Consider the following 104,480-nt stretch of genomic DNA (forward strand, 5'->3'; position numbering starts at 1 on the left):
AAGAAGTAGAGGCGGCGCCATTATGGCGCGGGCGGCGACGACGTTGGCCCGCGCCACGGAATTCCCCTGAAAGCGGCGGTGCTTGTTTCGTGAAAACCCTTGTCGAAATGTCGGATATCCGTAAGGCGTTCGCCGGGACGGCGGCGCTGAAGGGCGTCTCGATCGCGCTTCAATCAGGCTCGGTCCATGCGCTGATGGGCGAGAACGGCGCCGGCAAATCGACGCTGATGAAGATACTCGCCGGGGTCCACCAGCCGGATAGCGGCGCCATCCTGCGCGACGGGCGCCAGGTCGTCTTCCATAAGCCGAAGGATGCGCTGGAAGCCGGTATCTCGACCGTGTTCCAGGAGCTGTCGCTGCTGCCCAATTTGACGATCGCCGAGAACATGTTCCTCGGCCGCGAGCCGACCACCGCTTTCGGTTGGGTCGACCATCGCCGCATGCGGCGCGAGGCCGGCAAGGCGCTTGCCGAGCTTGGCCTCACGCTGGATCCCGGCACGCTGGTCTCGAAGCTCAGCATTGCCGAACGACAGTTCGTCGAGATCGCGCACGGCATCATGACCGACGCCAGCGTGTTCATCCTCGACGAGCCGACGGCGGCGCTCAATGCCGCGGATGTCGAGGTGTTGAACCGCCACATCCGCAGGCTGAAGGATGAAGGCAAGGCGGTGGTCTACATTTCGCACCGCATGGACGAGATTTTCGCCATCTGCGACACCGTCACGGTTCTGAAGGACGGCGAACTCGTCGGCACCAGACCGCTCGCCGAAATGACGCCGGCCGCACTGATCGCGATGATGGTCGGCCGCGAGCTGGCCGACCTCTTTCCCCGGCGCGGCGATGCTCCTGGCCCCGCCATGCTTTCGGTCGAGGATTTCCGCATCACCGAGCGCTCCAAACCGTTTTCGCTGGAGCTCAGCCGCGGCGAGATCGTCGCGCTGGCGGGCCTGGAAGGGCAGGGCCAGCAACGTTTCCTGCGCTCGCTGGTCGGTCAGTACCATCCCTTTGCCGGCCGTGTGACGATCAAGGGCAAGTCGCTGCCCTTGCCGGTGCCGCCGGGCGGCGGCGTGCGCCGGCTGCAGGCGATGGGCGTCGGCTTCGTTCCGGAGGATCGCAAGGAGGACGGGCTCTTCCTCGGCCTTTCCGTGGCGCACAACATTGCCGCCGCGCTCCATTCGAAACGGTCGGAACTGGCGCTGGCCGCCGGCTACCAGCGGCGGATCGCCGACACGATGTCGAGCCTCGCGGTGAAGGCGAGCGGCCCGGGCGCCGCCGTCGGCACGCTGTCCGGCGGCAACCAGCAGAAGGTGCTGCTCGGCCGCTACCTTGCCGCCGACATCGACATCCTGCTTGTCGAAGAGCCGACGCGCGGCGTCGACATAGGCGCAAAGTCCGAGATCTACCGGCTGCTGCGCGACTTTGCGCGCAAAGGCGGCGCGGTGCTGGTGCTGTCGCGCGAGACGGTCGAGCTGATCGGGCTCTGCGATCGCATCTGCGTCGTCCACAACGACACGATCGTGAAGGAAATGCCGGCGGTCGACGCCACGGAGCACAACATCCTCGACGCCGCGCTCAGCGCCAACGGGGAGGCCAACGGGGCGGGAGGTGAGCGCCGATGACAGCCATCAGCAGACGCCTTACGGGCGCGAGAGGATCGCGGCAGGGCATGTGGATGCTGCCCTTGCTGATCGCGCTGGCCATCGCGCTTTGGCTCAGCCTCGAGACGGCGCAGTTCCTCAACGGGGAGAATCTGCTCAATCTGGTGCCGCAGGCGATGCCGCTCGTCATAACGGCGGTCGGCCAGATGTTCGTCATCCTGCTCGGTGGGCTCGACCTTTCGGTCGGATCGATGATCAGCTTCACGACGGCGGTGCTTGCCCTTGGCGGACCCGCCTGGGTGCTGATCCCGGCGGTGTTCGTGCTGGCCGCGCTGGTCGGCTTCAGCAACGGCTTCATCATCACCCGCTTCAACGTGCATCCGATCATCGCGACGCTGTCGACGCAATATATCCTACTCGGGATCACGCGGGTGCTGCGGCCGGTTTCGGGCGGCACGGTGCCGGATATCGTCATCAGCGCCGTGGCTGGATCCTTCCTCGGAGTCCCCATGCCGGTGTTCTGGGGGATATTCACCCTCCTCGTCGCCTGGAAGCTTCTCTACGGTTCCCGCTTCGGGCTGCATCTTTTCGCGATCGGCGGCGGCGTGTCGTCCGGCGTTGAGGATGCGGCGCATAATTTCGGCATCGCCGACCGGCGCAACATCGTGCTTGCCTATGTAATTTGCGCCTGCTTCGCGGCGCTTGCCGGCATCTTCCTCGCGGGGCGCATTGTCTCGGGCGACCCGAATGTCGGGCTTCTCTTCGAGCTCGACGCGATCACGGCCGTCGCCATCGGCGGCACCCAGCTTTCCGGCGGCATCGGCAGCCTGCATGGAACCGTCATCGGCGCGCTCGTCATGGCGCTGCTCGCCAACGGCATGAACCTGACGAACGTGTCACCCTTCATCCAGACCACCATCAAGGGTGCGATCCTGCTTCTGGTGGTCTCCCTGCAGTCGCGCAAGAAGATGGGGTTGTAAGTGGCCGCTGCGCTCGCCAATCCCGTCATGCGCCGCGTGCTGCGCGTCCCGCCGGCCTACTACGTCTTTGCCGCGCTACTTGTGGTTCTGTGGATCGCGCGGCCGAACATGCTCAATCTCAACATCATGGGCATATTCGTGCGCCAGATCGTGCCACTCGGCATATTGGTGCTCGGCCAGCTTCTGGTGATGCGGGTGCGAAGCATCGACCTGTCGGGCGGTGGCGTCATCCTGCTCATCAACTATGCGATCTCGTCCGGCGTCTTCCCCGGCGCCTCCATGGCTTTCTTCATCGTCCTGGCGCTCGGCATCGGTCTCGCGGTCGGGCTCTTCAACGGCCTGATGGTCGGGGTGAGGCGGGTCTCGGCCGTCATCGTCACCCTCGCGGTCGGCATCGTTCTGGTCGGGGTCGTGCAGTACCTTTCGAGCGGCAAGCCGCCCGGCGATGTGCCCGGCATGTTCGCCGACATCTACAACACCAAGCTCGGCCCGGCGCCGACGCCGGTGATCTTCTGGGTGGCGGTTTCGGCGGCGCTGTCGCTGTTCCTGTCGCGCACGGTCTTCGGCCGCTACGTGATGTCGGTCGGCGAGAACGTGCAGGCGGCGCATTTCTCCGGCGTTCCGGTCGCCCGCACCGTGGTGCTTGCACACACGCTGGCGGGCCTGTTCGCCGGGATTGCCGCGCTGGTGCAGACGGCGTCGATCGCCGTCGGCAGTGTCAGGGTCGGGCTCGACCTGCCGATCCTGGCGGTCGCAGCAACCATCCTCGGCGGCGTCGTCTTCGGGCGCGGGGAAGGCGGTGTCTGGGGACCTTTCTTCGGCGTGCTGTCGTTTGCGCTGCTGTTCGTCGTGATGACGACCTTCGGCGTCGACGAGCCCGGCAAGCTGATCGCGCAGGGCCTCATCATCCTGCTCGCGGCGATCTTCTACGGCATCACGGGCAGGTCGAGCTGAGCCGGCAAGTTCGGAACGGCCAACAAGTTAATCGCATAGGGAAATGGATTGGAGACATGACCAAAAGATCGATCCTGTGTTTTGGAGATTCGCTGACCTGGGGCTGGATTCCGGTCATCGAGGGATCGCCGACGCATCGCTACGCCTATGAGGACCGCTGGACGGGCGTGATGGCCTCGCATCTGGGTGACGGGTACCATGTGATCGAGGAAGGTTTGAGCGCCCGCACCACCAGCCTCGACGATCCCAACGATCCGCGACTGAACGGCAGCGCCTATCTGCCCTCGGCGATCGCCAGCCACCTGCCGCTCGACCTCGTCATCGTCATGCTCGGCACCAATGACACCAAGTCGTTCTTCCGCCGCACGCCCTATGAGATCGCCAACGGCATGGCCAAGCTCGTCGGCCAGATCCTCACCAGCGCCGGCGGCGTGGGCACACCCTATCCTGCGCCGCAGGCGCTGGTGGTCGCGCCGCCGCCGTTGACCCCGATGCCGCATCCCTTCTTCCAGGGCATGTTCGCCGGCGGCCATGAGAAGACGGCGGCGCTGGCGGCCGAATATCGCGCCATGGCCGATTTCGCGAAGGTCGATTTCCTCAATGCCGGGGATTTCATCACCACCGACGGCTGCGACGGCATCCACTTCACGCCTGAGAACAATCGCGATCTCGGCAAGGCGATAGCGGACAAGGTTCAGGAGATCTTCGCGCCTCAGCCCGATCGCAAGGTTGCCTGAGGTTCAAATATGACGGCGCATCGGCCCCCTCCAGATCGATGCGCCGATTGCGGGACCGGCGCGGCACCGCCGGCCCGCAATTTCGGTAAGCGGGCCGAGCGGGCCTCGTCCCGACCATGGAAACCACGATCGGTCCGATCCATGGAAAAATTGTTCGGGGAGACGCCTTCGAAAGGCGGATCGTTCCTTCTAAGGCAGGCCATAGTCTATAAAAATTATAGACATTAGATCTGGCGTCGACTTACCGAGAAGTGCCACAGCATGGCCAACCCAACCGTTGTCGGTTTCTCCGGAAATTTCACCCGGCCGTCGAAGACGCGCGGCTTTGTCGAGCTGGTGGTCAGGGACATCGCGGCCCGCAACAACCTGTCCGCGAGCACCTTTGACATCGAAGACGTTGGACCTTCACTCGGCAGCGCCAAATGGGCCCGCGATCTCGATCAGCAGGCCCGCGATGTTCTCGACAGGGTCGTCAACGCCGATGTGCTGGTGGTCGGATCGCCGACCTACAAGGGCAGCTATACCGGTCTCTTCAAGCACTTCTTCGATCTGCTCGATCCGGCCTCGCTGAGGGGCAAGCCGGTGCTGCTGCTTGCAACCGGGGGCGGCGAGCGGCATGCGCTGATCGTCGAGCATCAACTGCGGCCACTGTTCGGCTTCTTCGAGGCTCTCGCCTTGCCGACCGCAGTTTATGCGACCGACAAGGATTTCGCCGACGGCGTGCTGGTTTCCGAAGCGATCCGCAAGCGTGTCGCGCAGGCGGTCGACGATGCAGGCTATGCGCTCTCGCGCCGCGCCGCCGGCCACCGGATCGCGGCGGAATAGCCGAAGCAACCCGCGAGATTTCGACGGCACGCATCAGGATGGGCCATCGGCCGGGGACGCCGGCCCGTCATCGACCGCGCAAAGCGCGCGCAACGTCATCTACGCATTCGGCCATGGACATCAGGGGCGATCGGCGGGTCGGTCACCGGCAAGCTCGTCGTCGAGTTTGCCGCCGGGTTGCCGACGATGGTCGACCTGTCGCCATTCAGGGCCGACAGGTTCTAGCTCCCTGGGCAAATCTCTCGCTTGCGACCTGGATATGCCGCTTCACGCTTGGCCATCGATTTGCCGATTGGTGTAGCTGGAGACAGTTGCAGGGAAAAGACGTTCCATGACATCAGCCAATATTCTGATTTGCGACTTTGTCGGCCTCCGCTTCGGCGCCGACGGCAATCCCGACCATAGCGAGGTCAAGGCTCATATCGAAGCCAAGGGTGGCGTGTTCCACCAGACAGGAATTGGCAGCGCTGGCGCCCTCGATCCTGGCAGGCTGCATTTCTTCTACCTGCCGCAGTTGAGCACGCGGGAGGAATTGTTGGCCGAGGCTGGCGACGGCCGCTACGACGCCGTCATCGCAGCCGCGACCTTCATTCCGGCGGAGGCCAGGTTCCGCCTCGGCGGCGTGCGCATCGGAACCGGCACTGGCAATATGGGCTCTACCTCGTGGGGTGGGGGCAGCGGAGAGGGCGGCGAAGCGCCGCTCATGAACACGCCGGGCATCAACAGCCGCGCCACCGCGCAAATGGCCATGAAGGCGTTGCTGAAAGTCAGGCCGGATCTTCCCGTGGACAGGCTCAACACCCTGGTCGCCGGCGGGCAGTTCGACACGGGAAAAGACCTGCGGCATTACCCGACCGAAAAGCTCGAAGGCAAAAGACTGGCGGTGATCGGCTATGGCAACATCGGCCGGGAGTTCGTCAGGCTCGGCCAGGCCTTCGGCATGCGGGTCATAATCCATGCGCGGCCCCGTCACCGCAAATGGATCGAGCTTGAGGGCTTCGACTACGCCGCAAGCATGGAGGACGCGGCGCGTGGCGCGGACGCGCTTTCGGTTCATCTCGGCCTGGGTGCCTTCGATGCCGGCCAGAAAAAATACGCTAACGCCGGACTGATCGGAGACGAGCTGCTCTCCGCCCTCAACCCGGGCGCCGTGCTGATCAACTACGACCGGGGCGAACTGGTCGATGTGGCGGCGCTGGAGCGCGCACTGGAGTCAGGGCGCATTTCCCATGCGGCGATCGACGCGGACCTGTTCAATGACGGCGGCACACTTTCAGGGCCGATGCTGCCTTATCTCAAGCTGGTCGAGCGCCATGGCCAGCGTCTGGAGCTTCTGCCGCATGCCGCGGCCGACACTGATCATCCCTCCCGCGTCGCGGGCGCCAAGCAAGCGGTCGATCAGATCCACGCCGCCATCGTCGAGCATCGCGTCCACAATCTGAAAGGATCGCTGCCTTCGGGATTTGTCGACATGGGAGCGAAAACCCCGCCGGGTATCGGCGGCATCGATCTCCGGCATCTGGCGACGCTGGCCGCCGATCGGGACGCGGCCGCCGACCTCGCCCGCTCAAGCGCTCTCGTTGCCGCGTTCTGGGAACGCATCCTGACCGCGTCCGAGCAGGAGCGACCGGCGCTGATCGCTTCCGAAGGAGAAGCATTCGCCGAGGCCGCGAACCGTCTCTCCACACTTATGCGCACGCACCACCTTTCGGGGCCGTTCTCTTCAGGATCGCTCTGACGCTCACAATCCTGTGGGGGCTGGCACGCTTGCATCGCCTCGGCAAATCCTGGCGACGGAGCGGTCCGCGCCGCGCCGTCGGTGAAATCGACGTGTCGGATCCGCAGGAACTCGTCGTATCAGATTTCAGAAAGAGTGCGGCGAGCTGCTCGCCAAGCCTTTGAAAAACTTGGTGATCCCGACAGGAATCGAACCTGTGACCTACAGATTAGGAATCTGCCGCTCTATCCTACTGAGCTACGGGACCACGCGGCCCGACACATAGACGCTTCGGGCCGGTTCGCCAAGGGGCATGCTGACCTCCCATGGGCCGGATATCTTATCTCGGCCGGACCGAGCCGGCCAAGCCGTATGGCGGCCGGACACTCGCCGCCTTCGCTCGATGCCGGTCAAGCGGCCAGCGCCGTCTCGGCCAGCTTCACCCAATAGCTCATGCCGTGCGGGATGACCTCGTCGTTGAAGTCGTAGGCCGGGTGATGCAGGCCGGCCGTGTCGCCATTGCCGATGAAGATGAACGCGCCGGGGCGGGCTTCCAGCATATAGGAGAAATCCTCACCGCCCATCACCGGCTGGATGGCGCGGTGGACGTGGCTGTCGCCGGCGATGTTGGCGGCGACATCGCCGGCAAACACGGTTTCCTCGGCATGGTTGAAGGTGACGGGGTAGTTGGCGTCGTAATCGACCTCGATGGTGGCGCCGAAGGCGGAGGCGAGCCCGGCGCAGAGCGCGCGGACGCGCTCTTCCGATTTCTTGGCCACTTCCTTCTTCAGCGTGCGCACGGTGCCGGCGATCTCGGCGCTTTCGGGGATGACGTTGTAGGCGTCGCCGGCGTGGAACTTCGTCACCGACACCACCACGGCCTCGACCGGATCGGTGCTGCGCGAGGCGATGGTCTGCAGCGCGCCGACCAGCTGGCTGGCGATGACGATCGGGTCGATCGTGCCGTGCGGCATCGCGGCATGGCCGCCGCGGCCCTTGACGGTGATGGTGAACTCGGCTGTGGCGGCCATGATCGGACCGGGCTTGATGGCGAACTGGCCGACCGGCAGGCCGGGCATGTTGTGCATGCCGAACACTTTCTCGATGCCGAAGCGCTCCATCATGCCGTCCTTGACCATTTCGTTGCCGCCGCCGCCACCTTCCTCGGCCGGCTGGAAGATCACCGCCACGGTGCCGGCGAAATTGCGCGTTTCGGCGAGATATTTGGCGGCGCCCAAGAGCATCGCGGTATGGCCGTCATGGCCGCAGGCGTGCATCTTGCCGCGCACGGTCGAGGCCCATGGCTTGCCGGTGATCTCGTCGATCGGCAGCGCGTCCATGTCGGCCCGGAGCCCGATGGTCGGGCCATCGCCGTTGCGGCCGCGGATGATGCCGACGACGCCGGTCTTGCCCAAACCGGTCACCACGTCGTCGCAGCCGAAGGCCTTCAGCTTTTCGGTGACGAAGCCGGCGGTCTGGAAGACGTCGAAATTCAGCTCCGGTGTCTGGTGCAGATGTCGTCGCCAGCCGGCAACTTCTTCCTGCATTTGCGCGGCGCGGTTCAGAATCGGCATGATCGTTCCATCTCTTGGTTGACTGGCGGCAATCGGTTCAGAGCCGCTGCTCAGCAATTGTGAATGTATGGCACTTTGCCATTTTGGCGTCACATAGGGTAAATAGCACGGCAACAATGCGGTCCGGGATCGAGGGTCGGGCCGAATTTGTGCTGGCGATGGGTAACGAAATCTTACGGACCCAGCGGCGATTACGGCAAGAGGCGATTTTCGGATTTGATCATGCGGCAAAGGCATTTCCTCAACCTGTTGCTGGCTGGCGCGCTGGCGCTTCCGGTGTTTGCCGGCGCTGCGCACGCCAATCCGGTGGTCCTATTCGATTTGAAGAGTGGCTCCATCCTGGAGCATCAGGACGCGTTCAAGCGCTGGTATCCGGCCTCGCTCAGCAAGCTGATGACGGCTTATGTCACCTTTCGCGCCATCCAGGCGGGCGAGGTGGCGCTCGATTCGCCGATCAAGGTGACGAAGCATTCGGCTGGCGAGCCGCCGAGCAAGATGGGCTTCAAACCAGGCTCGGTGATGCGGCTCGACAATGCGCTGAAGATGATGCTGGTCAAGTCGGCCAACGACATCGCCATGGCCGTCGGCGAGAATATAGGAGGGTCGCAGGCCGCCTTCGCCGACCGCATGAACGCAGAGGCGGCCCGGCTCGGCATGGTTGGAACGCATTTCGTCAACCCGAACGGGCTTTATTCGCCGGAACAATACACGACCGCGCGCGACCTTGCCGTTCTGGTGGCGGCGCTGCGCAATGATTTTCCGCAATATGCGCCCTGGTTCTCGATCGAGGGCCTTGCCGTCGGCAAGAAGGCCCTTCCGAACTATAATCTGCTGATCGGCCGCTATCCCGGCGCCGACGGCATGAAGACCGGTTTCGTCTGCTCTTCCGGATTCAACATGATCGGCTCGGCGACGCGCAACGGTCGCACGCTGGTCGCCGTGGTGCTCGGCGAGAAATCGGCAGTCAGCCGCGCCGAAGCGGCGGCAAAGCTGCTCGACCAGGGTTTCGATATGCCGGCGGCGGGTTCGACCACGCTGGCCGCACTCAAGCCCTATGGCGACACGCTGTCGCCCAACGACATGCATGACGAGATCTGCAAGAAGAAGCCGAAGGAGGAGCAGTCCGAGGCAGCCCCCGAGGTCGCCGCCAAGAACGCGCCGAAGTCGCCCTATCAGGTGAAACTCGACCATCCTACGCTGATCGCCGTCGGCTTGGGTGGCGCCACCGGACCAGCGCCGAAGGCCTTTGTCGACCAGGCCGATCAGAATTACGCCGATGTGCCGCTGCCGAGCTGGCGGCCCGACCGGCCGGCGCCTGCCGGCGTCGAGCCGTTGGCAACCGCCGCTGCCGGGGCGCAGGGCGACCAACCGGCCAAGACGGCGAACTGACCCCGCCATGGGTAGCGGTTTTCCCATTCCCGTATCCGTGCTCACCGGCTTTCTCGGTGCCGGCAAGACGACGCTGCTCAACCGGCTGCTTAAGGATCCGGAGCTTGCCGACACGGCGGTGATCATCAACGAGTTCGGCGAGGTGGCGATCGATCATCTTCTGGTCGAGCAGGCGTCCGACGGCATCATCCAGCTTTCCGACGGTTGCCTCTGCTGCACGGTGCGCGGTGATCTGGTCGATACGCTCGCCGATCTCGTCGACCGGCTGCAGACCGGCCGTATCGCGAAATTGGCCCGCGTCGTTGTCGAGACGACGGGCCTGGCCGATCCGGCACCGGTGCTGCAGTCGATCATGGCGCATCCGGCGCTGGTGCAGGCCTTCCGGCTCGACGGCGTCATCACGCTGGTCGACGCCGTCAACGGCGAGGCGACGCTCGATGCCCATGTCGCGGCGGTCAAACAGGCCGCGGTGGCCGACCGTATCGTGTTGACCAAGACGGACCTTGCCGGCGCGGCCGGGATCAAGGCGTTGCGGGCGAGGCTCAAGCAGCTCAATCCGGGCGCCGTCGTCCTCGATGTCAATGAGGCCGGTACGGGCGCCGCGGCGCTGTTCAACTGCGGCCTCTATGATCCTCAGACCAAGTCCGCCGACGTGCGGCGCTGGCTTGGCGAAGAGGCGGCGCATGATCAAGATCATTACCATGATCAAGATCATCACCATGATCAGGATCATCACCATGATCAGGATCATCGCCATGATCATCGCCACGACCATCATCACCATGACGGCGACCATGATCATGGCCATCATCACCATGCGCATCGCCATGATACGCGCGTGCGCTCGCACTCGCTTGTCCATGACGGCCCGGTGCCATTCTCGGCGATCGAGATGTTCCTCGACCTCCTGCGCTCGACACATGGCGAGAAACTCTTGCGCATGAAGGGCGTCATCGAGCTCGCCGAGGATCCCTCGCGGCCGCTGGTCGTCCACGGCGTGCAGAAGATCCTGCATCCGCCGGCAAGACTGCCGGCCTGGCCCGACGGCCAGCGCGGCACCAGGCTGGTGCTGATCACGCTCGACATGCCGGAGGATTATATTCGGCGGCTGTTCGCCGCTCTCACCAACAAGCCGTCGATCGACACGCCGGACCGCGCGGCGCTGGAAGCCAATCCGCTGGCGATAGCCGGGTTATAAGCCGAAAAGGCGCCGGCTCAGGCCGCGTTGCCGCGCTCGACCAGGAAGCGGTGGCCGCCGGTGACCGCGGCCGTCTCGACCAATTGGTGACCGGCATCGGCGCAGAAGGCCGGGATATCGATGACCGCGAGCGGATCGGTGGTTTCCAGCCAAAGCCGGCTGCCGGGCCGCATCGTGGCCAGCCGCTTGCGGGCTTTCAGCACCGGCAGCGGACAATTCAGCCCTTTCAGGTCGTAGATGGCGGCCTTTTTTGCCAAGCTGAGGGCTCTCAGCCGCCGAACATGCCGAGCAGCTTCTTCTTCAGCTTCGACACGGTGCCTTGGTCGGCGTCGGCGGCCTGCTGCGTTTCCTGCGCGGGCGCTGCCTCGACGCCGGCGGTGACGACCGGCTGCTGCGCCGCCTGCTTGGCGGCTTCCTTTTCGGCCAGCGCCTGGGCTTTTGCCTGTTCCTTGGCGGCTTTGGCCGCCTCGATCGCCGCCAGGCGCTGCTCCTCGGCCTTGCGCTTGGCTTCCTTTTCCGCGTCGGCTGCGGCCATCTTGCGGCCAAGCGGGGAATCGATGCGGCCCATGCGGGTCGTTTCGGTCACCGAACCGTCGGAATTCATCGACGGCGGGTCGATCGGCACGCGCTCGCCGCGGGCGCGGCGCTTCGACCAGTCCGAAACGATGCTGGCTTCCTTGACGCCGGCAATCGTCGGCTTCGGCGGCGGCGTGCTCGAGTTCACGGCCGAATTGAAGGCCGCGTCGTAGCTCTTCTCGTAATTGGCGAAGGCCGTCTTCAGCGAATCCGGCTGGGTCGTCGCGGGGCAGGGGCCGGTCGGATCAAAGGTGGTGCCTTCGGGCGCGACCTGGTTGAAGACGTAGCGTTTCTCGCAGACGTCGACCTTCGGCGGCACCTTGGTGATCTCGAAATTGTCGTAGCCGACCTTCAGCATCTTCCAGAAGTCGTAGTTCGGGTCGTTGCGGTAGCGCGCCATGTTGGCGGCGGTCATGCGGAAGGGGAAAGCCTGGATCTGAAACTCGGTCTGGCCGCCCTGGAAGGCATCGCGGCCGAAAGCATAGATCTGCTCGATCTGCGCATCGGTCATCGAATAACAGCCGGAAGACGAGCAGGCGCCGTGGACCATCAGGTTCTGGCCGGTGCGGCCATTGGCGCGGTCATAGGCATTGGGGAAGCCGATGTTGAAGGACAGATGGTAGTTCGAGCGCGGGTTCATCTGCGAGGGACGTACCGTGTAGAAGCCCTCCGGCGCCTGGCGGTCGCCCTCGGTGTATTTGGGACCGAGCTTGCCCGACCATTTGCAGATGTCGTAGCTGGCGACGAGATCGTAGCGGCCATTGGTCTTGGCCTTCCAGATCTCGAGCTTGCCTTCTTCCTTGAAGATGCGCGCCATCACCGAGGAGGTGCGGATCATGCCCTTGGCCCGCATGTCGGCAAGGATCTTGTCCGGCAACGGCTTGTTGGCCTCCGGCGCGAAATCCTTCATCGAGGAATCGTTGCAGCCGGCGACGCCGATGGCGGCGATCAGGACTCCGGTGCGGGCAAGCTTGGCAAACATCGATATGGCTACGTCTCTTCTCTCGGGCCGACGGCTCTCTGCATGGCCGGGCCCGCAGGCTGAACACCAGTGGACCGTAAGCCCGTTAACCTTGAAAATTCCTTACCGCAAGCCTTCGCCACAAATCCGGGCCAACCCCTCGCGATAATTCCATTGAGCCGAAAGCGGCGGCATTTTTGTGGCGGAATCGTGCCCTGCCGCCACTTTGCCGTGTGGTGGCCAAGGCAATTCCGGACGATCACACGTTGAGGGGCCGGTTCTGACGGACCAGGTAACGCTGCCACCCTGGTTATTGCCGCCACTATTGCCATGTCCATGGCGGCCCAAGGCCAACCACGGGATGATCGGTCATCCGCCTTAGAGGCTGCGGCCCATCGACAGGTACTTCTCGCGGCGCTGCTCGCGGAAATCGGTGTTGGCGCCGGCAAAGTCCTTCATCGTCCTGGCGATGAGGTCGCCGGTCGAGGCGATCACCGTTTCCGGCGCGCGCTGGGCGCCGCCCATCGGCTCGGGAATGATGGCGTCGATGATCTTCATCTCGAGAAGATCCTGCGCGGTGATCTTCATGTTGGTCGCCGCATCCTTGGAACGGGTGGTGTCGCGCCACAGGATCGAGGCGGCACCCTCGGGCGAGATCACCGAATAGATGGCATGTTCCAGCATGTAGACGCGGTTGGCGGTGGCAATCGCAATGGCGCCGCCGGAGCCGCCTTCGCCGATGACAACCGAGATCGAGGGCACTTTCAGTGCCAGGCAGGCCGAGGTCGAACGGGCGATCGCTTCGGCCTGGCCGCGCTCCTCGGCGCCGACGCCGGGATAGGCGCCGGCGGTGTCGACCAGCGTCAAAAGCGGGATATTGAAACGGTCGGCCAATTCCATCAGGCGCACCGCCTTGCGGTAGCCCTCGGGCCGCACCGAGCCGAAATTGTGCTTGATGCGGCTTGCCGTGTCCGAGCCCTTTTCCTGGCCGATCACTGCCACCGGCTCGCCGCGGAAGCGGGCGAAGCCGCCGACGATCGCCTGGTCGTCGCCGAAATTGCGGTCGCCGGCCAAGGGCGTGAAATCGGTGAACAGCGTCTTGATATAATCGACGCAATGCGGGCGGTCGGGATGGCGCGCGACCTGTACCTTCTGCCAGGGCGTGAGCGCCTTGTAGAGGTCGCGCAATGCGTCGCGCGAACGCTTTTCCAGCCTGCTGATCTCTTCGGCGACATCGACCGCCTCGCCGTTCTCGGCAAGCTTCTTCAGCTCAAGGATCTTGAGCTCCAGATCCTGCACCGGCTTTTCGAAGTCGAGGTAGTTGTACATGCTTGGGTGGACCGGTCCGTCGGAAGGCAAATGGCTGGCGGAACCGCTGAAATGCCGGCCCCGGGCGGTGGAACGTCGCCCTCACATAGCGATATGAGGCCTAGTCGGCAAGCGGATGATGATCGTTGACCAGCCGCACCAGCCGCTCCTCCAGCACATGGGTGTAGATCTGCGTCGTCGAGATGTCGGCATGGCCTAGGAGTTGCTGGACGGCTCTGAGATCGGCGCCGTTCTGCAGGAGATGGCTGGCAAAAGCATGGCGAAGCACATGCGGCGAGATTTTTGCCGCGGCTATTCCCGACCGCGCGGCCAACCCCTTGAGATCGCGGGCGAAAACCTGCCGGGAGAGATGGCCGCTGTCGGAGGAGGCCGGAAACAGGAACGGGCTCTCGGCAAAGGCCGGCCGCTCGGCCCTTGCCGCGAGCCAGGCGCGCATGGCGGCGCGCGCCTTGGTCGAGAGCGGCACCATGCGCTCCTTGTCGCCCTTGCCGCGCACCATGAAGAAGCGGTCGTCGCGAAGCGCCACCGTGACCGGCAGCCCGACCAGCTCCGACACGCGCAGGCCCGTGGCGTAGAGCACCTCGACCAGCGCGTGCAGGCGCAACGCGGCCAGCCTGTCGCCGTCCGGTCCGGCTTCACCGGCTTCCAGGGCCGCGCGGTCGAGCAGGCGCCCGGTCTCGGCCTCGCTCATCGTCTTCGGCAGCGGCCGGCCCTTGCGCGGGCTGTCCAGCGTGCCGGTCGGGTCGTCGCCGCGCAGGCCTTCGGCATAGAGGAATTTGAAGAACTGGCGGATCGCCGACAGTTTGCGCGCCTGCGAGGTCGGCGCGAAGCCGCGCGCGGCAACGTCGTCGAGATAGGCGCGGATGTCGGCCGGTCCCGCGCCCGCCAGTCCGCCATTGATGGCTTCGGAGGCGTCTTCCAGGTCGCGGCGGTAGGAGGAAAGCGTATTCTCGGCCGCGCCGCGTTCGGCGCTCATCATCTCCAGAAAGGCTTCGATGCGGGCCGCGCTTTTCATCTGGCCGGGATCAATTCTTCTTCGGATTGAGCTTCTCGGCAGGAATTCGAATGCTCATTTCCGCCTTTTTCGGCTCCACGAACATCGCCAGCGCGAACATCGCGCCATAGGCAATGCCTGCAAGAACCGCCAGCGTCACGACGAAGCGAAACAAAGTCGGCATTAAAATTTTCGCCCGTCTTCTTGTTCTGCGTTTCCAAAGCCCTGTGCCCTTATGGGACGCCAATCCGGCCAATTCAAGGACGAAGGATTCGGCTCGATGCAGGTTTTGCCGGAAAAGCTCCTAAGCAGGCATTCGTGCGCAACCCCACGAATGCCTGCTTAGGGATTGTTGTTATTCGCAGGTTCTCTTCGCAAAACCGTGGGACACTTTTGCGGAACCTGCTTAGGGCCTTTGCCAGGCCGCGCTTGACGCAAACAGGCTTTTGATGTCGATACGGCGCAAAGAGGCCCCGATGAACGCTCTGCCACCAAATTCGACGGACGAAGGCCGCGCCGCGCTGATCGAAGCGCTCGGCAGCCGCTCAATCGTCTTCGTCGGGCTGATGGGCGCCGGCAAGACCGCGATCGGCCGCAAGGTGGCGGCGATGCTGTCGCTGCCCTTCATGGACAGCGACCAGGAGATCGAGAGCGTCTCGCGCATGACGGTGCCGGAGCTGTTCGAGCGCTATGGCGAACCGGAATTCCGCGCGCTGGAGCAGCGCGTGATCCTGCGCCTGCTGGAGAACGGACCGCAGGTGCTGTCGACCGGCGGCGGCGCCTTCATGAACGCGCAGACGCGCGAGGCGGTCGCGGCTTATGGCGTGTCTGTCTGGCTGGAGGCCGACCTCGACCTCTTGATGGAACGGGTTTCCAAGAAACAGAACCGGCCGCTCTTGAAGAATCCCGATCCGCGCGGCGTGCTGGAGCGGCTGATGGGCGAGCGTTACCCGGTCTACGCCACCGCGGACCTGACCGTGCCGACCCGTGACGACCGCAAGGAGATCATCGCCGGCGAAGTCGTCGCGGCACTCTGCGCCCATCTCGGCGTCGACGCGATCGCGACAGGCGCTACAAGCGCCACAACCGACGGGGTGCAGTCGTGAGCGATGCCGAACCGGTGAAGGTCGAGGTCGGGCTCGGCGACCGCGCCTATGACATATTGATCGGCTCCGGGCTGCTGGCACGCTCCGGCGAGGAGATCGCGCGCCGGCTTCCCGGCACGCGCGCGGCCATCGTCACCGACGAGAATGTCGCCGCCGCGCATCTCGACGCGCTGAAGGCGGGGTTGGACAAAGGCGGCATCCGGTCCGCCGTCATCACGCTGCCCGCCGGCGAAAAGACCAAGAGCTTTGCCCATCTCGAAGAGGTGGTCGACGGCGTGCTCGCGGCGAAACTCGAACGCCGCGACGTGGTCATCGCGCTCGGCGGCGGCGTCATCGGCGACCTGGCAGGCTTCGCTTCCGGCATCGTGCGGCGCGGCATGAATTTCGTGCAGGTCCCGACCTCGCTCCTGGCGCAGGTCGATTCCTCCGTCGGCGGCAAGACCGGCATCAACAGCGCGCGCGGCAAGAACCTCGTCGGCGTCTTTCACCAGCCCAAGCTGGTGCTTGCCGACACCCAGGTGCTCGACACGCTGCCGATCCGCGAGTTCCGCGCCGGCTATGCCGAGCTTGCCAAATACGGGCTGATCGACCGCCCGGCCTTCTTCGCCTGGCTTGAACAGAACTGGGGGCAAGTCTTTGCCGGCGGCCCGGCGCGGGTCGACGCGATCGCCGAGGCCTGCCGCGCCAAGGCCGATGTCGTTGCCCGCGACGAGTTCGAGACCGGCGACCGCGCGCTGCTCAATCTCGGCCACACGTTCGGCCATGCGCTGGAAGCCGCCACGCGCTATGACGGCGCCCGCCTTGTCCATGGCGAGGGTGTGGCCATCGGCATGGCGCTGGCGCATCGCTTCTCGGCGCGTCTCAACCTGGCGAGCCCCGACGATGCAAGCCGTGTCGAAGCGCATCTTCGCGCCGTCGGCTTGCCCTGGCGCATGGCCGATATTCCGGGCGAGCTGCCGGATGCCGAAGCGTTGCTCGGCTTCATCACCCAGGACAAGAAGGTCTCGCGCGGCGCGCTGACCTTCATCCTGACGCGCGGCATCGGCCAGGCCTTCATCGCCAAGGACGTGCCGGCGTCGGAAGTGCTCTCCTTCCTCAAGACGAGCCATCCCGAACGGTCCAAGAGGAGCCGTTCCGGATGACCGACGCCGGCTGGATCGTCGCCGCCGTCCTCGCCGTCATCCTGCTTTCGGCGCTTCTGTTGCGCACCCGGTTGCTTGCCGCCTTCGGCTACGCGCTGCGGCCGATCGAACCGCCGCAGCGATCCGAGCGCAGCGGCAAGGATCAAGACAACGGCGATCTCCGCCGCGATGGCGATGCTGTCCGCGCGGAGCGCAATCGGCTCGAGGGCCTCTTCGACCTCGAAGAGCTCGAAGTGTCGGATATCATGGTCCACCGCACCAATATGCGCTCGGTCAATGCCGACAATGCGCCGGAGGCGGTGGTGCGCGAGATCCTGCAGAGCCCGCACACCCGCATGCCGTTGTGGAAGGACTCGCTCGACAACATCGTCGGCGTGCTGCACGCGAAAGATCTGCTCAGGGCCCTCAACGAGGTCGGCAACGATTTTTCGCGGATCGACGTCATGAAGATCGCCGCGAAGCCGTGGTTCGTGCCGGACACCACCACCTTGCAGGAACAGCTCAACGCCTTCCTGCGCCGCAAGGCGCATTTCGCCATCGTCGTCGACGAATATGGCGAGGTCGAAGGGCTGGTGACGCTGGAAGACATCATCGAGGAGATCGTCGGCGAGATCGCCGACGAGCACGATGTCGACATGCAGGGCGTGAAGAAGGAAGCCGACGGCTCCGTCGTCGTCGACGGCACGGTGCCGATCCGCGACCTGAACCGCGCGCTCGACTGGGACCTGCCCGACGAGGAGGCGACGACGATCGCCGGCCTCGTCATCCACGAGACGCAGTCGATCCCGGAGGAGAAGCAGGCCTTCACCTTCCACGGCAAGCGTTTCGTGGTCATGAAGCGCGACAAGAACCGCATTGCGCGGTTGAGGATACGGCCCGCCAGCGAAGGCTAGTGCGTTTCACCGTTTCATGGAAACGGCGAAACGCCCTATCTCCTTGTTTTGACGCAATTCCGGACGGAAAACCGTTCACACTTTTCCTGGAATTGCTCTAGGTGTGCTGATATTCAGGTGATGCCGGCCCGCGAACCGCGGTTTCCTGCGCTTCCAGTGCTCATTCGCGATCTCACAATTCCTTGGTCGAACGCTCGCTGAGCATCGCGCCGGTTCCGGCATCGATTGCCGCCAGGCTGACGTCATAGCCCCAAAGGTTGCGGATATGGCGCAAGGTCGCGTCGCGGCCCTGGGCCTCTAGCATGACGCCGTCCTTGACCTTGTGCTGGAGCCGCAGATGCCGGTCGCCCAGGAGGTCGACGTCGACCACCTGGATGTCGGGACGGCTGGCGCCGATATCGTAGCTTTGCGCGAGCGCCGACCGTATCCTGGCGTAGCCGCGTTCATTGTGGATCGAGGCCACCTCATAGTGCGGCTCGTCGGCGCCGTCGGCGAGCACGAAGAGCCGCCATTTGCGGATCAGCGTCGGGCTCAGATATTGGCGGATGAAGGATTCGTCGCGGTGGTTGGCCCAGGCGTCGAGCAGGGTGTCGCGCCAGTCGCCGCGGCCGGCGATGTCGGGAAACCAGTCGCGGTCCTCGGCGGTCGGCGCGGTCGAGATGCGCTGGATGTCCTGCATCATGTCGAGACCCAGCGCATAGGGATTGATGCCGGAAAAGCGCGGATCGTCATAGGCCGGCTGGAAGATGACGTTCGAGTGGTTACGCAGGATCTCGAGCATGGCGCCCTCGCCAATGCGGCCACGGTCGAACAGCGTGTTCATGAGCGTGTAATGCACGAAGGTGGCGCAACCTTCGTTCATCACCTGGGTTTGCCGTTGCGGGTAGAAATATTGCGCGATGACACGCACGATCCTGACGATCTCGCGCTGCCAGGGCTCGAGCACCAGGCTGTTCTTCTCGAGGAAATAGAGCAGGTTTTCCTCCGGCAGATTGAGCGATTTCTTCCGCTCGGCAAGGATTTCGTCCCCTGCTTCCAGCTTGCTCTTGCCCGGCGAGGGCGGCAGCGTTCGCCATAGATCGTTGAAGGAGCGTTCCTCGTATTCAAGGCGTTCGCGCAGCCCTTCGCGCTGTTGTTCCGATGACAGTTTCGGCGGCCGGCGGTAGCGGAACACGCCTTGCTCCATCAGCGCGTGCGCGGAATCCAGGATTGCCTCCACGGCGGCCAGGCCATGCCGTTCCTCGCATCGGGTTATGTAGCTCTTGGCGAAGTCCAGATAGCTCAGGATGCCGCCGGCATCCGTCCATTGCCGGAAGAGATGATTGTTCTTGAAGAAATGATTGTGCCCAAGCGCGGCATGCGCCGTCACCAAGGCCTGCAGGGCCATGGTGTTTTCTTCCATGAGGTAGACGATGCAAGGGTTGGAGTTGATGACAATCTCATAGGCCAAACCCCGCGCGCCCTTGCGGTAGAGAAGCTCGTCGTGGAGAAAACGTTTGCCGAACGACCAATGCCGGTACATCAGCGGCATGCCGATCGACGAATAGGCGTCGAGCATCTGCTCGGAGGAAATGATCTCCATCTGCACCGGGTAGATGTCGAGGCGAAGCTCCTCGCGGCCGATGGCTTCGATTTCGTCATAGACCCGGGACAGCTTGTTGAAATCCCAGTCGGACCCAGAAAACAGCATTTCGGACTTGCGCGCCTGGCTGACCATTGCCGAGGCCCTCAAGCGGTCTTGCGCAGGTTGGGCTGCCTGGCGAAGAGCTCGCGGAAGACCGGGTATATGTCGGCCGGCGCGGCAATGCGCCTCATCTGGAAGTTCGGCCATTTGCCGTCGACGGCGTTGTAGGCGCGCCAGAGCGATGTGCCGTTCTCGGTCGAGCCGAAAATGTGGCTTTCCCGCTCGTCGATGATCTCCACATAGGCGAAGTACTGGCAAAGCCGCATCAGCTTGCGGTCGAGCAGCTCTATGCAGCGCTCGGAGTCGGTGGCGAAATTGTCGCCGTCGGAGGCCTGGGCGGCGTAGATGTTCCATTCAGAGGCCGGATATCGCTCTTCGATGATGCGATGCATCTCCTCGAGCGCCGTGGAAACGACGGTGCCCCCGCTTTGGGTGTGGTAGAAGAACGTGTGCTCGTCCACCTCCTTGGCCTCGTGGGTGTGGCGGATGAAGACGATCTCGGTGCGCTCGTATCGTCGCGTCAGGAACAGATGCAGCAGCACGAAGAAGCGTTTGGCCAGATCCTTCTCTCGCTCGCCCATCGATCCGGAGACGTCCATGAGGCAGAACATGACGGCACTGGCATTCGGCCGCGGCTGAGGGTCGAAGCGATTGAAGCGGATGTCGACCGGATCGACATAGGCAATCCGCCTGCGCCGGCGCTCCAGCCGGTCGAACTCTTCGCGCAGAGCCTCGATGCGTTCGCGCGTCTTTACATTCAGCGGCCTGGATTCCAGCTCGGCGATCTGCCCGGCGATGGCGTCCACGTCAGCCTGCTTTGGACGCCTGAGCGCGATGCGGCGCCCGTGGCTGTTTCGCATCGTGCGCCCGACATTGATGTTGGTCGGCGCGCCGCTTGCCGCGAAGCCCGCCCGCTTCGGCTTGAAGCTGAGTATCTGCTTGAGACTGAGCTTGACCAGATCCGGCAGTTCGAGGTCCTCGAAGAAGAGGTCGAGCACTTCCTCGCGCGACAGCATGAAGCGGAAGTCGTCCTCGGATTCCGTGGTTCCCGGAGCCGAGCCGAAGCCTCCGCCGCCGCCAGGCTTGTCGATAAGATCGCCAGGGCTGAACGTCCGGTTGCCGGGCAGGATGTGCTGGCGCCGGCCGCTTTCCTTGTCGTCGCCGAAGGTCGGTTCGCCGATGCCCTTGCGCGGCATCGGCACGGCATGCTCGCGGTCGAGCTCGGCGATGCCGCCGGCGCGGACCTTGTCGCGGATGCTGCGCTTGAGCTCCTCGCGGGCGCGCCTGAGGAAGCGCTGGCGATTGCCAAGGCTCTTGTCCTTCGGGTTCAGGCGGCGGTCGATGAAGATCGGCATGGAACCGTCCCGGCTTTGCTCAGCCCGCCTTGTTCACGCGCATATACCAGTCGACCAGCCGGCGCACCTGCCGCTGGGTATAGCCGCGTTCCACCATGCGCTGCACGAATTCGTTGTGCCGCTTCTCCGTGACGCTGTCCTGCTTGGAGCCGAAGCTGATCACCGGCAGCAGGTCCTCGACCTGGCCAAACATGCGCTTCTCGATGACCTCGCGAAGCTTTTCGTAGCTCGTCCAGGACGGGTTGCGGCCATGGTTGCGCGCCCGGGCACGCAAGGTGAATTTGACCACTTCGTTGCGGAAGTCCTTGGGGTTGGCGATGCCGGCCGGCTTCTCCACCTGCGACAACTCCTTCTCCAGGACCTCGCGGTTGAGGATCTGGCCGGTGTCGGGGTCCTTGTAGTCCTGATCCTCGATCCAGGCATCGGCATAGGCGATGTAGCGGTCGAAGAGGTTCTGACCGTACTCGCTGTAGGATTCCAGATAGGCCTTCTGAATCTCGTGACCGATGAACTCGGCATAGCGCGTCGCGAGTTCCGACTTGATGAATTCGAGATAGGCGGCCTCCGTTTCCTTCGGGAATTGCTCGCGCTTGATCGCCTCTTCGAGGATGTACATCAGGTGCACGGGATCGGCCGCCACCTCCTTGGTGTCGTAGTTGAACGTCTGCGACAGGATCTTGAAGGCGAAGCGCGTGCTGACCCCGGTCATACCCTCGTCGACGCCGGCGGCATCGCGATATTCCTGGACCGACTTGGCCTTCGGGTCGACCTCCTTGAGGTTCTCGCCGTCATAGGCGCGCATCTTGGTGTAGAGCGGCGAGTTCTCGTGCTCGGCAAGGCGGGTCGAGACGGTGAAGCGGCTGAGAATGTCCAGCACCTCCGGCGCGCAGGGGCTGTTTGCCAGTTCGCTTTCGCGCACCAGCTTCTCATAGATCTGCCTTTCCTCGGTGATGCGCAGGCAATACGGAACCTTGACCACGAGGATGCGGTCGAGGAAGGCCTCATTGTTCTTGTTGTTCTTGAATTGCTGCCATTCCGATTCATTCGAATGGGCAACGACGATGCCCTGATAGGGGAAGGCACCGAAATTCTCGGTGCCGTTGTAGCTGCCTTCCTGGGTTGCCGTCAGCAATGGGTGCAGCACCTTGATGGGCGCCTTGAACATCTCGACGAATTCGAGCAGCCCTTGCGTGGTCCGGTTCAGGCCGCCGCTGTAGGAGTAGGCGTCGGGGTCGGATTGGCTGAAATGCTCCAACTGCCTGATGTCGACCTTGCCGACCAGCGCCGAGACGTCCTGATTGTTCTCGTCGCCGGGCTCGGTCTTGGCGATGGCGATCTGGCGCAGCCGCGACGGCATCAGCTTGACGACGCTGAATTTGGAGATGTCGCCCGACAGTTCGTCGAGGCGCTTGGCCGCCCAGGGCGAAATCAGCCCGTTCAGGCGGCGGCGGGCGATGCCGTATTTATCCTCCAGCAGATCGCTCATGCGGTCGGGATGGAAAAGGCCAAGCGGCGATTCGAAGACCGGGCTGATCATGTTGCCGACCTTGAGCGTGTAGATCGGGCGTTCCTCCATCAGCTTCTTCAGCCGTTCGGCCAGCGAGGACTTGCCGCCGCCGACCGGTCCCAGGAGATAGAGGATCTGCTTGCGCTCCTCGAGGCCCTGCGAGGCGTAGCGGAAATATCCGGCGATGCGCTCGATCGTGTCCTCCATTCCGTAGAAGTCGGAAAAGGAGGGGTAGACCTTGACGGTGCGGTTGGAGAAAATTCGGCCGAGCCGCTCGTCCTTGCTGGTGTCAATCAGGTTCGGCTCGCCGATTGCCGCAACCATGCGTTCGGGCGCCGAGGCATACATGGATTTGTCCTCGCGGCAGGCAAGCAGATATTGCTGGAGACTGATCTCTTCCTGGGCCGCGTTGGAATAAATCTCCGAAAACAGGTCGAAGACGTCTGATTGATTCTCGCGCATGATGCTTGCCTCGGAGCCGACCGGCAGCCAATCGGCTCATCGCTCCATCAACTGCCGGAAAGCAATGTGGTTCCCTTCTCGTGAAGGGAGAGCGCACCGCACTCCGACATCGGCCCTCGGGACGCCCGATTCGGCCGAAAATGCTCACCTGATAAGATACGTGGTGATTGCTGGCGGAGCGTCAAGGAGCGGATTTGTTTTCGCACCGAAAGTTGTCATTTTTGGTCCGTAAATGAGCTGCGTGGCGAGCGTCCGCGCGCTGTCGCCGCAACTTGGCCGGAGATGACGATGATCGATCGACGCAGCCTCATTGCGGCATCGCTGGCGGCACTGTTGCCGCCAGGTGCTTCGGCCGCCCGGCGTCCGGGCCAGCCGGAACCGCAAACCCTCGATTACGGTCCGGCCAAGCTCGATGTCTATGCAGTCGACGGCGCGAACAAGCTGCCGGTGATGTTTTTCGTCCATGGCGGCGCCTGGCGGTTCGGCAAGCGCAGCCAGGTCGGCGCCAAGCCGGACTTCCTGCTCGCCAATGGCTTCGTCCTCGTCTCGATCGATTACCGCATGCTGCCGGAAGCCGATGTCGCTACCCAGGCCGGCGATGTTGAAAAGGCCTACGCCTATGTGCGCGCCAACATCGCGCGGCATGGCGGCGATCCGGATCGCATCGTCGGCATGGGCCATTCGGCCGGCTGCCATCTGATTGCGCTGACCGGCATGCGCGGCGGACTGCCCGGTGTCGCCGCGCTGATCCTCGACGACACCAGAGCCTATGATCTTGCGGCGTTATCCAGGAATGGCGGCATGGTTCGGGCCTATGCGCGTGTCTTCTCCGACCCGGCGCAATGGGCGGCGCTGTCGCCGTCGAGCTATGTCGACAGCAAGAAACATCCGCCGACTTTCATCGCCTATTCGCGGGCATCCGGGCGAGGCGAAGAATCGAAAGCGTTCGCGGAACGCCTGCGTGCCACCGGCACCAAGGTCACGCTGTTCGACGGCAGCGCCTATACGCACATGTCGATCAATGGCGATTTCGGCAAGGACGGAGACGCCTTGACCGCGGCGGCGCTGGCGTTTCTCAAGGCGACCGTCGGCTGAACGCTTACCAGCGCGTCTTCTCGCCAGGCGCCGCCGGCTCGATCGCCAGCGCATGAACGCCGGCTTTCAATTCGTCCGCGAGCAGTTCGTTGACGGCGCGGTGGCGCTCGATGCGGCCCATGCCGGCAAAGTTCGGCGAAACGATGCGGACGCGGAAATGCGTCTCGCCGGTGCCGGCGAACGTCGCATGATGGCCGGACTCGACGTGATGATGGCCGGCGTGAAGGTGGCTTTCGTTGATGACGGCGAGCCTTTCGGGCGAAAACGCCGCTTTCAGCTTGTTTTCCATCGTCGACTGTATGGACATCCTGGCTTCCCTTCACCACATCTGCGGCACAGCCGCAAAATCCATCTTTTTGACCGCTTTTAAGCCGCGATTCAGCGGTTAGGGCGATCATCGGCGAAATGTCAATTCTTGTTTCGCACGTGCGAACAGCCCATAAATGGGTGAGATGAAAGCGTATCCCAAATATTTCGAGAAAATTCGTATCCGGCCAGAGAAGGACGCGGAGCTGAAGTCGCGCGCGCCGGTTTGCCAGTGGGACGGCTGCAACGAGGCCGGCACGCATCGCGCGCCGGTCGGGCGCCTCAAGGAAGGCGAATATTTCCACTTCTGCTTCGAGCATGTGCGCGAATACAACAAGGGCTTCAACTATTTCTCAGGCGTGACGGACAGCGAGATCGCCCGCTTCCAGAAAGAGGCGCTGACCGGGCACAGGCCGACATGGCGCATGGGCGCCAATGGCGGCGGGACGCGCTCGGCGCCGGATTTCGCGCAGCAGCGTTCGGGGCGCGCCGGCTACTACAACCGCATGCGCGATCCCTTCAACCTGTTCGGCGCCGGAGCGCGCGAGCCGCGCGAGCGCAAGGCAAAGCCGCTTGAGGCCAAGGCGCTGGAAACGCTTGGCCTTGATACAAAGGCGACTGGTCAGGACATCAAGGCGCGTTATAAGGAACTCGTTAAGCGCCACCATCCGGATGCGAATGGCGGCGACAGAGGTTCGGAAGACCGGTTCCGCGATGTGCTGCAGGCCTATCGCGTGCTCAAGCAAGCGGGATTGTGCTGAGCAGCCCTACGGTCCCGTGTCGTTTTCCAACTTTCATAAGGTTGGAAAAGGCTCTAAGACCGCCCCCGGACAAAATCGATTGCCGGCGAAACGCGGCGTTTCGCCCGTGGAGACGTTGATAGTGATGAACAAGGTCGATCGCGACATCGCCAACCTGCCCGACACGACAGTGTCGGTGAAGGAGAAATTCGGTTTCGATTCCAAGATGATCGTGCCTGCCTATTCGGCGGCGACCGAGCATGTGCCGGACATCGACCCGGATTATCTGTTCGACAAGGCGACGACATTGGCGATCCTCGCCGGCTTTGCCTACAACCGCCGCGTCATGGTGTCGGGCTATCACGGCACCGGCAAGTCGACGCATATCGAGCAGGTGGCGGCGCGGCTCAACTGGCCCTGCGTGCGCGTCAACCTCGACAGCCATGTCAGTCGTATCGACCTCGTCGGCAAGGACGCTATCGTCGTCAAGGAAGGCCTGCAGATCACCGAATTCCGCGACGGCATCCTGCCCTGGGCCTACCAGCACAATGTTGCGCTCTGCTTCGACGAGTATGACGCCGGCCGCCCGGACGTGATGTTCGTCATCCAGCGCGTGCTGGAATCATCGGGCCGGCTGACGCTGCTCGACCAGAGCCGCGTCATCCGCCCGCATCCGGCGTTCCGGCTGTTCGCCACCGCCAACACGGTCGGCCTCGGCGACACCACCGGCCTCTATCACGGCACGCAGCAGATCAACCAGGCGCAGATGGATCGCTGGTCGATCGTCACCACGCTCAACTACCTGCCGCACGACAATGAAGTGAACATCGTGCTGGCCAAGGCCAAGCACTATCGCGACAGCAAGGGCAAGGACATCGTCAACAAGATGGTGCGCGTCGCCGACATGACGCGCTCGGCCTTCATCAATGGCGACCTGTCGACCGTGATGAGCCCGCGTACCGTCATCACCTGGGCCGAAAACGCCGAGATCTTCGGCGATATCGGCATGGCGTTCCGACTGACCTTCCTCAACAAGTGCGACGAGCTGGAGCGTTCGGTGGTGGCCGAGTTCTACCAGCGCGCCTTCGGCGAGGATCTGCCGGAGAGCGCCGCCAACGTGGTGCTGGGCTAGGCGCGCAGCCGAAAGGCCTCCAGCCTTTCAGCATGAATCGCGCAGGGAATGATCATGGCGGGTCCGGGCGACAACACGCGCAACAAGCCGAAGACGGGTTCTGAAGCCGACAGCTTCAAGCGCGCCGTCACCGTGTGCATGCGCGCCGTCGCCGGCGACAAGGACCTCGAGGTCGGTTTCGCCAAGGACCGGCCGGCTCTGGCGGGCAACCGCGCGCGCCTGCCGGAATTGCCAAAAAAGGCCTCGCGCAACGACATCGCGATCACGCGCGGCCTGGGCGACTCGATGGCGCTGAAGCGCGCCTGCCACGATCAGCGCATCCACAACAAGCTGGCGCCGGAAGGCAAGCTGGCGCGATCCATCTTCGATGCCGTCGAGCAGGCGCGCGTCGAAGCGATCGGCAGCCGCGCCATGCAGGGCGTGGCCGACAATATCGGCTCGATGCTCGAGGACAAATACACCAAGGCCAACCTTGTCGACGTCAGGGACAAGGCGGACGCGCCGCTTGAGGAAGCGATAGCGCTGATCGTGCGCGAGAAGCTCACCGGCCGCGCGATCCCGAAGAGCGCCGAGCGGCTGGTCGATCTATGGCGCCCCTGGGTCGAGGAGAAGGCGAGCGGCGACCTCGACGGTCTGTCGGCCAAGCTCGAGGACCAGCAGGCCTTTGCCCGCGTCGTGCGCGACATGCTGGTTTCCATGGAAATGGCCGAGGAGCTCGGCGACGACCAGGAAACCGACGACTCGGAGGAAAACGAAGAGAACGAGCAGCAGGGCGAGGACCAGAGCGAGGAGGGCGGCGAGGAGGATTCAGGCTCCGAGCAGTCGCAGTCGGAAGATGCCGAAGCTTCCGCCGACGACGAAGAGTCGGCCGAGACCGAAGCGACCGACGCCACGTCCGATGACCTTTCCGACGAGGACGATTCCGACGCCGAGACGCCGGGCGAGGCCAAGCGCAACGACAATCCGTTCCTCAACCTGCCGAAAGAGATCGACTACAAGGTGTTCACCACCGCCTTCGACGAGACGGTGGGCGCCGAGGACCTTTGCGAGGAAGAGGAGCTCGACCGGCTGCGCGCCTTCCTCGACAAGCAGCTCGCCAACCTTTCCGGCGTCGTCGGACGGCTCGCCAACCGGCTGCAGCGCCGGCTGATGGCGCAGCAGAACCGCTCCTGGGATTTCGACCTCGAGGAAGGCTATCTCGATCCGGCCCGGCTGGTGCGCGTCGTCATCGATCCGATGCAGCCGCTGTCCTTCAAGCAGGAGCGCGACACCAAGTTCCGCGACACGGTGGTGTCGCTGGTGCTCGACAATTCGGGCTCGATGCGCGGCCGGCCGATCACCGTCGCCGCGACCTGCGCCGACATCCTGGCGCGCACGCTGGAGCGTTGCGGCGTTTCGGTGGAAATCCTCGGCTTCACGACGCGGGCGTGGAAAGGCGGGCAGGCGCGCGAGAAATGGCTGAAGGACGGCAAGCCGCCGAATCCCGGCCGGCTCAACGACCTGCGCCACATCATCTACAAGTCCGCCGACCATCCGTGGCGGCGCGCGCGACGCAATCTCGGGCTGATGATGCGCGAGGGCCTGCTCAAGGAAAATATCGACGGCGAGGCACTACTTTGGGCACATAGCCGCCTGATCGGCCGGCCCGAGCAGCGCAAGATCCTGATGATGATCTCGGACGGCGCGCCGGTCGACGATTCCACGCTCTCGGTCAATCCGGGCAATTATCTGGAGCGGCATCTGCGGGCGGTGATCGAGCTGATCGAGACGCGCTCGCCGGTCGAGCTTTTGGCGATCGGCATCGGCCACGACGTCACGCGCTATTATCGCCGCGCCGTCACCATCGTCGATGCCGAGGAACTGGCCGGCGCCATGACCGAGCAGCTCGCCTCGCTGTTCGGCGAGGAGAGCGCGCGCGACACGCGGCGCGGCGGATTGCGGCGCGCCGGATGATCTTTTCGGGGTGGCGCGCGCGGCGGACGCTTTTCGCCTGCGTGCTGGCCTGCGCCTCGCCTGCCATCGCTGTCGCGGGAGTTGCTGTCGAGACGGTCGAGATTTCGGCGCGGCCGATCAGCCAGTTCCATGTCGGCCACGACGAGACGCGCTTCGGGCCGCTCGAATTCGTCGGTGGACTGGAGATGACGTCGCCGGCGCGCGATTTCGGCGCGCTGTCGGCGTTTCGTTTCCTGAAGCCGGGCAGCGACTTCATCGGCGTCGCCGACACCGGCTTCTGGTTCTTCGGCGCGATCACGCATGGCGCCGACAAGCGCCCGTCGGGCGTTTCCAATTTCCGCATGCAGCAGATGGTCGATGCTTCGGGCCAGCCAATCGACCGGAAGTGGGAGGTCGACGCGGAAGGGCTCGCGGTCAAGGACGGCATCGCCACCGTCGGCTTCGAGCGCGACCAGCGTGTCGCCCAGTTCAAAATCGATCCCGGCAATATGAAAGCGCCTGTACGGCAGCTCGACTACCTGGTTCCCGCCAAGGAGCTGCGCCAGAATCGCGGCTTCGAGACCGTCACTCACGCCAACCCTTATGGGCAGCATGCGGGAGGCCTGGTGGTTGTCTCGGAGAGGAGCCTCGACGAGGCCGGCAACGTCTACGCCGCCATCATCGAGGGGCCGCACAAGGGCATCTTCACCGTCAGGCGCGACGGCGAATTCGACATAACCGACGGCACCTTCCTGCCGGACGGCGACCTGCTGCTCCTGGAGCGCAGCTTCTCGCTCGCGCGCGGGGTGAAGATGCGGCTGCGGCGCATCTATGGCGAAAGCGTCGAGAAGGGCGCGGTCGCCGACGGGCCGGTGCTGATGGAGGCCGACATGGGCTACCAGATCGACAATATGGAAGGGCTCGACGTCTGGACCCGCGACGACGGCGCGCTGATGGTGTCGCTGATATCCGACGACAACCATTCGATCCTGCAGCGCAACCTTTATCTGGAATTCATCCTGCACCAGGATTGAAGATGGCTGGTCGGCACGGTTCGGCTGCCCCGCCGGCGGGCGCCGCCGGCCGAGAGACTACCGGCCGACGTGGCGGACTTCGTTCATCACGAAATTGGCCGCGCGCTTGCTCCGGTTGCGGATCTTGAGTGTCGCGGTGTTGTCCACGAAATAGGTGTGGAGAATGCTGTCGCGGGTGCGAACCTCCGGCCCGACGGTGTCGACCGCGTGCCAGGTGTCGGTGCCGACCGCAAAGGCATAGCCGGTGTTCGGGGAAAACGACATCCGGTGCGAATTCTCGAAACGCCCGTCCGGCTTGCGCTCGGCGAAGCGGGTGCCGACGTGGTTGATCGAGTCGTCCTCCGGCAGGTAGAACTGGACTGTGATGCCCTTCCATTCCGTGTCGGTGTGGAAGCCGATCTTGTAGCCCGCCACGTCGCGCGTCAGCATCGGCACCGGATACATGCCGACTTTCATGAAATCCGATCCGAACCGGCGCTCCAGGCCCGGGGCAAGGCGGCGCATGAACGCGTCCTTCAGTTGCGGCGCATGCAGTGCCTTTCCGACCAGAGACCAGACGGCCCGTTTCTCGTCTGGCAGGTGACGGATGTATTCCGGGTAGAGGTCGATCTTGATCCGCGTCGCGGTGCCGTCGGCTTGAATGTTGACGTTGTTGCGTCCCTTGAGCGCGCGATATTCGCGCGCCTCGGGCATGGCGGCGCGCATGCGCAGGTAGAGGTCCGCCGGAAAGACATCCGTCATCTCAAGATGCCAGAAAGGCTTTTCCACAAACGTGGCGCGGTCCACGGCCTCGACCATGTGGGAGACAACATGCTGCAGCGTTTGTTTCGCCGATGCTGGCGCCACCGCGCCGCCTATGGCCGACATGGATACCCTTTCCCCAATCTCAAGAACCCCGAATCCAAATTTCTTGAATAGATATATCGCTGACCGCGCGGAATGCTAACCAAAGCACAGGCTGGATTGCAACGATCCACCAGGCTGATTTCGATCGCGGTTCTTTGAATCAACGAGTGACGTTGCATCGGCGAAAAGCAAGCGCGTTGCGAGGAGCGCAGCCGGCGATGCTGATATGGCCGCAGGCCGATATTCAACGGACCTTGTAGATCTCGATCGGTTTTCCCGCGGTGGACTGGTCCAGCTCGAGCCACTTCGGCAGGTCGCCCCGCAGCAACGCCGCGGCAAGGCCGTTCGGCGCATCCAGGCCCAGCGATATTTCTTCCGTGTTGCCGCGGCAGATCGCGACCAGCCCCACATGCTCGCGCTCGATGACGGCGCGGGCGGCGTCCGGCGTTCCAATGAAGGCGTCGAGCATGGCAAGGTTGCCGCCGACATTGCGGTGGTAAGGGCCGGCCAGCGCGCGGTGGCCGGTGAACATCAATATTCCCGAGCCGAGATTGGATGAGGCAAGCACCGTCGTCGCCGGCATCGCGGCAAGATCGTGGAAGTCGCCCGGCTTGCCGCAGGTCACGGCATGGTCGGGATCGGAATTGATCCGCTGCGGCGCTTTCTGGACCACGGACTGTGCCGCCGCCGCGACCCCGGCCCAGGTCGCGTTGAGCGAGACCAGCCACGCCATGACGATGCCGGTCGAGAGGCGCCACGAGGGCGCGGCGTCCGCCCGCAGCCGGATTTTCGCGATCCAGGCCGAGAGCGGCAATACGGCGAAGGCGACGGAGAAAGTCGAGCCGCGCACCTGCCAGAGGCTGACGCCGAAGGCGACGACAAGCAGGATGGTGGCGAGAATTTCCTCGCGGCGCAGGCGGAGGCTTCGCAGTTGAAAGCCGATCAGCAGGATAGCGATGAAGGGCGTCACATAGCGCGCCGCCATCAGCTTCGGCTGGTGGATGGCGACGCTCCAGAAGGGCTGCGCTTCGACCACGTCGGCCAGCCAGTAGGTGCGGATGCGCTCGTCCATGCCCGCATAGGGCGACGCCAGGCATTGCGGGAAGAACAGCATCACGGCGGCCGCGACCACCGCCGCCAGCGCCAACATGGAGACCAGCCGCACCCGGACTGTCGACGCGGCCAATGCAGCGGCCATCGCGAGGCCGAAGCCGGACAGCGCTGCCACCGCGAACTGGAAGGACGAGAAGGCGTCGCATTGGGCCGTGCCCCAATCGGCTGGCCGGATGGTCGCCACGAAGACCAGCAAGGCGATGCCGGCAAATCCGAGGCCGAAGCCTCGTGCGGTGATCCGCTCCCTGTCGTCGAGGACGAACAGGACGGCGGTACAGATGCCGAGCACCGCCACATAGGGAGCAGTCTCCATGCCGACAGCCAGCGTCAGGCCGGCGCAGATGCCCGACAGAAGGGCAGCGGGCCGCCAGGAGGGCGCTTCCATCAAGAGCCAGAGGCTGGCCGCCGTCAGCAACAGCTGGACATTGTGGTGGTCGATCACGCCCGGGCTATAGATCACCAGGAAGAAAAGCCCTGCCGTTGACAGGATGACCGCCGGCATCGCGACATTCGCGCCGGCGAAGCGCTGCGAGGCGCGCATCAGCACGAATATGGTCAGCCCGTAGAGCAAGGTCGGCCAGATGATCTGCGCGGCGCGTTCGGCGGTCGCGGGGCCGGCGCCGAGCGCATCGAAGGCCATGATGATCAGCGCGAGCGGCGTGTCCACCAGCCGCGACCAATGCATGACGAAGCCGCCCGAGGCGCCCATCCGGTATTGATGGAGATCGAACCAGCTTTGGCCGCCGAGCAGGTCGCGGACCTCGACCAGCCGCAGCATGCTGTCATTGTCGGCGCCATAGTTGGCAAGGGTGGGGAAGCCGGACACCGCGTTGATCGCCAGCACCACCAGCGTGGCGCACAACGCAAGCAGGAGATTGTTTTTCCAACCGGTGCCTTGCACGGTCATACTGGTCGCAATGCCCTGGAGAGTTTTCGCGATCCTGCATCATCGGGCGTAACAAAGCGTAAAGCGGCAGAGGCAATCCGGATTACGGCGTCCTGGTTGCAACCCAGATCACGTGACGGGCGCCGCGCTTGCCGTTGGCCCGCGTGTGGATCTCCTCGACCGCGAAACCGGCCTGCGTCAGGCGCCGGGTGAAGCGGCTGTCCGGCCCCTGCGACCAGACCGCCAGAACGCCACCGGGCTTCAAGGCGGCATGCGTGGCCGCCAGCCCGGCCGCGTCATAGAGCGTATCATTGCCCTTGTAGACGATGCCTTCGGGGCCGTTGTCGACGTCGAGCAGGATGGCGTCCCAGATAGCCTTCTCCGCCCTTATCAACTGACCGACATCGACTTCCTGAATGGTGACGCGCGGATCGTCGAGACAGCCGTCGAAGATTTTCGCCATCGGGCCGCGCGCCCAGGCGACGACTGCGGGAACCAGTTCGGCGACGGTGACGGTTGCGTCCTCGTCAAGCGCGGCGAGGGCGGCGCGCAAGGTGAAACCCATGCCGAGCCCGCCGATGAGGATATCTGGCTGCTTGCGCCCGGCGATCCGCTCGCAGGAAAACCTGGCGAGCGCTTCCTCGGAGCCGCTGAGGCGGCTGTTCATCAGCTCGTTGGTGCCGAGCATGATCGAGAATTCATCGCCTCGCCGCTTCAGGCGAAGTTCCTGGCCGCCATCAGGCGTGCGGGCGGAATCAACCTGAATCCAGGGGATCACGGCCTGATTCCACTTTTTGGGATCATGCTCTCATTTTTTGTTTGGGGCATGATCTTTACCAAAAACCGGCTCCCACTTTTTGGGATCATGCTCCGACCGCGACGGCCGGCTGGCTCCAGCGCGCGGCGAGCAGCCGGTAGGGGATTAGCGCCACGACGGCGATGATCAGCTTGACCGAAAGGTCGCCAAGCGCCCAGGACACCCAGCGCATCGTCTCGACCGGCAGCACGCCCACCAGCGGCGCGGTCTCCAGCGCGAAGCTGTCGTTGGGGCCGGCAAAGGCGAAGGCGGCGGAGAAGGCGATGCCGAAGAAGACGATCGTGTCGAACACCGAGCCGACCAGCGTGCCGATGATCGGCGCGCGCCACCAGCTCTGCCGGCGCAGCCGGTTGAAGACGGTGACGTCGAGCAATTGCGCGATAAGGAAGGCGGCGCCCGAAGCGGCGGCGATGCGCACCAATCGGTCGGCGGCGGTCTCGAATTCGATCAGCCCGTGGCGGAACAGGAAGGGCGGGATCAGGATCGAGCAGGTCACCGCCGTCATGAAGCCGACGAACACCACCTTGCGCGCCACGGCCGGGCCGTAGCGGCGGTTGGCGAGGTCGGTGACCAGGAAGGAGAAGGGATAGGTGAAGGCGCCCCAGGTCAGCACGTCGGCCAGCGCCAGGCCGCCGACCTGGCCCTGCATCGGGAACTGCACGAGGATGTTCGACGCCACGACGACAAGCGCCATGGCGGCCACGAAGGGCAGATATCGCGTCAGGAAATTCATTTTTTTATCCTGGGTAATGGAACCAGCCGAGCGTCATGGCGACGCTCGCTCTTGTTTCGAGCACCGGTTTGCGCGGTGCTCGAGGCGGTCGTCCCCCGCCTGAAAGCTGCTTTAAGCGGCCGACTGCTCGGCAAGCTTCTTGGCGATCTGCTTCTTGAGCAGGCGGGCGCGCTGCGACAATTCCTTGACGTCGGCCTTGGCCAGGAAGGCGTCGAGGCCGCCGCGGTGCTCGACCGAACGCAGCGCGTTGGCCGAAATGCGCAGGCGAACGTTCTGGTTCAGCGCTTCGGAAATCAGCGTCACATTGACCAGGTTCGGCAGGAAGCGACGCTTGGTCTTGTTGTTGGCGTGGCTCACATTGTTGCCGGTCTGGACTGCCTTGGCAGTGAGTTCGCAGGTGCGGGACATTTGTCTAACCTTCAGTTTCTAAACCTGCCAAACCATACTGCCCGCGCCGGGCGGCGCGCGGTCTCGGTCAGGCGGCCTTTGGAAAAGTTGGCGTTCCATAGTGGCATTTCACAACTGCGTCAAGCTCCGGCACGCCGCCGGCAGCAAGTCACGCTCCATATAAAGGCCGGATTTCACACTATAAGCCTTTCGTGAAGGGATATGCCAGGCTGGAGCCGCTGCGTTCCGGCCGAACCGCCAGGGATTCGCCAGCCGCCATGCTCCGCCCATCTCATGCATTTACCACCTTGCTTGCCCTTGCCGTGCCGGCAACAAGCTTCGCCGCCTCCAGCCCACAATCCTTCAAGGGCGAATATACGGTATCCTTCCTTGGCCTTTCGATAGCGAAGTCAACGTTTTCCAGCCGTTATGAGAACGGCGTCTACTCGATCGACGGCAGCGTCTCGGCCGCAGGACTGGCCAAGCTTTTTGACGATACGCGTGGGACGATCTCGTCCAAGGGCACGATTTCAGGTCAGAAAATGGTGCCGCAGGCGTTCCGAGCCGACTATACCTCCGGCAAGAAGGCGTCGCTGGTTGACATCCGTTTTGGCAATGGCGACGTCACCTCGACCAAGGTCGTTCCGGCGCCGGAAAAGCGCGATCCCAAGTCCTGGGTGCCGCTCGGCGCCGGCGACCTGAAGTCGGTGCTCGATCCGATGGCGGCGACCGTCATCTATGCCGACAGTCTCGACAAGGTGTGCGGGCGGACAGTCAAATTCTATGACGGCGAGATGCGCGCCAACCTGGCGCTGACCTACGCCTCGAAAGGCTCGATCTCGGTGCCTGGCTACAAGGGCGACACGGTGACCTGCAGGATGAACTTCGAGCCGGTCGCGGGCTACCGCAAGGGCCGCAAGGCGCTGGAGTTCCTGAAGAACAGGAGCCGGATGATGGTGACGTTTGCACGGCTCGGCAAATCCAGCGTATATGCGCCGATCCACGCGACGGTCGGGACCCAGATCGGTCCGTTGACCATCAGCGCGAGACGATTCGAAGCAGTCGATTAAGTCAGGCGCCACCGCGCGCCGGCGGGGGAATGGATGGGGCGCGCAACATTGATCGGGTTCTCGGCGGTCGCCATGTGGGCGCTGCTGGCGCTGCTCACCGACGCCTCGGGCCAAGTGCCGCCGTTCCTGCTGTCGGCCATCACCTTCGCCATCGGCACCTGCGTCGGCCTCGTGGCGCGGCTCGTGATGCCGGCTCCCGACCGGAGCCATAGGATCCCGCCACAGGTCTGGGTGATCGGCATAGCTGGGCTGTTCGGCTACCACTTCTTCTATTTCACGGCGCTGCGCAACGCGCCGGCGGTCGAGGCGAGCCTGATCGCCTATCTGTGGCCGCTGCTGATCGTGCTCGGCTCGGCGCTGATGCCGGGCGAACGGCTGGCCTGGAACCATGTCGTCGGCGCGCTGCTCGGCCTTGCCGGCACGTTCCTGATCGTTACCAAGGGCGGCGCGCTTGCCTTCGACGCGCGCTACGCCTTCGGCTACGCGATGGCCGCCGTCTGCGCGCTGTTGTGGTCGTCCTATTCGCTGCTGTCGCGGCGCTTCCCCTCGGTGCCGACCTCGATCGTCACGTGGTTCTGCGCGGCGACGTCGGTGCTTTCGCTGGCCTGCCATCTTCTGCTTGAGAAGACGGTGCTGCCGGATGGCCCTGGACAGTGGCTGGCCGTCATCGGGCTCGGCCTGATGCCGGTGGGTGCTGCCTTCTATGCCTGGGACATCGGCGTCAAGCGCGGGAACATCCAGGTGCTGGGCGCCGCGAGCTACGCCGCGCCGCTTCTGTCGACGCTGGTGCTGATCGCTGCCGGCGTCGCCGAGCCGTCGCTGCGCATCCTCGCCGCGTGCGTGCTCAACACCGGCGGCGCCGTGCTCGCGGCGAAGTCGCTGTTGATGCGCAAGCCGGCGGCCAAAGAGGTCAACGCATGATGCCGTTTCCCGGCGGCATCGAGGCCAACGCGAACGCGACGCTGCTGTTCTCGTTCGTCGCGGCCGTGATCTACGCCTTTGCGCTCGACATGCCTCCGAAATGGACGCGCACGGCGGCAAAGACGCTTGCCGTGGGCTCGCTGGCCGTGCTTGCCGCCATGCAGGGCGGTCCGCTGCCGCTCGTCGCGGCGCTGGGCTTGAGCGCCGTCGGCGACGCCTTCCTGTCGCGCGACGGCGAGAAGGCATTTCTCGGCGGGCTGGCGAGCTTTCTGGCCGGCCACATCGCCTATGTCGCGCTGTTCTTGCAGGCGGGCGGCGGGCTCGGCCTGTTGAGCGCCGAATCGTGGCGTGGCGCGATTGCGCTGGCCATGGCCGCATTCAGCATCGTCATGCTTGCCGCGCTCTGGCGCCGCGTCGGCCCGCAGCTGCGGATCCCGGTCGCCGTCTATGTGGCGGCGATCCTCGTCATGGGTATTTCGGCGCTCACCACAGACAAGGTCTGGGTGATTGCCGGCGCGGTGCTGTTCATCGCCTCGGACGGGCTCTTGGCAACCGAGCGCTTCCTGCTCGCGGCGATCTCGCCGCATCGCGTTTGGATGCGCCATGCGGTCTGGGTGCTTTACTACGCCGCCCAGCTGGCGATCACGCTGGGATTTTTATTGGGCGTAGCCGGTTAGGACGTCTTGGGCTGCCAGCCCGGCTCGGCCAGCTCGAAGGCGGCAAAATCGAAGCCCGGCGCCACGGTGCAGCCGACCAGCGTCCATTCGCCGAGGCTGCGCGCCGATTGCCACCAGCCGGCCGGCACGACGATCTGCGGCCGCTCGCCTGCGGCAAGGGCCGTGCCCAGCACCTGCTCGATGACCATGCCCACGCCTTCCTCATGCATCGACAGCGCCAGCGGCGCGCCGGCATGGAAGTGCCAGACTTCGGCCGCGTCCGTCACCCGATGCCAGGCCGAAAGCTGGCCTTGCTCAAGCAGGAAATAGATCGCGGTCGAATGACCGCGCGGGCCGCCGGCGGCGTCGCGAAAGGTCTCGGCATACCAGCCGCCCTCGGGATGCGGCTTGAGGCCTAGCGTTGCGATGATCTCGGCGGCGCTGGTGGTCATTCGCATCCTTTGCCTTGATGCGTGTCGTTATCCCAAAAACGCTGAACGACATACTTTGCATTTGATGCGTGTCGTTGTCCCAAAACCGCTATGCACTTTTGGGCGACACGCATTAGAAATTATCCTTGCGCTTGCGGATCTCGGCAAACACCTCGGCGTCGGATGCGTTCTTCATGCCGAGATGCTTGCGGATCGCCGGATCGTGCCAGCGCAGGAACGGGTTGGTCGACAGTTCCTCGCCGATGGTGGTCGGCAGCGTCGGCCTGTTGTCCGCGCGCAGCGCCTCGATCCTTGCCGCGCGCTGCTTGAGCGCCGGGTTGCTGGGGTCGACCGACACCGCAAAGCGGGCATTGGCCAAGGTGTATTCGTGGCCGCAATAGATGGCGGTTTCCGCCGGCAGCGCCGCCAGCTTCTTCAGCGATTCATACATGACCGGCGGCTTGCATTCGAACAGGCGGCCGCAACCCAGCGCAAACAGCGTGTCAGCGGTGAAAGCCACCTTCGAGGCCGGCAGGTGGTAGGAGACGTGACCGGCGGTATGGCCGGGCGTCTCGATGACCTCGATCCTTTCCTCCCCAAGGCGCACGACCGAGCCCTGGCCGACCGTGTCGTCGATGCCCGGGATTTTCGCCTTCTCGGCTTCCGGACCGACGATGCGAAGCTTGAAGCGCTCCTTCAGTGCCAGATTGGCTTCGACATGGTCGGCATGATGATGCGTGGTGAGGATCAATGTCGGCGTCCAGCCGGTGCGCTTGATCGCCGCCAGGATCGGCGCCTCTTCCGGCGCGTCGATGATGGCCGTCTGTCCGCTTTTCGGGTCATGGACCAGTACGCCGAAATTGTCGGTGCGGCACATGAACTGCTCGATTTCGACCGCCATCGCATGTCTCCATTTGTCGTCGCAGACATAGGGCGGCCGGCCGCCGATGTCATCCGGGTTTGTCGAACTTGCCGCCTTTGTTGAACTTGAGCCCCTTCGCAGCTACCGTCCCGGCATGCATTCAGATATCGTCGACCTGCGTTCCTTCTATTCGACCACGCTCGGACGCCTGGCCGAGCATTCGATCACCATGGCGCTTTCGTCCATATGGGCAACCGTTCCCAACGAGCGGCTGGTCGGCCTCGGCTACACGCTGCCATGGCTGGAACGCTTCGGTACCGATGCCGAGCGGGTCTTTGCCTTCATGCCGGCGACGCAGGGCGCGGTGGTGTGGCCGGTGTCGGGGCCGGCGGCGACGGCGCTGGTCTTCGACGAGGAGCTGCCGCTGGTCGATTCCTGCATCGACCGCATGCTTCTGGTGCACTCGCTCGAACATGTCGAAAACCCGCGCGAGACGCTGAACGAGATCTGGCGCGTGCTGTCGCCGGCGGGCAGGGTTGTCATCGTCGTGCCCAACCGGCGCGGCGTCTGGGCGCGGTTCGAGCACACGCCCTTCGGCAACGGCCGGCCGTTCTCGCGCGGCCAGTTGACCGAGTTGCTGCGCGAGGCGAACTTCACCCCGGCGACATGGAGCGATGCGCTGTTCTTCCCGCCGTCGCCGCGGCGTTTCATGATGCGGTTCCACAATGTGCTGGAGAAAGCCGGCCGGCGGTTTTGGCCGATCTTTTCCGGCGTCATCGTCGTCGAGGCGCAGAAGCGGCTCTATCAGGGTGTGCCGGTCGCGCAGCGCGCCTCTCGCCGCGTCTTCGTGCCGGTCTTTTCGCCGCAGGGGGCGACGCGGCTTGGCCGGCGGTCGACGCCGCGCCCGGCCAAGTGACGCGTTCGTGATCGCCGCCGCGCCTTGCATCGCGCTTCGATCGTCACCCTATCTGAGGCATGCCCGCCCAGCGCGGTATTCATGACCGCCGCGGAAACCAGGAATATCCTTCATGGACGACCAGACCGATAGAAAGCCGGGCCCAAAAAAGGCCGCCGTCTCGGTCGAGGCGAGCAGCCTCGCCGACCAGGTGGCGACGATCAAGCAGGGGCTGAAGTCCTCGCCTGTGCGCCGGCAGCTTACCTGGGTCTCCATCGGCATCGTCGCGGTCATTGTCGCAACCTCAATCGGACAGGTCCTGCTCAACCGCTGGAACCAGCCTTTCTACGACGCGCTGGCCCGGCGAGACATCGCTGATTTCCTGCACCAGCTTCTGGTCTTCGCGATGATCGCCGGCGGGCTTCTGGTGCTCAATATCGGCCAGACCTGGCTCAACCAGATGATCCGCTTGCGGCTGCGCGAGGCGCTGACACTCGACCTGATCGATCAATGGATGCGCCCGGCGCGTGCCTTCCGGCTGGCCAATGCCGGCGCCATCGGCGTCAATCCCGACCAGCGCATGCAGCAGGATGCCGCTCACCTGTCGGACCTGTCGACGGATCTCGGCGTCGGCCTGCTGCAGTCGTTCATCCTGCTCGTCTCCTTCATCGGCGTGCTGTGGGAGTTGTCTTCCGGCTTTGTCTTTCACGTCGGCGGCTATTCGCTGGCGATACCGGGCTACATGGTCTGGGCCGCGTTCCTCTATGCCGGCATCGCCTCGTGGCTGAGCTGGCTGGTCGGGCGCCCGCTGATCAGCCTCAACAGCGAGCGCTATACCCGCGAAGCCGAACTGCGCTCCTCCATGGTGCGGGTCAACGAGAACGTCGATGCGATAGCGCTCTATCATGGCGAGCCCGATGCCAGGCGCCGGCTCGAGCTCGATCTCGGCACGGTGCTGGGCGCCATGCGGCGCATCTTCACCGCGCAGATCAACCTGTCCTGGGTGACCGACACCTATGGCTGGATAACGGTGGTGGCGCCCATCCTGGTGGCTTCACCGGTCTATTTCTCGGGCGACATCTCGTTCGGCGGGCTGATGATGGCGGTCGGCGCCTTCAACCAGGTCCATTCGTCCCTGCGCTGGTTCATCAACAACATCGGCAGCATCGCCGACTGGCGCGCGACGCTGATGCGCGTGGCCGATTTCCGGATCGCGCTGGAAGAAACCGATGTGCTGCACGGCACGGAAAGGCGCATCGAGTTCAGAGAAAACGCCAATGGCAGCCTGACCTTCGAGAAACTCCAGGTGGCTTCTCCGGAAGGCTGCACCAAGCTCGCGGACCCGCAAGTCGAGATTCATCCCGGCGAGCGCATCATGATCACCGGCGAGCCGGGCGCCGGCAAGACATTGTTCTTCCGCGCCATTGCCGGCCTGTGGCCATGGGGGAGCGGGCTGATCGGCCTGCCGGCGGGAGAGACCCCGATCTTCGTGCCGCGCGTTCCATACTTCCCGGCTGGCACGTTGCGCGAGGTCCTCGACCATCCGAACGGATCTGCGCCGGCCAGCGATGCCGAAATTTCGGCGGTGCTTGCCGAGGTCGGCCTCGAGCGGCTGTCATCCTCGCTCGACCGCAGCGGGCGTTGGGAGCGTGAACTGGGCGATGATGAGCAGCGAGCGCTGGCTTTCGCCCGGATCGCCGTGCGCAAACCAAGATGGGTGATCATCGACGAGGCTCTGGACGCATTCGACGGTCCGTCGCTGCGGCGGGTGCTGGCCATGCTGCAGACCCGCCTGCCCGATGCCGCCATCCTCAATATCGGGCGCGGCCTGCACAACCCCCAGTTCTTTCCGCGCTCCTTGAACATCGTGAAGGATACGGGGGCTCCGGCTTTGAAGCCCGTGCGTGTGCGGGCCGGGGCGATCGAGCCGCCACCAGCCGCTGCCCGCGCCAAGAAGAAATAGCTTTATTTCGCCGCGATCGCCGGGAAGAGTGGACGGCGTCGTCAGGACGCTCGCGGCCATGCTCGAGATGCTCAGCCTGCTTGCCTGCCTAACCTGCGCCGAGGCAGCGCCGTTGCCGCCAATCGGCGACGGCGCGCCCGTGGATGTCGAGCTCGTGCTTGCCGTCGACATTTCGCAGTCGATGGATGAGGAGGAGTTCGCCCTGCAGCGCGCCGGCTATGTCGAAGCGTTGCGCCACCCCGATTTCATCAATGCCGTGCGATCGGGTTCCAGGGGCCGCATCGCGCTCGCCTATTTCGAATGGGCGGGCGTGGTGCGCGACGACGGGGTCATAGCCTGGCAGGTCATCGACAACGAAGACAGCGCCTACGCCTTCGCCGAAAAGATCGCCGCGCGGCCGTTCCGCAGCTTTCGCGGCACCTCGATCTCCGGCGCGCTCGGCTTCGGCGCGGGGCTTCTGGAGAGCGCCGGCTTTTCGGCGCCGCGCCGTGTCGTCGACATATCGGGCGACGGGCCGAACAACACCGGGCTGCCGGTCGCCGCGATCCGCGATGCCGCGGTCGCCAGGGGCATCGTCATCAACGGCCTGCCGATCCTGATCAGCCCGTCGCCGAGCGTCAGCCATCTCGACCGCTATTATGCCGACTGCGTGACCGGAGGCGCCGGCTCCTTCGTTCTGCCGATTTATGCAGCGTCGGAATTTTCGACCGCCATACGCCGCAAGCTGATCCAGGAGGTGAGTGGCCTCACCGACGCCAGAGCCATTCGCGCCGAGGATCCGACGCCTGTCGACTGCCTGCTGGGCGAACGCCTGCGGCACCGGTATTCCGATCCCTACTTTCCGGAGCTCGACAGGTAAGCCGGCCGCTGCTTCAGACCGCCCTGGCGCCGTATTTGGCGCGGAACTCGTCGTAGCAGTCGCGCCGCCAGCGGCGGCCGACGACATAGCCGCGCAGGAGTTCGGCCGGCGAGTAGCCGAGCGACTTGGACGACCGGTTGGCGTTGTAGCCCGAAAAGGCCTGCGGCAACCTGCCCTTGAGGGTATCGGCGATGATCTGCCGCGCGATCATGTAAGGTGGAACGTCGGGATAGCGATCGGCAATATAAGGATGCTTGTCGATCAGATTGGCGTAGGCCTCGACATAGCCGTCGCGGCGGCCGGAGATCGAATTCTCCGAATTGTACTTCTTCCAGTCGATGTCCTCGGACAGCAAGGCGCCGCTGCGCTGGGCAAAGCGCAGCAGCAATTCGCGATCCTGCATGCGTGTCACGTCGCTGTCGTAGCCGCCGATCGCGAGCAGCGACTCGTGCCTTGCCGTGATCGCCGAGCCGGCAATGAAGATGGTCTGGGCGACCAGGGCGCGCTGCAGCGTGCTCTTGTCGAGGAAGGCATCGCGATTGATGCATTTGGTGCTGCGGCCGCCCTTCAGCGACAAGAAGGAACTGATCAACACCTCGAGCGAAGGGTTTTCGTGGAAGCGCGTCAGCGTCCGCTCCAGCCGGTCCGGCAGATAGACATCGTCCGAATCGAGGAACGTCACGACCGGCGCCCGCGCGCGCTCTATGCCCGCATTGCGCGCCGCATTGGCGCCGCGCCATTTGGCGCCGACATAGATCAGCCTCGGGTCGCGGATTTCGGCTAGCGCGGCGGCCGTCCCGTCGGTCGAACCGTCATCGACCACGATGTGCTCGAAGCGGGTAAGTGTCTGCGCCAGAACGCTTTCCACCGCGCGCACGACCTGGCTGCGCCGGTTGTGGGTCGGCGTGATCACTGAGATCAGCGGAACGTCCTGGTTCGACATCGGGCTGCCGCTACCGGTCGGATCTGGCATCTGTCGGAAAGTCGACGGCTATCTTGGTGTCCACCTCTGATTTGCGGTCGACGCTACAAAAAAGCCACCCTTGTGTCACGCCGCGCTCGCCAAGAAATGCCGAAATCAGCGGGTTTTCCGTAACCTTGCGGTCTGATGGCAACACTATCGGCGTTTCGCCTGGCGTAACTGCCCGCTGGGCGAGGTCAGAGGTCGGCTTTGTCTCGATGACGTCCAAGGTAATCGACCAGACTACCTGGCTTTTGCATGGTGATCCCACGAGGCCGGCCGATCGGCTTCGATCCCATGAAGGAGCAGGATCATGACCGCTTACGCCGTTGCCCATATGCGCCAAGTCACGCCGGGTCCCTGGATGATCGAATATCTGGAGAAGATCGACGCCACGCTGGCGCCGTTCGGTGGGCGCTTTGTCGTCCATGGCGGCGACGTCAAGGTCGTCGAAAACAGCTGGCCCGGGCACCTGATCGTCATCGAATTCGCCGACAGGCGGCATGTGAGGGACTGGTACCGGTCGCCGGCTTATCAGGCGATCCTCCCGCTGCGCACCGAGAATTCTGAATCCGACGTGATCTTCGTTGACGGCGTCGAGCATCCGCACAAGGCTACGGATGTGCTTGGAATTGGCTAACTGTGCACGACATAGTCGGGCACGATTTCAACCTTGTCGCGAACGAGCCCTGCCGCCAGGCTGAAATGGCCGAGAAACGCGAATGTGTAGAACGTCAGGCCGACGATCGCCGCGAAGGGAATTTGCCAGACCGGCATGCCGGTCTGCGGCGCGTGATTCACCACGCGCCGCAGCGTGCGCCACGACATTGTCCCCCAGCGCGTGAATGATTTGACGATGCGCCGGGCGCGGCTGGGGGAGTGGAGCTCGACGAATTTTCGATCGGCATCCCTGCCGGTCACCAGCGCGCGCCAAAAGAAGAACCGCCAGCCGCGCGGGGAATAGTGGTGGACGCGCGCGTCCACGTTGACGATTTTGTGGCCTTCACCCCAAAGCTGATGCATCAGGAGCGTGCAGGAGACCTTGAAGCCGTTGTGTGCTGGAAACGGGTGGCTGGATATCCAGTCGCGCCGGAAAGCGATCTTGTTTGCATTGATAGCACGCTTCGAGGCAAATCTCTTGTCTCCCTCAGCCATCGGGAAGAACCAGATCAACGCGAAGGTCCGCGAGAAGAAGTCATCATGGGAAAGATAGGTGTGCCCATTGACGCAGATGGTATCAGGGTCGTCGAAGGGCTTCAGCAGGGTTGGGAGCCAGCTTCGTTCCGGAACTGTGTCGGAATCGAGAAAAACAAGGACGCTTCCTTCGCTCCAAGGAATGCCGTTGTTCTTGAGGTCGTAGTATCTGCCGCCGGGACAGGCAGCGAAGGCCAGGTCGGCAACCTGCGCCAATTGGGGCGCTTCGGCTCCGATGCGGCTTCGCAATGAGACGGCGTCAGTTTCGAGGCCGCCATGCGAGATAATGACCTTCGGCCTCGCAAATCCGGTAGCGGAAACCTGGGCGATCTCGCGCGCCAAGGCTTTGAGCCCAAGCCCAATCTCATCCCAGTCGATGGATTTGGCATTCTCCATCTCCATGACGACAGAATAGGCAGGATGTTCAGCCATCGCGACACAGCCAATTAATCAAAAGTAGTGGCTATAGCCCTGACAGCATGCTGTCAAATCATCGAGATGCAATTGTGCACTGGGAATTTGTTAGATGGGCTATTTTATCATTCGGTATCGGAAGCTGGACGGGTCGGCATATTCGGACAGGAAACGCTTTCGCCATTCTTCATTGATTGCATCGCGCTGGATTTCGAGACCTGACCGGAGGTTGGTCTCCCAGTTGGGCTCCACATTCACGAGCTGCGCGAGTTTGGTCAGGCTCCCTGCCGGATCGCGCTGAAGCTGCTCGTAAGTCAGGGGGAGGAAGGACAGGCCGTTCTTCGCGAACCAACCGTCCCATGTCACGTTCTCCATCAAAATCTTTTCCAGGGACTCTGCGATTGCATGGCCGTCATAGCGTGGCGGTACATGGCTGATCTCGCTGGATCGGAATTCGCGGGTTTGACGCGCACGTGCCCATGAGATCGCCTGGCCGAGCAGATCGTCACGGGTTAAGCGTACATAGCTCAAATTCGGAAGGCTGGCCGGCAGCTTCACCTTCTTGGCCAGTTGTGTGAACTGGCTCGCAAAGAGCTTGATTGCGTAGACACCGGTAGAGGACCGTCCCTCGGTCAGCGCACGCAGAAGCTGTGCGCGGGGATCTCGCGGGTAACCCGGCAACTCCAGCAGACGTCGCCCGCCAAACCATTCCAGCGGATGGCCCAGCCCGGCGGAAGCCATCAATCCCGCGAGATGATTGCTGCCGCTCCGCGGTGATGTGCAGACGAGAATTCCCGCCCGTACTTCGGACAGAATGTTCGGCGGGATTTCCACCACTGCTGGGGGCCGGCGAAAGAGACGCATTCCGTCATCGCCTCAGCAGAAACACCGCCTGCTGGCCGAAGAAGTTCCAGAACCACCAGGGCATCGACAGGCCGATCTTCTGGCCGTTGGCGTCGAGCGCGGTCGCCTTCTCGACGGTCGCGCCGAGCTCCTCGCACAGGTTGACGAAGTCGCGGATGGTGCAGAAGTGGATGTTGGGCGTGTCGTACCAGGAGTAGGGCAGATCCTTGGTGACCGGCATCCTGCCCTTGACCAGCAGCGAAAAGCGCACGCGCCAGTGGCCGAAATTGGGGAAGGAGACGATGGCGCGGTTGCCGATCCGAAGCAGCTCGTCGAGCACGACCTTCGGGTTGCGCGTCGCCTGCAACGTCTGCGACAGCACGACGAAGTCGAAGCCCTTGTCGGCGTAGAATTTCAGATCCGTGTCGGCGTCGCCCTGGATGACCGATAGCCCGCGCGCCACGCATTCGTTGACGCCGCGCTGCGACAATTCCAGCCCGCGGCCGTCGACCTGCTTGGTCTCCTGCAACAATTCCAGAAGCAGGCCGTCGCCCGAGCCGACATCGAGGACGCGCGAACTGGGCGGGATGAGATCGGCGACGACGTCGAGGTCGACGCGCTGGGCGCGATTGACCGTCATGGCTTCGCCTCCTGCAAGGCGCATGATCCCGGCCCGAAAAGTCTGCAACTTTTTGCGTTCGCTGGCCTTCGGTTCGGGGTCATAGGTTGAGGCCCCTGGCGCGGGCGGCCGACGCGATGAAGCCGTTGATGGCCGCGAACAGCTCCGGCTCGTCGAGCAGGAAGGCGTCGTGGCCGCGATCGGTCTCGATCTCGACGAAAGAGACGGAAGCGCCCGCCGCGTTCAAGGCATGCACGATCGACCGGCTCTCCTCGGTCGGGAACAGCCAGTCGCTGGTGAAGGAGACCAGGCAAAAGCGCGTCTTCGTGCCGGCGAAGGCGTCGGCGAGACGCCCGCCGTGATCTGCGGCAAGGTCGAAATAGTCCATCGCGCGGGTCAGATAGAGGTAGGAGTTGGCGTCGAAGCGGTCGACGAAGGTCATGCCCTGGTGGCGCAGATAGCTTTCGATCTGGAAATCGGCGTCGAAGCCGAAGGTGAGCGCATCGCGGTCCTGCAGGTTGCGGCCGAACTTGCGGTGGAGCGCGGCTTCCGAAAGGTAGGTGATGTGGGCGGCCATGCGCGCGACGGCGAGGCCCTTTTCCGGCCGCTTGCCGAAATCGAGATATTTGCCGCCGTGCCACTCCGGATCGGCCATGACGGCCTGTCGGCCGACCTCGTGGAAGGCGATGTTCTGCGAGGAATGGCGGGCGCCGGTGGCGATCGGCAGGGCGCAGAACACGCGCTCCGAATGGCTCGCCGCCCATTCCAGAACCTGCATGCCGCCCATCGAGCCGCCAAGCACGCAAAACAGCTTTTCGATGCCGAAATGATCGACCAGCATCGCCTGCGCGCGCACCATGTCACGGATGGTGATGATCGGCAGGTCGAGCCCGTAGGGCTTGCCGGTGGAAGGGTTGGTCGAGGCCGGGCCGGTCGAGCCGAGGCAACCGCCGATGACATTGGAGCAGATGACGAAGAAACGGTTGGTGTCGATGATCTTGCCGGGGCCGATCAGCACCTCCCACCAGCCGGGCTTGCCGGTCACCGGGTTGGTGTTGGCGACGTGCTGGTCGCCGGTCAGCGCGTGGCAGACGAGGATGGCGTTGGAGCGCGCGTCGTTGAGCGTGCCGTAGGTCTGATAGGCGATCTGGAAAGGCGAAAGGATAGTGCCGGCGTCGAGCTTCAGCGGCTTGTCGGGGCCGAACTGCAGCACCGGGCTCGACGGATGGTCGACCTCGTCCTTGGTTCTTGCAGCGCGCTGAGCGGCCATGTCCGTCCTCATCCTGTCCCGATCGGTCTCGTCCCGATGCGGTGTCCGGCCGGCAGCGGACAATAAAAAACCGGCATTGCCGTCGCAAAGCCGGTTACAGGTTGCAAACGGCCCTTTAGCGAGTTGTTTAACGTGGCTGCAAGCCGACCGGCCAAATCACCACGGAAGTCTGGCAGCTCTTCTAGGACCAGCGCCGCGCTTCGTCAACGGGTAGCCGCTTCGCGGCACCAAGCGGTAGCACTCGACATTCCAGCCCGTGGCCTGTATTTCCGCTGCGGCCTTGAAGAGGCCCTCTCGACGGATTTGTGACATGAAGCAGGATCAGCCCCGTCCGACGCCCCGCGCGGGCATCATGGACATCGAGGCCTATGTGCCGGGAAAAAGCACCGCGCCAGCCGGCGTGATGAAAGTCTACAAGCTGTCGTCGAACGAAAATCCGCTCGGCCCTTCGCCGAAGGCGATCGAAGCCGCGCGCGAAGTCGCGGCGAAGCTCGACGTCTATCCCGACGGCACGGCGCGGCGGCTGCGCGAGGCGATCGGCGAGGTGCATGGGCTCAATCCGGCGAACATCATCTGCTCCAACGGCTCCGACGAGATCCTCGGGCTCCTGGCGCAGGCCTATCTCGCGCCGGGCGACGAGGCCGTGTTCACCGAGCACGCCTTCATGGTCTACAAGATCTACATCCAGGCGGCGGGTGCCAAGCCAGTGGCGGTCAAGGAAACCGACGAGCGCGCCGACATCGACGCGATCCTGGCCGCGGTGACGCCGGCGACGCGGATCGTGTTCCTAGCCAATCCCAACAATCCGACCGGCACCTATGTGCCGTTCCAGGAAGTGCGCCGGCTGCACGCGGCCTTGCCGAAGGACGTGCTCCTGGTGCTCGATGCGGCTTATGCCGAATATGTGCGGCGCAACGACTATGAAGCCGGCATCGAGCTGGCGGGCAGCTCCGAAAACGTGGTGATGACCCGCACTTTCTCAAAGCTCGGCCTCGGCGGCGCGCGCATCGGCTGGATGTATGGGCCGGCTCATATCGTCGATGCGATCAACCGCATCCGCGGTCCCTTCAACGTCAATGCCACCGCGATCGAGGCCGGCATCGCCGCGATCCGCGACCGCGCCCATATCGAGCGCAGCGTGACACATAACGAGAAATGGCTGGCCTGGCTTAGCGCGGAACTGACCGGGCTTGGCCTGCGCGTCACGCCCAGCGTCGGCAATTTCGTGCTGATCCATTTTCCCGACGGCAAGAAGCATTCAGCGGCGGCAGCGGACGATTATCTCAGCCAGCGCGGTTACATCCTGCGCCGCGTCACCGGCTATGGCTTCCCCAACGCGCTGCGCATGAGCATCGGCACCGAAGAGGCCAATCGCGGCGTCATCGATGCGCTCAAGACCTTCCTGAAAAGCTAGAACGCCATGGCATCACCGATGTTCGAGAAAATAGCGCTGGTCGGCATCGGCCTGATCGGCTCGTCGCTTGCGCGTGTCATCCGCCGCGAGGGGCTTGCCACGCACATCGCCATCGCGACGCGCAGTGCATCGACGCTGAAGCGCGCCGAGGAGCTTGGTCTTGGCGATTCCTACACGACGGATGCCAGGGAAGCGGTGGGCGATGCCGACCTCGTCATCGTCTCGGTGCCCGTCGGCTCGTCCGGCGAGGTCGCGGCCGAGATCGCGCCGGCGCTGAAGAAAGGCGCCATCCTGACCGACGTCGGCTCGACCAAGGCCTCGGTGATCGCGCAAATGCAGCCGCATGTGCCGGAAGGCGTGCATTTCATCCCCGGACACCCGCTGGCCGGCACGGAAAAGTCCGGACCGGATGCCGGCTTTGCCGATCTCTTCGAGAACCGCTGGTGCATCTTCACGCCGCTGCCGGGCACCGATCCAGCGGCGCTCGAGACGCTGTCTGAATTCTGGCGGCGCTGCGGCTCCAACATCGATACGATGGACCCGCAGCATCACGACATGACACTCGCGATCGTGTCGCACCTGCCGCATATCATCGCCTACAACATCGTCGGCACGGCGGACGACCTGGAAGCGGTGACCAAGAGCGAAGTCATCAAATATTCCGCTTCCGGTTTCCGCGACTTCACCCGCCTTGCCGCCTCCGACCCGACCATGTGGCGCGACGTGTGCCTGCACAACAAGGACGCGATCCTGGAGATGCTGGCGCGTTTCTCGGAGGATCTGGCCTCGCTGCAGCGGGCGATCCGCTGGGGTGACGGCGAGAAGCTCTTCGACCTCTTCACCCGCACCCGCGCCATCCGCCGCTCGATCATCGAGGCCGGCCAGGATATCGACGTGCCGGACTTTGGCCGCCAGGCGGTCGAACACCCAAGCAAGCCTTAAGCTTCCGCACCGGACTTTCACCGGTCGGCTACTTTCGAGATTGGCCAAAACGCCCGGTCGTTCGTCATTCTCGGGCGGAGCAAGGAGCGAAGCAACGCGCGCAGACCCGAGGATCCATTCCGTGACTTCCGAGTGCGGCTGCGGTGCAGAATTCTTGCTCCGCCGCATTCCACGGCTCAGGTCACGGAATGGATTCCAGGGTCTCCGCGACGCCGCTTCGCGGCTGCTCCGCCCAGGAATGACGAGGTTGAGCGGCTTCCGCCACTGCCAGCGTTTGTGCCGATTTCGCGGAAATAGCGAGATAATCTTGCGCGCTAGCCTTGCTCCGATGACGGCCAGTGCGCCGCCATCATCGCCAGGGTTTCGGCCCGGTCCGGCGCGCCGAGCCGCCCGCCGAAGCGCAGGCATTTGAGCGCGGCGGCGGCGCTGGCAAAGCGCAGGGCTTCTTCCACGGGCATGGCCTCGGCAAGGCCGACGGCAAAGGCGCCGTGGAAGACGTCGCCGGCGGCGAGCGTGTCCACCGCCTTGACCTTCGGCGCCTCGACATGGCGCACACGCCCGGTCGTCCGGTCGTGCCACCAGGTGCCGGCCGCGCCGCCGGTCACCGCGACGAAGGCATCGGTGCGCGAGGCGAGGTCGGCGCAGGCGCTTTCGGGGTCGAGCGCGTGGCCGCAGACGATGCGCGCCGCCGGTTCGGACGCCACGATGTGCGAGGCCAAGGGCAGCAGGCGCTCCAGCACCTCGACGGGTGCCGTGTCGGCATCCAGGATCGCCGGGCGGCCGATCGATCTTGCCGCGCTCAAAGCCAGCGCCGCGGCGCCCGGCCAGCGGACATCCACCAGAACGGCATCGAAGGCGGAGAGGTCGGCGAGCGGCAGCGCCTCAGGGTCGGCTTGCGCCTTTTTGTCGTAGAAGGGAACGATGACGCGCTCGCCATGCGCATCCACCAGGATCGCGGCCAGCGCCGATCGCGCGCCGGCCACGCGGCGGATAAGGCTGCAATCGACGCCTTCGGCCTGAATGTCGGCGATCAGCTGGTCGCCGACCGGATCGTCGCCGGCGCTCGCCCAAAGCGACACTTCGGCGCCGAGGCGGCGCGCGGCGCAGGCGGCGCTCGTCGCCATGCCGGAGGCGATCTGGACGCCGTCGCTGGCGATGAATTTGCCTTGATGGGCGGGCAGCGTCTCGACGCGAAGGATCGTGTCGAGGGTGAAGGCGCCGACGCTGAGCAGTCTGACCCGCGGCGGCATTGCTGCGTTACTCCAACGGCTTGATCTTGCCGAGCGGGATGAAGCCTAGCGAGGCCTTGCCCTTGACGATCTTCAGCGGCAGGGACGGCTCCTTGCCAAGCATGGCAATGGCGGCAAAGCCCTGCTCGATTTCGCTCTTGTGCTCCGGCATGGCGCCGCCAAGGATGGCCGCCACCGCCTTGGGGTCCTTGAGCTTGATCGTCAGGCTTGCGTCGATCAGCCCTTCCGTGTCGACGGAGACCGGTCCGGACACGGTGATGCGCGCCGTGCCGGACGACAGGTCGAGCTTGGCGATGTCGATCGACTGGCCGCGCAGGCTTTTGGGCGGTGCCGCGATCAAGGCCACGCCGTTTTTCACCGTGACTTCGCCGCTGCCGTCCAAGGCGGGCAAGACGCGTCCGTCGATGGCATCCGCATTGATCTCCAGGTCGCCGAAGCTGCCGACATAATTGATGTCCTGGCCGGCCGGCTGCAGTTGGCCGGCCGCCTTGCCGGCGCTGAACAATTGCATCGGATCCGTGTCGTCCTGCGGGTCGGTCTGACCGTTCAGGCCTTCAGCCCGCAGCGAGACACTCCGCGGCAGCGGCCACCACACTTTGACATTGGCCTGCAGCTGGTCCCAATCGATCCACAGTGGCGGCATGCCGGGCGCCATCGTCCGCAGCGGCCCGCGCAGGTCGGCAACGGGTGACAAAGGCCCAGTGATCCCGGCGACAGCGTTGAAGCTTCCGGTGGAGGCCGCGACCTTCCGGGTGTCGTCCTCATAGGCGATGTTGTCGCAGGAAACCGTGAAGCTCATCGGATAGCCGCTGACGGCGAGGTTGGCGCAGCCGGCGGCGATCCCCTTGCTGCCCAGCCGCGCCACCGCCTGGTCGGCCTCGGTCTTGAGCCTGTCGGCGAGATAGAACCAGCCGCCGCTGTAGATGGCGAACAGCACGACAAGGAACGCGGCAAGCCAGAACAGCCGGCGGCGAGGTTTGGGCGATCGCTCGTCACTTGACGTCATGCTGCGGCTCTCGTTAACCCCTGATGTGCGAGCGGGCATTTACTCTCACGCAAACAAGCGGGGGACAGAAGAAGCACCTTGGCGGTGCGGTGTCGTTCACTCGAATGCGATCAGGCTTGGCGATATGGGCGATTTTTGGGTTTTTGGCTATGGGTCGCTGATCTGGCGGCCGGGATTTGCCCATGTCGAGACGCGCCGCGCCCGGCTTTACGGCTACCGGCGCTCGCTTTGCGTCTATTCCTTCGTGCATCGCGGCACACGCCGCCGGCCGGGCCTGGTGCTTGGCCTCGACCGGGGCGGCTCCTGCATCGGCCTCGCCTACCGTGTTCCCGGCAATTTACGTGACGAGGTGCTTTCCTACCTGCGCGAACGCGAGCTGGTGACCAGCGTTTATCTCGAACGCATGCTGGATATCCGGCTGGATGGCGGCGGGGGAGGAGGGGGCGGTCCGGTCGAGGCGGTCACCTACATTGTCGACCGGCAGCATGAGCAATATGCCGGCTCGCTCGATGCCGATCACGCCGCAAACGTCGTTCGCGGCGCCGTCGGCCAATCCGGCCGGAACGAGGACTATGTCTTGAGCACGCTCGAGCATCTCGAGGCGCTCGGCATTCGCGATCACTGGCTGGAGGAGGTGGGCCGCCAGGTCGCATCTTTGTGAGGGTCTGGTCCGATCAAAAAGCAAAACCATGCCTTTGACCTCCGCCGGACACGACCTAGCTTAGCGGCAACCCATCCCTTGGCCATCAGGCCCGTTCAGCACCACGGAGATCAGTCTTGCAGAAACGCCGTCTCGGTCGCACCGACCTTTCCATCGCGCCGCTTGTCCTGGGTGGCAACGTCTTCGGCTGGACTGCCGACGAGAAGACTTCCTTCGATCTGCTCGACCGGTTCGTCGGCGCGGGCCTGAACGCCGTCGATACGGCCGATGCCTATTCTCGCTGGGTTCCCGGCAACAAGGGCGGCGAATCGGAAACCATCATCGGCAACTGGATGAAAAGCCGCGGCAACCGCGACAAGGTGGTCGTCATCACCAAGGTCGGTTCCGACATGGGCCAGGGCAAGAAGGACCTGTCCGCCGCCTATATCGAAAAGGCGGTGGACGCTTCGCTGAAGCGGCTGCAAACGGATGTCATCGACCTCTATCTGTCGCACTGGCCGGATCCCGCCACGCCTTACGAGGAGACGCTCGGCGCCTATCAGCGGCTGCTCGAAAAGGGCAAAATCCGCTATCCCGGCTGCTCCAATCTCGATGCCGGCCAGCTGCGGGCCGCGCTCGACGTCGCCAGCCTGCGCAGCCTGCCGCGCTACGAGGTGCTGCAGCCCGAATACAATCTGTACGATCGCTCGTCGCTCGACGGACCGCTGCTCGACCTCTGCAAGGCCGAGGATATCGGCGTCATCACCTATTTCAGCCTGGCCAAGGGATTCCTGAGTGGCAAATACCGCAGCAAGGCCGATCTCGGCCAAAGCGAACGCGGGGAGGATGTGGCCGAGTATCTCAACGAGCGCGGCATGCGCATCCTGTCCGCGCTCGATGCGCTGGCGGAGCGCCATTCGGCCAAGCAGGCGGAAGTGGCGCTGGCCTGGATCATCGCGCGGCCGGGCGTCACCGCGCCGATCGCCAGCGCCACGACGCCGGCCCAGATGGACAGCCTGGTCCGCGCCGCGACGCTCAAGCTTTCGGCCGACGATATCGCGGCATTGGATCGGGCCAGCTCATAGCCTCCGCACGATCGTCCAAGACGGCCATGACAAAACCCTCGTAAGTCCTGTCGCATCGCGGCAGCAGGAGGGTTCGGCTTGGCCGGTGGCATCTTGAGCGAAACGCAGCCCTGGCAGCAAGTGCTGGCGCTGGTTCTGGCGGCGACGGTCGTCATGGGCAGTCCGGGACCCGCTACCATCAGCGTCACCGCGGTCGGCGCGGCTTTCGGTCTACGCCCTTCGCTCGGTTACACGTCCGGCGTGGCGGTCGGCACGATCGCCGTGCTTCTGGCGGTGGCGACCGGGATTTTCGGCATGCTGACCTCGCTGCCGGTTCTCGCGCCGGTGCTGGCGATCGCCTCGGCGGCCTACATCCTTTTTCTCGCCTTCAAGATAGCGACAGCGCCGCCATTGGCCGAGCGCGGCAGCATGGCGACGAAGCCTGATTTTCCCGGCGGTTTCATGCTCGCCGTCGCCAATCCGAAAGCCTATGTGGCGATCGGCGCCGTGTTCGCCGGCGCTGCGTCGCAGGCCGATACGCTCGGCGTTTCCACCAGGCTGCTGGTGCTTGCTGTTATGATCGTCGCCATCCATGTGGTCTGGCTGCTTGCCGGAACGGCTTTCGCGCGCTTCCTGCGCCATCCGCTGGCGGATCATCAATCTGGTGTTTGCCGCCATGCTGGTGCTGACGACCCTGCTGGCGGCGCTGCGATAGTGCGTTTCACCGTTTCACGGAACCGGTGAAACGCCCTATCTCTTTGTTTTTACGCAATTCCGGACGGAAGGCTACGGCGAAGTCGCCGAACCTGACCGCTTACACTTTTCCTGGAATTGCTGTAGCCGATCAGGCCTTCGCGGTCACGCCGAGCTCGGCCAGCCGCTTCACCGCCGTCGGCGGCATGGGTGGCGGGTTCGGGCCCTGCGCCGCCTCGACGAGCATCTGGTCGCAGGCGGCTTCGGTCTCGCCGATCAGCCGCTGCATGAATTCGTCCTTGCCGAGCCCAGGCGGGATCGGCGGCAGGAAGCGGGCCTTGATGGTGCCGGGATAGCGCAAGAATTTGCGGCGCGGCCAGTAGAGGCCGGCGACATGGGCGACCGGCACCACGGGCACGCCCAGTTGCGAATAGATCTCGACGATGCCGTATTTGTAGGACGGCTCGGCGCCCGGCGGGCGGCGCGTGCCTTCGGGATAGATGATGAGCTGGCGCGGGTTGCGGTCCATCTCCTGCCTGGTCGCGGTGACGACCGCCTTCAGCGCTTTCGAGCGGCTGCCGCGATCGACCGGGATCATGCGCATCTTCATGATGTACCAGCCGAAGAAGGGGATCCAGGTCAGCTCGCGCTTGAGGATGTAGAGCGCGTCGTCGAGATAGGGGAAGAAGGCGATCGCGTCCCAGAAGGACTGGTGCTTCGGCGCCAGGATGAAGGAGCCTTCGGGCAGGTTCTCGACACCCGTGATCTCGCTCTTGGTGCCGGCGATCTTGTCGTAGAGCCACATCGAGGTGCGCGACCAGAATTTCGGCACGAACCAGGCGCGGTGGCGCGGCGACAGGAAATAATAGGGCGTCCAGAAGACCATCTGGACGATCAGGCTGAGATAGAAGACGAGGTTGAACGCCAGCGAGCGGATGGTGAGCATGCAAGGGGCCCGTGAGGAAGTGTGCGTTGGTTACACCAAGCGGCGGCAAAATGGAAACGGCACGGTGGTCGAATGCCGGCCACTCTTGTTTGCCGCAATTCCGGACGGAGGTTACGGCGAAGCCGCCGAACCTGACCGCGAGGCACTTTTCCTGGAATTGCTTACAATGACCGCGCCAGCCGTTCCTTGAGGCGGGGTGCTGCAAAATCGAGGAAGGCGCGCAGCTTGACCGGCAGTCGGCCCTGGCCTGCATGGACGAGGCTCACCGGCCAGGGCGGCGGTTCGAACGGCTCCAGCACCACCCGCAACGCGCCGGCGCGCACCGCGGCATCCGCCTGGTAGGAGAGCACTTTCGTCAGGCCAAGCCCGGCAACCGCGGCATCGATCGCCGCCTCGGCGGTGTTGACCTGCAGGCGCGAGCGGACCGCAATCGCGGTTTCGCTCCTGCCGGTGACGAAACTCCACGTCGCCAGGGAAGCAAGACCTTCGAAGGTGATGCAGTTATGGCCGGCAAGGTCCCGCAGCTCAGCCGGCGTGCCGTGCTCGGCAAGATAGGCCGGGCTTGCGCAGACGATGCGGCGGATCGAGCCGACGCGTGTTGCGACCATGGCCGAATCCGGCAGTTCCCCGATGCGCACGGCAAGGTCGATATGCTCCTCGACCAACTGGGTGATCCGGTCCGCCAGGGTCAGGCGGACATCCACTTGCGGATAGACGGCGAGAAAGCCGGTGACCACAGGCAGCACATGCAGGCGGCCGAAAACGACCGGCGCGGTGATCACCAGCTCTCCGGTCGGGCTTGAATATTCGCCGGCAGCAATGCGCTCAGCCTCGCTCACCTCATCGAGGATGCGGCGGCAGGCGGTGAGATAAGACTGGCCGGCCTCGGTCAACGTCAGGCGCCGCGTCGAGCGGTTGAGCAGGCGCGTCTTCAAATGCTTCTCCAGTTCGGAGAGTTTTCTGCTGACGGTCGCCAGCGGCACGCCGGCGCGGCGCGCCGCGGCTGAAAGGCTGCCGGCCTCCACCGTGGCGACGAACAGGGACATGGCGTCGAGGCGATCCATTATTCTTCCGGAAAATGGAAGGATGGATTGCGAATATGCCATCTACGGTTTGCATATGGAAGGACGCATTTTACTCCAGTCACCAACCAACAGGAGTTCAAATGCCCCGCATCCCCACGCCGCAGACCATTGCCGCCGCACCCGACGCCTCGCAGGCGATGCTCAAGGCCGTCGAGAAACAACTCGGTATCGCGCCGAATCTGTTTCGGCTGGTCTCCAACAGCCCGGCGGCGCTGGAGGGTTATCTTGGAATGTCGGCGGCACTATCCAAGGGCCGACTGCCGGCGCCGACCCGAGAGCGCATCGCACTGGCCGTCGCGGAGATCAACGAGTGCACCTACTGTCTTTCCGCCCATACCTACCTGGGCAAGAACCTTGCCGGTCTGGACGATCCGGAGATGATTGCTAACCGGGAAGGGAGTTCCAACGACAGCAAGGCGGCGGCGGCCGTCCAGTTCGCGGCCAAGGTCGCGCGCGAGCGTGGCCATATCGGCCAAGCCGACCTCGATGCGGTGAGACGTGCCGGCTACGACGACGGGCAGATCATAGAGATCGTGCAGCATGTCGCTCTCAACGTCTGGACAAACTACATCAACAAGGTTGCGGATACCGAGATCGACTTCCCTGTCGTTCAATCCCGTCAGGCCGCCTGACACAACTCACTGTTAGCTTTTCTCGGCCTTGGAGAATCCTGCCATGAATGCCCGCGCCTTCACCAGCGATGTCGCCTTTACCCCGACCGTGAAGGCCATCCAGTCCCGCAAGGGGTCGCGCGATTCCTATGCGCGCGTCGAGCAGCGCGGCGGCTGGCGGGCAGCGATCACGCCGGACCTCGCCGCCTTCATCGAAGCGCAGACCAGCGTGTTCCTGGCGACGGCAAACGCCGAAGGCCAACCCTACATCCAGCATCGCGGCGGGCCGGCCGGCTTCCTCAAGGTGTTGGACGAGCACATGATCGGCTTTGCCGATTTTTCCGGGAACAGGCAGTTCATCACCCAGGGCAATCTCGAGGACAACGACCAGGCCTTCCTGTTCCTGATCGACTACATGCTCAGGCAACGCATCAAGATCTGGGGCAGGGCGCGTGTCATTGAGAACGATTCCGAGCTGACAGCAAGGCTGATGCCGGCAGACTACAAAGCGCGGCCGGAGCAGGTTATCCTGTTCACGGTCACGGCCTGGGATGGCAATTGCCCGCAGCACATCCCGCAGCGTTTTGAGGCGGCGGATGTCGCGGCCGCCCTTGCCGAGCGCGACAGGCGCATCGCCGGCCTGGAGCAGGAGATTGCGCGCCTGCGCGGTGATGTGGCGGCTGGAGCAAGTCCAGGAAAAGTGTGAGCGGTTAAGTTCGGCGTCTTCGCCGTAACCTTCCGTTCGGAATTGCGTAAAAACAAAAGAGATAGAGCGGTTCGCCGTTTCCGTGAACGGTGAACCGCTCTAGCTTTAGTTCTTCACCACAGTCGATGCTTCGGCCAGCGTGACGCTCTCGGGCGTCGCGCGCACCGGCAGGAAGCCGCGCGCCAGCGACAGCACATATTTGCTGTATTCGGTAAGCAGCACGCGCAGGGCTTCCGGCTTGGTCAGCCAGCCGCCATTGCCGAGATTGGTGTTGACCACCGGATAGGGCTCGAGGCGCGCGCCATGCAGCAGCCGGCCCATCTCGAGCAGGCTGCGCGGCATGTGGTAATTGTTGGTGACGACGATGATGCTGCCATAGGCGTGGTTCTCCACCCATTTGGCGCTTTCCTCGGCATTGCCGATGGTGTCGAGCGCGGCGCGGTCGATATCGACGCAGCAGGAAAAGAGCTGCTTGTCGCCGCCCATTGCCGCCTGCAACTGACGCTTGGTGGCCGATGGATGGACGCCGCTGATCAGCAAGCGTTCACCCTTGCCGGAGGCCAGCAGGTCCATCGCCGCGTCGAGCCGCGACTGCCCGCCGGTGAGCACGATGATGGCGTCGGCCTTGGCTGGATTGAGCGGAGTGGTCATGTGGCTGACCTTGTCGGCGAACCAGCCGAAGCCGCCGGCAAAAAGCACCAGTGCGGCAAGAACCACGAATCCGCAGACGCGCAGGGCAGGCCGCAGACGACCAAGCCTGGCGGGGGCAGCGTTGCGCGCACGCATCGCCGGCATCCGTCCAACCGTATCGATCGAATCCCGCGCTTCCATCATCCCCAGGTTAATCCTGAAAACTTCTAATGGTTAACTCCGAAATGCGGCCGTTGATAGGTGAGACGGCGCACATTGCGTTACGGCAGGTGTCCCACGTGTGATCGTTGTCTTGTTTGTATACAGCGCTTTGCGCCGGTTTTCGGATTGAGCTCATGGATCAGCCCGCATCCGGTTGGCGCACATCGATGTCGCTGAGATAGGCGACGACGGTCGCGTGCGAGGTGGCAGCGGTCAGCACGCCGATCACCAGCACCATCAGGCCGACGCCGAAATAGCCGGCCGAACCGATGGCGAAATTGCCGAACAAAGCGGTCGCCTGGTCGGCCTGGGGCGTGGCCATATTGCGTGACGACCACCAGGAAAAGACGATGAAGACGGCGATCGCCAGGGCGCCGCCGGCGGCCGCGCCCTTCATGCCGGTGACCAGGAAATGCCAGCGGAACTCGCGCGCGATGAAGCGCGCCTCGGCGCCGACGAAATGCAGCACCTCGATGATATGGCCGTTGCCGGCCATGGCGCCGCGCGTGGCGAACACCACCGTCAGCACGGTCGCCGACAGCATCAGCACCAGCACGGCGATGCCGATCGTCACCGTCGTGTGCGCCATGGCGACCAGCCGGTCGACCCAGGTGCGGTGGTCGTCAAGCGCGGCGGTCGGGATCTTCGGCGTGATGGCGGCGCGCATGGCGGCAAAGTCCGGCGGGCTGGCCTCGTCGATGGTGACGATGATGAGGCGCGGCACCGGCAGTTCGTCGATGTTGAGGCCGCTGCCCAGCCATGGCTCCAAAAGGCGCGCGGTCGCGTCGCGGTCGATGATCTTGGTGCCCTTCACGCCGGGGAACTCGCTGGCGATCTGCGTGGCCTGCACAAGCGCCGCCTCCATGTCGAGACCGTCGGCCGGCTTGATCTGGATCGTCGCCTCGCGCGAGATCTGGTTCTCCCAGACGGAGGCGGTATCGCGCACCAGGGTCACCGCGCCGAAGGTGAGGCAGGACAGGAAGGTCATGATGGCGATGACCAGCACCAGCGCCCGTCCGGCGATGTTCTGCGCCGGCACGATCGGCGCCGTCTTGCGCTGGATACGCCGGACCGTCACCGGCGCCTCGGCGTCGGCTTCATCGTGCAGGTGATCGGCCGGAAAGTCAGTCATAGACGTCCAACCTTCCGCCGGCCAGAATCATGCGGCGCGCGTCGACCTGCTCCATCAGGCCAAGGTCGTGGGTGGCGATCACCACGGCTGTGCCCAGCCGGTTCAATTCGATGAACAGCCTGAGCAGCCGGCGCGCCAGCGGCGGGTCGACATTGCCGGTCGGCTCGTCGGCAAGCAGGATCTCGGGCTGCTCGATCAAGGCGCGGGCAATCGCGGCGCGCTGCTTCTCGCCACCCGAAAGCACCGGCGGCAGGACATGCATGCGGTCGCCGAGGCCGACCCATTTCAGAAGCTCGGTGACGTCGGTGCGGTAGCTCGCCTCCTCGCGGCCGCGCACGCGCAGGGGCAGCGCGACATTCTCGTAGGTCGTCATGTGGTCGAGCAGGCGGAAATCCTGGAACACCACGCCGATGCGGCGTCTGAGCAGTGGCAGTTCGCCACGCGAAATGCGCGAGCGGTCCTTGCCGAAGATGGTGATCAGGCCGCGCGTCGGCTTCAGCGACATGAACAAAAGGCGCAGCAAGGTCGTCTTGCCGGCGCCCGAGGGGCCGCTCAGGAACTGAAAGGAGCGCTCCGGAATGTGCAGGGAGATGTCGCGGAGGATCTCCGGACCCATGCCATAACGGAGGCCGACATTTTCGAAGCGGATCACGTTCGGCGACCTGAAACTTTCGGCGGCGACGCGCCACAATCTACTTTAACAGACCATCGGCCGGCATGGTTAACCGGCGGTTAATTTTGCAACGTTCAGCGCGCATCAAAGCCATTCCGGTGGGGAAGCGTTAACCAATTCCGTTTACGCAAAAGAAACGAAGACTGCACTGGTGCCGTAATGGCTGACGACAGAACCGCGCGCCCTGTTTCCGGCGAAATCATGACCGGTCCGGCAACAAATGCCGCGCCGGAACGCGTCATTTTCGATGCGGCCGACATCGTCGATGCCGACTATGTGGTGCTGCCGCGTTTTGCCGCGGCGCCAGCGGCGCGGATGCCGCAGATTCCCTCGACGCCGTCGATCGGCGGCATGGGCATGCTGCGCAAACCGGAGGCGACGCCGTCGCGGCCCTCGCGCGGCGGCCCGGCGTTTTGGATCGCCGGCGTCGGCATCGCGCTGATCTCGTTTTGGGTGTCGGGCGGTCACGCGCTGGTCCGGCAGAGCCCCTTCTGGACGACCGCAGCTCCGGCAAGCGCGCTTACCATTTCCGGCGTGACGTCGCGCATCGATGCATCGGGCCTGAAGCCGGTGCTGTTCGTGGATGGCGAGGCGGCCAATGACGGGATGAGGTCGGAGGCGCTGCCGCCGCTCGAAATCCGCGTCACCGACAACAACGCCAACATCATCCGCTACAGGCTGGGGACATCCAACCGCTCGCTGGCTCCCGGCGAAAGATTCGGCTTTTCCAGCCGCCTCGATGTGCCTAAAGACGGCGTCAGGACAGTATCCGTAATCTTCGCCGGCTAGGTGTGCCGATATTCAGGTGAGGCCGGCCTTGACCTGAATCTCAGCCCGCCTATCGACGTTGCCGCCGATTTTTGAGGGGATAAAATATGCCAGTTGTGCGTGGCAAGGACATCGAGGTCCTGTTTTCGGCGTCGGCGATCGCGCGCCGCAATCTCGAGCTCGCCAAGGAAATCGCCGGGCGCGATTACCATGACCTCCTGGTGATCTCGATCCTCAAGGGCTCGTTCGTCTTCGCCGCCGATCTCATCCGCGCCATGCATGATGTCGGCCTGTCGCCGGAAGTCGAGTTCATCTTCATTTCCAGCTACGGCGCCGGCACGACGAGCGGCGAGGTCAGGGTGCTGCGCGACATCGACAATGAGGTCGCCGGCCGCGACGTGCTGTTGATCGACGACATACTGGAATCCGGCAAGACGCTTTCCTACACGCGCGACCTGATGCTTTCGCGCGGTGCCAAGAGCTGCGCCATCGCCGTGCTGCTCGACAAGCGCATGCGCCGCCAGACCGCGCTCAACGCCGACTATGTCGGCTTCGACTGCCCGGACTATTTCGTCGTCGGCTACGGCATGGATGTCGCCCATGCGTTCCGCGAGCTGCCGTTTGTCGGGGTGGTGAAGGGCGACGCCTGAAGAGGCGTTGAGCTCACCCCGAAAAGCCGCCGTTCGTTAGAATTTTCAGAAAACGTCAACGTTTCGGCGGCATCTATCTCGGCATGGCAAAGCTTCTGATCGTCGAGGACGATGAGTCCGTCCGCACCCTCGCCGCCCGCGCGCTTGAGCGCGACGGCCATAATGTCACCGTCGCCACCGACGGCGCGCAGGGGCTGGATCTGATCCGGCAAGCGCGTGGCGGCTACGATCTGGTGGTGTCCGACATCCGCATGCCGGAAATGGACGGCATCGAAATGGCGACGGCCGCGGCGAGAGAGTTTCCGGCGATGAGAATCATGCTGATGACCGGCTATGCCGACCAGCGCGAGCGCGCCGAGGAACTCAACGGCATCATCCTCGATGTCGTGCAGAAGCCGTTCACGCTGGCCGAGATCCGCGCCCGCGTCGGCAAGGCGCTAAGCTGTTTCGCTTGAGACCGCACCGGCTGCCGGCGCGGCGCCTCGCCGACGCCCGCCGCCGAGCGCAAGCAGGCCGGCGCCGATGATCAGCGCCGCGCCGAGCACGGTCGTTTCGCGCGGCACCTCGGCGAAGAACAGGAAGCCCCACAGCGGCGACCACAGGATGCCGGTATATTCGAACGTCGCGACACGGTTGGCCGGCGCCATGCGATAGGCTTGCGAGAGCAGGATCATGCCGGCGGAAGCGACGAAGCCGCAGGCGGCCATCTTCAGGAAATCAGGCATCGTCGGCCATACCCATGGCCGTACCAGGAATTCGACGCTCGGATGCGCCGCATGGGTGATGCCGGCCACATGAAAGACGGCCGCAACGCCGACGGCGCCGCTGAGATAGGCACCGTTCTGGTAGAAGGCCATCACCGTCGATGATTCAGTGTCGCCGATGCGGCGCGCCATCAACTGCGAGAAGCCGTAGAGGAACGCCGAGCCCAGCGACAGCAGCGCCGCCCAGTCGAACACGCCGGCGCCCGGACGCACCATCACAACCACGCCGACCAGGCCGATCAGCACCGTCGCCAGCGTCTTCCACGAGACGCGCTCGCCGAGATAGGGACCGGCCATCGCCATGATGAACAGCGGCGCCATGAAATAGAGCGCCACCGCGTCGGCCAGCGGCAGGGCGGCGATCGCCAGATAGTAGACCGTATAGGACGAGAACTGGATGAAGGCGCGCAGCGTCAGCATGCCTGCCCGCTTCGACAGCACCGCCTTCAGCCCGACATCGACCTGGACGAGAACGATCAGGATCGGCAGCGCGACGATGGCGCGGATCGCCATCACCTGGGTCACCGGATAGCCGCTCGACACCGCCTTCACCAGCGGATCCTGCAGCGAAAAGACCAGCACGCCGAGGCAGAGGCTCAGAATGCCTAGCACCATCCGGTTCTGCATCAGTATCGGCCCCCCGCGAGCCGTTTGGGTATTCATTTCATGCAATTCCGGACGGAAAACCGCTGGGCCTGGAATTGCTCCAGATCAGGATGACGTTTCGGTGAACCGCCACCTTGATCTAGCTCTCTGTTGAAGCGTGATCTTCTCCGAAAACCGGTTCCCGCCTTTCGGGATCACGCTCGTAAAAAGAACCCGCTACCATTTTCAGGCAGCGGGTACGAGTGAGGACTCTTCGATTGGTCCGCGGCCGATTTCGCGGTCGCATATCCAATGGGTGTGGGGACTATCCCGCGGCGTTTGACATCTTGCAAACGAATTGGAATGATGCCTGCAATCAAATTTGCTTATGGCGGAATCGATGAAGCCCGTGCTCGACAGCGACCTCCTGCGCACCTTCGTGGCGGTGGCCGAAACCGGCAATTTTACCCGCGCGGCCGAGAAAGCCGGGCGCACGCAATCGGCCGTGTCGATGCAGATGAAGAAGCTGGAGGACATGGTCGGCGACGATCTGTTCGAACGCGGATCGCGCGGTGTGGCGCTGACGCGCCGCGGCGGCGAGCTCATTGCCAACGCGCGCCGAATCGTCTCGCTGCTCGACGAGACGGCCGCCTCGCTGGTGGCGCCGCCGCTCGGCGGACTGGTGCGCATCGGCATCCCGGCCGAATATGGCCGGTCGATCCTGTCGCGGGCACTGGGCGAATTCGCCAAGCGGCATCCGCGCGTCGAGGTCACGGTGCGTTACGCGCATTCGGATTCGCAGGTGAGGGCGCTCGCGGCCGGCGAGCTCGATCTCGCCGTGGTGTTCGAATGGGAGGGCTCTTCCGGCGGCGAGGTGCTGATGCACGACCCGACGGTGTGGGTGACATCGACGCTGCATCACATGCATGAGGAACGGCCGGTGCCGATCGCGCTTTACAGCCGCAACGGCTGGTGCCGCGACTTCGCGATCAAGTCGCTGCAGCAGCGCGGCCTCGATTACCGCGTGGCCTACACCAGCGACACCAATGGCGGCCTGACGCTTGCGGTCACCTCGGGCCTGGCGATCGCGCCGATCTCGCGCAGCAACATCCCGGAGGATTGCCGCGAGCTGACGGTCGCCGACGGTTTCGGCGACATCGATTCCTCGAATGTCGTGCTGCACCGCAATCCGCTGGCGACCGGCGAGGCGATCGACGGCATGGAGAACGCGATCCGCGAGGCGTTCATGCTGACCCGGCAGGCGAGCGCGACAGCCGGCCTTTAGCGCGCAAGACGTTCAGTCCGGCGGGCCGCTTTCGATCTGCCTCAGCCAACGCATGGCATCGTCCAGTCGGTCGTCGCCCCAGAACAGCTCGCCGTCGACGAGGAAACTCGGCGAGCCGAAAATACCCAGCGCCTTGGCCTGTTCCGTCGCGGCGGCGAGATCAGCCTTGGCGGCGTCGCTGTCGGCCTGCCGCAAGATGGGCTCGGGTTCTCGCCCGGCCTTTTCGATGCTTGCCGAGATGTTGGGCTCGCTCCCTGCGGGCTCGCCCATCTCGAACCAGCGACGGTAGCTCTCCCGCGCATAGGCCTCGCACCAGCCTTCACGCGCGGCGATGACGGCGACACGATTGGCGCGCTCGAGTTCGGCAAGCGGATAGGGCGCCGGCAGCTTCGGCACCAATTTGTACATCGCGGCGCGGCGCTCGATATCGCGCCACATATAGGCGGCCTTCGCCGGCTTCCTGGCGAAGGGGATGTTGTCCATCTCGATCATGATCGAGCGCACGTTGAACGGTCGCCAGCGGAACTCGATGCCGGTTTCAGCCTGGATGTCCGCCAGTCGCATCACCGAAAGATAGCTGTAGGTGCTGCCGATGGAAAACCAGAAGTCGATCATCGCCATATCCCCTTGACGGCGACGATATCGGCAGGCGGGCCGGACGACAACCGACCGCGCTCAGTCGCTCTCGAAGAAAGTCAGGTGGTTGCCGAAGGGATCTATGACCGTGACCTCCTTCGTCTGCCACGGCGTCGTCTCCAAGCCTGGCCTGTTGAAGCGGTATTTCTTGGCAATAAACTCGCGATGCAGGTCGACGATATCGGCGACTGCGACGCGAATGTGGGCGCCCGGCGACCCGTCGCCATGATGCTCGCTCAAATGCAATTCGCAACCGTCGCGCGCGATGCCCATGTAGAGCGGCGCATTGTCGTCGAAGCGATGTTCGAAGCGGACTTCGAAGCCGAGGAAATCGAGATAGAATTCGCGCGCCTTGGCGATGTCGAACATGCGCAGGATCGGCGTGACGGTTCCAAGCTTCGGCATAGGCGACGGCAATCCGGAAGGGTTTGAGTGGTTCACGCAATTCCGGACGGAAAACCGCTTCACACTTTTCCTGGAATTGCTCTGGGCGAGCTTACTTCAGTTCCAGCAGCCGTTCGAGATAGCTGCGCTCGATGTCGGGGCTGAGCGCGTTGCCGAGCCGCTTGCGGATCGCGTCGAGGATCTGGCGCGCGCGCTGGACGTCGATCTCGTCGGGAACCTTGACGGAGGTGCCGTCATCGGGGCCGTTGGTGGCGCGCGGCCGCCCCAGCGGATCGCGGTCGGCGTCCTGCTGGCGGCCACCCTGCTCGCTGCCGCCCTGGTCGCCCTGCATGGCCTGCATCTGCTTCATCATGTCCTTGGCGCCACGGCGCAGCGCCTCCAGCGCGCGGCCCTGGTGGCCGACGGCCTGGTCGCCATCGCCCTGGCCAAGCGATTTTTCGGCATTGCCCATCGATTTGCCGGCCTCGCCGAAGCCCTCATTGGGCTCCATGCCCATGCCCTCGAGCCCCTTCTTCAGCTGGTCGAGCTCGCTCTGCAACTGGCCCTGGCCTTCCTGCAGCTGCTTCAGCGCATCGGCCAAATCCTTCGGCGACATTTTCGGCCGTCCCAGCGGATCGCGGTCCTGGCCGGGGCCGGGCCGCTGCTGGTCGTCGGACTGGCCCTGCTCGCCGTCCTCGCCAAGCTGCTGCTGCTCGCCGCCTTCGCCACGCTGCCCGCGCTGCATCTGGTCCAGCCGGAAGGTGTCGTTCATCATTTCCTGCTGGCGGCGCATGATGTCGCCGAGCTTGTCCATCTGCTGGCGCAACTCGCTATCCTGCTCGCCGCCCGGCTGCTGACGGCCGGCCTGCAGGTTGTTCATCATGTCCTGCAGCTCGGAGAGAAGCTGCTGGGCCTTGTCGCGATCACCCGATTTGGCCAGGTTCTCGATCTGGTCCATCATGCGATCGATATCGCTCTGGCGCAGCTCGCGGCCGTTCTGCTGCATCTGCGGCGCGTTCGGGTTCTGCCGCGCGCGCTGGGCGAATTCCTGCAGGAACTGGTTCATCGCCTCGCGCAGTTCCTTCATCGCCTTCTCGATCTCCTGATCGCTGGCGCCGTTCTTGATGGCGTCCTGCAACGCCTGCTGCGCCTGGCGCAGCCGCCGCTCGGCGGCCGACAGATTGCCTTCCTCGATGCCGAGCGCGATTTCCCACAGATAGGACACGACGTTGCGCAGCTGGTCGTCGCTCTCGGAGAGCTTCAGCCGGCTCCTCGCGCTCATGATGGCGAGATAGTTCGACATGTTGTCGAACGTGTCCTCGGGACGCAGCGTGATCGCGTCCATCAGGTCGAGGACGCGCGGCTTGGCATTGGTGTCGAGCGCCAGCAGCCGGCGCTGCTCGATCAGCGCGCGGGCGAGCGGGTTGGCGAAAGGCCGCTCCGGCATCGCAAGCGTCTTGGTTTCGCTGGTCGCGGTGTGGCCGGCATCGTCGGTGACGCTCAGCGTCAGCTTGATGTTGGTGCCGGCCCAGACATGTTCGGTCAGGTCCTTGGTCGTCTTGGCGGCGTTCGCCTTGCCGCCGCGGCGCGGCAGCGTCAACGGCATGTCGGGCGCGCCGTAGAGCGGATGGGCCTTGGCCGCCGGCGGGTCCGACAGCTCGAAAACGGCCTTGCCTGAGGCCGCGCCATAGTCGTCGTCGATCTGGTAGTTCAACTCGATGGAGCCGTTGACGGCACGCTTCGGTTCGCCGACGAAACGGATCGTCGGCGGCTTGTCGGGAATGACGGCGAAGGCCCAGTGACCGAGATCGCCCTCGCCGGATTTCAGCGTCAGCGTGCCGTTGGTGTTCAGCTTGCCGGAGAACTGGCGCACCTTTGGCGCCGTCTGGCTGGCGGCGGGCGTGGTCCCCTTGGATGCTAGGGGGGGCGCCGTGGGCTCGATGGCGCGGTCATTGCCGCCTTGATCGGCATAGCTCAGCGTTTCCTCTCCCGAGCCGCCAGTGACGCGCAGCGAAACGTCGCTGCCCTGCGGAACGGAGAAGGTCTGGACGGCCTGGTTGGCATCGGCGGTCAGGAACAGCGGCGCCTTGCCGGTATAGGCGGGCGGCGTCACCCAGGCGTCGATGCGCGGCGGCACCGCGTCATGCGCGGCGCGGGCGACAAAAGCGTCGCTGACCCTGCCGCCAAAGGGTCCGAAGGAGAAGGCCAAAGCCGTGACGAACAGCAGCCCCGCCACGGCGCGCAGGCCCCAGCGGTCATGGTCCGGCACGCCGGTGCGCGGCCGGTCGGCGCCGAGGTTGGAAAGCCGCTCGGCCATCCGCTTCTGGTGCTCGCGCCACAGCGCCTGCGAGAAGGTGCTGTCGGCGCCGCTCGGCCGGTCGGTCTGCACCTGCACCGGGCTGTGCAGCAATTCGTTCGCCGCCTCGATGCGCCTGTCGACCTCGGCCGCCGAGGGCATGCGGAAGAAGCGCAGCGGATAGAGAGCCGCGAGCGCCGCCAGCGCGAACAGGATCAGAAGGCCGATACGCGCCGCGTCCGGCAGACGCGGGAACAGGCCGAACCATGAAAAGCTGAGGAACAGGCTGGCGACGACCAGCAGCGGCAGCACCAGCGGCCAGGCGCGCTCGAAGAGCATCGAGGCCCGCGTTGCCAAGCGGCTGAGCGCCAAGCGCCCCGCCAGGCCGCGTTCGCCGCTGGAAATGGGTCGTTCGGTCATCGGCCCTTCCTGCCAGGGCACAATAGCCCGGACGTCATCGGCAGAAGGATACCAGCAAACACGGCAAAGGCGAGGCGGGTTCCAAAAACGTGAAGCGGTTTGGCCGGGTTATGATCAGAAATTGGCCGGATTCGTGTTGGAACCGCAGACGAGCACTGCCACGCGCTCGCTCTCCGCCGGCACATAGCGCCCCGACAGCATGGCGGCAAAGGCCGCGGCGCCACCGGGCTCGGCGATGATTCGCACGCGGTCCCACAGCGCCTTCTGCGCCACGACGATGTCGTCGTCGCTGACCAGGATCGAGCGTTCGACGAAGGCCTCGGCGATCGGGAACATCATTTCGCCGACGCGCTTCGGCGCCAGCGAATCGGCGGCAATGCCTTCGGCGGGCGCATCGACCGGATGGCCGGCCTCCAGGGCGCGGTAAAGTGTCGGCGCTCCCTCGGGCTCGATGGCAATGATGCGGATGCGCCCCGAGAACCAGGCGGCGATGCCGCCGATCAGGCCGCCGCCGCCGACGGCGACAAGCAGCGTGTCGATTTCAGGCAGGTCGGCCTCGATCTCCAGGCCGAGCGTGCCCTGGCCGAGCAGCGTTTCCGCCTGGTTGAAGGCGTGCACCTGCAGGGCGCCGGTCCTGGCTGCAAAATCCTCGCTGGCGGCGAGTGCCTCTGCATAGCGCGCGCCGCCGACCACCAGCTCCGCACCGTAGCCGCGAATGCGCGCGAGCTTCGCCGGCGGGCTGACCTCGGGCACGAAGATGCTGGCCTTGTGGCCGAGCTTCATGGCGGCGTAAGCGACCGCGGCGCCATGATTTCCGCCGGACGCGGCGACCACGCCAGCCTCGGGCACCTGGCGTTCGAGCAGGTTGGTGAAGGCGCCACGCGCCTTGAACGAGCCGGAATGCTGCAGGCATTCGAGTTTCAGATCGACCGGAAAGCCGGGACGGCCGAAGTCGGCCATGTCGACGCGCATCACCGGCGTGTGGCGGATATAGGGGCGGATGCGCGGCTCGACAGCGGCGATGCGCTCGCGCGTGATCGTTCTGGTGTTGAACATGACCTGCTCCTCGGGATTGACTTCAATTAGTAACTTAGCAAAATGGCTAAATGCAAGAGGTCGACATCTTCAAGGCGATCGCCAATGAGCGCAGGCTGCAGATCCTCGATTGGCTCAAGGATCCGCGCGCGCATTTTCCGCGCCAGGCCGATGGCGACCTGGTCGAGGACGGTGTCTGCGCGCTGCTGATCGCCGAAAAGCTCGGCATCACCCAGGCGACGCTGAGCGAGCACATGCGCGTGTTGACCCAAGTCGGCCTGCTCAGCACCAAGCGCACCAAGCAATGGATCTTCTATCGCCGCGACGAGGGCCGGATTGCCGAGGCCAAGGCGCTGATCCAGGAGAAGATCTAGGCTAGCGCTTGGTCGGGCGCGCTACTTCAGCCAGTCGGGGACCGAATCCAGCCCGAGCAGGTCCTCATAGGTCTGGCGCGGCCGCACGACATGGAAGCGGTCGCCGTCGACAAGAACCTCAGGCACCAGAAGCCGTGTGTTGTAGGTGCCGGCCTGCACCGCGCCGTAGGCGCCGGCGGTGGAAACGGCGATCAGGTCGCCGGCCTTCAGCCTCGGCAGGTCGCGGTCGAGGCCGATGAAATCGCCGGTCTCGCAGACCGGGCCGACGACGTCGACCTTCATGCGCGGCGTGGAGGCGGGCGGCTGCGCCACCGGCCGGATGTCGTGGAAGGCGTCATAGAGCGTCGGCCGGATCAGGTCGTTCATGGCGGCGTCGACGACCAGGAAGTTCTTGGCGTCGCCTTCCTTCACATAGATGACCTCAGACACCAGGATGCCGGCATTGCCGACGATCAGGCGGCCGGGCTCGAACATCACCTTCAGGCCCAGCCTGGTGACGTGCTTCCTGACGATCTCGGCATAGGCGTCGGGCAGCGGCGGCGGGCTGTTGTCGACGCGGTAGGGAATGCCGAGACCGCCGCCGAGATCGACATGCTCGATGGCATGTCCGTCGGCGCGCAACGCCCCGACCAGTTCGACCAGCAGCGCGAAGGCATCGTCGAACGGCTGCAATTCGGTGATCTGGCTGCCGATATGGGTATCGATGCCGGTCACCTTGATGCCCGGCAGTTGCGCAGCACGGGCATAGACCTGCCGCGCGCGCTGCCACGGAATGCCGAACTTGTTCTCGGCCTTGCCGGTCGAGATCTTCTTGTGCGTCCTGGCATCGACATCCGGATTGATGCGCAGCGACATGGGCGCCACCTTGCCGAGGGCCACGGCGCGCGCCGACAAAAGCTCCAGCTCAGGCTCGGATTCGACGTTGAAGCAGAGGATGCCGGCGGAAAGCGCGAAGTCCATCTCGCGCGCGGTCTTGCCGACGCCGGAAAACAGGATCTTGCTGGCCGGGATACCGGCGGCCAAAGCGCGGCGCAATTCGCCTTCGGAGACGACGTCGGCGCCGGCGCCCTGCCTGGCCAGCGTCCTCAGCACGGCCTGGTTGGAGTTCGCCTTCATGGCGTAGCAGACCAGAGCGTCGAGGCCGGCGAAAGCCTCTCTGAAGACGCGGAAATGCCGGGTCAGCGTCGCCGTCGAATAGCAATAGAAGGGGGTGCCGACCTCGGCTGCGATATCAGGGATGGCGACATCCTCGGCATGGAGAACGCCGTCGCGGTAATCGAAATGGTTCACAGGGTTCGGTTCCGAAAAGTTGAAGCTCGATGAGATCGGGTCGATCTCATCGGCTCTAGAGCAGGGGATCGAGGATGAACTTCCTGTCCTTGACCGGTTTTTCCGGCTCGGGCGGCAGCGGCTGCTTGGCTTTTTCCGCATCCTTGCGCGCCTGCTCCGCCGCCTCATAGGGCGTGTCGAGGCCGGTCTTCCTGCCGCAGGCCGTGACGGTGACAACCGCCGCCAGCAGCGCGAGCGTCACCAAAATCCTGCTACGGGTCATCGATCCATCCGTTCGAAACTGATTGCGTGCTGCGCTTTTAGCCGAGTTTTCAGCGCTTTGCATTTGTTTTGAGGCATGTCGTTGTCCCAGAACCGCTGCACACGTCTGGGCGACATGCACTAAGCCTTGGCGAGACGCTTTTTCCAGTAGCGGACCTGCTTTCGCACTTCCGACGGCGCGGTGCCGCCGAAGCTCGTGCGGCTCTTCACCGAATTCTGCACGGCAAGCACCGAGAAGATGCCGTCAGTGATGCCGGGATGGATCGAACGCAGGTCCTCCAGCGAGAGCTTTTCCAACCCGACCTTCTTCTCCTCGGCGAGCGCCACGGCGCGGCCGGTGACATGATGAGCCTCGCGGAAGGGCAGGCCCAGATTGCGCACCAGCCAGTCGGCAAGGTCGGTCGCGGTGGCGTGACCGGCGCCGGCGGCCTTCTTCATGGCGGCGGCGTTGACGGTCATGTCGCGCACCATGCCGGCGGTCGCCGCCAGCATCAGGTCGAGCGTCTCGGCGGCGTCGAAAACCGCTTCCTTGTCTTCCTGCATGTCCTTGCCGTAGGTCAGTGGCATGCCCTTCATCACGGTCAGCAGGCCGATGAGATGGCCGTTGACGCGGCCGGTCTTGCCGCGCACCAGCTCGGCGGCGTCCGGGTTCTTCTTCTGCGGCATGATCGAGGAGCCGGTGGAGAAGGAATCCGACAGGCGGATGAAGCCGAATTGCGGCGTCGACCAGATGATGATCTCCTCGGCGAGCCTGGAGAGGTGCGTCGCGCAGATCGCGGCGAGGCTCAGGAATTCGAGCGCGAAATCGCGATCCGAGACGCTGTCGAGGGAATTGCGCGTCGGCTCGCGGAAGCCCAGCGCCTTGGCCGTCATGTGGCGGTCAATGCCGAAACTGGTGCCTGCAAGGGCCGCCGCGCCCAGCGGGCTTTCGTCCATGCGCTCGATGGCGTCGTTGACGCGCGAGAGGTCGCGGCCGAACATTTCGACATAGGCCATGCAATGGTGGCCGAAAGTCACGGGCTGCGCGGCCTGCATATGGGTGAAACCGGGCATGACGGTCGCCGCATGCTCCTCGGCGCGTTCCAGGAGCGCGGCGATCAGATCCTTCAACGCCTGGGCGACACGCTGGCACTCCTGCTTGACCCAGAGCCTCAGGTCGACCGCCACCTGGTCGTTGCGCGAGCGGGCGGTGTGCAGGCGTCCGGCCGCCGCGCCGATCAGGTCGGCAAGGCGGGCCTCGACATTCATGTGGATGTCTTCCAGCTTGGTCGAGAATTCGAACGTGCCGGCCTCGATCTCTTTCAGGATCGTGTTCAGCCCGTGAGCGATTTTTTCTTGATCTGCCGCCGAAATAATGCCCGTTTCAGCCAACATCTGGCTATGGGCGATCGATCCGCCTATGTCCTGCGCATAGAGCTTGCGGTCGAAGCCGATCGACGCGTTGATGGCTTCCATGATCGCGGCCGGACCCGAGGCAAAACGTCCGCCCCACATCTGGTTGCTGGCCTTCTTGTCGCTCATCGCTATAACCCGTGCTCCGGAGCAGTTTTGAAAATGGCAGACGGCAAGAGATTCTTTTTTCCGGCTACGCGCCTCATCCTTGCCGCTTTGGTGGCGGGCGTGCTGGCTGGCGCGGTCGCGGTATATGTCAGCGAGAGCGGTTCTGGCAACAACGCTGCCTCCGGGACGGTCGCCGCGGCCGCCGGCAAGGACGATGCCGCCTGCGCGGCCAAGGCCGGGCGCGCCAAGCAGGTCGCCGCGAAGGCCGTCGGCCAGGTCGCGGCCCTGCAGCCGGCCGACCCGCCGCAATCGCTGAAGAGCCTGGCCTTCAACGGCCCCGACGGCAAGCCGATGACGCTGGCTGATCATGCCGGCAAGACGGTGCTGCTCAATCTGTGGGCGACATGGTGCGCGCCGTGCCGCGCCGAGATGCCCGCCCTCGATGCGCTGCAGAAGGAAAAGGGCGGCAATGCCTTCGAGGTCGTCGCGGTCAATGTCGATACCGGCGACGACACGAAGCCGAAGAAGTTCCTCAAGGAGATCGGCGTCCAAACGCTTGGCTTCTACCGGGATCCGACGATCGCGCTGTTCAATGAAGTGAAGACGCGTGGGCTGGCGCTCGGGCTTCCGGTCACCATGCTGATCGATGGCGAAGGCTGCCTGATCGCGCATATGAACGGCCCGGCCGAATGGTCGAGCCCCGACGCCAAGCGGCTGGTGGAAGCGGCCGTGGGACCGTGACCGCCGGGTCGGTGCCCATCCGATGACCGTTACTTCACCCGCACCGTCACCACCAACGCCTCGTGATCGGCGCTCGGGCTGCCGTCCGGCAACACCGCCGGCAGCGTCGCCGGCGCGCTTGCCGTGAGGCCGCGGGTGAAAAACCAGTCGATATGACCGGCAGGCGTCAAATCGCCGGCCGCGCGCCGCTGGGTGGGCTTGTCGAAAGCATTGGCCGTCTTCCAGTCGTAGCCATGCTCGGCAAACACCGCGAACAAAGGCTCATGACGCTCCGGATCCATCAGCCGGTCCGGCTCGGCGGCGACGCGCTCTAGCCAAGCGGCGGGATCGTCATTGCGTTCCGGATAGGTGGCGGTCAGCGTGTTGAAATCGCCGCCGATGAGGACCGGCGCATCCGCGTCATATCTGTCGATGGCGTCGAGCAGGTGGCGCGTCTGGTCGGCGCGGCCGGCTGGCGTCGTGCGGTTCTCGAGGTGCACCGAAGCGACGGTGACCCGATGGTCGCCGACCATCACCTGGCCGCCAAGCGCCATGCGGCCGCCGATGCGCGGCTGGCCGTGCTCCGGCAGGAACCAGGCGCCGGCGGCGTCCAGGCGAATGAGAAAAGGCCGCAGCAGCGGAACGGCGCTGGTTACGGCATTGCCGTGGAAGCCCTCGCTGTTCTCAGCGCTGCCATTTGCCGCCTGCTCCGTTTCATTGCCGGTGCCGAGTTCCAGGAACTCGACGCCATAGGCGTAGGAATGAGCTAGGCGATCGGCAAGCCGGCTCAACAGATGGCCGTTGCCGGAGCGCGCCATGCCCTTGTCGACCTCCGACAGCAGCACGACGTCCGGCGCCCGGCCGGCGATCGTTGCGGCGATGGCATCGACATGACGCAGCCGCTCGACGTTCCAGGCCAGGACGGTCAGGCTCTCGCCGGCGCTCCCACGCGACGCCTGGCCGCCGATCTCGATTTCACCGAGGGCGGGAACGGCGGCGGCATGGCGCAGATGGGTGGCGCTGTCGCGGGGCCCGTCCCGCATGGCGTTGCGGGCGGCGACGGGCACGTGCGTGAGCTGCGGGACCAGCATGTCTCTTGTCATCCATTTAGCCGGTTAATCACGGAAGGTCTTTTCGCCGCTTCGAGGCGCCCTAGCTTCCTAGAGCGCCGATGTGACGTTTTCATGCCGGCGCGACCGCTGCCAGGGGAGGAGAGACTGGCTGTCCACAGTGGCCGCCTGCCGATCCAGGGGGCACAACAGAACTGTCACATACCTTCTCTATGAGAGCGGGCAAGGACTTGCGCAAAACCCTTGTCACACTGCCATTCAAGAGGGAAAAACCATGACGATCATCAAGCGGGGCTTCGCTGCCCTTGCCGCCGGCGCGCTCAGCACCGCGCTTGCGGTTCCTGCTTTTGCGGAGCCGGTCAAATTCGACTTCTGGTTCGGTCTTTCGGGCGATCTCGCCCGCGTCGTCGATACGCTGTGCAAGAACTTCAACGGCTCCCAGAAGGACTACGAAGTCATCTGCACCAGCCAGGGCAATTACGACGCCACGCTGCAGAACACGATCGCCGCCTTCCGCGCGGGCAAGCAGCCCACCGTCGTCCAGGTCTACGACGTCGGCACCGCCACCATGATGCTGTCGGGCGCCTACAAGCCCGCCGACAAGCTGATGGAAGAGAACGGCTACAAGATCGACTACAGCGACTATTTCCCCGGCATCGCGCGCTACTACGCGACCTCGAAGGGCGAGATGCTGTCCTTCCCGTTCAACTCGTCGACGGCGCTGATGTACTGGAACAAGGACGCCTTCGCCAAGATCGGCAAGACCGAAGCGCCCAAGACCTGGGAAGACGTCGGCGCCGACCTCAAGGCTTTGAAGGACGCAGGCTATGATTGCCCGATGGCGATCAACATCTCGGCCAATGAAAGCTGGCAGCTGATGGAGCAGTTCTCGGCGCTGCACAACCAGCCGGTCGCCACCAAGAACAACGGCTATGACGGTCTCGACGCGCGTCTGGAAGTCAACAAGACCAAGTTCGTCCAGTACGTCACCGACCTCAAGAAGTGGTATGACGCCGGCCTGGTCAAGATCAAGTCGAAGGACCTCGGCCAGGATATGGTGCAGGCCTTCGCCACCGGCACCTGCCAGCTCATCCTGACCTCGGTCGGCGATCACGGCACGGTCGGCCGCACCCAGAAGGAAGGCATGAACTGGGACGTCGCCGAGCTGCCGGTCTATGCCGGCACCGAGCGCAAGAACTCGCTGGTCGGCGGCGCTTCGCTGTGGGTGCTGTCGGGCAAGTCGGACGCCGAATACAAGGGCGCGGCGGCCTTCCTCAACTTCATCCACGACCCCAAGACCGCTTTGTTCTGGTCGACCAACACCGGCTACATTCCGGTGACGAAGTCGGGCTTCGATTTCATGAAGTCCAACGGCTTCTACGACAAGGCCCCCTACAAGGGCCGTGAAGTCGCGATCGAGAGCCTGACCGCGTCGGAGCCGACCGAGATCACTCGCGGCGTCCGCCTCGGCAACTTCACCCAGATCCGCGCCGAGTTCGGCACGCAGATGCAGGCGATCTTCGCCAACAAGGTCAGCGTGCAGGAAGGCCTCGACACTCTGGTCAAGAATGGCGACGCGATCCTCGAGCGCTTCCAGCAGACCTATCCGGGTAAGACCCTGCCCTGATCCCGGTTAGCGGAACGGCCGCCCGTCGAGATTCGACGGGCGGCCATTTCATATCTAGTTTGTCCCGCGAAGGCGGGCTGATGGTTCCACTGCATCGGCGGATCGATGGAAAAACGCGTCACTTTCGGCAGATGGACGATCGGCATCCTGTTCGCGGTGCCGCAGTTGTTGCTGATCTTCACCTTCTTCTACTGGCCGGCCGGCCAGGCGGTCTACTGGTCGCTGACGCTGCAGCAGCCCTGGGGCGGCGGCAACATCTGGGTCGGGCTCGACAATTTCCGCTCGATCCTGTCCAACGCCGACTACTGGAATTCCATCACCGCCAGCATGATCTTCGCCGGTATCAGCACGGGCCTTGCGATGGTCATCGCGCTGGTGCTCGCCGCCCTGACCGACCGGCAACTTGCCGGCTCATGGCTCTATCGCGTGGTGCTGATCTGGCCCTACGGCATCGCCGCGCCCGCTTTGGCGCTGGCCTTTCGTTTCATCCTGGCGCCGGAAGCCGGCTTCATGGCCGTGGTCAATAAGGTTTGGCCGGGCTTCTGGGACCCCGGTCTCAACGGCGCCGACGCGATGGCCTCCGTCATCATCGCCTTCTCCTGGAAATATGTCGGCTACAATTTCATCTTCTTCCTAGCCGCCTTCCAGGCGATCCCGCGTTCGCTGATCGAGGCGGCGGCGATGGACGGCTCCGGCGTCATCAGGCGTTTCTGGGATATCCAGTTCCCGCTGATCACGCCGACGATCTTCTTCCTGCTGGTCATCAACATCACCGAGAGTTTTCAGGATTCCTTCGGCATCGTCGACATCATGACCGCCGGCGGGCCGGCCAACGCCACCAATCTGATGGTCTACAAGATCTATTCCGACGGCTTCAAAGGCCTGGATTATTCAGGCGCGGCCGCGCAGAGCATCATCCTGATGCTGCTCATCATCGCTCTCACCATCGTCCAGTTCCGCTTCATCGAGCGGCGCGTGCACTATCGTTGAGGCGGGCCATGGTCGAACGCACCCCGATCCTCAACTTCTTCACGCATCTCATCCTGTTCGTCGGCTTTGTATTCTGCGTGGCGCCGTTCGTCATTGTGGCGATTGCCGCCTCGCACAATCTGAAGGACGTCAACGACGTGCCGATGTCGCTGCTGCCGGGCAGCGATTTCTGGGTCAACGTCAAGACAGCGTGGACGACCGCGGATCTCGGCCCGAAGCTGCTGAACAGTTTCATCATGGCGTTCGGCGTTGCCGCCGGCAAAGTGATCATCTCGGCGTTGACCGCCTTCTCGATCGTCTATTTCCGCTACCCCGGCCGCATGCTGATCTTCTGGCTGATCTTCATCACGCTGATGCTGCCGCTGGAAGTGCGCATCGTGCCGACCTACGCGGTGGTCGCCAACGTGCTCGAGCCTTATCAGACGATCATGGACCTGACAGGGCTGTCCTGGGTGATCGAGAAGGTGTCCGGCGTTCAGGTCCAGCTCAGCCTGGGACTGCTCAATTCCTATAGCGGCCTGATCCTGCCGTTGATTGCGACCGCCACCGGCACCTTCCTTTACCGGCAGTTCTTCCTGACCGTGCCGGACGAATTGACCGAGGCCGCGCGCATGGACGGCGCCGGCGCGCTGCGCTTCTTCGTCGATATCCTTCTGCCACTGTCGCGCAACAACATGGCGGCGCTCGGCACCATCATGTTCCTGTGGGCCTGGAACCAGTATCTGTGGCCGCTGCTTATCACCACGGACCAGTCGCACGCGATGGCGGTGACCGAGTTGAAGCAGCTCATCCCGAATGTCGGCGGCGCGCCGGAATGGCATATCGCCATGGCCGGCACGCTGATCATCATGCTGCCGCCGCTGATTGTCGTGGTGCTGATGCAGCGCTGGTTCGTGCGCGGCCTGATCGCTACCGAAAAATAGGAGACAAAAATGGCCTCCATAACCATTCGCGGCGTCAAGAAGAACTACGCCAAGACGCAGGTCGTGCACGGCGTCGACCTCGACTTCGCCTCGGGCGAGTTCGTCGTCATCCTGGGTCCGTCCGGTTGCGGCAAGTCCACGCTGCTCAGGATGATCGCGGGGCTGGAAGAGATTTCCGACGGCACGATCGCGATCGACGGCACGGTGGTCAACAAGCTCGAGCCGCGTGAGCGCGGTTGCGCCATGGTGTTCCAGAACTACGCGCTCTATCCGCATATGAGCGTGGCGCAGAACATCGGCTATTCGCTGAAGGTGGCCGGAGTTGCGTCGGCCGAGCGCACCCAGCGCATCCAGGCGGTGGCGCGCGTCCTGGAGCTGGAGCACCTGCTCGACCGCAAGCCGATGGCACTGTCCGGCGGCCAGCGCCAGCGCGTCGCCATGGGCCGCGCCATGATCCGCGAGCCGAAGGTGTTCCTCTTCGACGAGCCGCTCTCCAATCTTGACGCCAAGCTGCGGGTGCAGATGCGCTCCGAGATCCGCAAGCTGCACCGGCGCCTCAGCGCCACTTCGGTCTTCGTCACGCATGACCAGGTCGAGGCGATGACGCTGGCCGACCGGCTGGTGGTGATGAATGGCGGCCGCGTCGAGCAGGTCGGCACGCCGGCGGAAGTCTACAGCCGGCCGGCAAGCCGCTTCGTCGCCACCTTCGTCGGCGCGCCGGCGATGAACATGTTCGAAGGGACCGTCACGCTCGACGGCCTGTCATTGCTGGGCGACAGCCGCAAGCTCAACGTGTCGCGCACGGGCCTGCCCGTCGGCGCGAAAGTCGCGGTCGGCGTCCGGCCGGAGGCGGTACGCATGGTGGCGCCGGGCACGCCGGGGGCGCTCACGGCGAGCGTCGACCTCATCGAGGAGTTGGGCGCCGGCCGCGTCATCTATGTCGATCTCGACGGTGCGCCGTTCTCCATCGTGACGTCGGAGACCGTCCACCCCGAACCGGGCAGCACGGTCGGCCTGCAGTTCGCCGAATCGGACCTGCACTTCTTCTCCTCGGAGACGGGTGGCAGGCTCGACGTGTTCAAGGCTTCGGTGCCGGAACCGGCGCCGGCGACGTTGTGAATTTGATTTGAGGGTTCATGCAATGAAAATCATCCACGTCACCGACGTCCATCTCGGTCGTCGGCGCGAGATGCGCTACGGCGCGAACCTGAATGAGCGACTCGATCGATGCATCGATCATATCAATGCGCGGCATGGAGATGCCACGCTGTGCATCTTCACCGGCGACCTGACCGATGACGGAGAGGCCGAGAGCTATGCCGACCTGAAGGCGGCGCTGAGCCGGCTCACCGTGCCTTACCGTCTATTGCCCGGAAACCACGACCGGCGCGCCAATCTCATCGCCGCCTTTCCCGAGAATGGAACCGATGGCAACGGCTTCGCGCAGTCGGTTTTCGACACGCCGGAAGGGCGCCTGGTTTTTCTCGACAGCCTGGCGGAGGGCCGCGTCACCGGCGAGTTGTGCGACAACCGACTTGGCTGGCTCGATGCACGGCTTGGCGAGACGGCGGGCAAGGCGGCTTATATCTTCCTGCATCATCCGCCGGTCGAGCTCGGGCTTACATTGCTCGACCCGCTGGGCCTCGAACAGCCGCAGCGGCTCCTCGATGTGCTGACCCGCCACGGCAATGTCCGCTACATCTTCTTCGGCCATGTCCACCGCGATATCGCCGGCACCGTCGCCGGCATTCCGTTCTCGGTGCAGCGCGGCCTGCATGCCCGCTTCATGCTCGACCTGGTCGGCGATGAGGTGGTCGAGCAGGCGCCGCCCGCCTATTCGATCATCCTGATCGACGGCACTCGCGTCGTCATCCACAGCCACGATTTCCTGGAGCAATGGCCGTTGTGGTCGCCGGCGACGGGGCAGCGGGTGCGGTAGATCACTCAAGCAACAGTGTGGGCGTTCCCTGTCCTTCGACCAGCTTGATCGCTTTCCTATCGAAAGACACGAAGGTTTCGCCACCGAGCCACTGACCGTCGAACGCGATCACGCCATCGGCGAAATCTCCACCGGCGTCGAGCACGGCCAGGCCCGCTTCGATCGTTGGGCGGTTGGCCACGACGTTGCGCATGTCGAGGATGCGGCGGATCGAGGCGGATATATCAGGCCGTGCAACCCGGTAACTTCTATCCAGCACCCAAACAAACTCGCAGAGCGCTTGAACGCTGATCGCGACCAATTCGGCCCCCTCCAAGGCCTGGGCTGCTTTCTGTTGCTGCGTTGGGTCATCCCCGACGACAAGGCGCAACAGCACGTTGGTGTCGAGGCTGATCTTCACTTGCGCTCGATACCGCGCATCCCGCCCAAAGCGCCGGCGTCGGCGATCGCATCGTTGATCTCCTCGATCGAAAGCCGTGCGCCGTTCGTTTTGCCCTTGAGCATTCCGCTCAGCTCTTGCCAGGAGCCCTTGCCCTGGTCAGCTTTCAGCTCCGCTCGCCCACCGGGTAGAAGATCAAGCCTGATCTTGTCGCCGGGCTGGATGCCGAGGTGCTTGAGCACGTCCTTCCGGAATGTGACCTGGCCTCGTGCTGTAACCGTCAATGTCGTCATGATGTGGCCTGCTAGAGCGGTTCACCGTTTCACGGAAACGGCGAACCACTCTATCTCCTGTTTTGACGCAATTCCTGACGGAAGGTTACGGCGAAGACGCCGAACTTAACCGCTCACACTTTTCCAGGAATTGCTCTAGCGCTAAGAATAATGCATAATTGCATTATTCTCAAGACGGAGATCAAGCAAACACATGCGCCTTGCCGGTGACGGTGAGGCGCACGATCTCGCCGACAGCAGGCGCGTCCATGCCTGTCCTGCGCAGGACGAGCGGCGTGTTGCCGATGGCGGCGGCATCGGGCGGATCCGGGCTGTTGAGCAGCCGCACGGCGACGGTGCAGACCGAGCCCGCGAACTCGCAGTCCGTCACTTCGCCGAACAGCATGTCCGGCGTGCCGGACATGCCTTCGCGCGAGGTCCGCTTGAGCAGGACCTGCTCGGGCCGCAGCATGATGCGCGCAACATCGCGCCGTTCCTTGGTGTCGACCGCGATGCGGCCGAGCCGCGATACGGCAAAGCCGTCCGCGATCCTGGCCGGCACGATGATGGCGTCGCCGAGGAACTCGGCGACCATCCTGTCCCTGGGCTGGAAATAGAGCTCGCGCGGCGTGCCGACCTGCGAGAACAGGCCTTCGCGCATCACCGCCACCTGGCTGGCGAAGGACAGCGCCTCGGCCTGGTCGTGCGTGACCAGTATGGTGGTGATGCCCGCTTCTTCCAGAAGCTCGGCCACCGCCTTGCGCATCGAGGCGCGAAGCCCGGTGTCGAGCGCCGAGAAAGGTTCGTCGAGCAGCATCAGCCTGGGCTTCATCGCCATGGCGCGGGCAAGCGCCACGCGCTGCTGCTGGCCGCCGGAAAGCTCGTGCGGCCGCCGCTTCAGGATCGCCTTGTCCAGCCCGACGATGTAGGCGAGCTCGACGATGCGCTCCATGCGCTTGTCCTCGCTGCGGGCCATGCCGAAACCGATATTGTCGGCGATGCTGAGATGCGGGAACAGGGCGCCGTCCTGTGCCACCACGCCGATGCCGCGGCGATGCGCCGGCACGGCCGCGCCACCATTGGCGAGCACCTTGCCGTCGAGCGCGATACGGCCGCGGTCCGGCGCCTCGAAGCCGGCGATCAGCCGGAGCAAGGTGGTCTTGCCGCAGCCGGACGGTCCGACGATCGCGGTGCGGCTGCCGCTTTCCACCTTAAGGTCGACGCCGGCGAGCGCCGCCACCGGGCCATAGTTTTTCGCGACGCCGCTGAGTTCGAGAAAGCTCATCGTCCAGCCATCCGCTTCGATTGGACGTAGAGCCACCAGGTCATCGGCAACGACATCGCCACCATGATCAGCGCGTAAGGGGCGGCTGAGGCGTAGTCGATCTCGCCGCTGTAGGACCAGAAGGCCATCGCCAGGGTGCGGGTGCCGTTGGGCGCCAGCATCTGGGTGGCGGTGAGCTCGTTGGTGATGCCGAGCGCCACCATCGCCATGCCGGCCGCCGCGCCCGGCGCCGACAGGCGGATGGTCGTCGACCACAGCGCCTTGACCGGCGACCGGCCGAGGCTGGAAGCGGCGCGTTCCAGCTCCACCGGCGCCTGTGCGATCGAGGCGCGCAGGCTGATCAGCGCCCGTGGCAGGAACATCAGCGCGTAACCGAACAGGATGGTGAACAGCGTCTGATAGAGCGGCAGCGCGACGCGCACGGTGATCGTCACCAGCGCCAGCGCGATGACCACGCCCGGCAACGCGCCGACGATATAGTTGCAGCTCTCGAGCAGGCGCTGCAGCGGCCCCGGCGCGCGGATCGAGATCCAGGCCATCGGCATGGCGGCCAGCGTTGCAAGCACCGCGCCGGCAATGGCGAGGAACAGCGTCTGGCCGAGCGCCAGGCCGATCTCGTCCCAACGCCAGACATCGGTGCCGCCGGCGAGCAGCCAGCGGCCGACCGTGACGAAGGGCACGCCGAGCGACAGCAGCGCGACGCCCGCCGGCAAAAGCAGGCAGAGCAAGGTGGCGCGGCCGAGGCGAGCGCGCTGCTGCTGGCGTGCGGCGCCGGAACCGACACGCGCATAGCGTTCCTCGCCACGGACCATCACCTCGAGGGCGAGCAGGAAAAGGCAGCAGACCACCAGCACGGCGGCCAGCATGTTGGCGGCCGGGCCGTTGAAGGTCGACTGGAACTGGTCGACGATCGCGGTGGTGAAGGTGTCGAAGCGGATGAAGACATAGAGGCCGTATTCGGCCAGAAGATGCAGGCCGACCAGCAGCGAGCCGCCGCAGACGGCGAGCCTGAGCTGCGGCAGCACGACCCGCGCGAAAACCCGCCACGGATCAAGACCAAGCGCCGCGGCCGCATCCTCCAGCGCCGGATCGAGCCGACGCAGCGCGGCGGCGATCGGCAGATAGAGGAACGGGAAATAGGCGATGACGGAGACCAGCACGCCGGCCCACAGCCCGTGCAGGCCCGGAACGAAGCTGATCCAAGCATAGCTGTGAACGAAAGCAGGGATGGCGAGCGGCGCGACCGAAAGCCAAGACCACCAGCGGTTGCCCGGCAGGTCGCTGCGTTCGGTCAGCCAGGCCAGCGCCACCGAGAGCACGATGGCGATCGGCACGGTGACGGCGACGAGGAGCACGGTGTTGACCAGCAATTCGCCGACGCGCGGCCGCAAGATCAGCGCCACCACGGTGTCCCAGCCGGTCTGGATCGCGACCCAGACGATGAAGGCGAGCGGCAGCAGCGCGATAAGAGCGATCAGGGCGGCGGCGAGCGTGATCCAAGAGGTGGACCGGCGCCTCTTCATCCCGGCTGCAGGCAGTTTTGCCGGCATCATGTCGATCGCCGACTGCATCAGGCGCGCCACCATGTCGCCGGCGCCGTATGGCGGAAGCGATCTGATAAGCCGCGTAAGCGGCTCGAGGCGCAGCCGATCGTCATTCGACGCAGCGATCTCCAAACAAAAACGCTCCCGCGGATGGCGAATTGCCGCGGGAGCACGGTCGTTCGCCCTTTTAGGACGAACGTGAACTAAAGCAAGCCGGCTTGCGTCATCAGGTCGATGACCTTCTTGGAATTCAGCGTCGCCGGATCGACTTTCGGCGCCTGCAGGTCGGCCAACGGCACGAGCTTGGGGTTGGATTCGTCGCCCTTGCCGACGGCATATTCATACGAGGTACCGGTCTTCAGCACGGCCTGGCCGCCCTTGCCGGTCACCCACTTCAGGAACGCCTGGGCTTCCTTCGGATGCTTGCTGGAAGCCAGCACGCCGCCGCCCGACACCGAGACGAACGCGCCCGGATCCTGGTTCTTGAAATAGTGCAGGCCGACATTCTTGCTGTTCTCGCCGGTCTTGGCCTGATCGCCGATATAGTAATAGTGGTAGATCACGCCACCTTCGATCTCGCCGGCATTGACCGCCTTCATAACCGTCGAGTTGCCCTTATAGGCGGTGAAGTTCGCCTTCATCGCCTTCAGCCAGTCGGCGGTGGCGGCTTCGCCCTTGATCTGAAGGAGCGCGCTGACGATCGCCTGGAAATCGGCGCCGGACGGCGAGGCGGCCCAGCGGCCCTTCCAGCTCGGAGCGGCAAGATCGAGCAGCGACTTCGGCAGTTGGTCTTCCTTGAGCTTGTCCTTGTTGTAGGCAAAAACGGTGCTGCGGGCGGCGACGCCGACCCACTTGCCGCTCGACGGCTGGTATTCCTGCGGAACCTGGGCCAGCGTATCGGCGTCGACCGGCGCGAACAGGCCGGCCGCCTCGACCAGCGCCATGGCCGGCGAGTTCTCGGTCAGGAACACATCGGCCGGCGAGGCCGCGCCCTCTGCGACGATCTGGTTGGAGAAATCGCTGTCGCCGCCGTTGCGCAGCGTGACCTTGATGCCGGTTTCCTTGGTGAAGCCCGCGGCCCATTCCTTGGCGAGGCTCTCATGCTGGGCATTGTAGACGATGATGCCTTGATCCTCGGCCATGGCCGGGGCGGAAATCAGGCCGAGCGCCAGCGCGGCGCCGGCGAGCGTGGAAAGGGCAATCTTCATGGGCATCGTCCTCAAATCTGGAGACAGGGTTTCGGGCACGGCTGCACCTATCAATACCTGATTATTGTAGTCAACATTGTGACCCTGCTTCAATCGGTCGCCGTGCCGCAAACTTTCGTGATTTTGCGGTAGTTTGGCTTGGACATTATTTCGTCGGCCACGTAACAAACCAGGGCCGAGACGCGAACATCGGGGGTAAACTCTTGTGACCGGCAAGGACGAGGCCGAGCTTTCCCGGCTGCTCAGGGCCGCGATCGCGGGAGATGAAAGGGCTTATGCCGACTTTCTGCACCGGATCGCCGCCCTCGTTCGCGGCTTTGTCCGGCGCAAGATCGTTCAGGGCGGAGTCGACCCCGAGGATGTCGTGCAGGAAACCTTGCTGGCCATTCATGTCAAACGCCACACCTGGCGGTCGGATGCGCCGGTGTTGCCCTGGGTCTATGCGATCGCCCGCTTCAAGCTGATCGACGCGTTCCGCCGGCGCGGGCGGCGCATCGAGGTCGAGATCGACGAGATCGCCGAAACCTTCGCCGAGCCGGAGACGGAAACGGTCAGCGAGCGCGACATCAACCGGGCGCTCGACGGGTTGCCGGCGGCGCAGCGCTCGGTGGTCTCCTCGATCTCGGTCGATGGGCAGTCGATCGGCGAGACGGCGGCCAAGCTCGGCATCAGCGAGACGGCGGTGCGGGTGTCGCTGCATCGCGGCCTCGCCGCGATCGCCAAAAGATTTGGACGACAGTGACATGAGGACCGAGGATCTCATCAAGGCGCTCGACGCCGATGCCCGCGACAAGGCGATGCCGATGGGCAAGGCCTGGTGGCTGGCGGTCGGCGTGGCCGTGACGATCGCGGCGGCGGTCTTCTTTGCGACCATCGGGCCGCGTCCCGACATCATGCCGGCCATGCACACGATGCGCTTCATGTCCAAATTCGTGTTCACGCTGGTGCTCGCCGTCAGCGCCTTCGCGCTGATCCGCGCGCTGTCGATGCCGGGTGCTTCGACCAGGCGGGCGATGGCCTGGATGATTGCCGCGCCGCTCTTGGTCGTGCTGGCGGTGGTCCTTGAGCTGTTTGTCGTGCCCCAGGCTGATTGGGGCAAGCGGCTCGTCGGCTCGAACATGATGATCTGCATGACCTTCATCCCGCTGATCGGCATCGGTCCGCTGGCGATCTTCCTCGGCATGCTGCGCTATGGCGCGCCGACCCGGCCGGTGCTTGCGGGGGCGGTCGCCGGCCTGCTTGCAGGCGGGCTCGCGGCAACCTTCTATGCCGCGCATTGCTTCGACGATTCGCCGCTCTTCGTCGCCACCTGGTATACGATCGCGATCGCCTTCCTCACGCTGCTCGGGGCCATCGGCGGGCGGCTTTTCGTGCGCTGGTAGCCGACGCGCACCGATCCTTTGGTACGGTTTGGAAACGGTACCTTAATCATGCCGGCAATTGTTTGCCGGTTAGCGGAGGGATCGCCGCCGTCCACGCAACCATTCCTTAAAACCGATCCGCCAGGGTTGTGGCAACGTGCGTATTGGGTGGGTCGCATTGTGGCGTGGTTGAACTGGAAAGGGCTCCGTGCCGACGGGCACGCTGCGCAAGGTCTGCTGGCGGTCGGCATGGTTGTCACCGCCGCGTCGATCCTGCTGCCGCGCCTTGAATTGGGCGCCGACGCGCTGAGGCTCTGCCTGCAGATATCCGTCGCCATCACCGCCGCGACGCTGTTTTTGTCGGCGCTGTTCATTCACCGCATCGTCGATGACCGCCGTCAGATCGCCGAGAGCGAGCAGCGCTTCCGCCGCGCCATGGAGGATTCGGCGATCGGCGTCGCCATCGTCGGTCTCGACGGGCGCATCAAGCAGGCCAATCCAGCCTTCGCCGCGATGCTGGGCTACAGCCGCGGGGAGATCGAGGCGCTGTCCTTTCCGCAGATCACGCATCCGGACGATCTTTCGATCGGTCGCGAGACGATGATGAATGTGCGGGAAGGCCGGATCAGCTCCTACCATTTCGAAAAGCGCTACCTCAGGAAAGACGGGACCCCGGTCTGGGCGCAGCTTGCCGGCTCGGTCATCCGCGACGAGGACACCGGCAAGCCGCTTTACCTGGTATCGCAGATCGAGGACATCGATGCGCGCAAGCAGGCCGAGGCGCGCATCGCCGAGGCCGAGACCCGATGGAATTTCGCGCTCACCAGTGCCGGACAAGGCATCTGGAGCCTCGACATGCGCAACGGTGGCACGACCTATTCCGAAACCTGGGTGAAGATGTTGGGCTATGCCGACGGCGAGCTCGACGGCGATCCCGACCGCTGGCTGGCGATGATCCATCCCGACGATCGCGAACGCGTCGCCGAGGCGGATCGCGCGCATCTTGCCGGCGAGACGGCCTTCTTCGAGGCGGAGTTCCGGATGCGGCACAAGGACGGCCACTGGGTCTGGATCCTCGACCGCGGCAAGGCGATCGAGCGCGACGGCCAGGGCCGTCTGGTCCGGGCCATCGGCAGCCTGACCGATATCACCGAGCGCAAGGAGGCCGAAGCGCGGCTGATGGTTTCGGCGGCAATGCTGGCCGACGAGAAAGAGCGTCTCAGGGTAACGTTGCAGTCGATCGGCGACGCGGTGATCTGCACCGATGCCGCCAACCGCGTCACCTTCATGAACCCGGTCGCCGAAAAACTCACCGGGGTCGAGGTCGGCGAGGCCATGGGCAAGGTGCTCGGCCATGTCTATTGGGCCGTCGACGAGGAAAGCGGGCAGAGGATCGGCCTGACGCGTCCTTCGGCGAGCGAACGCCCGCACTGCGACCAGAACACACGCGCGGTTCTTGTGCGGCGCGACGACACGCGCTGCAGCATCCGCCAGGTGGTGTCGCCGATCATGAACGACCGCGAGGAGTTCTGCGGTCTCGTCATCGTCTTCCAGGATTTCACCGACGCGCGCGCCCTGCAGCGCCAATTGGCCTACGCCGCCACCCATGACGCGCTGACCGGGCTCGCCAACCGCTCGAGCTTCATCCGCACCATGGAGGAGCTGGTCGACCAGTGCCGCCGCAATGGCGGCGAGCATCAGTTCATGTTCGTCGACCTCGATCACTTCAAGGCGGTCAACGACACCGGCGGCCATGCCGCGGGCGATGCGCTGCTCAAGAGCGTGGCCGATACCTTGCGCAACGTGCTCGGCCCGGAAGACATCGTCGCGCGGCTCGGCGGCGACGAGTTCGCCGTCATCCTCAAATCGGGCGCCGCGGCGCGCGGGCCGATCGCGGCGCGCTCGGTCATCGACGCCATCCGCAACCTCAATTTCAGCTGGGACGGGCGCTCGCATTCGATCGGCGCCAGCATCGGGCTCGCGCCGATCCGCGCCGGTTGCGGCGAAGTGGACGAGATCATCGCCCGCGCCGACGCCGCCTGCTATGCCGCCAAAGCGGCCGGCCGCGGCTGCGTTTCCGCCGCGCCCGACGAGGCTTCGTCCGACGAAATCTCGAAAGAAGTGCCGCCTCTGCCGCTCGCCGCGGCGTCCTGAGCCGCGCCGAAAGCCTTCAGCCGGGCAAGATCAGCGCGTCGGCACCGGATGGTCGCCGCGATAGTCGTAGAAGCCGCGGCCGGTCTTGCGGCCGAGCCAGCCGGCCTCGACATATTTCACCAGGAGCGGGCAGGGGCGGTATTTCGAATCCGACAGGCCCTCATGCAGCACCTGCATGATCGACAGGCAGGTGTCGAGGCCGATGAAGTCGGCAAGCTGCAGCGGTCCCATCGGATGGTTGGCGCCGAGCCGCATGGCGGTGTCGATGGCATCGACCGTGCCGACGCCTTCATAAAGCGTGTAGATCGCCTCGTTGATCATCGGCAACAGGATACGGTTGACGATGAAGGCCGGGAAATCCTCGGAAACGGTGATCGTCTTGTCGAGGTGCTTCACATAGGTCTTGGCGGCCTCGAAGGTGTGGTCCTCGGTGGCGATGCCGCGCACCAACTCGACCAGCTTCATCACCGGCACCGGGTTCATGAAATGAATGCCGATGAAGCGTTCGGGACGATCGGTCTGGGCGGCTAGCCGGGTGATCGAGATCGACGAGGTGTTGGTCGCCAGGATCGCTTCCGGATTGAGCTGCGGGCAGAGCTGCGCGTAGATCTTGCGCTTGACCGTCTCGTCCTCTGTCGCCGCCTCGATCACCAGGTCGGCGGCCGCAAGGTCGGCCATGGCCGGTGCGGCGGAGATGCGCGCCATTGCTTCGTTGCGAGCCTTTTCCTCGAGCTTGCCGGAGCCGACCTGGCGGGCCATGTTGCCGCTGATGGTGGCGATGCCCTTCTCGATGCGGTCGGGCGACACGTCGTGGATCAGCACCTTGTAGCCACCCAGCGCCGAGACATGGGCGATACCGCCACCCATCTGACCCGCGCCGACAATGCCGATCGTCTCGATCTTGCTCATTACCCCGATCCCGTCCGGAGCATTTCCGCTTCTTTGAAGCGCGGAAACGCTCCTATTTGTTTATTTCCCGCAATCCGGGCGCAAAACCGCCGGATTAGCTCCGGGCCTTGATGGCCCGCTTTTTGTGCAGTGCAAACTAAAAGGGCGGGGCGACTTCGTCTACCCCACCCTTCGGATTTTAATATGCCAGGACTGGCGGCGTCAAAGCGCCTTTTGCAGTTCCGGCAGGATGACGAAGAGATCGCCGACCAGGCCGTAGTCGGCAACCTGGAAGATCGGGGCTTCCTCGTCCTTGTTGATGGCGACGATGACCTTCGAATCCTTCATGCCGGCCAGGTGCTGGATGGCGCCGGAGATGCCGACGGCGATGTAGAGGTCGGGCGCGACCACCTTGCCGGTCTGGCCGACCTGCCAGTCGTTCGGCGCGTAGCCGGCGTCGACCGCTGCGCGAGAGGCGCCGACCGCGGCGCCGAGCTTGTCGGCGACCGGCAGGATGACTTCCTGGAACTTCTCCGAGGAGCCGAGCGCGCGGCCGCCCGAGATGATGATCTTGGCCGAGGTCAGCTCGGGACGATCGTTCTCGGAAAGCTTGTTCTCGACGAAGGAGGAGAGGCCCGGATTGGCGGCGGCATTGGCCGTTTCGACCGAGGCCGAGCCGCCTTCCGGCGCCGCCGAGAAGGAAGCGGTGCGCACGGTGACGACTTTCTTGGCGTCGGTCGACTGCACGGTCTGGATGGCGTTGCCGGCATAGATCGGCCGCTTGAAGGTATCCGGCGAGACGACCTCGATGATCTCGGACACCTGGGCGACGTCGAGGAGTGCCGCCACGCGCGGCGCGACATTCTTGCCCGACGAGGTGGCCGGCGCGATGATCGTGTCGTAGCCGCCGGCAAGCGACACCACGAGAGCCGCCGTCGGCTCGGCGAGACGCTCGGCAAGCTCGTCGGCTTCGGCCAGCAGCACCTTGCGCACGCCCTTCAGCTTGGCGGCGGCGTCGGCAGCGCCGTTGGCGCCCTTGCCGGCCACCAGCACGTCGACGTCCGCGCCGATCTGCAGCGCGGCCGACAGCGCCTTGGCGGTCTGGTCGGAAAGACTTGCATTGTCGTGTTCGGCGATGAGGAGAATTGCCATTTTCCTGTTCCTTTCCTGACCGCTTAGAGGACGCCGGCTTCGTTCTTGAGCTTCTCGACCAGCTCGGCGACGCTCTTGACCTTGACGCCCGCCTTGCGGCCGCCCGGCTCCTCGGTCTTGATCACCTTGAGGCGCGGCTTGACGTCGGCGCCGTAGTCTGCCGGGCTCTTCTCGTCGAGCGGCTTCTTCTTGGCCTTCATGATGTTGGGCAGCGAGGCATAGCGCGGCTGGTTGAGGCGCAGGTCGGCGGTGACGATCGCCGGCATCTTCAGCTCGACCGTCTGCAGGCCGCCGTCGACTTCGCGCGTCACCTTGGCCTTATCGCCCGCGAGCTCAATCTTGGAAGCGAAGGTGCCCTGGGCCCAGCCGAGCAGTGCCGCCAGCATCTGGCCGGTCTGGTTCGAATCGTCGTCGATCGCCTGCTTGCCGAGGATGACGAGGCCGGGCTTCTCCGCCTCGACCACGCCCTTCAGCACCTTGGCGACGCCCAGCGGCTCGGTCTGCTCGTCGGTCTTGACCAGGATGGCGCGGTCGGCGCCCATGGCGAGGGCGGTGCGCAGCGTCTCCTGCGCCTGCTGCGGGCCGACCGAAACGACGATGATCTCTTCCGCCTTGCCGGCTTCCTTGATGCGGATCGCTTCCTCTACCGCGATCTCGTCGAACGGGTTCATCGCCATCTTGACGTTGGCGAGCTCGACGCCCAGTCCGTCGGCCTTCACCCGGACCTTGACGTTGGCATCCACAACCCGCTTCACGGGCACAAGGATCTTCATTTTCCTGTCACCTCTCCTGAGATAGTCGGGGCGCTATACCAGCGTGCGCCCTGTCAGAGTTGTCGAAAGCCGACATTACGGGCGGAATATCCGCCCAGCGGTGCCGTTTCCGTAGTGGCGGCAAATCGGCGCGTCAATATCCCACGACACACCCAAATCGGTTCAGTCGCGGGGCGTTGCTGCTCCACGGCCCCATTGCGACGCCGGCTGCGTCGGATCGCCAGCGGCCGGTTCGACGGGAACAGGCGGCTGCTGGACGTTGGGCGTCGGGACCGGCTCGCCGTCGGCGCCGGCCAGCAGCGGTACGCCCCGGCTGCGCAGCACCAGAACCAGGATCGATCCGGCAATGATGCCGCCGATATGGCAGGCCCAGGAGATCTGGTCCTCGCCGCCCGCGGCAAACATCACGACCTGGAACAGGATCCACAGGATCAGCGGGATGAAGGCCGGGATACGCAACGGAATGCGGGCAAAGGCCAACACCCAGACTTTCACCCGGGGGTAGAGGATCAGATAGGCGGCGACGACGCCGGCGATGGCGCCCGAGGCGCCGATCAGCGGCGTTTCCGAATCCCAGGCCACCAGCCCCTGGAAGAAGGCACCGGCGACGGCGCAGGCGAGATAGAAGATCAGATAGCGTATGTGGCCGAGCGCATCCTCGACGTTGTCGCCGAACACCCAGAGGAACAGCATGTTGCCGCCGAGATGGAAGATATCGGCATGCAGGAACGAGTAGGTGAGATAGCTGAGGCTTTCGGGGATGATGACGAATTCGGGCGACAGCTCGACCTTGTCGTGAACCACCGACGGGATGAAGCCGAGGCCGAGAACCGCGGCATTGTTGAAGTTTTCACCGCCGATCGTGGTCGCCAGATAGACCAGCACATTCGCCACGATCAGGCCGATCGTCACATATTGCAGGCGGATGTGGCGCAGCCTGTTGGTGTCGTAAAGCGGGATGAACATCGGACCCTCCCGCCCCTAGATTCAGCGGTTCTTGCCGGGCACCCATAGCACGTCGGCCTTTCCATTGTCATTGACCGCGCGGGCGGCGACGAACAGAAAGTCCGAGACACGGTTGATGTATTTGAGCGCCTCGCGGTTGACCTGCTCGGCCGGATCCTGTGCCAGCGCCACCATGAGGCGCTCGGCGCGGCGCGCCACGGTGCGGGCCAGATGGAGCGCGGCCGCTGCCGGCGTGCCGCCGTTCAGCACGAAGGATTTCAGCGGCTGCAGCTCCTTGTTGATGAGATCGATGTCCTGTTCGACGCGGCTGGTCTGGGCAGCGACGATGCGCAGCGGCTCGTATTCCAGCGGCTTGCCGTCGTCCGGCACGGCGAGGTCGGCTCCCAGATCGAACAGATCGTTCTGGATGCGCGACAGCATGGCGTCGATCGCCGGATGCTCGCTGCCGGTATGGATGCGGGCCATGCCGATGCAGGCATTGGCCTCGTCGACGGTGCCGTAGGCATCGACGCGCAGGTCGGATTTCAGCCGCCGCTCGCCGGTGCCCAGCCCTGTCGTGCCGTCGTCGCCGGTGCGGGTGTAGATCTTGTTGAGCTTGACCACGCGATCCCCCTGAACCGCCCTATTTGCGCGTGAAATAGACCACCAGCAACAGCAGCCCCAAGGCCACGGCCTGCAGCATGATGCGCGCCTGCATCAGCTTGTTCGAGGTCATGCCCGAGCCGCCGCGCATCATGTTGATCAGGCCGCGGACCAGCACGATCACCACGGCGGCCATGGCGATGACAGCGAGGATCTTCAAGGCGATGAGCATCTGGCTGGCTCCGGTTCGGGTTCGGTCAGGCGCGCCTGGCGAGCACGCGGTAGAGCAAGGACGCCGGCAGGACGCGTTTCAGCACCGCGCCGATCTTAGCCGGCACCGTTACCACATAGTGCGGGCGCGGGCGCTGTGACAGAAGCGCGTGGCGGAGCGCCCTGTGCACGATCTCCGGTCCCGGCTTCAGCTTCGACACGCTGCCGCCTGCCTGAAGCCTTGCGAGCTGCGCCTGATAGTCGGCGCGGTGGACGGAATTTTCGACATCGATGTTTTTCAGGAACCAGGGCAGGCCATTGCTGGCGATCTTCGATATCACCGGTCCGGGTTCAATGAGCGAAAGGTGGATGCCGCTGCCTTCGAGCTCCTGGCGCATGCACAGCATCAGGCCTTCGATGGCGTGCTTGGAGGCCGAATATGCGCCCCTGAAACGAACCGGAGCCAGGCCGAGGATCGAGGAGCAGTGGACGAGGCGGCCGTGCCCCTGGCGGCGCATGACCGGCACGACGCGCCGGGTGAGATCGTGCCAGCCGAAGACATTGGCCTCGAACTGTTCGCGAAGTGCGGCGACCGGCAGGTCCTCGACGGCGCCGGGCTGGGCGTAGGCGCCATTGTTGAACAGCGCATCAAGCGTGCCACCGGTGCGTTCAAGCACCGCCTCGACCAATGCCGCGATGGATTCGGGCTCACGATAGTCGAGATAAAAGGCCTCCAAGCCGTCGGCCTCGAGGGCTGCGATGTCGGCCGGCTTGCGCGCCGTGGCGAAGACCCGCCAGCCTTCCGCCCTCAGCGCCCGCGCGCAATAGGCGCCGATGCCGGACGAGGCCCCGGTGACGATGACGGTGCGCAACTGTTTCGCGACGGTGGACGTTGTCTGAACCGGGGTTGCCATTTGCCGCAATCACTTCCCATATTCGCGACGTCGACACAATCGAGCGGAGCGCGGGTCCTTGCTCAGGAATATCGTCGCCGTCAAACGCGTGCTCTACGATGCGATCGGCCATTTCACCAATGATGACGGCTGGGCGATGGCCAGCCATCTCGCCATCACCTCGCTGATGGCGCTGTTTCCGTTCCTGATCTTCGCCACGACGCTGGCAAGCTTTCTCGGCGCGCAGGCGTTCTCGGATACGGCTGTGCATCTCGTCTTCGACACTTGGCCGGAGCAGATCGCCAAGCCGATCGCGCGCGAGGTGCAGAACGTGCTCACCGTTCGACGAAGCGATCTTTTGACCTACGGCGTCGTGCTTGCCGCCTACTTCGCATCGAACGGCATCGAGGCGCTGCGCACCTCGCTCAACCGGGCCTATCGTGTCATCGAAACACGCGGCATCATCTATCGCAGGGTGCAAAGCATCATTTTCGTGCTGATCGCCACGGCCTGCTTCCTGGCCGTCAGCGTGCTCCTGGTGTTCGCCCCGCTGCTGGCCAGGCTGGCAGAGGCGCATCTCGAATGGATCAAGCCCTATATGGGCACCATCACGCTGTGGCGCTACGTCGTCGCCTCGACCGTCATCGTCATCGGGCTGTTCTCCGTGCATATCTGGCTGCCGGCCGGCAAGCGCCGCTTTGTCTCGATCATCCCGGGCATCGTCTTCACGCTGGTCGCCTGGCTCGCTGGCTCGACCATCTTCGCCACCTATCTCGACCATTTCTCGTCCTACGTGACGACCTATGCGGGACTCGCCTCAATCATGATCGCGGTGGTGTTCCTCTACATCATCTCGGCGATCTTCATCCTCGGCGGCGAGCTCAACGCCGCGATCAGCCGGTATCTGGAAGCGCGGGCGCGCGTCGGCTGAGTTGGCGCCGGGCAGAGGAAATGAGGAATTGAAGAATTGAGGAACTGGGGAAAAGGGGCCGGCACTTGGCTCCGTGCTTTTTCTTCAATTCCTCAGTTCTTCAATTCCTCAGTTCCCCTTCCTTTGGCCTGCCGCGCCGTCGCGAGGGCGACGCCGAGCGTGGCGATCGCCATACCGGCGATCTGCAGCAGGTCGAGCTGCTCGTTGAAAAGCAGCCAGGCGATGACCGCCGTCACGACCGGCACGAGGTAGAACAGCGAGGCGACCTTCGACATCTCGCCGTCCCTGATCATCACCATCAACAGGAATATGGCGCCGACCGACAGCACCAGGACCAGCCAGGCCATGGCGAAGATCAGCTCGCCATTAACGGTAACGGTGCGCGTCTCGAGGGCGAGCGAGCCGAGGATCATCACGGCGGAGCCGCCGACATACTGCCACATCGTCGCCGACACCAGATCGCCGCCGGAGGCATAGCGCTTCTGCCAGATGGTGCCTGCGCTCATGCCGAGCACGGAGACGAGCGAAGCCGTCAGCGTCGCCGGCGTGACGCCACCGCCGAGTGCGCCGAGCTTTGGCCAGAGCACGATGACGACGCCAAGCAGCCCGACCGCAAGGCCGGCCCAATGGCGCGGCAGGATCGCTTCGCCGAGGAACTTTCCGGCGAGCACGGCGGTGATCAGCGGCTGCAGGCCGACGATCAGCGCCGATAGACCGGCGGGCATGCCCCTGTGGATCGCCCAGAAGACGGCGCCGAGATAGACGCCGTGCATGAGGACGCCGGCCACCGTTGCGTGCAGCGCTTCTTCGCGCGTCGCCTTGCGCGAGCCGAGCAGAACGGTCAGCCCTGCAAACAGGATCGCCGCTATCACGAAGCGGATGGCAAGGAAGGTAAAGGGTTCCGCCCAGGGCATGGCGTAGCGCGCGCCGATGAAGCCGGTCGCCCACAGAACGACGAAGGAGGCGGGAATGAACCGCTTGATGCTCTGCATTGGGGGAGGCTGCCAGGATGAACGGTTGATGACGGCAATTGCTCTAAAGCCGTTCAATCCCGCAAGCAAAACGAAACGGTTGATCCATAAGCTAAGTCGAATTCAACAAACCGTGCCAAGAGGGGCATGGCGCGCGGGCGCGCCATGGTGAGGCATGTTTTTGCATCTCGACACGACCTGGCTTCTGTTCGCCTTCGCGATCATCGCCGCCTTCGGATTCTTCTTCGGCACTTTGCTCGATGCGATCATGAAGGAGGGCGCCTTCGGTCCGAGCGGCAATACGCTGCTGTTCATCGTCGGCTTTTTCGTTGCGGTGGTGGTCGCCCATAAGCATGGCATCAGCCTGAGCGATCTCAGGCTCGCCGTTGCCTGGGGGCTTGGCGGCGCCTTTGCCTTGATCAGCGTGCTGGCGCTGATCAAGGCCGGTCTGGCGCGGCTCGGATCATAATCCGGACAACTGCCTGATGCCTTGCGGCGACACGCCTGTCTCTCGGAGCGCCGCAAGACCGGTGTCCTTGAAGCTCTTGGACAGTTTCCTGCCGTCCGGGCCAAGGATCAGGCGGTGGTGGAAATAGCGTGGCTGCGGCAGGCCGAGCAGGTCCTGCAGCAGGCGCTGCACCCCGGTCGCCGAATAGAGGTCCTGGCCGCGCACGACATGGCTGACGCCTTGCAGCGCGTCGTCGAGAACGACGGCGAGATGGTAGCTGGTCGGGATGTCGCGGCGGGCGATGATGACGTCGCCCCAGACCTGCGGCCGCGCTTCGATCGCTCGCGTCGCCGACATCGTCTCGTCGGTGAATTCAGTCCATGACAGGGCGCTTGAGACACGCGCCATCGCCGCTTCGACGTCGAGGCGCCAGGCAAAAGGCATGTTCTCGGCAATGCGTCGCTTGCGCTCCCGGGCCGGCAAGGCCTTGTCGAGCGGCGGGTAGTGCGGCACGCCGTCCGGATCGCGCGGCCAGTCGCGGCCGCCGGTCTCGGCGATGAAGGCGCGAATCTCGCCGCGGCTCATGAAAGCGGGATAGACGAGCTCCTCGGCGATCAACCGGTCGAGCACTTCCCGGTATTCGGCAAAATGCTCGGACTGGCGGCGCACCGGCCGTTCCCAGCTCAATCCCAGCCATTCGAGGTCGCGAAAAATGCCGGCCTCGAATTGCGGTGTGCAGCGAGTGACGTCGATATCCTCGATGCGCAGCAGCAAGCGTCCGCCGGCCTGCGCCGCCATCTGCTGGTTGAGCAGGGCCGAATAGGCGTGGCCGAGATGCAGTTCGCCATTGGGGCTCGGCGCGAAGCGGAATGTCAGGAGCGTCATCTTTCAGGCGGCATTCAGGTTGTCAGGTGCTTCCGCCGGTTGATAGTTAGCCATCATTTGTCGCCCTGGGAACAAGCAACGTGCAACGCATCGCCTCGCTTGACGACATTGCGGCAGGGCTCGACGCGCTCTGCCGGATCGACCCGCGGCTGGAGACCGTGCGCGGCAAAGCGGGCGAAGTGCCGCTTCGGCTGTCGGAGCCGGGGTTTCAAAGCCTCGCCTCGATCATCGTTTCGCAGCAAGTGTCTCGCGCAAGCGCCGACGCCATCTTCGGCCGGCTGGTCAAGCTGGTCGACCCGCTCACGCCGCAGGGTATCCTTGCCGCCGGCGAGGACATTTTTCGTGACGCCGGGCTGTCGCGGCCTAAGCAGCGCGGGCTGCTCGCGGTCGCGCAGGCCGTGGCCGGCGGGCTCGATCTCGACCACCTGTGCACGCTGGATGCAGGCGAGGCGATCGCGGCGATGACGTCGGTGCCCGGCATCGGCCCGTGGACCGCCGAATGCTACCTGCTGTTTGCCGCCGGCCATCCCGATGTGTTCCCCGCGCGAGACGTCGCGCTGCAGACGGCGGTCGGCCATGCGCTCGGCATCGACCCGCGTCCGCCGGAGAAAATGCTTATCCAACTGGCCGAATCATGGAGCCCGTATCGGGGTGTCGCGTCGCGGCTTTTTTGGGCCTACTATCGGGAACTGAAGGGCAGGGATGCGACGCCACCTGTCGAAATGGCCAAAAAAGCATGAAAATCATGCGTTTTTAGCGGCTTCAGCGAGAGACAATCCGCTTCACATCCCTGTCATGTCAGGCTTACAGTATCCGCGCCGTTCGGTTCTGGAACGAAGGAGGCAAAGGACGTGACGGTCGCCGTATCTCCGGATGGGCTTCCCGCGCTGGTGCTGAACGCGGACTACCGTCCGCTCAGCTATTACCCCCTGTCGCTCTGGTCGTGGCAGGACGCCATCAAGGCTGTCTTCCTCGACCGGGTCAACATCGTCGCCGAATACGAGCACGCCGTCTCCTCGCCGACCTTCTCCATGAAGCTGCCGAGCGTGGTGAGCCTGAAAGCCTATGTGAAGCCGTCGCGGCATCCCGCCTTCACCCGCTTCAACGTTTTCCTGCGCGACCGCTTCCAGTGCCAGTATTGCGGCACGCCGGAGGATCTGACGTTCGACCATGTCATCCCGCGCCATCGCGGCGGGGCGACGACGTGGGAAAATGTCGTCGCCGCCTGCTCGCCCTGCAATCTCAGGAAAGGCGGCATGATGCCGGCGCAGGCCAAGATGTGGCCGCTGCAAAAACCCTACCAGCCGACGGTGCACGACCTGCACAACAATGGCCGCCTGTTCCCGCCCAACCATCTGCATGAAAGCTGGATGGATTATCTCTACTGGGATGTCGAGTTGGAGCCATAGGGCCGCTTTCAACGATTGGGGCTGGTTGGCTGTCACCCATGTACAGGACAACAATCGAGTGCCTCGATGTGCCGCCTCATTTGGGTCCGCAGGCGGCCATCGACATCGAGCAAGAGTTTCGCATCCATAGGACTTGGCACAAGGAGCCAAGCTGTGCCTACGACGATGGAAAACTCCTACTCGTTGCGCGCAACGACTTTGACGTCGATGGAAGGGCGCTTCTCGACGAGTTCTGGGACTGTCTCGCCGCGTATCTCGGTGAGCACGGAGAGATGCGCATTCTCAGTGTCGAGCAAGCCTGAAGCCGCCACCGGATAGTTCAATCCCGCGCGAGCGCGCTGCGGAAGGCGACGGCGGCGAGGATGAGGCTGGCGATGGCGTTCCAGCCGGCGAGCGACAGGCCGAGGATGCGAAGCGCCGCCTTGTCACAGGACGGCGGCACGAATTTGTCGAGCGCGTCGAGCACGCCCTTGCCGCCGGTGTCGACCGGGCCGGCGCCGGCGGTGCAGTCGGCCGGACCTTGCCACCACGCCCATTCGACGCCCGAATGGTAGACGCCGAGATAGAGGCCGTAGAGCATCAAAAGGCCGCCGATCGCGAGCAGGCCGCGCGTCACCCAGGCCGGCGCGCGCAGCATCGAGGCGATCACCGCCAGCACCATCAGCGGCACGCCGACATAATAGGGGGTGCGCTGCTCGAGGCAGAGATGGCAGGGGATGTAGCCGCCGATATACTGGAAGGCCAATGCCGAGCCGACGGTCGCGGCCATGGCGACGGCGAGAAAGAGCGCCGCGCGGGTGCGCTGGCGTCCGGTGTCGGCATTCATAGTCGCTGTCATCGATGGAGATCCGTTGTTGCGTCGCTATCCGTGGGCGTATCTGACGAGGATATAGAGCAAAATCAGGGCAGCGGCGCCGGCGCCGACAATCAATCCCAGACGCTTTTCGATAAACTCCTTGATCTCCTCGCCATAGCGGCGCAGCAGCCAGGCAAGCAGCAGGAAGCGGGCGCCGCGCGCCACGATGGCCGAGACGATGAAGACCAAAAGATTGACGTGAAGCGCGCCGGCCAGAATGGTGACCACCTTGATCGGCGGCAGGTGAGCGGCGCCGGATGTGACGAGCAGCACCAGCATCAGCCCGGCGCCGGACGACTGCCACTTCTCGAATGTGGCAATGCCGCCGAAATGCTCCAGGATCGGCCGTGCTATCGTGTCGTAGGCATAGTAACCGATCAGCCAGCCGGCAATGCCGCCCAGGACGGAAGCAGCCGTGGCGGTCAGCGCGTAGCGATAGGCGCGTTCGGGCCGCGCCAGCGCCATGGGCAGGAACAGCACGTCGGCCGGGATGAAGAACACCGAGCTTTCGACGAAGGCGATGAAGGCCAGCCACCATTCGGCCGATTTCCTCGCCGCCAGCGACAGGGTCCAGTCGTAAAGTCCGCGAAGCATCGGCTCTCCTAATCCTTGGCGCCCCGAGGCGCTTGGCGGTTTTGGGCAACGACAGGCAGGAAGACAAGGACCCAAAGCGCCGCATCCAGCTTCCGGAAGCGAGGCGCTCAACGCATAGCCTGTCTAAAAAGAATTTCCGCGCCGCACAATGTCTGCGTCGGCGCGAGGCCGAAGGGTGAGGCAATGCCGCCGGTTCCACTGGCAAATCCGCAACAGGCCAGTTGACGAACACCCATCCGCCCGTATAGTCCGCGCCCATCCAGGCCGCCCGGCCTGAGCCCCTATGGCGGAATTGGTAGACGCGCTCGACTCAAAATCGAGTTCCGCAAGGAGTGCTGGTTCGATCCCGGCTAGGGGCACCATCCTTCGCTCTGCGAGCTTCGGATGGCGGGCCATCCCAAAGCGCTTTACCGCATGTTCCCGGTGTGCCCTTGCGAGTAGCGCCCCGGCTGCGGCCAGACCGTCAGCCCATGCGGCTCGACGCCGACGCGGATTTTCGTCACCGCGCCGCTGGTGGTGTCGATCATGTAGACGTCGCTGTCGAAGCGGCCGGAAAGCCAGAGCTGCTTGCCGTCGGCGCTGACATTGCCCATGTCGGGGCTGCCGCCGTCGGGGATCGGCCATTGCGCGGCCACGGCGCGGGTGGCGAAGTCGATCACCGTCACGCTGCCCGGGCCCTTGGCCTTGCCCTGCTCCATCTTGTGCGAGCCGCGGTTCGAGACATAGAGGCGCTTGCCGTCGCGACTGACGACGAAGCCATGCGTGCCGATGCCGGTCGGGATGAAGCCGATTTCCTTGAAACTGTCGCCGTCGACCAGGAACACGCCGTCATTCATCATGTCGGCGACGTAGAAGACCTTGCCGTCGGGCGAGAGGCGGATGTCCTGCGGCATGCCCATCTTGGAGAGGTCGAGGTGGCCGAGCACCTTCTGGTTCTTCAGGTCGATCTTGGCCAGGCCGCCATCGCCATATTCGCAGGTGAAGATCGCATAGGAGCCGTCACCTGAGAAATCGGCATGGTTGATGCCGGGGCAGGTCGGTGTCGGCAGGCTCGATTTCAGCGCCATGGTGTGCGGGTCGCGGAAATCGAGCTGCTGCATCGCCTCGTCGACGACGATTGCGGCGCTGCCGTCCGGCATGAAGTACACATTGTAGGGATCATCGACGGCGATCTGCTTGCCGGGCTTGGCCGTCATCGGGTCGATCGGCGTCAGGCTGCCGTTGCTGCCGGTGCCGTTGTTGGCGACCCACAGCGTCTTCAGATCCCAGGACGGCACGACATGCTGCGGCTTGCTGCCGACCGTGAAGCGGTCGACTTCCTTCAGCGTCGTCGTGTCGATCACCGAGACGCTGTTCGAGGAACGGTTGGGCACGTAGACGCGCGGCAGCGCTCCGGTCGTCACCGGGCTCAGATGGCCAGCGGCGGTGTGCTTGTAGATGTTGACCGGCGGTGGTGGCGGATCGCTGCAATCCTCGGGGCAGGAGCCAGCTTGCGACGCGCCGGGCTGCACCGAGACAAGCAGCGCCAGCGGCACGCAAAGACGGATGAAGCGCAGGGAAGTCTCGATCATTTTGGCTGACTTGCGATGAAGGCGCGGATTTCATCCGTCGTCCCGTTGACGATGAGATCCACGCCGAGCTGCCCGAATTGGGCGGAGGACCTTGCCGGATCGCCGCCGTAAACGCCATCCCCGGCACCGAGCTTCGGCGGGCCTGCAAGACGATCCCTGCGCACCAGCGATGGGTCGACGGCGAGCATCAGTGAGGTGTCGGCCAGGCCGGCATGCGTTCCGATTTCGGCGCGTGTGGCGCCGGCGGCCAGCAGTCTGTCGGTGTAGGGCCCTTGCGTGAACCGATAGTAATCGAGCGCGGCAAAGACCCGCACCGGCGTCCTCTTCCATTCGGCATTGAGCCGGTCGGCCACGTGGCGTTCGTCGGCCTGGTAGCCACCGTGATCGCCGATCAGCACGATGGTCTTGAAGCCGGCATGCCTGAAGCTGCGGGCCGTGGATTCGAGCAATTGCTCGAAAGTCCCGTCATCGACGGAGATGGTTCCCGGAAAACGCATGTGCTCAGTAGGCGGATCGATATTGCCTTCCGGCACATAGGCGATGACCGGCGCGACCAGCGCATTGCCCAGTGTCGCGGCAATCTTCTCGGCGAGGGCCTTCACCCGCACATTGTGCTTGCCCAGCGCCATTGCCGGGCCGCTCTGCTCGGTGCCGCCGATCGGAACGATGATCGTGGTCGTTCCCGCCGCGACCAGGTCGCGCAACTCGGTCCAGGTCAGATCTTCCAGGAAGACCGAAGCGTTTGCCGGGTTGATCGCCGGCAAGAACAACAGCAGCGTGGCGCCAGCCAGGATGCGCCGCAGCGCGCGCCTTCCGATCTCAAGATGCATACCCTTGTACCCGCTGCCTTTCTAGCGCCGCTTCAGCAGGCTCCGCATGCGGTTGCGCAGGATGCGCGCCATGTTGCGGGTCTCACGGTAGAGATGCAGTTGCGAGGCCGCCTGGCGGGCCAGCCGGTCGGCATCCGGCGTCAGTCCGACCACCAGCGTGCCCATCGGCTTGCGCTCGCTCCACAGGCGGCTCATCACCGGGTGGTCCGGCACCGCGCAGGAATCGGTCATGACGATGTTGGGATCGTCGAGATGCTGCTTGGTCACCTCGATCATCAAAAGCGTGCCCGGCGAATAGGTGGCGAGCGCCTCGTCATAGGCCGTCTTCCAGGTGTGGGCGACGCCGGCCTCGACGAAGACGACCAGGCAGGCGATGGTGCGGCCGTCGAGCGTCAGCAGATGGATGCGGCACATGTCCTGCTCGGCCAATCTGTGCACGGCTTCGCGGGCGAAGGCGGCGCGGTAGCGGTCGATCGCCATCGCGGTGCGCTCGCGGCCTTTCCAGCCGGCTGCTTCCAGGGTCAGGAAGCTTTCGATGGCATGGCGGATCTCGTCCGGTCCGCGCGCCACGATGTGCTCGAGCTTGCCTTGATCGGCGAGGCGCCGCTTCAGGCGGCGGAATTCGCGATAATGGTGCGCGCGCAGCGAGGCCTTGAGATAGTCCTCGCCGTCGGCATCGCTTTCAAGCACCGGGCGCTCGACCTTGCCGGTGGTCACCAGGGTCAGGCCGCGGCTGTCGGCAAAGGAGGTGAGCAGGCTCGCCACCGGACCGTCGAGCCTCATGTCGGGCAGCACGAAGACCTTGGGCAGCTTGAGATGCGGCCTCGACAGCATCGAGAAGAAGTCCTCGATGACGCCGACCGGATCGTCGCGGTCGACCAGCGGCGTCCCGAGGGGGCCGAACGGGCTCGACCATGTGCGCATCACCGGGACGCCGAGCGGGATCGCCGGGCGCTCGACCGAGAACGGCACCAGAAGGCGCAGCCGGTTGCGGTACTCGTCGCCGTCGCGGATGACGGCCAGCCGCACCTCGCGGTCTTCCAGCCGGGGCATCGCCGGCGCCAGGAAGCGCGGGTTGAAGAAGACGTTGGGCTCGATCGTGCGGGCGCTGAGATAGTCGAGCTCCTCGACTAGGTCGAAGCCGGCCGAGGCCGGGTAGATGGCGAGCTTGCGCTCCGGCCTGTTGCTGGCGAACAGTTCGATATGGGCGGGGTCCGCCTCGCGCGCCAGGCCGGCAAGGTTGGAGACCATGGCGCCGGCGGGGCCGCCGCTGGTCTCTTCGAGCAACGGGACGGCGGCCATCAGGCGACTTCCTTCTTTGCAGGCACGAAGATCGCCATCACGATGCCGAGCTTGCGCCAGACGGTGAAGGAGAGCGCGCTGGCCTCGAAGACCATGGCGAGGCTAGTGGCGATCGCCGCGCCCCAGAGGCCGAACAGCGGGATCAACAGCACGTTGAGGCCGATGTTCAGCGCAAGCGTCATGGCATAGACGGCGGCGCAGATGTTCTGGTTGCCGCTCATGGTGAGCAGGCTCTCGCAGGGGCCGACGGCGGCGCGCGCGACCACGCCCAGCACCAGCAGGAAGAGCAGTGGGTAGCCGGCGGTGAATTCGGGGCCGAACAGCACCAGCATCGGCTCGCCCAGCGCCAGCACCAGCAGCGCCATCAAGAGCGAGGGCCAGAAGGTCCAGGTGACGGTCTCGCGGGCGAAGGCGGCGAGCCTGTCGGGATCGCCATGGGTGAACTGCGCGTAGCGCTGGGCAACGCCGGCCTTGACCGCGAAATAGACGAAATGCACCAGCGCCAGCGTCTTCACCGTGGCGAAATAGACGGCGACGTCATTGGGCTGGAGATAGGCGCCCACCATCAGCACGTCGGCATTGGTGAGCAGGAAGAAGAAGCTCTCGACCAGGAAGATCGGCAGCGAAACGAGGATCCATTGGCCGAAATGCACGGCCATCGGCCCGGCCGGTATCTTTTTCTCCATGCGCGAGGTGACGGCCATCAGCTGGCCGAGCGTCGTGACATAGGTGGCGGCGATCGAGGCGAAGATCGCCGTCTTGGCGTCGGGCTCGTAGTGCAGGCCAAGCATCAGCGCCATGAACGCCAGGATCAGTACCGGCCGCACCAGATAGGTGGGAGACAGCGCCAGCAGCGCCCAGGAATTGGCGCGCGCCAGCCCCTGCAGGAGATCGCCGAGCGCGATCATCGGCAGGCAGATGACGCCGAGGATGAAGGGGATGACGTAGTAGTTCTCGATCCAGTCCGAGGCGAGCCACACGCCAAGGGCGCCGAGGCCCGCGATCAGCGTCGAGGCCACGAGCACGAACAGCCGGCTGGCCAGCACGATGCCGCGCAGCTCGGCCAGCATGCCGCGCTCGCGATATTCAGGAATGAAACGGATCACCGAGGTGTGGAAGCCGAGGCAGGCGAGGTTGCCGACGATGACCATCGTCACCCAGACCAGCACCGAGATGCCGTATTCGAACGAGCCCAGCCAGCGCGCCATCAGCACCTGGCTGACAAAGGCGATGAAGGCGCTGATGATGCGGATGGAAAAGGCGATCAGCGACATGCGCCCGGCTTCGCCGCGTTCGTCGGCAGTGAACAGCACGGCGTCGATGCGGCCAAGCAACGGACGCATGCGCAGCGCCCAGCGCTGCGGCAGGAACCGCCCGGCAGTCGTCGCCGCGGAAAAGCGCACCCCGAATACTCTCCGTTTTCCGCCTCTTTTCAAGGTTTCGGTCTATCCGAAACACCTTAAGAAAGGGTGGGTGGGGTGCGGGGACTTGCCTTCTCCCCTTGTGGGAGAAGGTGGCCGCGCAG

At 64.4% G+C, this 104,480-nt stretch carries 109 protein-coding genes, 2 tRNA genes and 1 riboswitch (1 of these 112 running past the window's edge); of the genes, 51 read left to right on the plus strand and 60 right to left on the minus strand.

Annotated features, from left to right (window positions below; genetic code table 11):
* From AC0YKC_RS09560 to AC0YKC_RS09590, 7 genes are all read left to right on the plus strand, one after another.
* Positions 1–9, plus strand: partial view of a substrate-binding domain-containing protein gene (locus AC0YKC_RS09560; protein WP_488510970.1) — the 3' portion only. Its footprint begins 1,017 nt before the window's first position; the window shows 9 of its 1,026 coding nt (coding positions 1,018–1,026); the start codon falls outside the window, past its left edge; it ends in the stop codon at positions 7–9.
* An 80-nt stretch (positions 10–89) separates the two neighbouring features.
* Positions 90–1,619, plus strand: a complete 1,530-nt coding sequence (locus tag AC0YKC_RS09565) for a sugar ABC transporter ATP-binding protein (RefSeq protein ID WP_488510910.1) — start codon at positions 90–92, stop codon at positions 1,617–1,619.
* Positions 1,616–2,578 (plus strand): ABC transporter permease, encoded by a 963-nt coding sequence (locus AC0YKC_RS09570; RefSeq protein WP_488510911.1) that lies wholly within the window; start codon positions 1,616–1,618, stop codon positions 2,576–2,578. Before AC0YKC_RS09565 ends, AC0YKC_RS09570 begins: the two co-directional genes overlap by 4 nt.
* Positions 2,579–2,605: 27 nt before the next feature.
* Positions 2,606–3,532 (plus strand): ABC transporter permease, encoded by a 927-nt coding sequence (locus AC0YKC_RS09575; protein ID WP_488510971.1) that lies wholly within the window; start codon positions 2,606–2,608, stop codon positions 3,530–3,532.
* A 56-nt stretch (positions 3,533–3,588) separates the two neighbouring features.
* Positions 3,589–4,269 carry an SGNH/GDSL hydrolase family protein gene (locus AC0YKC_RS09580; RefSeq protein ID WP_320296637.1) on the plus strand — a complete coding sequence of 227 codons (681 nt, stop codon included), beginning with the start codon at positions 3,589–3,591 and terminating at the stop codon, positions 4,267–4,269.
* Between the two features lie 261 nt (positions 4,270–4,530).
* On the plus strand, positions 4,531–5,094 hold the full coding sequence (gene msuE / locus AC0YKC_RS09585) for an FMN reductase (protein WP_488510912.1): 564 nt from the start codon (positions 4,531–4,533) through the stop codon (positions 5,092–5,094).
* A 331-nt stretch (positions 5,095–5,425) separates the two neighbouring features.
* Positions 5,426–6,832 (plus strand): NAD(P)-dependent oxidoreductase, encoded by a 1,407-nt coding sequence (locus AC0YKC_RS09590; RefSeq protein WP_488510913.1) that lies wholly within the window; start codon positions 5,426–5,428, stop codon positions 6,830–6,832.
* 170 nt (positions 6,833–7,002) lie between these two features.
* Here the strand turns inward: AC0YKC_RS09590 and AC0YKC_RS09595 are convergent.
* Positions 7,003–7,079: transfer RNA gene (locus AC0YKC_RS09595), tRNA-Arg, on the minus strand.
* A 142-nt stretch (positions 7,080–7,221) separates the two neighbouring features.
* On the minus strand, positions 7,222–8,385 hold the full coding sequence (locus AC0YKC_RS09600; protein WP_488510914.1) for a M20 aminoacylase family protein: 1,164 nt from the start codon (positions 8,383–8,385) through the stop codon (positions 7,222–7,224).
* A 222-nt stretch (positions 8,386–8,607) separates the two neighbouring features.
* Between AC0YKC_RS09600 and AC0YKC_RS09605 the strand changes: the two genes are divergently transcribed.
* Together AC0YKC_RS09605 and AC0YKC_RS09610 are read left to right on the plus strand one after the other, a co-directional pair.
* Positions 8,608–9,774: a D-alanyl-D-alanine carboxypeptidase family protein gene (locus AC0YKC_RS09605; protein ID WP_488510915.1), complete on the plus strand. Its 1,167-nt coding sequence runs from the start codon at positions 8,608–8,610 to the stop codon at positions 9,772–9,774.
* Positions 9,775–9,781: 7 nt separating this feature from the next.
* A complete protein-coding gene (locus AC0YKC_RS09610; RefSeq protein WP_488510916.1) occupies positions 9,782–10,972 on the plus strand; it encodes a CobW family GTP-binding protein in 1,191 nt (396 codons plus the stop codon).
* Positions 10,973–10,989: 17 nt separating this feature from the next.
* On the opposite strand, the gene AC0YKC_RS09615 is transcribed toward AC0YKC_RS09610, so the two are convergent.
* The 5 genes from AC0YKC_RS09615 to AC0YKC_RS09635 all read right to left on the minus strand — a co-directional run bounded on the left by AC0YKC_RS09615 (position 10,990) and on the right by AC0YKC_RS09635 (position 15,016).
* On the minus strand, positions 10,990–11,229 hold the full coding sequence (locus AC0YKC_RS09615; RefSeq protein ID WP_434724217.1) for a sulfurtransferase TusA family protein: 240 nt from the start codon (positions 11,227–11,229) through the stop codon (positions 10,990–10,992).
* An 11-nt stretch (positions 11,230–11,240) separates the two neighbouring features.
* A complete protein-coding gene (locus tag AC0YKC_RS09620) occupies positions 11,241–12,530 on the minus strand; it encodes a L,D-transpeptidase family protein (RefSeq protein WP_434724216.1) in 1,290 nt (429 codons plus the stop codon).
* Positions 12,531–12,887: 357 nt separating this feature from the next.
* On the minus strand, positions 12,888–13,838 hold the full coding sequence (locus AC0YKC_RS09625) for an acetyl-CoA carboxylase carboxyltransferase subunit alpha (RefSeq protein WP_434724215.1): 951 nt from the start codon (positions 13,836–13,838) through the stop codon (positions 12,888–12,890).
* Between the two features lie 100 nt (positions 13,839–13,938).
* Positions 13,939–14,853 carry a site-specific tyrosine recombinase XerD gene (locus tag AC0YKC_RS09630; protein ID WP_320296646.1) on the minus strand — a complete coding sequence of 305 codons (915 nt, stop codon included), beginning with the start codon at positions 14,851–14,853 and terminating at the stop codon, positions 13,939–13,941.
* Between the two features lie 10 nt (positions 14,854–14,863).
* The gene (locus AC0YKC_RS09635) at positions 14,864–15,016 is read right to left on the minus strand and encodes a hypothetical protein (protein WP_042643428.1); all 153 of its coding nucleotides are present in this window, start codon (positions 15,014–15,016) and stop codon (positions 14,864–14,866) included.
* 292 nt (positions 15,017–15,308) lie between these two features.
* On the opposite strand from AC0YKC_RS09635, the gene AC0YKC_RS09640 reads away from it, so the two are divergent.
* The 3 genes from AC0YKC_RS09640 to AC0YKC_RS09650 are packed head-to-tail and all read left to right on the plus strand — an operon-like array spanning position 15,309 to position 17,973.
* Complete coding sequence (locus AC0YKC_RS09640) at positions 15,309–15,938, plus strand: shikimate kinase (RefSeq protein ID WP_434724213.1); 630 nt, start codon at positions 15,309–15,311, stop codon at positions 15,936–15,938.
* Positions 15,935–17,080, plus strand: a complete 1,146-nt coding sequence (gene aroB / locus AC0YKC_RS09645) for a 3-dehydroquinate synthase (RefSeq protein ID WP_488510917.1) — start codon at positions 15,935–15,937, stop codon at positions 17,078–17,080. Before AC0YKC_RS09640 ends, aroB begins: the two co-directional genes overlap by 4 nt.
* Entirely contained in the window at positions 17,077–17,973 is an 897-nt protein-coding gene (locus AC0YKC_RS09650) for an HlyC/CorC family transporter (protein WP_434724211.1), read from the plus strand. The genes aroB and AC0YKC_RS09650 overlap by 4 nt, the downstream gene beginning before the upstream one ends.
* A 172-nt stretch (positions 17,974–18,145) precedes the next feature.
* Here AC0YKC_RS09650 and AC0YKC_RS09655 read toward each other — a convergent pair whose 3' ends face one another.
* The 3 genes from AC0YKC_RS09655 to AC0YKC_RS09665 are packed head-to-tail and all read right to left on the minus strand — an operon-like array spanning position 18,146 to position 22,981.
* Complete coding sequence (locus tag AC0YKC_RS09655; RefSeq protein WP_488510918.1) at positions 18,146–19,690, minus strand: SpoVR family protein; 1,545 nt, start codon at positions 19,688–19,690, stop codon at positions 18,146–18,148.
* Between the two features lie 11 nt (positions 19,691–19,701).
* Positions 19,702–21,012 carry a YeaH/YhbH family protein gene (locus AC0YKC_RS09660; protein ID WP_488510919.1) on the minus strand — a complete coding sequence of 437 codons (1,311 nt, stop codon included), beginning with the start codon at positions 21,010–21,012 and terminating at the stop codon, positions 19,702–19,704.
* A 19-nt stretch (positions 21,013–21,031) separates the two neighbouring features.
* Entirely contained in the window at positions 21,032–22,981 is a 1,950-nt protein-coding gene (locus tag AC0YKC_RS09665; protein ID WP_488510920.1) for a PrkA family serine protein kinase, read from the minus strand.
* Between the two features lie 288 nt (positions 22,982–23,269).
* Here AC0YKC_RS09665 and AC0YKC_RS09670 point away from each other — a divergent pair, with 288 nt between their 5' ends.
* On the plus strand, positions 23,270–24,076 hold the full coding sequence (locus AC0YKC_RS09670; protein ID WP_488510921.1) for an alpha/beta hydrolase: 807 nt from the start codon (positions 23,270–23,272) through the stop codon (positions 24,074–24,076).
* 4 nt (positions 24,077–24,080) lie between these two features.
* Here AC0YKC_RS09670 and AC0YKC_RS09675 read toward each other — a convergent pair whose 3' ends face one another.
* On the minus strand, positions 24,081–24,383 hold the full coding sequence (locus AC0YKC_RS09675; protein WP_320296654.1) for a BolA family protein: 303 nt from the start codon (positions 24,381–24,383) through the stop codon (positions 24,081–24,083).
* A gap of 136 nt (positions 24,384–24,519) precedes the next feature.
* On the opposite strand from AC0YKC_RS09675, the gene AC0YKC_RS09680 reads away from it, so the two are divergent.
* The 4 genes from AC0YKC_RS09680 to AC0YKC_RS09695 all read left to right on the plus strand — a co-directional run bounded on the left by AC0YKC_RS09680 (position 24,520) and on the right by AC0YKC_RS09695 (position 29,220).
* Entirely contained in the window at positions 24,520–25,143 is a 624-nt protein-coding gene (locus tag AC0YKC_RS09680; RefSeq protein ID WP_320296655.1) for a J domain-containing protein, read from the plus strand.
* A 124-nt stretch (positions 25,144–25,267) separates the two neighbouring features.
* Positions 25,268–26,254 carry a cobaltochelatase subunit CobS gene (gene cobS, locus AC0YKC_RS09685; RefSeq protein ID WP_320296656.1) on the plus strand — a complete coding sequence of 329 codons (987 nt, stop codon included), beginning with the start codon at positions 25,268–25,270 and terminating at the stop codon, positions 26,252–26,254.
* A gap of 54 nt (positions 26,255–26,308) precedes the next feature.
* Positions 26,309–28,207, plus strand: a complete 1,899-nt coding sequence (gene cobT / locus AC0YKC_RS09690; protein ID WP_320296657.1) for a cobaltochelatase subunit CobT — start codon at positions 26,309–26,311, stop codon at positions 28,205–28,207.
* On the plus strand, positions 28,204–29,220 hold the full coding sequence (locus AC0YKC_RS09695; protein WP_488510922.1) for an esterase-like activity of phytase family protein: 1,017 nt from the start codon (positions 28,204–28,206) through the stop codon (positions 29,218–29,220). Before cobT ends, AC0YKC_RS09695 begins: the two co-directional genes overlap by 4 nt.
* A gap of 57 nt (positions 29,221–29,277) precedes the next feature.
* Here the strand turns inward: AC0YKC_RS09695 and AC0YKC_RS09700 are convergent, their stop codons facing one another.
* The 5 genes from AC0YKC_RS09700 to rpmB all read right to left on the minus strand — a co-directional run bounded on the left by AC0YKC_RS09700 (position 29,278) and on the right by rpmB (position 34,023).
* The gene (locus AC0YKC_RS09700) at positions 29,278–30,087 is read right to left on the minus strand and encodes a hypothetical protein (protein ID WP_320296659.1); all 810 of its coding nucleotides are present in this window, start codon (positions 30,085–30,087) and stop codon (positions 29,278–29,280) included.
* A 223-nt stretch (positions 30,088–30,310) separates the two neighbouring features.
* Positions 30,311–32,086 (minus strand): GtrA family protein, encoded by a 1,776-nt coding sequence (locus tag AC0YKC_RS09705; protein ID WP_488510923.1) that lies wholly within the window; start codon positions 32,084–32,086, stop codon positions 30,311–30,313.
* Positions 32,087–32,168: 82 nt separating this feature from the next.
* On the minus strand, positions 32,169–32,843 hold the full coding sequence (locus tag AC0YKC_RS09710; RefSeq protein ID WP_488510924.1) for a spermidine synthase family protein: 675 nt from the start codon (positions 32,841–32,843) through the stop codon (positions 32,169–32,171).
* A gap of 85 nt (positions 32,844–32,928) precedes the next feature.
* Positions 32,929–33,615: a queuosine precursor transporter gene (locus AC0YKC_RS09715; RefSeq protein ID WP_488510925.1), complete on the minus strand. Its 687-nt coding sequence runs from the start codon at positions 33,613–33,615 to the stop codon at positions 32,929–32,931.
* Positions 33,616–33,726: 111 nt separating this feature from the next.
* Positions 33,727–34,023, minus strand: coding sequence for a 50S ribosomal protein L28 (rpmB, locus tag AC0YKC_RS09720; protein WP_095767449.1), 297 nt, complete (start codon positions 34,021–34,023; stop codon positions 33,727–33,729).
* A gap of 257 nt (positions 34,024–34,280) precedes the next feature.
* Here rpmB and AC0YKC_RS09725 point away from each other — a divergent pair, with 257 nt between their 5' ends.
* The 3 genes from AC0YKC_RS09725 to AC0YKC_RS09735 are packed head-to-tail and all read left to right on the plus strand — an operon-like array spanning position 34,281 to position 36,670.
* On the plus strand, positions 34,281–35,072 hold the full coding sequence (locus AC0YKC_RS09725; protein WP_488510926.1) for a DUF3108 domain-containing protein: 792 nt from the start codon (positions 34,281–34,283) through the stop codon (positions 35,070–35,072).
* 33 nt (positions 35,073–35,105) lie between these two features.
* The gene (gene yddG / locus AC0YKC_RS09730) at positions 35,106–35,993 is read left to right on the plus strand and encodes an aromatic amino acid exporter YddG (RefSeq protein ID WP_488510927.1); all 888 of its coding nucleotides are present in this window, start codon (positions 35,106–35,108) and stop codon (positions 35,991–35,993) included.
* The gene (locus AC0YKC_RS09735) at positions 35,990–36,670 is read left to right on the plus strand and encodes a lysoplasmalogenase (protein WP_434724201.1); all 681 of its coding nucleotides are present in this window, start codon (positions 35,990–35,992) and stop codon (positions 36,668–36,670) included. Before yddG ends, AC0YKC_RS09735 begins: the two co-directional genes overlap by 4 nt.
* Here AC0YKC_RS09735 and AC0YKC_RS09740 read toward each other — a convergent pair.
* Both AC0YKC_RS09740 and gloB read right to left on the minus strand, forming a co-directional pair.
* Entirely contained in the window at positions 36,667–37,101 is a 435-nt protein-coding gene (locus AC0YKC_RS09740; protein ID WP_488510928.1) for a cupin domain-containing protein, read from the minus strand. The two genes, AC0YKC_RS09735 and AC0YKC_RS09740, sit on opposite strands and share 4 nt — an antisense overlap.
* Positions 37,102–37,213: 112 nt before the next feature.
* Positions 37,214–37,981: a hydroxyacylglutathione hydrolase gene (gene gloB, locus AC0YKC_RS09745; protein WP_320296667.1), complete on the minus strand. Its 768-nt coding sequence runs from the start codon at positions 37,979–37,981 to the stop codon at positions 37,214–37,216.
* A 115-nt stretch (positions 37,982–38,096) separates the two neighbouring features.
* Between gloB and AC0YKC_RS09750 the strand changes: the two genes are divergently transcribed.
* From AC0YKC_RS09750 to AC0YKC_RS09760, 3 genes are all read left to right on the plus strand, one after another.
* Complete coding sequence (locus AC0YKC_RS09750; RefSeq protein ID WP_320296668.1) at positions 38,097–38,858, plus strand: class I SAM-dependent methyltransferase; 762 nt, start codon at positions 38,097–38,099, stop codon at positions 38,856–38,858.
* Between the two features lie 112 nt (positions 38,859–38,970).
* Positions 38,971–40,800, plus strand: coding sequence for an ABC transporter ATP-binding protein/permease (locus AC0YKC_RS09755; protein WP_488510929.1), 1,830 nt, complete (start codon positions 38,971–38,973; stop codon positions 40,798–40,800).
* A gap of 67 nt (positions 40,801–40,867) precedes the next feature.
* Complete coding sequence (locus AC0YKC_RS09760; protein ID WP_434725574.1) at positions 40,868–41,659, plus strand: DUF1194 domain-containing protein; 792 nt, start codon at positions 40,868–40,870, stop codon at positions 41,657–41,659.
* Positions 41,660–41,672: 13 nt separating this feature from the next.
* On the opposite strand, the gene AC0YKC_RS09765 is transcribed toward AC0YKC_RS09760, so the two are convergent.
* A complete protein-coding gene (locus AC0YKC_RS09765; protein WP_488510930.1) occupies positions 41,673–42,632 on the minus strand; it encodes a glycosyltransferase family 2 protein in 960 nt (319 codons plus the stop codon).
* Positions 42,613–42,849: a hypothetical protein gene (locus AC0YKC_RS09770; RefSeq protein ID WP_488510931.1), complete on the minus strand. Its 237-nt coding sequence runs from the start codon at positions 42,847–42,849 to the stop codon at positions 42,613–42,615. The genes AC0YKC_RS09765 and AC0YKC_RS09770 overlap by 20 nt, the downstream gene beginning before the upstream one ends.
* Positions 42,850–42,933: 84 nt before the next feature.
* On the opposite strand from AC0YKC_RS09770, the gene AC0YKC_RS09775 reads away from it, so the two are divergent.
* Complete coding sequence (locus AC0YKC_RS09775; RefSeq protein ID WP_488510932.1) at positions 42,934–43,260, plus strand: DUF1330 domain-containing protein; 327 nt, start codon at positions 42,934–42,936, stop codon at positions 43,258–43,260.
* Here the strand turns inward: AC0YKC_RS09775 and AC0YKC_RS09780 are convergent.
* From AC0YKC_RS09780 to metX, 4 genes are all read right to left on the minus strand, one after another.
* Positions 43,257–44,246, minus strand: a complete 990-nt coding sequence (locus tag AC0YKC_RS09780; protein WP_488510933.1) for a glycosyltransferase — start codon at positions 44,244–44,246, stop codon at positions 43,257–43,259. The two genes, AC0YKC_RS09775 and AC0YKC_RS09780, sit on opposite strands and share 4 nt — an antisense overlap.
* A 99-nt stretch (positions 44,247–44,345) precedes the next feature.
* Positions 44,346–45,092 (minus strand): Stf0 family sulfotransferase, encoded by a 747-nt coding sequence (locus AC0YKC_RS09785; protein ID WP_320296675.1) that lies wholly within the window; start codon positions 45,090–45,092, stop codon positions 44,346–44,348.
* Positions 45,093–45,096: 4 nt separating this feature from the next.
* Positions 45,097–45,711, minus strand: coding sequence for a methionine biosynthesis protein MetW (gene metW / locus AC0YKC_RS09790; RefSeq protein ID WP_320296676.1), 615 nt, complete (start codon positions 45,709–45,711; stop codon positions 45,097–45,099).
* Positions 45,712–45,790: 79 nt separating this feature from the next.
* Positions 45,791–46,960, minus strand: a complete 1,170-nt coding sequence (gene metX, locus AC0YKC_RS09795) for a homoserine O-acetyltransferase MetX (RefSeq protein WP_320296677.1) — start codon at positions 46,958–46,960, stop codon at positions 45,791–45,793.
* Positions 46,961–47,055: 95 nt separating this feature from the next.
* Positions 47,056–47,133, minus strand: a riboswitch (SAM riboswitch).
* A 128-nt stretch (positions 47,134–47,261) separates the two neighbouring features.
* On the opposite strand from metX, the gene hisC reads away from it, so the two are divergent.
* Positions 47,262–48,374: a histidinol-phosphate transaminase gene (gene hisC, locus AC0YKC_RS09800; protein WP_488510972.1), complete on the plus strand. Its 1,113-nt coding sequence runs from the start codon at positions 47,262–47,264 to the stop codon at positions 48,372–48,374.
* A 6-nt stretch (positions 48,375–48,380) separates the two neighbouring features.
* Positions 48,381–49,316 carry a prephenate/arogenate dehydrogenase family protein gene (locus AC0YKC_RS09805; RefSeq protein ID WP_320296679.1) on the plus strand — a complete coding sequence of 312 codons (936 nt, stop codon included), beginning with the start codon at positions 48,381–48,383 and terminating at the stop codon, positions 49,314–49,316.
* A 314-nt stretch (positions 49,317–49,630) separates the two neighbouring features.
* Here the strand turns inward: AC0YKC_RS09805 and AC0YKC_RS09810 are convergent, their stop codons facing one another.
* A complete protein-coding gene (locus AC0YKC_RS09810) occupies positions 49,631–50,566 on the minus strand; it encodes a sugar kinase (RefSeq protein ID WP_488510934.1) in 936 nt (311 codons plus the stop codon).
* Between the two features lie 7 nt (positions 50,567–50,573).
* Positions 50,574–51,572 carry a DUF2125 domain-containing protein gene (locus AC0YKC_RS09815; RefSeq protein WP_488510935.1) on the minus strand — a complete coding sequence of 333 codons (999 nt, stop codon included), beginning with the start codon at positions 51,570–51,572 and terminating at the stop codon, positions 50,574–50,576.
* A gap of 124 nt (positions 51,573–51,696) precedes the next feature.
* Between AC0YKC_RS09815 and AC0YKC_RS09820 the strand changes: the two genes are divergently transcribed.
* The 3 genes from AC0YKC_RS09820 to AC0YKC_RS09830 all read left to right on the plus strand — a co-directional run bounded on the left by AC0YKC_RS09820 (position 51,697) and on the right by AC0YKC_RS09830 (position 54,020).
* Positions 51,697–52,233: a gamma-glutamylcyclotransferase gene (locus tag AC0YKC_RS09820; RefSeq protein WP_320296682.1), complete on the plus strand. Its 537-nt coding sequence runs from the start codon at positions 51,697–51,699 to the stop codon at positions 52,231–52,233.
* A gap of 116 nt (positions 52,234–52,349) precedes the next feature.
* Positions 52,350–53,297, plus strand: a complete 948-nt coding sequence (locus tag AC0YKC_RS09825; RefSeq protein ID WP_488510936.1) for an aldo/keto reductase — start codon at positions 52,350–52,352, stop codon at positions 53,295–53,297.
* A gap of 78 nt (positions 53,298–53,375) precedes the next feature.
* Positions 53,376–54,020 carry a LysE family translocator gene (locus AC0YKC_RS09830; RefSeq protein WP_488510937.1) on the plus strand — a complete coding sequence of 215 codons (645 nt, stop codon included), beginning with the start codon at positions 53,376–53,378 and terminating at the stop codon, positions 54,018–54,020.
* Between the two features lie 100 nt (positions 54,021–54,120).
* On the opposite strand, the gene AC0YKC_RS09835 is transcribed toward AC0YKC_RS09830, so the two are convergent.
* Positions 54,121–54,915, minus strand: a complete 795-nt coding sequence (locus tag AC0YKC_RS09835; protein ID WP_320296685.1) for a lysophospholipid acyltransferase family protein — start codon at positions 54,913–54,915, stop codon at positions 54,121–54,123.
* A gap of 161 nt (positions 54,916–55,076) precedes the next feature.
* Positions 55,077–55,979, minus strand: a complete 903-nt coding sequence (locus tag AC0YKC_RS09840) for a LysR family transcriptional regulator (protein ID WP_488510938.1) — start codon at positions 55,977–55,979, stop codon at positions 55,077–55,079.
* A 101-nt stretch (positions 55,980–56,080) separates the two neighbouring features.
* Here AC0YKC_RS09840 and AC0YKC_RS09845 point away from each other — a divergent pair, with 101 nt between their 5' ends.
* A complete protein-coding gene (locus tag AC0YKC_RS09845) occupies positions 56,081–56,632 on the plus strand; it encodes a carboxymuconolactone decarboxylase family protein (protein WP_320296687.1) in 552 nt (183 codons plus the stop codon).
* A gap of 43 nt (positions 56,633–56,675) precedes the next feature.
* Positions 56,676–57,317 carry a pyridoxamine 5'-phosphate oxidase family protein gene (locus AC0YKC_RS09850; RefSeq protein ID WP_320296688.1) on the plus strand — a complete coding sequence of 214 codons (642 nt, stop codon included), beginning with the start codon at positions 56,676–56,678 and terminating at the stop codon, positions 57,315–57,317.
* Between the two features lie 105 nt (positions 57,318–57,422).
* On the opposite strand, the gene AC0YKC_RS09855 is transcribed toward AC0YKC_RS09850, so the two are convergent.
* The 3 genes from AC0YKC_RS09855 to ftsE all read right to left on the minus strand — a co-directional run bounded on the left by AC0YKC_RS09855 (position 57,423) and on the right by ftsE (position 59,953).
* Complete coding sequence (locus AC0YKC_RS09855) at positions 57,423–58,103, minus strand: YdcF family protein (protein WP_320296689.1); 681 nt, start codon at positions 58,101–58,103, stop codon at positions 57,423–57,425.
* 205 nt (positions 58,104–58,308) lie between these two features.
* Positions 58,309–59,301 (minus strand): cell division protein FtsX, encoded by a 993-nt coding sequence (locus AC0YKC_RS09860; protein ID WP_320296690.1) that lies wholly within the window; start codon positions 59,299–59,301, stop codon positions 58,309–58,311.
* On the minus strand, positions 59,294–59,953 hold the full coding sequence (gene ftsE / locus AC0YKC_RS09865) for a cell division ATP-binding protein FtsE (protein ID WP_027167480.1): 660 nt from the start codon (positions 59,951–59,953) through the stop codon (positions 59,294–59,296). Before ftsE ends, AC0YKC_RS09860 begins: the two co-directional genes overlap by 8 nt.
* Before the next feature lie 180 nt (positions 59,954–60,133).
* On the opposite strand from ftsE, the gene AC0YKC_RS09870 reads away from it, so the two are divergent.
* The 3 genes from AC0YKC_RS09870 (at position 60,134) to AC0YKC_RS09880 (ending at position 61,847) form a co-directional block, all read left to right on the plus strand.
* Complete coding sequence (locus AC0YKC_RS09870) at positions 60,134–60,763, plus strand: hypothetical protein (RefSeq protein WP_434724187.1); 630 nt, start codon at positions 60,134–60,136, stop codon at positions 60,761–60,763.
* An 86-nt stretch (positions 60,764–60,849) separates the two neighbouring features.
* Positions 60,850–61,392 carry a hypoxanthine phosphoribosyltransferase gene (gene hpt, locus AC0YKC_RS09875; RefSeq protein WP_095816886.1) on the plus strand — a complete coding sequence of 181 codons (543 nt, stop codon included), beginning with the start codon at positions 60,850–60,852 and terminating at the stop codon, positions 61,390–61,392.
* 83 nt (positions 61,393–61,475) lie between these two features.
* Positions 61,476–61,847, plus strand: a complete 372-nt coding sequence (locus tag AC0YKC_RS09880) for a response regulator (protein ID WP_320296692.1) — start codon at positions 61,476–61,478, stop codon at positions 61,845–61,847.
* Here AC0YKC_RS09880 and AC0YKC_RS09885 read toward each other — a convergent pair.
* Positions 61,830–62,783, minus strand: a complete 954-nt coding sequence (locus AC0YKC_RS09885) for a DMT family transporter (protein ID WP_488510973.1) — start codon at positions 62,781–62,783, stop codon at positions 61,830–61,832. The genes AC0YKC_RS09880 and AC0YKC_RS09885 overlap by 18 nt on opposite strands.
* Positions 62,784–63,141: 358 nt before the next feature.
* Here AC0YKC_RS09885 and AC0YKC_RS09890 point away from each other — a divergent pair, with 358 nt between their 5' ends.
* Positions 63,142–64,026, plus strand: a complete 885-nt coding sequence (locus tag AC0YKC_RS09890) for a LysR family transcriptional regulator (protein WP_488510939.1) — start codon at positions 63,142–63,144, stop codon at positions 64,024–64,026.
* Between the two features lie 12 nt (positions 64,027–64,038).
* Here AC0YKC_RS09890 and AC0YKC_RS09895 read toward each other — a convergent pair whose 3' ends face one another.
* The 4 genes from AC0YKC_RS09895 to AC0YKC_RS09910 form a co-directional block, all read right to left on the minus strand.
* The gene (locus AC0YKC_RS09895) at positions 64,039–64,641 is read right to left on the minus strand and encodes a DsbA family protein (protein ID WP_488510940.1); all 603 of its coding nucleotides are present in this window, start codon (positions 64,639–64,641) and stop codon (positions 64,039–64,041) included.
* Positions 64,642–64,701: 60 nt separating this feature from the next.
* The gene (locus AC0YKC_RS09900) at positions 64,702–65,067 is read right to left on the minus strand and encodes a glyoxalase superfamily protein (RefSeq protein WP_434724185.1); all 366 of its coding nucleotides are present in this window, start codon (positions 65,065–65,067) and stop codon (positions 64,702–64,704) included.
* A 91-nt stretch (positions 65,068–65,158) separates the two neighbouring features.
* A complete protein-coding gene (locus tag AC0YKC_RS09905) occupies positions 65,159–67,762 on the minus strand; it encodes a TIGR02302 family protein (RefSeq protein ID WP_488510941.1) in 2,604 nt (867 codons plus the stop codon).
* A gap of 114 nt (positions 67,763–67,876) precedes the next feature.
* A complete protein-coding gene (locus AC0YKC_RS09910) occupies positions 67,877–68,818 on the minus strand; it encodes a threonine/serine dehydratase (RefSeq protein WP_488510942.1) in 942 nt (313 codons plus the stop codon).
* A 50-nt stretch (positions 68,819–68,868) separates the two neighbouring features.
* Between AC0YKC_RS09910 and AC0YKC_RS09915 the strand changes: the two genes are divergently transcribed.
* On the plus strand, positions 68,869–69,171 hold the full coding sequence (locus AC0YKC_RS09915) for an ArsR/SmtB family transcription factor (protein ID WP_488510943.1): 303 nt from the start codon (positions 68,869–68,871) through the stop codon (positions 69,169–69,171).
* Positions 69,172–69,192: 21 nt separating this feature from the next.
* Here the strand turns inward: AC0YKC_RS09915 and lysA are convergent, their stop codons facing one another.
* The 3 genes from lysA to argH form a co-directional block, all read right to left on the minus strand.
* The gene (lysA, locus tag AC0YKC_RS09920; RefSeq protein ID WP_488510944.1) at positions 69,193–70,461 is read right to left on the minus strand and encodes a diaminopimelate decarboxylase; all 1,269 of its coding nucleotides are present in this window, start codon (positions 70,459–70,461) and stop codon (positions 69,193–69,195) included.
* 55 nt (positions 70,462–70,516) lie between these two features.
* Positions 70,517–70,723: a lipoprotein gene (locus AC0YKC_RS09925; RefSeq protein WP_126081034.1), complete on the minus strand. Its 207-nt coding sequence runs from the start codon at positions 70,721–70,723 to the stop codon at positions 70,517–70,519.
* A gap of 119 nt (positions 70,724–70,842) precedes the next feature.
* The gene (argH, locus tag AC0YKC_RS09930; RefSeq protein ID WP_488510945.1) at positions 70,843–72,243 is read right to left on the minus strand and encodes an argininosuccinate lyase; all 1,401 of its coding nucleotides are present in this window, start codon (positions 72,241–72,243) and stop codon (positions 70,843–70,845) included.
* Between the two features lie 33 nt (positions 72,244–72,276).
* Between argH and tlpA the strand changes: the two genes are divergently transcribed.
* Complete coding sequence (tlpA, locus tag AC0YKC_RS09935; RefSeq protein WP_488510946.1) at positions 72,277–72,963, plus strand: thiol:disulfide interchange protein TlpA; 687 nt, start codon at positions 72,277–72,279, stop codon at positions 72,961–72,963.
* A 29-nt stretch (positions 72,964–72,992) separates the two neighbouring features.
* On the opposite strand, the gene AC0YKC_RS09940 is transcribed toward tlpA, so the two are convergent.
* On the minus strand, positions 72,993–74,033 hold the full coding sequence (locus tag AC0YKC_RS09940) for an endonuclease/exonuclease/phosphatase family protein (protein ID WP_320296702.1): 1,041 nt from the start codon (positions 74,031–74,033) through the stop codon (positions 72,993–72,995).
* Between the two features lie 253 nt (positions 74,034–74,286).
* Here AC0YKC_RS09940 and AC0YKC_RS09945 point away from each other — a divergent pair, with 253 nt between their 5' ends.
* The 5 genes from AC0YKC_RS09945 to AC0YKC_RS09965 all read left to right on the plus strand — a co-directional run bounded on the left by AC0YKC_RS09945 (position 74,287) and on the right by AC0YKC_RS09965 (position 79,491).
* The gene (locus AC0YKC_RS09945; RefSeq protein WP_488510947.1) at positions 74,287–75,639 is read left to right on the plus strand and encodes an extracellular solute-binding protein; all 1,353 of its coding nucleotides are present in this window, start codon (positions 74,287–74,289) and stop codon (positions 75,637–75,639) included.
* Between the two features lie 105 nt (positions 75,640–75,744).
* Positions 75,745–76,629 carry an ABC transporter permease subunit gene (locus AC0YKC_RS09950; protein ID WP_488510948.1) on the plus strand — a complete coding sequence of 295 codons (885 nt, stop codon included), beginning with the start codon at positions 75,745–75,747 and terminating at the stop codon, positions 76,627–76,629.
* A gap of 8 nt (positions 76,630–76,637) precedes the next feature.
* Positions 76,638–77,552: an ABC transporter permease subunit gene (locus AC0YKC_RS09955; RefSeq protein WP_320296705.1), complete on the plus strand. Its 915-nt coding sequence runs from the start codon at positions 76,638–76,640 to the stop codon at positions 77,550–77,552.
* Positions 77,553–77,561: 9 nt separating this feature from the next.
* A complete protein-coding gene (ugpC, locus tag AC0YKC_RS09960; RefSeq protein WP_488510949.1) occupies positions 77,562–78,671 on the plus strand; it encodes a sn-glycerol-3-phosphate ABC transporter ATP-binding protein UgpC in 1,110 nt (369 codons plus the stop codon).
* Positions 78,672–78,693: 22 nt separating this feature from the next.
* A complete protein-coding gene (locus AC0YKC_RS09965) occupies positions 78,694–79,491 on the plus strand; it encodes a phosphodiesterase (protein WP_488510950.1) in 798 nt (265 codons plus the stop codon).
* Position 79,492: 1 nt separating this feature from the next.
* Here AC0YKC_RS09965 and AC0YKC_RS09970 read toward each other — a convergent pair whose 3' ends face one another.
* The 5 genes from AC0YKC_RS09970 to AC0YKC_RS09990 form a co-directional block, all read right to left on the minus strand.
* The gene (locus AC0YKC_RS09970; RefSeq protein WP_320296708.1) at positions 79,493–79,891 is read right to left on the minus strand and encodes a type II toxin-antitoxin system VapC family toxin; all 399 of its coding nucleotides are present in this window, start codon (positions 79,889–79,891) and stop codon (positions 79,493–79,495) included.
* The gene (locus AC0YKC_RS09975; RefSeq protein ID WP_320296709.1) at positions 79,888–80,163 is read right to left on the minus strand and encodes an AbrB/MazE/SpoVT family DNA-binding domain-containing protein; all 276 of its coding nucleotides are present in this window, start codon (positions 80,161–80,163) and stop codon (positions 79,888–79,890) included. The genes AC0YKC_RS09970 and AC0YKC_RS09975 overlap by 4 nt, the downstream gene beginning before the upstream one ends.
* 181 nt (positions 80,164–80,344) lie before the next feature.
* Positions 80,345–81,427: an ABC transporter ATP-binding protein gene (locus AC0YKC_RS09980; protein ID WP_320296710.1), complete on the minus strand. Its 1,083-nt coding sequence runs from the start codon at positions 81,425–81,427 to the stop codon at positions 80,345–80,347.
* Entirely contained in the window at positions 81,424–82,998 is a 1,575-nt protein-coding gene (locus AC0YKC_RS09985) for an ABC transporter permease (RefSeq protein ID WP_488510974.1), read from the minus strand. Before AC0YKC_RS09985 ends, AC0YKC_RS09980 begins: the two co-directional genes overlap by 4 nt.
* Before the next feature lie 176 nt (positions 82,999–83,174).
* The gene (locus tag AC0YKC_RS09990; protein WP_488510951.1) at positions 83,175–84,179 is read right to left on the minus strand and encodes an iron ABC transporter substrate-binding protein; all 1,005 of its coding nucleotides are present in this window, start codon (positions 84,177–84,179) and stop codon (positions 83,175–83,177) included.
* Between the two features lie 205 nt (positions 84,180–84,384).
* Between AC0YKC_RS09990 and AC0YKC_RS09995 the strand changes: the two genes are divergently transcribed.
* From AC0YKC_RS09995 to AC0YKC_RS10005, 3 genes are all read left to right on the plus strand, one after another.
* Complete coding sequence (locus AC0YKC_RS09995) at positions 84,385–84,921, plus strand: sigma-70 family RNA polymerase sigma factor (RefSeq protein WP_320296712.1); 537 nt, start codon at positions 84,385–84,387, stop codon at positions 84,919–84,921.
* A 1-nt stretch (position 84,922) separates the two neighbouring features.
* Positions 84,923–85,561 (plus strand): NrsF family protein, encoded by a 639-nt coding sequence (locus AC0YKC_RS10000; protein ID WP_320296713.1) that lies wholly within the window; start codon positions 84,923–84,925, stop codon positions 85,559–85,561.
* Between the two features lie 228 nt (positions 85,562–85,789).
* Positions 85,790–87,694, plus strand: coding sequence for a PAS domain S-box protein (locus AC0YKC_RS10005; protein WP_488510952.1), 1,905 nt, complete (start codon positions 85,790–85,792; stop codon positions 87,692–87,694).
* 30 nt (positions 87,695–87,724) lie between these two features.
* Here the strand turns inward: AC0YKC_RS10005 and AC0YKC_RS10010 are convergent, their stop codons facing one another.
* From AC0YKC_RS10010 to AC0YKC_RS10040, 7 genes are all read right to left on the minus strand, one after another.
* Positions 87,725–88,603, minus strand: coding sequence for a 3-hydroxybutyryl-CoA dehydrogenase (locus AC0YKC_RS10010; RefSeq protein ID WP_488510953.1), 879 nt, complete (start codon positions 88,601–88,603; stop codon positions 87,725–87,727).
* A 201-nt stretch (positions 88,604–88,804) separates the two neighbouring features.
* On the minus strand, positions 88,805–89,734 hold the full coding sequence (locus tag AC0YKC_RS10015; protein WP_488510954.1) for an electron transfer flavoprotein subunit alpha/FixB family protein: 930 nt from the start codon (positions 89,732–89,734) through the stop codon (positions 88,805–88,807).
* 23 nt (positions 89,735–89,757) lie between these two features.
* Positions 89,758–90,507, minus strand: a complete 750-nt coding sequence (locus tag AC0YKC_RS10020) for an electron transfer flavoprotein subunit beta/FixA family protein (RefSeq protein WP_224714095.1) — start codon at positions 90,505–90,507, stop codon at positions 89,758–89,760.
* Between the two features lie 162 nt (positions 90,508–90,669).
* Positions 90,670–91,473, minus strand: coding sequence for a rhomboid family intramembrane serine protease (locus AC0YKC_RS10025; RefSeq protein ID WP_320296718.1), 804 nt, complete (start codon positions 91,471–91,473; stop codon positions 90,670–90,672).
* Between the two features lie 21 nt (positions 91,474–91,494).
* Entirely contained in the window at positions 91,495–92,076 is a 582-nt protein-coding gene (locus AC0YKC_RS10030; protein ID WP_488510955.1) for a cob(I)yrinic acid a,c-diamide adenosyltransferase, read from the minus strand.
* Between the two features lie 19 nt (positions 92,077–92,095).
* Positions 92,096–92,287 (minus strand): twin transmembrane helix small protein, encoded by a 192-nt coding sequence (locus AC0YKC_RS10035; protein ID WP_320296720.1) that lies wholly within the window; start codon positions 92,285–92,287, stop codon positions 92,096–92,098.
* Positions 92,288–92,312: 25 nt separating this feature from the next.
* Positions 92,313–93,179 (minus strand): SDR family oxidoreductase, encoded by an 867-nt coding sequence (locus AC0YKC_RS10040; protein ID WP_488510956.1) that lies wholly within the window; start codon positions 93,177–93,179, stop codon positions 92,313–92,315.
* A gap of 58 nt (positions 93,180–93,237) precedes the next feature.
* Between AC0YKC_RS10040 and AC0YKC_RS10045 the strand changes: the two genes are divergently transcribed.
* Entirely contained in the window at positions 93,238–94,089 is an 852-nt protein-coding gene (locus AC0YKC_RS10045) for a YihY/virulence factor BrkB family protein (protein WP_320296722.1), read from the plus strand.
* Positions 94,090–94,181: 92 nt separating this feature from the next.
* Here AC0YKC_RS10045 and AC0YKC_RS10050 read toward each other — a convergent pair whose 3' ends face one another.
* Positions 94,182–95,081: a DMT family transporter gene (locus tag AC0YKC_RS10050; protein WP_488510957.1), complete on the minus strand. Its 900-nt coding sequence runs from the start codon at positions 95,079–95,081 to the stop codon at positions 94,182–94,184.
* A gap of 154 nt (positions 95,082–95,235) precedes the next feature.
* Here AC0YKC_RS10050 and AC0YKC_RS10055 point away from each other — a divergent pair, with 154 nt between their 5' ends.
* Complete coding sequence (locus AC0YKC_RS10055; protein ID WP_320296724.1) at positions 95,236–95,529, plus strand: hypothetical protein; 294 nt, start codon at positions 95,236–95,238, stop codon at positions 95,527–95,529.
* Here AC0YKC_RS10055 and gluQRS read toward each other — a convergent pair.
* On the minus strand, positions 95,524–96,393 hold the full coding sequence (gluQRS, locus tag AC0YKC_RS10060; protein ID WP_488510958.1) for a tRNA glutamyl-Q(34) synthetase GluQRS: 870 nt from the start codon (positions 96,391–96,393) through the stop codon (positions 95,524–95,526). The two genes, AC0YKC_RS10055 and gluQRS, sit on opposite strands and share 6 nt — an antisense overlap.
* A gap of 80 nt (positions 96,394–96,473) precedes the next feature.
* On the opposite strand from gluQRS, the gene AC0YKC_RS10065 reads away from it, so the two are divergent.
* The 3 genes from AC0YKC_RS10065 (at position 96,474) to AC0YKC_RS10075 (ending at position 98,104) form a co-directional block, all read left to right on the plus strand.
* Positions 96,474–97,133 carry a DNA-3-methyladenine glycosylase family protein gene (locus tag AC0YKC_RS10065; protein WP_488510959.1) on the plus strand — a complete coding sequence of 220 codons (660 nt, stop codon included), beginning with the start codon at positions 96,474–96,476 and terminating at the stop codon, positions 97,131–97,133.
* Positions 97,134–97,244: 111 nt separating this feature from the next.
* Positions 97,245–97,802 carry an HNH endonuclease gene (locus tag AC0YKC_RS10070; RefSeq protein ID WP_027167440.1) on the plus strand — a complete coding sequence of 186 codons (558 nt, stop codon included), beginning with the start codon at positions 97,245–97,247 and terminating at the stop codon, positions 97,800–97,802.
* Positions 97,803–97,840: 38 nt separating this feature from the next.
* Entirely contained in the window at positions 97,841–98,104 is a 264-nt protein-coding gene (locus tag AC0YKC_RS10075) for a hypothetical protein (RefSeq protein ID WP_434724165.1), read from the plus strand.
* A 17-nt stretch (positions 98,105–98,121) separates the two neighbouring features.
* Here AC0YKC_RS10075 and AC0YKC_RS10080 read toward each other — a convergent pair whose 3' ends face one another.
* The gene (locus AC0YKC_RS10080; protein ID WP_320296727.1) at positions 98,122–98,640 is read right to left on the minus strand and encodes a disulfide bond formation protein B; all 519 of its coding nucleotides are present in this window, start codon (positions 98,638–98,640) and stop codon (positions 98,122–98,124) included.
* A 24-nt stretch (positions 98,641–98,664) separates the two neighbouring features.
* The gene (locus tag AC0YKC_RS10085) at positions 98,665–99,252 is read right to left on the minus strand and encodes a YqaA family protein (RefSeq protein ID WP_488510960.1); all 588 of its coding nucleotides are present in this window, start codon (positions 99,250–99,252) and stop codon (positions 98,665–98,667) included.
* 277 nt (positions 99,253–99,529) lie between these two features.
* Here AC0YKC_RS10085 and AC0YKC_RS10090 point away from each other — a divergent pair.
* Positions 99,530–99,614 (plus strand) — tRNA-Leu (locus AC0YKC_RS10090).
* Between the two features lie 45 nt (positions 99,615–99,659).
* Here the strand turns inward: AC0YKC_RS10090 and AC0YKC_RS10095 are convergent.
* Genes AC0YKC_RS10095 through AC0YKC_RS10110 form a run of 4 tightly spaced genes read right to left on the minus strand, consistent with a single transcriptional unit; the run spans position 99,660 to position 104,358 of the window.
* Positions 99,660–100,823: a YncE family protein gene (locus AC0YKC_RS10095; RefSeq protein WP_488510961.1), complete on the minus strand. Its 1,164-nt coding sequence runs from the start codon at positions 100,821–100,823 to the stop codon at positions 99,660–99,662.
* A complete protein-coding gene (locus tag AC0YKC_RS10100) occupies positions 100,820–101,653 on the minus strand; it encodes a creatininase family protein (protein WP_488510962.1) in 834 nt (277 codons plus the stop codon). Before AC0YKC_RS10100 ends, AC0YKC_RS10095 begins: the two co-directional genes overlap by 4 nt.
* Before the next feature lie 21 nt (positions 101,654–101,674).
* Positions 101,675–102,955 carry a GNAT family N-acetyltransferase gene (locus tag AC0YKC_RS10105; RefSeq protein WP_488510963.1) on the minus strand — a complete coding sequence of 427 codons (1,281 nt, stop codon included), beginning with the start codon at positions 102,953–102,955 and terminating at the stop codon, positions 101,675–101,677.
* Entirely contained in the window at positions 102,955–104,358 is a 1,404-nt protein-coding gene (locus AC0YKC_RS10110; RefSeq protein ID WP_434724161.1) for a lipopolysaccharide biosynthesis protein, read from the minus strand. Before AC0YKC_RS10110 ends, AC0YKC_RS10105 begins: the two co-directional genes overlap by 1 nt.
* Between the last annotated feature and the right edge of the window lie 122 nt (positions 104,359–104,480).

It is taken from the genome of Mesorhizobium sp. CNPSo 4661, from assembly GCF_057784215.1.

Bases quoted from the DNA above. Each gene is read 5' to 3' on its own strand.
- AC0YKC_RS09570 (WP_488510911.1), top strand. From the start codon at position 1,616: ATGACAGCCATCAGCAGACGCCTTACGGGCGCGAGAGGATCGCGGCAG.
- AC0YKC_RS09575 (WP_488510971.1), top strand. From the start codon at position 2,606: ATGCGCCGCGTGCTGCGCGTCCCGCCGGCCTACTACGTCTTTGCCGCG.
- AC0YKC_RS09580 (WP_320296637.1), top strand. From the start codon at position 3,589: ATGACCAAAAGATCGATCCTGTGTTTTGGAGATTCGCTGACCTGGGGC.
- msuE (WP_488510912.1), top strand. From the start codon at position 4,531: ATGGCCAACCCAACCGTTGTCGGTTTCTCCGGAAATTTCACCCGGCCG.
- AC0YKC_RS09590 (WP_488510913.1), top strand. From the start codon at position 5,426: ATGACATCAGCCAATATTCTGATTTGCGACTTTGTCGGCCTCCGCTTC.
- AC0YKC_RS09600 (WP_488510914.1), bottom strand. From the start codon at position 8,385: ATGCCGATTCTGAACCGCGCCGCGCAAATGCAGGAAGAAGTTGCCGGC.
- AC0YKC_RS09605 (WP_488510915.1), top strand. From the start codon at position 8,608: ATGCGGCAAAGGCATTTCCTCAACCTGTTGCTGGCTGGCGCGCTGGCG.
- AC0YKC_RS09610 (WP_488510916.1), top strand. From the start codon at position 9,782: ATGGGTAGCGGTTTTCCCATTCCCGTATCCGTGCTCACCGGCTTTCTC.
- AC0YKC_RS09620 (WP_434724216.1), bottom strand. From the start codon at position 12,530: ATGTTTGCCAAGCTTGCCCGCACCGGAGTCCTGATCGCCGCCATCGGC.
- AC0YKC_RS09625 (WP_434724215.1), bottom strand. From the start codon at position 13,838: ATGTACAACTACCTCGACTTCGAAAAGCCGGTGCAGGATCTGGAGCTC.
- AC0YKC_RS09630 (WP_320296646.1), bottom strand. From the start codon at position 14,853: ATGAAAAGCGCGGCCCGCATCGAAGCCTTTCTGGAGATGATGAGCGCC.
- AC0YKC_RS09635 (WP_042643428.1), bottom strand. From the start codon at position 15,016: ATGCCGACTTTGTTTCGCTTCGTCGTGACGCTGGCGGTTCTTGCAGGC.
- AC0YKC_RS09640 (WP_434724213.1), top strand. From the start codon at position 15,309: ATGAACGCTCTGCCACCAAATTCGACGGACGAAGGCCGCGCCGCGCTG.
- AC0YKC_RS09650 (WP_434724211.1), top strand. From the start codon at position 17,077: ATGACCGACGCCGGCTGGATCGTCGCCGCCGTCCTCGCCGTCATCCTG.
- AC0YKC_RS09655 (WP_488510918.1), bottom strand. From the start codon at position 19,690: ATGGTCAGCCAGGCGCGCAAGTCCGAAATGCTGTTTTCTGGGTCCGAC.
- AC0YKC_RS09660 (WP_488510919.1), bottom strand. From the start codon at position 21,012: ATGCCGATCTTCATCGACCGCCGCCTGAACCCGAAGGACAAGAGCCTT.
- AC0YKC_RS09665 (WP_488510920.1), bottom strand. From the start codon at position 22,981: ATGCGCGAGAATCAATCAGACGTCTTCGACCTGTTTTCGGAGATTTAT.
- AC0YKC_RS09670 (WP_488510921.1), top strand. From the start codon at position 23,270: ATGATCGATCGACGCAGCCTCATTGCGGCATCGCTGGCGGCACTGTTG.
- AC0YKC_RS09675 (WP_320296654.1), bottom strand. From the start codon at position 24,383: ATGTCCATACAGTCGACGATGGAAAACAAGCTGAAAGCGGCGTTTTCG.
- AC0YKC_RS09680 (WP_320296655.1), top strand. From the start codon at position 24,520: ATGGGTGAGATGAAAGCGTATCCCAAATATTTCGAGAAAATTCGTATC.
- cobS (WP_320296656.1), top strand. From the start codon at position 25,268: ATGAACAAGGTCGATCGCGACATCGCCAACCTGCCCGACACGACAGTG.
- cobT (WP_320296657.1), top strand. From the start codon at position 26,309: ATGGCGGGTCCGGGCGACAACACGCGCAACAAGCCGAAGACGGGTTCT.
- AC0YKC_RS09695 (WP_488510922.1), top strand. From the start codon at position 28,204: ATGATCTTTTCGGGGTGGCGCGCGCGGCGGACGCTTTTCGCCTGCGTG.
- AC0YKC_RS09700 (WP_320296659.1), bottom strand. From the start codon at position 30,087: ATGTCGGCCATAGGCGGCGCGGTGGCGCCAGCATCGGCGAAACAAACG.
- AC0YKC_RS09705 (WP_488510923.1), bottom strand. From the start codon at position 32,086: ATGACCGTGCAAGGCACCGGTTGGAAAAACAATCTCCTGCTTGCGTTG.
- AC0YKC_RS09715 (WP_488510925.1), bottom strand. From the start codon at position 33,615: ATGAATTTCCTGACGCGATATCTGCCCTTCGTGGCCGCCATGGCGCTT.
- rpmB (WP_095767449.1), bottom strand. From the start codon at position 34,023: ATGTCCCGCACCTGCGAACTCACTGCCAAGGCAGTCCAGACCGGCAAC.
- AC0YKC_RS09725 (WP_488510926.1), top strand. From the start codon at position 34,281: ATGCTCCGCCCATCTCATGCATTTACCACCTTGCTTGCCCTTGCCGTG.
- yddG (WP_488510927.1), top strand. From the start codon at position 35,106: ATGGGGCGCGCAACATTGATCGGGTTCTCGGCGGTCGCCATGTGGGCG.
- AC0YKC_RS09735 (WP_434724201.1), top strand. From the start codon at position 35,990: ATGATGCCGTTTCCCGGCGGCATCGAGGCCAACGCGAACGCGACGCTG.
- AC0YKC_RS09740 (WP_488510928.1), bottom strand. From the start codon at position 37,101: ATGACCACCAGCGCCGCCGAGATCATCGCAACGCTAGGCCTCAAGCCG.
- gloB (WP_320296667.1), bottom strand. From the start codon at position 37,981: ATGGCGGTCGAAATCGAGCAGTTCATGTGCCGCACCGACAATTTCGGC.
- AC0YKC_RS09750 (WP_320296668.1), top strand. From the start codon at position 38,097: ATGCATTCAGATATCGTCGACCTGCGTTCCTTCTATTCGACCACGCTC.
- AC0YKC_RS09755 (WP_488510929.1), top strand. From the start codon at position 38,971: ATGGACGACCAGACCGATAGAAAGCCGGGCCCAAAAAAGGCCGCCGTC.
- AC0YKC_RS09760 (WP_434725574.1), top strand. From the start codon at position 40,868: ATGCTCAGCCTGCTTGCCTGCCTAACCTGCGCCGAGGCAGCGCCGTTG.
- AC0YKC_RS09765 (WP_488510930.1), bottom strand. From the start codon at position 42,632: ATGCCAGATCCGACCGGTAGCGGCAGCCCGATGTCGAACCAGGACGTT.
- AC0YKC_RS09775 (WP_488510932.1), top strand. From the start codon at position 42,934: ATGACCGCTTACGCCGTTGCCCATATGCGCCAAGTCACGCCGGGTCCC.
- AC0YKC_RS09780 (WP_488510933.1), bottom strand. From the start codon at position 44,246: ATGGCTGAACATCCTGCCTATTCTGTCGTCATGGAGATGGAGAATGCC.
- AC0YKC_RS09785 (WP_320296675.1), bottom strand. From the start codon at position 45,092: ATGCGTCTCTTTCGCCGGCCCCCAGCAGTGGTGGAAATCCCGCCGAAC.
- metW (WP_320296676.1), bottom strand. From the start codon at position 45,711: ATGACGGTCAATCGCGCCCAGCGCGTCGACCTCGACGTCGTCGCCGAT.
- metX (WP_320296677.1), bottom strand. From the start codon at position 46,960: ATGGCCGCTCAGCGCGCTGCAAGAACCAAGGACGAGGTCGACCATCCG.
- AC0YKC_RS09805 (WP_320296679.1), top strand. From the start codon at position 48,381: ATGGCATCACCGATGTTCGAGAAAATAGCGCTGGTCGGCATCGGCCTG.
- AC0YKC_RS09810 (WP_488510934.1), bottom strand. From the start codon at position 50,566: ATGCCGCCGCGGGTCAGACTGCTCAGCGTCGGCGCCTTCACCCTCGAC.
- AC0YKC_RS09815 (WP_488510935.1), bottom strand. From the start codon at position 51,572: ATGACGTCAAGTGACGAGCGATCGCCCAAACCTCGCCGCCGGCTGTTC.
- AC0YKC_RS09820 (WP_320296682.1), top strand. From the start codon at position 51,697: ATGGGCGATTTTTGGGTTTTTGGCTATGGGTCGCTGATCTGGCGGCCG.
- AC0YKC_RS09835 (WP_320296685.1), bottom strand. From the start codon at position 54,915: ATGCTCACCATCCGCTCGCTGGCGTTCAACCTCGTCTTCTATCTCAGC.
- AC0YKC_RS09840 (WP_488510938.1), bottom strand. From the start codon at position 55,979: ATGGATCGCCTCGACGCCATGTCCCTGTTCGTCGCCACGGTGGAGGCC.
- AC0YKC_RS09845 (WP_320296687.1), top strand. From the start codon at position 56,081: ATGCCCCGCATCCCCACGCCGCAGACCATTGCCGCCGCACCCGACGCC.
- AC0YKC_RS09850 (WP_320296688.1), top strand. From the start codon at position 56,676: ATGAATGCCCGCGCCTTCACCAGCGATGTCGCCTTTACCCCGACCGTG.
- AC0YKC_RS09855 (WP_320296689.1), bottom strand. From the start codon at position 58,103: ATGCGTGCGCGCAACGCTGCCCCCGCCAGGCTTGGTCGTCTGCGGCCT.
- AC0YKC_RS09860 (WP_320296690.1), bottom strand. From the start codon at position 59,301: ATGACTGACTTTCCGGCCGATCACCTGCACGATGAAGCCGACGCCGAG.
- AC0YKC_RS09870 (WP_434724187.1), top strand. From the start codon at position 60,134: ATGGCTGACGACAGAACCGCGCGCCCTGTTTCCGGCGAAATCATGACC.
- hpt (WP_095816886.1), top strand. From the start codon at position 60,850: ATGCCAGTTGTGCGTGGCAAGGACATCGAGGTCCTGTTTTCGGCGTCG.
- AC0YKC_RS09880 (WP_320296692.1), top strand. From the start codon at position 61,476: ATGGCAAAGCTTCTGATCGTCGAGGACGATGAGTCCGTCCGCACCCTC.
- AC0YKC_RS09885 (WP_488510973.1), bottom strand. From the start codon at position 62,783: ATGCAGAACCGGATGGTGCTAGGCATTCTGAGCCTCTGCCTCGGCGTG.
- AC0YKC_RS09890 (WP_488510939.1), top strand. From the start codon at position 63,142: ATGAAGCCCGTGCTCGACAGCGACCTCCTGCGCACCTTCGTGGCGGTG.
- AC0YKC_RS09895 (WP_488510940.1), bottom strand. From the start codon at position 64,641: ATGATCGACTTCTGGTTTTCCATCGGCAGCACCTACAGCTATCTTTCG.
- AC0YKC_RS09900 (WP_434724185.1), bottom strand. From the start codon at position 65,067: ATGCCGAAGCTTGGAACCGTCACGCCGATCCTGCGCATGTTCGACATC.
- AC0YKC_RS09905 (WP_488510941.1), bottom strand. From the start codon at position 67,762: ATGACCGAACGACCCATTTCCAGCGGCGAACGCGGCCTGGCGGGGCGC.
- AC0YKC_RS09910 (WP_488510942.1), bottom strand. From the start codon at position 68,818: ATGTTCAACACCAGAACGATCACGCGCGAGCGCATCGCCGCTGTCGAG.
- AC0YKC_RS09915 (WP_488510943.1), top strand. From the start codon at position 68,869: ATGCAAGAGGTCGACATCTTCAAGGCGATCGCCAATGAGCGCAGGCTG.
- AC0YKC_RS09925 (WP_126081034.1), bottom strand. From the start codon at position 70,723: ATGACCCGTAGCAGGATTTTGGTGACGCTCGCGCTGCTGGCGGCGGTT.
- argH (WP_488510945.1), bottom strand. From the start codon at position 72,243: ATGAGCGACAAGAAGGCCAGCAACCAGATGTGGGGCGGACGTTTTGCC.
- tlpA (WP_488510946.1), top strand. From the start codon at position 72,277: ATGGCAGACGGCAAGAGATTCTTTTTTCCGGCTACGCGCCTCATCCTT.
- AC0YKC_RS09940 (WP_320296702.1), bottom strand. From the start codon at position 74,033: ATGCTGGTCCCGCAGCTCACGCACGTGCCCGTCGCCGCCCGCAACGCC.
- AC0YKC_RS09945 (WP_488510947.1), top strand. From the start codon at position 74,287: ATGACGATCATCAAGCGGGGCTTCGCTGCCCTTGCCGCCGGCGCGCTC.
- AC0YKC_RS09950 (WP_488510948.1), top strand. From the start codon at position 75,745: ATGGAAAAACGCGTCACTTTCGGCAGATGGACGATCGGCATCCTGTTC.
- AC0YKC_RS09955 (WP_320296705.1), top strand. From the start codon at position 76,638: ATGGTCGAACGCACCCCGATCCTCAACTTCTTCACGCATCTCATCCTG.
- ugpC (WP_488510949.1), top strand. From the start codon at position 77,562: ATGGCCTCCATAACCATTCGCGGCGTCAAGAAGAACTACGCCAAGACG.
- AC0YKC_RS09965 (WP_488510950.1), top strand. From the start codon at position 78,694: ATGAAAATCATCCACGTCACCGACGTCCATCTCGGTCGTCGGCGCGAG.
- AC0YKC_RS09975 (WP_320296709.1), bottom strand. From the start codon at position 80,163: ATGACGACATTGACGGTTACAGCACGAGGCCAGGTCACATTCCGGAAG.
- AC0YKC_RS09980 (WP_320296710.1), bottom strand. From the start codon at position 81,427: ATGAGCTTTCTCGAACTCAGCGGCGTCGCGAAAAACTATGGCCCGGTG.
- AC0YKC_RS09985 (WP_488510974.1), bottom strand. From the start codon at position 82,998: ATGCAGTCGGCGATCGACATGATGCCGGCAAAACTGCCTGCAGCCGGG.
- AC0YKC_RS09990 (WP_488510951.1), bottom strand. From the start codon at position 84,179: ATGAAGATTGCCCTTTCCACGCTCGCCGGCGCCGCGCTGGCGCTCGGC.
- AC0YKC_RS10000 (WP_320296713.1), top strand. From the start codon at position 84,923: ATGAGGACCGAGGATCTCATCAAGGCGCTCGACGCCGATGCCCGCGAC.
- AC0YKC_RS10005 (WP_488510952.1), top strand. From the start codon at position 85,790: ATGGTTGTCACCGCCGCGTCGATCCTGCTGCCGCGCCTTGAATTGGGC.
- AC0YKC_RS10010 (WP_488510953.1), bottom strand. From the start codon at position 88,603: ATGAGCAAGATCGAGACGATCGGCATTGTCGGCGCGGGTCAGATGGGT.
- AC0YKC_RS10015 (WP_488510954.1), bottom strand. From the start codon at position 89,734: ATGGCAATTCTCCTCATCGCCGAACACGACAATGCAAGTCTTTCCGAC.
- AC0YKC_RS10020 (WP_224714095.1), bottom strand. From the start codon at position 90,507: ATGAAGATCCTTGTGCCCGTGAAGCGGGTTGTGGATGCCAACGTCAAG.
- AC0YKC_RS10025 (WP_320296718.1), bottom strand. From the start codon at position 91,473: ATGTTCATCCCGCTTTACGACACCAACAGGCTGCGCCACATCCGCCTG.
- AC0YKC_RS10035 (WP_320296720.1), bottom strand. From the start codon at position 92,287: ATGCTCATCGCCTTGAAGATCCTCGCTGTCATCGCCATGGCCGCCGTG.
- AC0YKC_RS10040 (WP_488510956.1), bottom strand. From the start codon at position 93,179: ATGGCAACCCCGGTTCAGACAACGTCCACCGTCGCGAAACAGTTGCGC.
- AC0YKC_RS10050 (WP_488510957.1), bottom strand. From the start codon at position 95,081: ATGCAGAGCATCAAGCGGTTCATTCCCGCCTCCTTCGTCGTTCTGTGG.
- AC0YKC_RS10055 (WP_320296724.1), top strand. From the start codon at position 95,236: ATGTTTTTGCATCTCGACACGACCTGGCTTCTGTTCGCCTTCGCGATC.
- gluQRS (WP_488510958.1), bottom strand. From the start codon at position 96,393: ATGACGCTCCTGACATTCCGCTTCGCGCCGAGCCCCAATGGCGAACTG.
- AC0YKC_RS10075 (WP_434724165.1), top strand. From the start codon at position 97,841: ATGTACAGGACAACAATCGAGTGCCTCGATGTGCCGCCTCATTTGGGT.
- AC0YKC_RS10080 (WP_320296727.1), bottom strand. From the start codon at position 98,640: ATGACAGCGACTATGAATGCCGACACCGGACGCCAGCGCACCCGCGCG.
- AC0YKC_RS10085 (WP_488510960.1), bottom strand. From the start codon at position 99,252: ATGCTTCGCGGACTTTACGACTGGACCCTGTCGCTGGCGGCGAGGAAA.
- AC0YKC_RS10095 (WP_488510961.1), bottom strand. From the start codon at position 100,823: ATGATCGAGACTTCCCTGCGCTTCATCCGTCTTTGCGTGCCGCTGGCG.
- AC0YKC_RS10100 (WP_488510962.1), bottom strand. From the start codon at position 101,653: ATGCATCTTGAGATCGGAAGGCGCGCGCTGCGGCGCATCCTGGCTGGC.
- AC0YKC_RS10105 (WP_488510963.1), bottom strand. From the start codon at position 102,955: ATGGCCGCCGTCCCGTTGCTCGAAGAGACCAGCGGCGGCCCCGCCGGC.